Source organism: Novosphingobium flavum, from assembly GCF_014230315.1.
In the GTDB taxonomy this organism is placed as follows: Bacteria; Pseudomonadota; Alphaproteobacteria; order Sphingomonadales; family Sphingomonadaceae; genus Novosphingobium; species Novosphingobium flavum.
Genome location: NZ_JACLAW010000012.1, coordinates 56270 through 146808, shown reverse-complemented (window position 1 = coordinate 146808; position 90539 = coordinate 56270). Strand labels below are relative to the sequence as shown.

Genomic DNA, 90539 nt, shown 5'->3' with positions numbered 1-90539 from the left:
CGGCGGCGGACGGGGCGGCCCGGGACGCGGCTTCGGCCGTGACCCGGCCGACGATCTTGCCGGCGGACGCGGACGGCACGGCCGGCGCGGTGGCCCCGGCGGCGGCGCGGGCGGCGGCGGCATGCGCCGCGGACGGCTGTTCGGCCGTGAGGAACTGCGCCTGATGGTGCTCTCCCTCCTCGCCGAAGGGCCGCAGCACGGCTACCAGCTGATGCGCGCCTTCGAGGAGCGGAGCGGCGGCGGCTATGTGCCCAGCCCCGGTGTGCTTTACCCGCTCCTCGCCATGCTGGAGGAAATGGGCCTGATCGAGACCGCCCCGGCGGACGACGGCAAGCGCCGGCAGTCCAGCCTGAGCGAGGCCGGGCAGGCCGAGCTGGTCACCGGCAAGGCCCTTGCCGATGCCGCCTTCGCCCGGCTGAGCGCCCTCGCCTCGGCCGCCGCGCGGACCGACGCGGCCCCGGTGCGCCGGGCCATGACCAACCTCAAGACCGCACTGGGCGACCGGCTCGGCCGCGACGGGACCGACAGCGAGACCATCTTCGCCATCGCCGCCCTGATCGACGAGGCCGCCCAGAAGATCGAGCGGCTCTAGAGCGAAAGGCTGTGACGATGACCACCCTGACCACCACGGCCCACGTGCCGACCGCCCATGCCAGCCGCTATCTCCAGCAGCTGTGCAAGCACTGGGCCCACAACCTCGCGGTGGAGTTCACCCCCGAGCATGGCACGGTGGTCTTCCCGCGCGACGGGCGCGGCGCCAACCATCCCGGTGATGCCCTCGCCACGCTCGACGCCGGCGCCGAAGCGCTGACCGTGCGGATCGACGCCACGTCCGATGCCCAGCTCGAAGGGCTCAAGGGCGCGCTCGCCCGCCACCTCGATCGCTTCGCCTTCCGCGAAGCCCCGCTGGCGTTCGACTGGCAATAGTCCTCGCCCGAAGGCAGGAACCCCGAAGGGCCCGGAGCCAGCGCTCCGGGCCCTTCGCCCTGTTCGGGGCAGGCCAGATAGGTCCATATCGGCTTGAACTGCCCGGCCGCCGCCCTGCACCCATGTTAGCTTCGCCGCGTGTTTGATCCGGCACGCGCCGCATGGCCCGCGCCCGCTGCCTCAGGGTGCGTCGAAAATGAAACCTTCCCCGCAGGGCGTCGCCCGCTCCGGCGAACTGGCCGCGGCCCTGCCCGGCGGCCCCCAGGTCATCGGCCTCGTCGTGGGGATGAGCGCGGTGCTCAACGCGCTCCTGCTTTCCGGCTCGATCTTCATGCTGATGGTCTATGACGAGGTTCTGCCGAGCCACTCGGTCCCCAGCCTGATCGGCCTCGTTGCCCTGCTCCTCGCAGCCTACGCATTCCAGGCGGGGCTGGAGCATCTGCGCCAGCGCCTCTGCGCCACGGCGGGCGATGTGGCTGATCGCCGCCTGTCGGCGCGGGCCCTGTCCCTGACGCTCGATGCGCAGCTGGCCGGCGCGGGGGATGCCAGCCAGCCGCTGCGCGATCTCGATGCCCTGCGCCAGTTCCTCGCCGGGCCCGGGCCGATGGCCCTGCTTGATCTGCCGTGGATGGTGCTGTTCCTCGGCGTGCTTTTCGCGTTCCACTGGGTGCTCGGGCTGGTCTGCCTCGTCGGGGCCGCGATCCTCGTCGCCCTCACCCTGGCGGGTGACCGGTTGACCGCCCGGCAGGTCGGGGCCGCAGGCCGCCATGCGGCCGCGCGGATCGCCTTCGTCGAAGCCGGCCGCCGCAATGCCGAAGTGATCCGCGCCCTCGGCATGACCGGCAGCACGCTCCGCCGCTGGGAGGGTCTCGCCGCGATGGAGGGGGTGAGCGAGCGCGCCGCCGCCGAGCGGCTGGCCGCCCTACGGACCTTCTCGCGCACCTTCCGCCTGCTGCTGCAATCGCTGATCCTCGCCGCCGGCGCGGCGCTGGTGATCGGCGGCGAGGCGACCGGCGGGGTCATCGTCGCCAGCTCGATCCTGTCGTCGCGCGCGCTGGCCCCGATCGACCATGCCATCGCCAACTGGCGCGGCCTCATCGCCGCGCGGCAGGCGTGGAGCCGGCTGGCCCAGCGCCTCGCCGAAAGCCCGCCCCCCGCAGCGCGCACACCCCTGCCCCGGCCAGAGCGGGAACTGGCGGTGGAAAGGCTGGCGGCCACCGCGCCGGGCGGACAGCCCGTGCTGCTGCGCGAGGTGAGCTTTCGCCTCGCCGCCGGGGAGGCTCTGGGCGTGGTCGGCACCAGCGGGTCGGGCAAAAGCTCGCTCGCCCGCGCGCTGGTCGGGCTCGTCCCGCCGGCCGGCGGCGCGGTGCGCCTCGACGGGGCTGCGCTCGACCAGTGGGAGGTGGACGCGGCCGGCGCCTTCATCGGCTACCTGCCGCAGGACATCGAGCTGCTGGAGGGCACGATCGCCCAGAACATTGCCCGCTTCGCCGAGGATGCTCAGGGCCACGAGGTGATTGCCGCCGCGCGCGCCGCCGGGGTCCACGATCTCGTCGTGCGCATGCCCGCCGGCTACGACACCGTGATCGGTCCGGCCGGGCGCAACCTTTCCGCCGGGCAGCGCCAGCGCATTGCGCTCGCCCGCGCGCTGTTTCGCGATCCCTTCCTGCTCGTGCTGGACGAGCCCAATTCCAACCTCGACGCGCAGGGCGACCTTGCCCTGAACCGCGCCGTGGCCGGGGCGCGGGCGCGTGGCGCGATCGTGATCATCGTCGCCCATCGCCCGGGCGCGCTGGCCGGGATCGACAAGCTCCTGTGGCTTGATGCCGGCACGGTCCGCGCGCTCGGCCCGAAGGACGAGATCATGCCCCGCGCCGCGCAAAGCCCTCCGGTCACCGCCGTACCGCCCATGCCCCGCGTCGCCGGGCTGAAGGGAGCCTGACATGACCGGCATCGCCCTTGGCGCCGCCTCCAGCCCGGCAACCGCCGCGCCCGCCGATCCGGCCGCCGCCTTTGCCCGCAGCCTGCGCCGCGCCCGCTGGATGCTCGGCCTCACCTTCGCCGGCCTGATCGCCCCGCTCGCCGTGATCCCGGTGTCCGGCGCGGTCATCGCCCCGGGCGAGGTGGCGGTCGCGGGTCAGGTCAAGAAGATCGCGCACCCGCGCGGCGGGGTGATCGCGGCGATCCCGGTGAGCAACGGCACACGGGTCAGCGCCGGGCAAGTGCTGATGCGGCTCGACAGCAATGTCTCGGCGGCCGGCGCGGCGATGACCGCGGAATCGATCGACCAGCTGCTCGCCCGGCAAGCCCGCCTGCGCGCGGAGCGGGACGGCCTCGGCACGATCACCTTTCCGGCCGAACTCGCCGCCCGCGCCGCCCAGCCGCAGGTGGCCGCAATCATGGCGGGCGAGCGCCGCCTCTTCACGCTCGGCCGCGCCGCCCTTGCCGGTCAGCGGGCCGCGCTCGCCGCCCAGATCGAGCAAGCCGGCAAGGCGGCCGGCTCCTATCGGGTCCAGGGCGGGGTCTATCGCCAGCAGGCCGCCCTGATCGCCGAGGAACGCGCCGCCAACGACAAGCTCTGGGAAAAGCGCTTCACCACGCTCCAGCGCCGCAACGAGCTGGCCCGCGCCGCAGTAGGCCTGAACGGCAACGCCGCCGCGGCCGAGGCCCAGGCCGCGAGCCAGGTCTCGCGCGCGGCCGAACTGCGCGAGCAGATGTTCGTGCTGGATCAGGATGCCCGCCGCCAGGCCGGCACCGATCTCGCGCTGGTCGAACAGAAATTGCTCGACCAGCGGCAGGCCAACATCACGGCGCAGGATGCCAATGAGCGCAACCTGATCCGCGCGCCCTATGGCGGCGTGGTGGACAAGCTGGCCTTCACCACGCTCGGCGGCGTCGTCCCGGCGGGCGAGACAATCTTGGAAATCGTGCCGGACCGCGACCCCCTCGTCATCGCCGCCCGGATCAGCCCCGCCGATATCGACGAGGTTACGGCCGGGCAGGACGTCACGGTCCGCTTTTCCGCCTTCCGCGCCGGCACCACGCCCGAGATCAAGGGCCGCCTCACCCGGATTGCGGCCGACCGGACGGTCGATCCCCAGCGCGGCGCGGTGTACTACACCGCCGAAATCAGCCTCGCCCCGCAAGACCTCGCCCCCCTCGGCCCGCTTAGGCTCCGCGCCGGGATGCCCGCCGAAAGCTTCATCCGCACCGGCTCGCGCAGCCTGCTGTCCTATCTGTTCAAGCCGCTGGCCGACCAGTTCGCGCGAGCCTTCCGCTAGTCGGCTCGATTGCCTTCCGGCGCGAAGGACTGTCTGCCGTCAGGGGGCGGACCATGGGGGCGCATGGCGGGAGTGTCGGCTTGCTGCCATTCTCGTCATCCCGGACTTGATCCGGGATCCCGCTTTTTTCTCACCACCGTCGCTGAAGGCAGCGGGGCCCCGGATCAAGTCCGGGGCGACGGCTATCGAGGACGCAACGGCAGCGCGCAAATGTCAGGAAAGTCGGGCTAGCTGTCACCCCGATGGCGATCAAAGAATCGATTGACCGCCAATCGCGTTGCAAAACCAACTGCGCCAGCGATGGCGATGGACGGCAGCATCAACGACCAAATGATACCGTGTTTGCATGGAATGTCCGGCGCACAGTCGCCTAGGGAACTCACGAGAATGGCAAAGCTCATAAGGGGCACGCCAATGAAAGCTGCAATCAAGCAGCCACATAGCCCGCCGCGCGTGGTGCTAGGCTTGTACCCCTCACCGTTCATTCCGCCACAGTATGGCGAGGCTGCAATGTCCGCAATGTTGGCGTGTCCGGAATGACCGCTATCAGCAGGAATAGCGAGGACAACCGCCCTCGACCCCGATCGCAGCATTTGTGCCACACCGAGAATGGCGCTGCTTTCCTACATCGACCGCGCCTGTCATTCTCCCGCCGCGCGCCTTCATCCGCGCTCTTTGAACTGTTGGAAAATCGCGCCCGGTTGGAGAAGTGTCACCCATGCACCGATCCGGCAAACACCTGATGCCCCGCGATAATCCGCCGGACAAGCGGCCGAACAGGGTTACACTCGTGTCACCCTCTCGGGCGAAAACGGCGGCGCGGCGAAAGCAGCGCCCGAATGCGTTCTCGGGCCTTGTCCGCGCCTACGCCGGGCCCCGCTGCCAAACCTGAACGGCGCGGCAACCCTTTTTCCGTGACTCACCGCAGCCGCGCCCTCACCCAATCGTGACCGGCGTCCCTCTAGCCCTCCTCCCCAGCAAGATTTCCGAGCAGGGGAGCGTTCATGTTTCGGGGCACTATTTCCACGCGGTTGTTCCTGGCCTTTGGCCTGTTGCTGGTAGCCATGGCCGGACTGGGCGGCTTTGCCCTGGTCAAGATCGGCCAGGTCAACGGCCTGTCAGCCGAACTGCGCACGCGCTGGCTTCCGGCGTCGCAGTCGCTGGGAGACATACACACCTACCTTTCCCAGTACCGCATGAAGGAAGAAGATTACCTGCGGGCCGCGACCCCCGCGGTGCAGGAGCGCTCGGCCAAGCTGGTGCGCAATGCCCACAAGGTGATCGAGGATTCGATCACCGACTATGCCAAGACGCTGTCCGATCCGGCCCAGAAGAAGGCGTTCGATGCCTTCCGCCAGAGCTGGGAGGCCTATGCCGGCCATTCGCAGACCATCCTCGCCGAGCCGGACCGGGGCGCGGCCATGGCCACGTTCGAGGGCGAATCGCTCGACGCGTTCTATGCGGTCGAGGACAATGTCCTGACCCTGATCGATCTCAACGAAAAGGGCGCCGGCGCGGTCGCCGCGCAGGGTGATCGCATCTTCGCCTCGGCCCGGACGGTGACCATCGCCGCGGTCTGCGCCGCCCTGATCCTGGCCGTGGCCCTGCTGTTCCTGCTGATCAAGACCGTCGCCCGTCCGATGCGCCAGATGAGCGATGCGGTCAGCCGGCTGGTGGGCGGCGACCTCGAGGTGGCGATCCCGGGCATGGAGCGCACCGACGAAGTGGGCAACCTCGCCCGCGCGATCGACGGGTTCAAGGCCCTGTTCGCGTCCGACCACCGCCGCGCCCTGGCCGAGCAGGAACGGGCGCGCGACGTCCAGGTCACGATCGACGCGATCGGCGGTGGCCTTTCGGCCCTGGCCGAGGGCAACCTGCTGCACCGCGTACCCGACGGCAGCGGCGCGCTGGGCAAGCTCCATGCCGATTTCAACCTCGCCGTGGCCAGCCTTGCCGACGTACTCGGCACGATCGTGGGCGGCTGCGAATCGATCCGCGTCGGCACCGACGAGATCGCCGCCGCCTCGACCGACCTGTCGCGCCGGACCGAGCACCAGGCCGCCTCGCTGGCCGAGACCAGCCGCACGCTCGGCGAATTCAGCGGCGTGGTGAAGATCACCGCCGACAATGCCCGCCAGACCTCGGGCCGCCTCACCGTGGCGCGGGAGACGGCCAACCGGATCGAGGAAGTCTCGCGCCAGGCGGCCGTCGCCATGCGCAATATCGAGGGCTCCTCTCGCCAGATGGCCGAGATCGTTAACCTGATCGACGGGATCGCCTTCCAGACCAACCTGCTGGCGCTCAACGCCGGGGTCGAGGCGGCGCGCGCCGGCGAGGCGGGCAAGGGCTTCGCCGTCGTCGCCAACGAGGTCCGCGCGCTGGCCCAGCGTTCGGCCGATGCGGCGCGCGACATCCGCGAACTGATCGGCACCTCCACCTCGCAGGTGGCAAGCGGGGTCAGCCTGGTCGAATCGAGCGGCGAGGCCCTGCGCCAGATCGCCAACGAGGTCGCCGCCGTGGCCGGACTGGTCGACGAGATCGCCGAGGCCGCGGGCAAGCAGGCCAGCGGGATTGGCGAAATCAGCGGCATGGTCTCGGCGATGGACGAGTTCACCCAGCAGAACGCGGCCATGGTCGAGGAGAGCACGGCCGGAACCCGCAACCTGTCGGAACAGACCATCCAGCTGGTCGAGCGGCTCGGCCGGTTCCGGCTCGAGGCCAAGGCGGCGATGAAGATCCCCGCGCGCAGTCCCGTCAGCGCGGCAACAAGGTTGCCGGCAGCTCCGGCGCGCGCCGCCGCCGCGCCCGCGTTCCACGGCAATGCCGCGGTTCAATACGAAGATACGGACTGGAGCGAGTTCTGATCCGTATAAACGCGGATCATGCGATCACCGTTCACGAACCGTGATCCTGAACCACAATTTAGTCAGCCGAAAATATCAGTAATCACACCATATAGAAAAGAGGGGCAATTCGGATGTTCAAGACCAAGACCAGTATCGTTCTCCTTTCCATCGCGGCTTCCTTGCTGGGAACTTCGCCGGCTCTGGCCCAGGCCGCCGGCTGGACCCAGCAGGTCGCAAGGATCGTGGCCAGCAAGCAGACCTATCCGCGCACGGCCCAGATGCGCGGCGAGGAGGGCACGGCCAAGGTCAAGATCTACGTCAATGCCGGCGGTGCGATCGAGCGGGCCGAACTGGTCGCCGCCTCGGGCTCGGCCACGCTCGACAAGGAAGCCCTGTCGCTGCCGACCAAGGTTGGCGCCCTGCCTGCCCCTCCGGGCGGCGCGACCAGCGTGACCCTGCCGATCACCTGGCGCCTCAACTGAACTCGGGTCCTCGGGCCCGGTAATGCCGGGTCTCCTGACCTGCAGTCCCCGTGAAAGGGTCGGCCCTCGCGCCGGCCCTTTCTTGATTCAGGTGATCACGTTTCAGGTGATCACGGTGGGCGCGTCCATCCCGGTGAAATGCGCGATCCGGGCGAGTTGCTCGGCTGCGGCCACCAGCGGCGCCAACGCCTCTGCGGCCGGCTGGGTCAGGTTTCCGCCGGCGGGCTCACAGGCCTCGATATAGACCCGGAGCGTCGCCCCCTCGGTGCCGGTGCCGGACAGGCGGAACACCACGCGCGAGCCGCCCGCGAACAGCACCCGGATGCCCTGCCGCGCGCTGACCGAGCCATCGGTCGGGTCGGTATAGGCAAAGTCGTCCGCCGCCTCGACCGTGCCGGCCGCCGTTTGGGTGCCGGGCAAGGCGGACAGGCTTTCGCGCAGGTGGGCCATCAGGGCATCGCCAGCGGGGGTGGCGATGCCCTCGTAGTCGTGGCGGGCGTAGTAGTTGCGGCCGTATTGTGCCCAATGATCGGCCATGACCGCGGCCACGGACAGGCGGCGCGCGGCCAGCACGTTGAGCCAGAGCAGGACCGCCCAGATGCCGTCCTTCTCGCGCACGTGGTCGGAGCCGGTGCCAGCGCTTTCCTCGCCGCAGATCGTGGCCATTCCGGCATCGAGCAGGTTACCGAAGAATTTCCAGCCGGTCGGCGTCTCGTACAGCGGGATGCCGAGCGCGGCGGCCACCCGGTCGGCCGCGCCGCTGGTGGGCATCGAGCGAGCGATGCCCTTCAGGCCGCCGGCATAGGCCGGGGCGAGGTGGGCGTTGGCGGCAAGGACCGCGAGCGAATCCGACGGGGTGACATATTGGCCCCGACCGATGATCAGGTTGCGGTCTCCGTCTCCGTCCGAGGCGGCGCCGAAATCGGGGGCACCGGGCCCCATCATACGCTCGTAGAGGTCCCTGGCGTGGACGAGGTTGGGGTCCGGGTGGTGGTGGCCGAAATCGGGGAGCGGGGTGCCATTGACCACCGTGCCGACGGGCGCGCCGAGGCGGGTCTCGAAAATCTCGTGGGCGTAAGGCCCGGTCACGGCGCTCATCGCATCGAAGCTCAGGGTGAAGCCCGAGGCGAGCAGGGCGCGGATCGCGGGGAAATCGAACAGGCTCTCCATCAGCTCGGCGTAGTCGGCCACGGGGTCGATCACCTCGACCGCCATGGCCCCGACCTGCGTGCTGCCGAGCCGGTCGAGGTCGATGTCCGGCGCATCGATGGTGCGGTACTGGGCGATCTCCAGCGTTCGGGCGTGAATCGCCTCGGTCACGGGTTCGGGCGCGGGGCCGCCGTTCGAGACGTTGTACTTGATCCCGAAATCCTCGTTCGGCCCGCCCGGGTTGTGGCTGGCCGAAAGGACCAGCCCGCCGATCGCGCCGTATTTGCGGATCGCGTGGCTGGCCGCCGGGGTGGAGAGGATCCCGCCCTGCCCGACCAGCACCTTGGCGAAGCCGTTGGCCGCGGCCATGCGGATGGCGACCTGGATCACCTCGCGGTTGAGGTAGCGCCCGTCTCCGCCGATCACCAGGGTAGCGCCTTCATGCCCGGGCACCGCGTCGAAGACCGACTGGATGAAGCTTTCCGCATAGCCGGCCTGCTGGAACACCCGCACCTTCTTGCGCAGGCCCGAAGTGCCGGGCTTCTGGTCGGTGAAGGGCGTGGTCGGCACGGTCAGAATCGGCGCGGTCGTGATCACCTTGGCGAGGCTCCCCTGCTTGGTTTGCAAGGCAAGGCTGCGCGTTCCGTGCATTTTGTGCAACGCGAAAACGAATGCGCGGAGACGGGACGACGAATGTCCACATCCGGGCCGATTGCGGGCACAAGACGGCTGCAACAGCGTTTTATTCGCGGCTGCAATAGCGTAGTTTGCATGGCCATGACCGACCCCCGCTACCTTGCCGGACGAATCCTGCTGGCTCTGCCGGGGATGTTCGATCCGCGCTTCGCCCGTGCCGCGATCGCCATGTGCATCCATGACGAGGACGGCGCGCTGGGCATTGCCGTGGGGCGCCTGCACGACGGGATCAGCTTCCGCGCCGTGCTGGAAGATGCCGGGATCGACCCTGGCGACATCGACGATGCCCCGGTCCACGTCGGCGGCCCGGTCGAGCCGCAACGCGGCTTCGTGCTCCACACCCCGGACTGGGGCGGGATCGGCACGATCGAGGTAAACCCGCTGTGCTCGCTCTCCTTCGCGCAGGACGTCCTGCGCGCGATCGCCGAGGGCCGCGGCCCCTCGCGCTGGCTCTTTGCCCTCGGCTATGCCGGATGGGGCCAGGGCCAACTGGAGGAGGAAATGCACCACCACGGCTGGCACGCCGCCACGGCGCACCCGGAAATCCTGTTCAACACCCCGGTGGAGAAGCGCTGGGCCCGGACCTGGCAGGCCGAAGGGATCGACCCGGCCCTGCTGGCGAGCCAGACGGGACACGCTTAGGTTTGGTGCGCCCCCTGCATCCGCAGGGGGCTTGCTGCACCGGCCCGCTCCCCCGGCGAGGCCACCCAGATCATGCCCGAGGCGGTTGGCCCGGGGGAGCGGCCCGGCGCCGAAACGCGGTGCGAGAATGCCCGCCGGGTGACACGAGTGTAACCCTGCTTCGGCGCGGGCTGCTTCTATTTCAATGCCTTGCGCCAGAGTGCATGGGTGACACTTGTCCTACACGGCGCGGCGGCTTCACTTGTCAAAGAACGTGGCGAGTGTCGCAGGATCGGCGCATGTAGGAAAGCGAAAGGGGCGGCGGGCCGGTGCCGCAAGCCCTTGGCGGATGCCGAGGGCGCACCTAACATGGCCCCCATGAGTGAACAGACGGCCCGGATCGACCGCGACTTTGCCCGCAATGTCGACTGGAACCTGCTCAAGGTCTTCCTCGAGATCGTCCGTTCGGGCGGGATCGGTGCAGCCGCCCGCACGCTCAACAAGCAGCAGCCTTCGGTCAGCGCCGCGCTCAAGCGACTGGAGGACCAGCTCGGCGCGCGGCTGTTCGACCGTTCGACCAGCGGGGTGCGGATCACCCCGGCGGGCCGCGCATTGCACGCGCTGTGCGAGGAGATGTTCGAGCACGTGCGCATGGCCCAGCACCAGGTGGCGCAGGCGACCAAGCGGGTTGGCGGCATGGTGCGCATCCAGCTGATCAGCTCGATCGTCTGCCCCGAGTTCGATGCCGCCATCGCCTCGTTTCACGCCCGCCACCCCGGCATCGCGATGGAGCTGCGCGTTTCGGCATGGCGCGGGGTGCTGGAGGCGCTGGGCGGCGGCGAGGTGGAAGTGGGGATCGGCTACGAAGGCTCGGCCGGGCCGGAGCTGGTCTATGAGCCGCTGTTCGTCGAGACCCAGCAATTGTTCTGCGCGCGCGGTCACCCACTCTATGGCCGCAAGATCGCGCGGCTGGAGGACCTGCGCCGCGAAGGCTTCGTCCTGACCGGGGCCGACGAGCCCGAGGCCGTGACCCGGCTGCGCGGACGCCATGGGCTGGGCGCCGAGCAGGCCGGGCAGGCCGAGGACGTGCACGAGGCGCTGCGGCTGGTCAGCCTGGGCGTGGGCATCGGGTTCCTGCCGGTGGGCGCGGCCGAAGGAACCGTGCGCGCGGGCAAGCTCTGGCCGCTGCTGCCGGCGCACCTCCAGCCGGCCTACGAGATCTACCTGATCTCCCGCGCCGACCCTTCGCGCGATACGGCGACCCAACTGTTTCTTGACGAGATGCGGCGGCGGCTCAGGGCGAAGCGGGTTTAGAGCAACACCCATCGTCATTGCGAGCGACCGCAGGTCGCGTGGCAATCCAGAGCCGTTGCGCGAGGCCGCCCTGGATTGCCGCGGGGCTGCGCCCCTCGCAATGACGAGGGTTTCAGATCGGGGTTGTGAGGCGCTGGGACGGCAGGAATTTCGGGATCAGTCGCTTCACTCATAGATCATGGATATGAGCTTCATCAGCATTTCGCCTCTAGTACTATGAGCAGACTCGGCTAGCTTCCTTTTGCAATGCAGCATTGGCCTGCACAAAAACGGGATCGAGCCGGCGATGACCCCAGATGCGGTGACTGTTCAGGGATTGTGGCGCAGGCTGCAGTTTTCGGTTCCCGGGCAGCCCGTCGACACGCTGACCCGGGTGGACTGGTTGCAGGGGCCGGTGCTGTTCGTCGACCTGCGCCAGCCGCCCGCCCTGACCCGGCGCATCCGCGCACGGTGCCTTGCCGAGCTGAGCCGCGAAGATGCCGCGCTGCTGGCCATGCAGGAAGGGTTTGCCGGACAGCTGCGCCGGTTTGGCGACGAGGCCGAGTGGCGCCGGGACATCGACTTCCAGCCGACCGGGCGGCGCGATCGCGGCAGGCTGGAGGCGCGCGGCGACCTGCTGGTCGAGCGCGGGATCGAGGCCGACTATATCGAACACTGGCAGCGCGAGCCGGCGGCGACGGGGGCGATCACAGGTTCGGCCCTGTTCACCCTGGCCGACGGGCGCGAGGCGGTGCTGGTGCGCCACGGCAACCGCTTCGGTTATGCGCGGGGCCGCGCGCTGCGGGTTTCGGGCGCGCTGCGCGAGCGGGTGGCGGCGGCGGCGGCCGACGAGGCGCGGGCGCTGGTCGACTGCGAGATTTCCCTGGGCACGGTGACTGCCGAGGGTTGGCGGATCGAACGCTCGACCCTGCCGTGGCGTGAAGGCGCCATGCTGCTGGAGGCCGGCGCGGCGCTGGCGGGGGCGCGGTTGCAGGTGTGCGACCTCGACCCGAAGGGCGAGCCGTTCCTGCGCGAGCTGAAGCTGGTCGAGCTGCACGGCAGCCTGCTGCCCGCCGAGGAGCCGGCGCTGCACAGCGCGGCGCGGCCGGTGGCGGCCGTGGCGGGGGCCCGGAACGGACCGTTCACGGCGGTTCCGGTGGTGGACATTTCCGCGCTGGGCAGCGGCGATGCCGGGGCCGAGGCGATGACCGTGGCGGCGCTGCGCCGGGCGGCGAGCGAGGTCGGCTTTCTCCACATCACCGGCCATGGCATCGCCCCGGCGGTGATCGCCGGGCTGCGTCATGGCGCCCAGCGGTTCTTCGCGCAGGGCACGGCGGCCAAGATGCAAAGCTATATCGGCCGCTCCGCCAACCACCGGGGCTATGTGCCCGAGGGCGAGGAAAGCTTCGGCCCGGCCGGACCCGAGGGGCGCAAGCGCGACCGCAAGGAGGCCTTCGACCTTGCGCTCGACCTTGCCGCCGAGGCTGTTCCCGCAGGCTCCCCGATGCTGGGGCCGAACCAATGGCCCGACCTGCCCGGCTTCCGCGAGGAGGTGATGGCCTACTACGGCGCGGTCTTCGCCGTGGGGCAGCGGCTGCTGCGCGGTTTTGCCCTGGCGCTGGGCCAGCGGGCCGATGCCTTCGACCACCTCGTCACTCGCCCGCCGAGCCAGCTGCGCCTGCTGCACTATCCGCACGACAGCGCCGCCGCCGACGCGCCGGGGATCGGCGCCCATACCGATTACGAGTGCTTCACCCTGCTGCTGGCCAGCGGGCCGGGGCTGGAGGTGATGAACCAGGCCGGCGCGTGGATCGATGCCCCGCCGGTGCCCGGTGCGCTGGTGGTCAACATCGGCGACATGCTGGAATACTGGTCGGGCGGGCGCTTCGTCGCCACTTCGCACCGGGTGCGCAAGGTGGCGGAGGAGCGTTACTCGTTCCCGCTGTTCTTCGCGCTAGACTATGACGTGGAACTGCGGCCGCTGGGCGCGCCCGAGGCCGAGCCGATCCGCACCGGCGAGCACCTCTTCGCCCAGACCGCGCAGACCTTCCACTATCTCAAGCAGCGCGTGGCGGCCGGCGAGATCGCCTTGCCGCAAGGAGCCCGGCCGCTGTTCTCGTTCGGGCCGGCCGCGCGCCGCGACACCCATCCGCACACCGCCACTCACCCGGCCTGATCAGGCTACCCTAGGGGGAACCGCATGACGTCTCTGGCAATCAGGAAAACCATCCAGGCAGCAGCCCTGGCGAGCATGTTGCTCGTCGCCGCCTGCGGCAAGAAGGAGGAGGCCGCCCCGGCCCCCGCCGCCGAAAAGCCCAAGACCGAGTTCAACATCGGCTGGTCGATCTATGCCGGGTGGATGCCCTGGCCCTATGCCGAGAAAAGCGGCATCCTCAAGAAATGGGCCGACAAGTACGGGATCAAGGTCAACCTGATCCAGGTGAACGACTATGTCGAGAGCGTGAACCAGTACACCGCCGGCAAGCTGGACGGCGTGGCCGTGACCAACATGGACGCGCTGACCATTCCCGCCGCCGGCGGCAAGGACACCACGGCGCTCATCATGGGCGACTATTCCAACGGCAACGACGGGATCGTGATGAAGGCCGGCAAGGCCGTGGGCGATCTCAAGGGGCAGACGATCAACCTCGTCGAGCTGTCGGTCTCGCACTATCTGCTGGCGCGGGCGCTGGAGCTGAACGGGATGAAGCTGGCCGACGTGAAGACGGTCAACACGTCTGACGCCGACATCGTCAGCGCCTTTGCGACGGCGGGCGTGAAGACCGTGGTGACCTGGAATCCTCAGTTGGCGGAAGTGAAGAAGAGCGGGACCGAGGTGTTCGACAGCTCGAAGATCCCGAACGAGATCCAGGACCTGATGTCGGTCTCGACCGAGACGCTGAAAGCCAACCCGGCGCTGGGCAAGGCGCTGGTCGGCGCCTGGTTCGAGACGCTGGCCCTGATGCAGAAGGGCGGGCCGGAGAGCGAGGCGGCGATCGCCGAGATGGCCAAGCTTTCGGGCACGGACGTTGCAACTTACAAGGCGCAGCTGAAGACCACCTTCCTCTACTACAAGCCCGCCGACGCCGTGGCCTATGTGACCGGCGCCGACATTGCCAAGCACGAGGACCTGGTGCGGCAGTTCTCGTTCTCCAAGGGCCTGTTCGGGCCGAACGCGACTTCGGTCGATGCAATCGGGATCGAACTGCCGGGCGGCAAGGTGCTGGGCGACAAGACCAACGTGAAGCTGCGGTTCGATCCGACCTATATGAAGATGGCGGCTGACGGGACGCTTTGAGCGTCAGGACTGCAAAAAGCCAAGGCCCCGGGGTAATCCCCGGGGCCTTTTTTGAGCCCGCGTTCGGCGGAGGACAGTATTCTTTATCGAGACTGTTGCATTGAAAACCGCCATTCGGGATGCGCTGACGTTGCGCTCATCGACAGATCGTCATGTTCGACTTGATCAGCATGACAAGGATCGGGGTGACCTTGGCGCGTGGCCTTCGACAGGCTCAGGCTGAGCGGGGTTTGGTGGTCGGGGCGAGAAGGCCCGCCGCTCCCGCACATACCGGCCACATGCTCGCATTCATGGGGCCATCGATAGCCGTCGCCGCGGACTTGATCCGGGGCCCCGCTGCCTTCGACGACGGTGGTGAGAGAATGCGGGATCCCGGGTCAAGCCCGGGATGACGGGAACGGGGTTATGCCTGCCCCGACCAGCTCCGGCGGCGGGCCCGCTTCCTTTGTCTTGCGGTCGAGCTTCACGTCGTAGACCGCCGTGGCGCCGTAGCGGTTGGGGGCGTGGGGGTCGTGGCGGCGTTTGTCGAAGGCGAGGACGCGGGTGCCGAGCTTGAAGGCCTCGTGGATGTCGTGGGTGACCATGACGATGGTCAGGCCGTGGTTCTTCCACAGGGCGGTGACCAGTTCGTGCATGTCGAGCCGGATGCCGGGATCGAGCGCGCCGAAGGGTTCGTCGAGGAGGAGGACGCGCGGGCGCTTGACGAGGGCCTGGGCGATGGCGAGGCGCTGCTGCATGCCGCCCGACATCTGCGCGGGATAGACGTCCATCGCGTGGCCGAGGCCGACCGCCTCGAGCATGGCGGCGGCCTCATCGCGCGCGGACTTGCGCGCGGCGCCGAACAGTTTGGCGAACAGCGGCGAGCCGGCGCATTCCATGCCGAACATCACGTTCTTGATGGCCGTGAGGTGGGGGAATACCGAATAGCGCTGGAACACCACGCCGCGATCGGGCGAGCATTCGGGCGTGAGCGGGGTGCCGTCGAGCAGGACCTCGCCCCGGCTCGGTCCTTCCTGGCCGAGGACGAGGCGCAGGAAGGTGGACTTGCCCGCGCCCGAGGGGCCGATCACCGAGACGAATTCACCCTCGGCAATATCGAGGCTGACCCGTTCGAGCACGACCTTGTCGCCATATTCGACCCAGACTTCCTTGAACGAGAGGATCGGGGTCATCTCAATGGCCCTTTCCGTGCGCCCAGGGGAAGGCCTTGCGGCTGATCGTGAGCAGGGCCCAGTCCGTCAGGATCGCTAGGCACGAGATCCATGCGACATAGGGCAGGATGATGTCCATCGAGAGATAGCGGCGGACGAGGAAGATGCGGTAGCCGAGGCCGACGTCCGACGCGATCGCCTCGGCCGAAATCAGGAAGACCCAGGCCGGGCCCATCGAGAAGCGCAGGCTGTCGATCAGGCGCGGCAGGGCTTGCGGCAGAGCGACGCGCAGGGTGAGCTGCCACGTGCTGGCGCCGAGCGTCTGCGCCTTGACGAACTGTTCGGCCGGGAGACCCGCGACATGGCTGGCCAGATCGCGGATCATGTAGGGCGCGATGCCGACCGCGATCAGCGCGATCTTCGAGGCTTCGCCAAGGCCCAGCGCAATGAACAGGATCGGCAGGACCGCGATCGGCGGGATCACCGCGATCACCGTGACCAGCGGGCCGAGCGCGGCGCGGACCAGCGGGACGACGCCGAGGGCTATGCCGATCAGGAGGGTGGAGAGCGTGGCGATGCCGACGCCCATGGCGAGGCGCCAGAGGCTGGCGGACGTATCGGCCAGCGCGGTGATGTCACCCGTGCGCGGATCGACTTCGGTGAACAGGCGCAGCGCGGCCTGACCCATGGCGAGGAAGGTCGGCAGGACCTTGTCGTGGGCATTGGCCTCGGCGCGGGCGGCGGAAAGCACCGCGTAAAGCACGAGGAGAATGATGATCGGCACGGCGCCGATCAGGAAGCGCGGCCCCCGGGCCGGCTTGATGTTGACGAGCCGCATGAGGAAGGGGCGGCCTTTCGCTGGGGTTGTTGCTCTTATCCTTGGGTTCGGAGGCAGGCCCCGCCAGCGCTGCTGCGCGGCGGGGCCTGCCGGAACCGATCAGACCGAAGCGATCAGAACGCGGCGGTCAGCGAGGCGACCACGCGGCCGCGGGTCAGCTTGTGACCGGGCTCGTAGCCGAACGCCGGACCGAGGTTCGAATAATACGCGTCGGCGAAGGTCTTGTTCATGTCGGTGCCGACATAGGACACGTTCAGCGTCAGCTTGCTGAAGGTGATGTCCGCGCCGATACCGTAGTCGATCACGTCCTGGCCAAGGGTGTAGATCGAATCGCCGCTCGAGTAGCCGACGTGGCCCTTGAGGGTGAGCGGGGTGTTCGGGATCGGCAGGCCAAGGTCGGTGTAGACCCAGATGTTGTTGCCCTTCGACGGACCGAAGCCGGTCAGGTTCTTCTGCGGCGGGGCCCAGTAGGTGCCGAGCTTTGCATTGACCGGGCCGACCTTGCCCGAGACCGAGCCGTAGACCTCGACATAGTCATGGTGCGTGGTGCCGGGATAGACGTAGTAGACCACGCCGCCGTCGAGCGTGGCAGCGCCGACGGCCTTGGTGTAGCCGGCGATCAGGTCGAGCTCCATGTTGGAGCCGCCCCAGGTACCGTTGCCGGCCAGGCTCGAGGCCCAGGTGCCGACATAGAAGCCGGGAGCCGTCGACAGGGTCAGGCCGGCCTGGACCGCCGGGTCGAGGTTGGACTGCGAGATGCCGCGCAGGCTGTATTCGGTCACGACGGCAGCCGAACCGGTGACGGTGACCGCCGGGGTTTCGTCCGCGAAGGCCGGAGCGGCCGCGAAGGCGGCGGCGAATGCAGTGGAAGCCAGAGCGGTCTTGATGATCTTACGCATGAATTCCCCCTCAGGAATTGCTTTTTGCCCTCATTGGCCCAGCCAGAGGAGCAAGCATCGTGCCAATCAGGGGTTTCGCAGAAATCTGCGGTAACAAATGCGCAATATGGCGTAGCAATGCCTAAATTTTGGGCAGTTCTGGACGATCTGCCCAATTTTGATGCGGCGCATCGAAAGAGATGTTGCACTGCCGCATATTTATTACACTTTACCATTATCGTAATATCTTGTACCAGAATCGCATCATGGCAACGACCGCTCCCCCCACCCTTGCCCGGCTCTCGATCAGCCTTCCGGCAGAGCTGTTCGAGCAGCTCGACACGATGGTTTCGGAACGCGACGTGGCCAACCGATCGCAGATGATCGCGGAGCTTATCCGCGGCGAGCTGGCCGAGCATTCGGCCCGGGAAAGCCCGGAAACCGTCCTCGCCGGCACGATCACCCTGATCTACCGGGCCGAGTCCGGGCGGGTCCGCCAAGCCCTTGCCCAGGTCCAGCTCGGCTTCATCGCCGAGATCATCTCGAGCCAGCACGTCTTCCTCGAGGATGACCAGTCGCTAGAGGTCCTGCTGGTCCAGGGCTCCGCGCAGCGATTGCATTCTCTTTGTGATGCACTGCGGAAAGTTCGCGGCACGCAGCAGTGCCGATTGATCACCACCACGGCCCTGCTGCCGCCCCTCTCGTCCAAGGAGCCGCGCTGATGAGCGAGACTGCAGACCCCTATGGCGCGCAGGCCCATGCCCGCGCCATGGCCTGGACGCGGGTCGAGGCCATGCCCACCCTGCCCGCCACCGCGAGCGACGCGCCCGGCCCGGTGGTGTGGGAAGAAACCATCGCGCCGGGCGGCTACGCCGCGCGCCGGATCGCGCGCGGCACGCGGTTGCGGCTGGTCGACCTCCACGGCGATGCCTGCGCCTCGCTGCTGCTGTTCAATGCCGAAATGCCGACCGAGCGGCTCAACGTGGCCGATACGGTCAAGGTGCAGTGGAACGGCTATCTCGGCGCGGGGAAGATCCTGCTTTCGGACATGGGGCGGGCGATGATGTCGATCCTGAGCGACACGGCCGGGACGCATGACACCTTCTGCGGGGCTTCGAACGAGGCCGCCAATGCGCGGAAGTATGGCGAGGGCAAGAACTACGGCCCCCATCCCAATGCGCGCGACCGCTTCATGCTCGGCGCGGCCAAGTTCGGACTGGGCCGCAAGGACGTCCATCCCTGCATCAACCTGTTCAAGGGGGTGAAGATCGCGGCGGACGGGGCGACCCTGCCCGAGATCGGCCCCTTCGCGCCCGGACGCGAGGTGGTGCTGCGCGCGGAAATGGAATTGATCGCGGTGCTGGCCAATTGCCCCCACGTGCTCGACCCGCGCCCGGAATGGGCGGTGACGGCGCTGCGCGCGACGGCGTGGAAGGATGCGGTGACGGCGCCGGACGACGCGTTGCGGCTTTCGACGCCCGAGACGACGCGGGCCTTTCTCAACACCGAAGATTACTACGCGAGGTAAGGGCGATGGCTGATCCGCATCTTTCCGGGCTGCCGGGCGCGATCGTTCATGACGAAGTGGTGCCGGCGCTCGCGCCGTGGCTGCACCGGGTTAACCGGGGCGAGACGCTGCGCATCGTCGACCTGGAGGGCAACCAGGCGGTGGACTTCCTGATCTATGCCGCAGGCGACGATGCCGAGCGCTATTCGGCGCAGGATACCATCGCCGCGCAGGGCAATATCTTCCTGAAGGCCGGGGCGAGGCTGCTCTCCAACGAAGGGCGGGCGATGATGACCATCACGGCGACCAACGTGGACTATCACGACACGATCGGCGGGGCCTGTTCGTGCGAGAGCAACACGCTGCGCTATGGCCACCACACCAAGAGCCAGCATTCCTGCGTCGACAATTTCCTCGATGCCAATGTCCGCGTCGGGCGGGGCAAGCGCGACATGGTCTCCAACATCAACTTCTTCATGAACGTGCCGGTCGAGGCCGACGGGGCGCTGGGGATCGTCGACGGGATTTCGGCGCCAGGGCTGATGGTGGACCTCGTGGCCGAGATGGACGTCGAGGTGGTCGTGTCCAACTGCCCGCAAGTGAACAACCCGTGCAACGGCTTCAACCCGACGCCGGTGCGGATGATCGTGAGCGCCGCTTCCTGATGTTCCAGAAGGTCCTCATCGCCAATCGCGGAGCGATCGCCTGCCGCATCGTCCGCACGCTGAAGGCGATGGGGGTCTCTTCGGTCGCGGTCTTTTCCGATACCGATGCGGGTTCGCTGCACGTGGCGGCGGCCGACGAGGCGGTGCGGATCGGGCCGGCGCCGGCAGCTGAGAGCTACCTGAATATTCCGGCGATCATCGCGGCGGCCAAGGCGACCGGGGCGGAGGCGATCCATCCCGGTTACGGCTTCCTTTCCGAGAGCACCGAGTTCGCGGCGGCCTGCGCGGCGGCGGGGATCGTGTTCATCGGGCCGACGCCGGAAAACATCACCGGGTTCGGTCTCAAGCACACCGCGCGCGACCTGGCCGAGGCGCACGGGGTGGCGCTGGCGCCGGGGACGGGGCTGCTGACCGACAAGCAAGAGGCGGTGCAGGCGGCGGAGGGCATCGGCTATCCGGTGATCCTCAAGGCCACAGCGGGCGGCGGCGGGATCGGGATGAAGATCTGCCATTCGGCCAGTGAACTGGCCGATGCCTTCGCCTCGGTGGTGCGGCTGGGCGCGGGCAATTTCGGCAATGGCGGCGTCTTCCTCGAACGCTATGTCGAGACCGCGCGGCATATCGAGGTGCAGGTCTTCGGCGACGGGCAGGGCCGGGTCGTGGCGCTGGGCGAGCGGGACTGTTCGCTGCAGCGGCGCAACCAGAAGGTGGTCGAGGAGACCCCGGCTCCGCTGCTCCCGCCGGGGACGCGCGCGGCGATGATCGATGCTGCCGTGCGGCTGACCGCGGGAGCGCATTACCTTTCCGCCGGGACGGTCGAGTTTCTCTACGATCCGGCGCGGGACGACTTCTACTTCCTCGAGGTCAACACCCGGCTGCAGGTCGAGCACGGGGTGACCGAGCAGGTTACCGGGGTCGACCTGGTCGAGTGGATGGTGCGCGGGGCGGCAGGGGACTTTGCCTTTCTGGATGGGTTCGAAGCCAGGCCGCAGGGCGCCTCGATCCAGGTGCGGCTCTATGCCGAGGACCCGGGGCAGGACTTCCGCCCCTCTTCCGGCCGGCTCATCGAGGTGGACTTTCCCGATGGCCCGCGCGTCGATGGCTGGGTGGCGGCGGGGTCGGTGGTCTCGGCGTTCTACGATCCGATGCTGGCCAAGCTGATCGTCACTGCGCCGAGCCGGGCCGAGGCGATCGAGGCCTTGCACGACGCGCTCGACGAGACGCGGCTTTCGGGGATCGAAACCAACCTCGACTGGCTGCGCAGCGTGATCGCCTCGGAGGTGTTCACCAGCGGCAAGGTCTCGACCCGGGCGCTGTCCGGGATCGAATGGTATCCGCAGACGATCCGCGTGCTCTCGGGCGGGCCCGCCACCACGGTGCAGGACTGGCCGGGGCGGATCGGCTTCTGGGACGTGGGCGTGCCGCCTTCGGGGCCGATGGACGCGCTGTCGTTTCGGCTCGGCAATCGCCTGCTCGGCAATCACGAGGGCGCGGCGGGGCTGGAGTTCACCGCCGCCGGGCCCACGCTGAAGTTCGATACGGCGGTGCGGGTCTGCCTGACCGGCGCCGACTTTGCCGCGACGCTCGACGGGGTCGCGGTGCCTTGCTGGGAGCCGTTCGCGGTCTCAGCCGGGCAGGTGCTCCAGATCGGGCGGGTTTCGGGCGCGGGGATGCGCGGTTACCTGCTGGTCGAGGGGGCGATTGCCGCGCCGACTTTCCTCGGCAGCCGAGCGGCCTTCACACTGGGCGAGTTCGGCGGCCATGCCGCGCGCGGGGTTCTGACCGGCGATACCCTGCACCTTGCCCGCGAAAAGCCGCTGCCCGCACTGGGCGGCGCGGCGCGGCCCGCCATCGCGCGGGAATGGACGCTGCGGGTGCTCTATGGCCCCCACGGCGCGCCCGATTTCTTCACTCACGACGACATCGAGACGCTCTGCACCGCGCCCTACAAGGTGCACTACAATTCGAGCCGCACCGGGGTGCGCCTGACCGGGCCCAAGCCGCACTGGGCGCGGGCCGACGGGGGCGAGGCGGGGCTGCACCCGTCGAACATTCATGACAATGCCTATGCCGTGGGCGCGGTCGACTTTACCGGCGACATGCCGATCCTGCTCGGGCCGGACGGGCCTTCGCTCGGCGGGTTTGTCTGCCCCTTCGTGACGATCGCCGCCGACCTGTGGAAGCTGGGGCAACTGGCGCCGGGCGACAGCGTCCGGTTCCTCCCGGTGAGCGAGGCGGGGGCGGCGGCGGCGCTGGCCGAGCAGGATGCGGTGATTGCGGGAAGAGCATCGGCGCCGATCGACCTCCTCGCCGAGCTGGGCAGCCCGATCGTTCACGCGATCGCCGCCGAAGGGCATCGCCCCGAGGTCACCTATCGCCGGCAGGGCGACCAGCACTTGCTGGTCGAATACGGCCCGATCGTGCTCGACCTCGAGCTGCGCCTGCGCGTCCATGCCCTGATGCTGGAGTTGGACCAGCTGCAACTGCCCGGGATCATCGACGTGACGCCGGGCATCCGCTCGGTCCAGATCCACCATGACAGCCGCCTGCTCCCGCAACGCGATCTGGTGGCCGCGCTGGCCGGGGCGGAGGAGCGGCTGGGCGGGCTTGACGATTTCGCCATCCCCAGCCGCACCGTGTGGCTGCCGCTTTCGTGGGATGATCCGGCGATCCATGAGACGGTGGCCAAGTACATGGCCTCGGTGCGCGACGATGCGCCGTGGTGCCCGGACAATATCGAGTTTATCCGTCGCGCCAACGGCCTTGCCGATGCCGAGGCGGTCAGGCGCATCGTGTTCGATGCCGAATACCTCGTGATGGGCCTGGGCGACGTCTATCTCGGCGCGCCGGTGGCCACCCCGGTCGACCCGCGCCACCGGCTGGTCACGACGAAATACAATCCGGCCCGGACCTGGACCCCGCCCAACGTGGTCGGGATCGGCGGGGCCTATATGTGCATCTACGGGATGGAGGGGCCCGGCGGCTACCAGCTGTTCGGCCGCACCATCCAGGTGTGGAATTCGTGGATGCAGACCGGTTCCTTTACCGAGGGCAAGCCGTGGCTGCTGCGGTTTTTCGACCGGATCCGCTTCTTCCCGGTAAGCCACGAGGAGCTGACCGAATGGCGGCGCGACTTTCCGCTCGGCCGGCGTGAGATCACGATCGAGGAGGGGGAGTTCCGCCTGGCTGACTACCGCGCGCTGCTGGCCAACAATGCCGGAGACATCGCCGCGTTCCAGCGCCGCCGCGAGATCGCCTTTGCCGCCGAGCGGGCCGACTGGGAAGCGCGCGGCGAGTTCAGCCGGGTCGCCGCGCTCACCGAAGACGCAGAAGCCTCGGCCGACCCGGTGGCGATCGACCTGCCGGAGGGCTGCGAACTGGTCGAGGCCCCGTTCGGCGGGGTGCTGTGGTCATGGTCCGTGGCCGAGGGTGACACGGTCGTCGCCGGGGACACCATCGCCGTGATCGAGGCGATGAAGATGGAAAGCCCGGTGATCGCCCCGGTCAGCGGCACGGTGCGCAGGCTCTATCTGTCCGAACGCCAGCCGGTCAGCCCCGGCGCGCCCCTGATAGCCGTGGAGATGCCATGAAGACCGCGCGCGCGATTGCCCATGATGTCCGTTCCGGCGCGGCGACCGCACTGGAGGTGGCCGAGGAGGCGCTGGCGCGGGCGGCGGCTTACGATGCGGTCCAGCCGCAGGCCTGGATCAGCCGTTTTGGCGCCGAGGCGGTGCTGGCCGCCGCCCGCGCGGTCGACGCGCGGATCGCGGCGGGCGAAGTGCTGCCGCTGGCCGGCGTGCCCTTCGCGGTGAAGGACAATATCGACGTGGTGGGGCTGCCGACCACGGCAGCCTGCCCGGCCTTCGCCTATGATCCGGTAGCCAATGCCTTTACCGTGCAGCGGATGATCGATGCGGGTGCGATTTGCCTCGGCAAGACCAATCTCGACCAGTTCGCCACCGGGCTCAACGGCACGCGCAGCCCCTATGGCGCTCCGCGCTGCGTGGCCAATCTCGACTATGTCAGCGGCGGGTCCAGCTCGGGTTCGGCCGTGGTGGTCGGCGCGGGGGTGGTGCCGCTGGCGCTGGGCACCGACACGGCGGGATCGGGCCGGGTGCCCGCCGCCTTCAACGGCCTTGTCGGTCTGAAGCCGACCAAGGGGCGCTGGTCCACCTCCGGTCTGACCCCGGCCTGCCGCTCGCTCGATTGCATCACCGTCTTCGCCCTCGACGCCGAGGATGCCGCCCTCGCCGACAGCGTGATCGCCGGGTTCGACCTGGCCGACGCCTATTCGCGCGAGCTGGCCGACCTCCCGGTGGGCAAGGTGCTCGGCGTGCCGCTACCCGCGCAGCGCCCGTGGTTCGGCGACCTTGAGGCGGAATACCTCTATGCCCGCGCGCTCGAGCGGCTGGAGGCGCAGGGCTATGCGCTGGTCGAGGTCGACATCGCCCCGCTGCTCGAGGCCGCCAAGCTGCTCTATTCCGGGCCGTGGGTGGCCGAGCGGACCGCCGCCGTCGAAGACCTGCTGCGCGGCGACCCCGGCGCTTTCGACCCGACCGTGCGCGAGATCGTCGAGGGCGGGACCGGGGTCAGCGCGATCGAGGCCTTTCGCGGGCAGTACCAGTTGATGGACTACGCCCGCGCCGCGCAGCTCCTGTGGCGCGAGGTCGATGCCCTGGCCGTGCCGACCTCTCCCGTAATCTACCGGGTGCGCGAGATGCTGGCCAATCCGGTGGCGCTCAACAGCCACTTCGGCACCTATACCAATTTCGTCAACCTGCTCGACATGGCTGCGATCGCCGTGCCGGCGGGCTATCGCCGCAATGGCACCGGGTTCGGGATCAGCCTGTTCGCCCCGGCCGGATCCGACCGCGCGCTTATCGATTTCGCTCTGGACTGGGCCCATCCCGGCGAGCGCCCCACCCTTGATACCGGAGGCAAAGTGGAAACCACCCGTCTCGCCGTCGTCGGCGCTCACCTCGAAGGCATGCCGCTGCACTGGCAGTTGACCAGCCGGGGGGCCAAATTCGTCTGCGCCACCGAGACCGCGCCCAGCTACCGCCTCTTCGCCATGGCGGATTCGGTGCCGCCCAAGCCCGCGCTGGTCTTCGACGAGAGCGGCGGCGCGATAAAGGTAGAAGTCTACGAGATTGAAATCGCGGCCTTCGGCTCCTTCGTGGTCGAGGTGCCGCCGCCACTGGCAATCGGTACGGTCACGCTGGCCGACGGCAGCCAGGTCAAGGGTTTCGTGGCCGAACCGCGGGCCCTTGCCGGAGCCGAGGACATCACGGCATTGGGCGGCTGGCGGGCCTTTATATCACGCAATTGAGACAATCAGCGACAAGACGGCAAGTTGACCGGCAGGCGCTGATCGGCGAGAAGCGCAGGCTGGATCGTCAACAATCCGCACCTCCCGGGGAGAACAAACACAATGAAGACCGTCAAGCTCGCCGCCATCGCGGCGCTCATTCTGCCTGCCACCGCCATGGTTGCCATCGCCGCCGCTCCGGCCGACGTGATCAAGGCCCGCCAGGACAACTTCAAGATCATGGGCAAGGCGATGAAGGGCACGATGGACGAGTTCAAGCTCCCCTCGCCCAACCCGGCCGTGGTCAAGGCCAATGCCAATGCGCTGGCCGCCGCTGCCGTCAAGGTCAAGGGTGGCTTCCCCAAGGGCACCGGCGCCGAAACCGGCGTGAAGACCGATGCCCTGCCGGTGATCTGGCAGAAGCCGGCCGACTTCAAGGCTGCCGACGCCAAGATGGCCGCCGCCGCCAAGGCCTTCCAGGCTGCCGCCAACACGGGCGATCTCGCCAAGATGCAGGCTGCTGCCGGTGCGGTCGGCCAGACCTGCAAGGGCTGCCACGACACCTTCCGCAAGCCGCGCAGCTAAGGAAGCCAGCATGAGCGATGCGCCGGATGTCGCCGGGGACGCGACCCGCTCGATCGCTCTGTGGGACCTGCCGGTTCGGCTGGTCCACTGGAGCTTCGTCGTGCTCATGCCGGCCCTGTGGTGGACGGCGGAGAAGGGGAACATCAAGCTGCACGTCACCATCGGGCTGATCATGCTCGGCCTGGTGCTGTTCCGCCTGGTGTGGGGCCTGGTCGGGTCTTCGACCGCACGGTTTGCCGGCTTCGTCCGGGGGCCGGCGTCGATCCGCGCCTATATCGCCAGCGCACGGGCCGGCACGGCCGAGCATGTCGTCGGGCACAACCCGCTGGGCGCGCTCAGCGTGCTCGGCCTGCTCGGCCTGCTCACGCTGCAGGTTGGGCTCGGCACGATCGCCCAGGATACCGACGCGGTCGCCTCGGGCCCGCTCAACCACCTCGTGTCCTATGATACGGCGGTGGCGGCGAGCAAGGCCCACGAACTGGTGTTCAACCTGATCCTTGCGCTGATCGTGCTGCATATCGCGGCGATCCTGTTCTACCGCTTCGTCAAGCAGGAGAAGCTTGTCGCGGCGATGATCACCGGCCGCAAGTGGGTGCCCGCCGGCATCACGGCCCCCCGGATGGCGCCGCTGTGGCGGGGCCTGGTGGTCGCGGTGATCGCCGCCGTGGTGGCGGTATGGATCTCGTGGGGCGTACCGCCGTGGGGCGCGCGCTGGCCGTGGGACAAGCCGCCGCCGGTTGAAGGGCTGAGCGAGGATTCGTACATGTGATCGGCGCGGAAGGCGGCCAGCGGCCCCTTCCCGGTCATGAAAAATGCGGGCCGCAGCGGGAATTGCCTGCTGCGGCCCGATTTTTTTGCACAGTTGCTGGTGCAGTGCGGCGTGAGCGGGAGGCGGGCCGCGGCGGCCAAAGGCCGGCAGGCCGCGGTGAAGGTTCCAAATGGCGGTTATGTAATTATCCGCCAATAACAAGAACTGCACAGTATCGTGCAAGACAAGATTCTAAATGCGGCGCGCAGATATAGGCCGTTGCACGAAACGCACTTCGCAGCGGCAGCACGCAAAACCGCGCAATTCCGCGCTGCAGCGTGATTTTTCGCCTTGTCGTGAGGGAATCGCGGCACTATTTGGCCAGTCAAGCGCACAAAGAACGCTGACAGGCAGGAGAGGGCCCGGCCCGCTTAATAAGCCTGACGTGGCACTCCCACCTTCATTATTACAAAAAATCGCACGAATAATAAGTTTCGCAGGAGACTATCCATGAAGACCATCTGCACCGCGCTGGCCGCGGTTGCCCTGCTTGCCGGTTCGTCGGCGGCTTTCGCCGGCCCGCGTGAGAACGTTGCGCTGAACGTCAACTCGGCCGGCGTCGATTTCGCCAATCCCGAGGCCGTGGCCAAGTTCCAGGCCGACGCCGCCAGGAAGATCGCCGCCACCTGCAACCCGGGCGACCGGATCGGCGCCGACCTTTCGCCCGACTTCAAGTGCCGCCGCGAAATGGCCGCCAGCATGGCACCCAAGGTGCGCCAGCTGGTGATGGCCGCCACCAACGGCGGTGCGCGCATGGCGACCCAGGGCCTGCCGAACTGATCCTGGCCGACTGATTTTACGGCTGATCGGGGTCTACCCGACGCATTCCCGCGCATAATCGTTTGGGGAGGCCGCAAAGGCGAGGGCGCCGGAGGACAACTCCGGCGCCCTTTAGCTTTTTCGGCCTGTTCGCGCCAAAGGCGCGGGCGCGCCCTTACTTCAGGGTCTTGAGATAGGCGATCACGTTGGCGCGATCGGCCGGGTTCTTGAGACCGGCGTAAGGCATCTTGTTGCCCGGAATGTTGGTCATCGGCGCCGTGAGATAGGCGTCGAGCGCAGCATCGTTCCAGGTCTTCTTGGCGTTCTTCATGGCCGGCGAATAGGCAAAGCCCGGCAGGGTGCCCGAAACGCGCCCGGCCACCTTGAAGAGGTTCGGACCGATCGTGCTCTTGCCGGTATTGTCGACCTTGTGGCAGGCCGCGCACTGGGCGAAAGTCGCCTTGCCCTTGACCGGGTCGCCCGCTGCCTGCGCGGTCGCGGAGATCGAAAAGGCCAGGCCCGCAACGGCGAGAGAAATTGCCAGTTTGTTCATCGGTTCAGGTTTCCATTGCCCAGTGAGAGTTGTTCCGCAGCACCGTACCTATGAGGACATTGCCCTTGCATGAAGGCGCTTGATCGCATCGAGCGACGAGAGCAGCGCGCCTTCCATCCAGCATCCGTAGTATGAGGCATGTTCGCCAGCAAGCACGATCCGGCCGTCGAGCGACACCAGATCCTGGTAGTGCCGGGCGCGGCTGTCCTCGCTCCAGGTGGCGCAGCAGCCCATGATCCACGGGATCCGGCTCCAGGCAACCGAGGCGCCATTGAGGAACTGGGCGCGGTATTCGGCCGGGTGGAACACCTCGCCCTGCGCCAGCGCGGTCTGGATGCGCTGCTCGGGGGTCATGCCCGCCAGCTGGTAGCCGCCCGCCCCGCCCGCGAAGGCGCCGAGCAGGACCGCCGGGCGATCCTTGAAGAAATCGAAATTGGGATAGGACAGCAGCCCGATCGCCTGATCGGTGAAGGAATGGCCGCCGTAAATCGAGTAGTTTTCTTCCCAGAACCGGCTCTTCATCTCGAGCCCGATCTTGACCGAGTTGGAATAGGGCAGCGCTTTCAGCGCGGCCTTTTTCGCGTCGGAAACCTGCAGGTCCATCTGGCTGAGGATCGTGGCGGGAATGGTGCAGACCATCCAGTCCGCCTTCGACTGACCGGCCTGTCCGGTCTTCGTGTCGGTCCAGTCGACCGTCACCCCGCGTTCGTCTTGCGCGATCTTCGCAACCTTGGTGTTCAGGCGCACGAGCTTGGCGACCTGCCGGTAGAAACCCTTGCCGATCATGTCCATGCCGCCCTTGGGCTCGAACATGGTGGTCTGCATCACGTAGCTGAAGAAGAAGCCCATCTGGGTCCAGACATTGCTGTCCAGCACCGACGAGAGCCCGTTGATCTTCGAGGGCGTGGGCGCGCCGCCAACGCCGCCGCCGGGCGCCTTGTCATATCCGCGCTGCGCGGCGACGTGGAGATCTCCGGTATAGGCGAGGTTGCCGTCGAGCACGCCCCAGTCGCGCATCGCCTCGACCAGGCGCTCCTTGTCCTCCTTGGAGACCGCGCTGTCGAGCGCGCCGGCATTGAGCGACTTGGCCAGCAGTTCGGAGACGTGGCCCTTGAAGTCGGTCGCCAGTTCCTTGTAGCGCTGCGGCTTCCCACCGAAGGCGCCCTTGCGGTGGACGAAGGCGTTGTGGTTCATCTGGATGAACGGTTCCAGCTCGACACCGAAGGCCTTGGCATAGTGCAGCAGGGTGCGGTGATGGTGCGGGATGCGCCACGGCCCCGGATTGAGGTAGTTGCCGGGGGCATAGCCGACGGTCTGGGTCGCGCCGCCGACTTCCACGATCTTGTCGCCGCCACGCACCGAATAGTTCCGCCCGCCGGGGCGGTCCTGATATTCCAGCACCTGCACCTTGTAGCCGGCCTTGGTCAGCTCGTAGGCGGCGAGCATGCCGGCAAGGCCCGCGCCGAGCACCAGCACACTCGCGCCCGGCTTGGCGCCCGAGAGTTGCGGCGGGCCGGTGAACTGGGTCTCGGCGGCATGGCCGAGCGCGGTCATCGCCTGATACATGGCGAGGCCGCCCCCGGCCTTGCCGATCATGGTGAGCAGGTCGCGGCGGCTCGGTGCGGACAGGTCGCTGTGCATCAATGGTCCCCCTGAAAATGCCCCGCCGCATGGGCAGGCGCGCGGCTCATTTGCCGCAGGTGTCGCAGTCCCTCACCGGGGCCGGGCCGGTGGCGACGCGCTTGACGTCGGCCGCAGTCACGACGCCGGGATAGGAATTGAAGTGGCCGCGCACGTAGTTGACCACGGCGGCCATCTGCTCGGGCGTGAGGATGTCGGTCATCCACGGCATTCCGCCCCGGCCCTTGAGCAGCAGGGTGATCGGATAGTCCTTGTCGGCCAGCTTTGGATTGCCGGCCAGTGCCGGGATCACCGCCCCGGCCCCGCCGCCGCCCTTGGCATCGGCCATGTGGCAGGCCTGGCAGATCTGCTCGTAAACTTCCTGCCCCTCGGGCGAGACCTGGACCGCGCTCTTGTTGCCCGCGGTGTCCTGCGCCTTGAGCGTGCCGCCTGCCGCCATGGCAAGGGCAGCAGCGAGAAGGACGGCGCGGGCGGCTTTGCTGGTGGTCATTCCGGGTCCTTGGCGGCGCCGCTGCGGGGACGAGGCTGGTGCGACCCGAAGGCCCGCCCCCGCAGCCGCGCGATTGATCAGGGCGCCTTGGCGGCGATCGCCTCGATCTCGACGAGCGTGGTCGGACGGCCGAGCGCGGCCACCTGGACCGTGGAGCGGGTCGGCTTGCCCGGCTGCTCGGGCGTGCCGAAGAAGGTCTTGAACACGCCGTTCATGCCCGCCGCGTCCATCTTGCCGCCGGTTTCGGGCGTGCCGACGAGGAAGACGTTCATCTTGACGATGTCGCCCATCGACCAGCCCATGGCTTCAAGCGAAGCCTTCATCTTGGTCAGGATCGACTTGGTCTGGGTGGCCGTATCGCCGAACTCGTCAGGCTTGGCCGGATCGACCGGCGAGGCCGTGGAGCCCGAGAGATAGAGGATCTTGGCCCCGACCGGGACCAGCGCGGTGCTGGCGATGACGCCGGTGGGCGCGCCGGTGCGCTCGACCATGGGCTTGGGGGCCGGGGCGGTCTTGGCGGAGACGGTGCCGGCAGCGAGCGCGGCGGCGAGGGCCAGCGTGGTGGCGAGGACGTGCTTCATGGGAGGGAACCTCTCCGGATATGTGGTCTGGGGAAGTGAAAAGGGGCGGCCCGTAAGGCCGCCCCTTCGCGCTGGATCAGAACTTGAAGGTCGCGCGGGCGTAGTAGTAACCGCCGTTCGAACCATAGGGGCCGAAGGTATAGGGCGCGTTCAGTGTGCCTTGGCCGTTGATGTAAGGCGAGGCGCCGTTGACGTACTTGGTGGTAGCGTTGGTGCCAGTTGTGTAGTCGGACACCAATCCAGGCACTTCGGGCTTCTTGTTGAACAGGTTATTGGCACCGATCGCCAGGTTCATGAACGAGGTCACGTCATAGCCCAGTTCGATATCGAAGATCGCTGCCGGCTTGACCTCTGCGATATCCCAGGTGTTCTCGATGTCCTTGGGCCCGGTGTAGGCGCCGTTGGGCTGAACGTAGCTGATGGTCTTGCTGTAGTAGTTGGCGCGCAGGTTGGCGGTGAACTTGCCGCTCTTGAACAGGGCGCCGACATTGACCTTCGTCTTCGGGCTGGCCGATTCGATGGTCTGACGTGCCGAAGCGTTGAACAGCGAGCCAAGCCGGTTGGCGATAACCTTGGTCGTGTTGTAGTTCGCGCCAAGCGAGAGATCGAGCGAGCCGAAGGACAGATCAACCGGATAGCGGGCGGCGAGTTCGAGGCCGGTGGTCTCGGTGTCGATGCCGTTGGTGTAGGTCTGGATCGAAAGCGAACCGTACTGGACCACGGTCGGATCGATCGACTTGCCGCTCGCCGCAATCACCGCCTGAACCAGATCATAGGCGCTCTGGCCGTTGATGATCGCGGTGTTCTGCTTCGGCGCAGCGGTCAGCGAGACATAGGTCTGGCCGGTGATCGTGCCCGACGAGACGATCCGGTCGCGGATCTTGATGTAGTAGCCGTCGAGGGTGACTGTCAGGCGCGGGATCGGGCGCAGCACAACGCCGGCCGAGAGGTTGAGCGACTTTTCCGGCTTGAGCGAGGAGAACCCGGCCTTGAGTGCGCCCGCAGAACCCGGCGCGAGCTGCAGGGTGGCGCTGGTCGGGCCGACGTTGGTGGCCGAATAGCTGCCTTCCTGCAGCGATGGGGCGCGAAAGCCGGTCGAAACGGTGGCGCGCAGCGCGAAGGCCGGGCTGAAGTCATAACGCGTGGTCAGCTTGCCGATCGCGGTATCGCCGAAATCGCTGTAGTGCTCGTAGCGTCCGGCCAGATCGACCGACCACCCTTCCACGGGCTTGGCGGCGAAATCGACATAGATCGCCTTGGCCGTGCGGCGGGTGGTTCCCGCGTCGCTCTGGGCATAGCCTGGGAAGGACTGGCCGCCTTCCTTGTAGAGGCTCATCGCGTCACCAGCGCCGATCGTGTAGGTTTCGCGGCGGATTTCACCGCCTGCAGCGAAGGTCAGCGGTTCAGCCATGCCAAGTTCGAACTGCTTGCGCAGGTCGAGCGTGCCGACGAACTGGGTGAACTTGAACATGCCGTCGTAGAAGTAGCTGGGCGTCTGGCCGGTCGCCTGGAACAGCGAAACGTTGGCCGAATGGGTGGTGTAGATCTTTGCCACGTCTTCCGAGTAGGAACCAGCCAGATCCCAGTCCCAGCCGCCGGCGGTGCCCTTGAAGCCGTTGGTCAGCGAGAACTCGTTCTGGTTGACCTCGATGTGCGGGACCATGCCGTAGATGTAGGTGTCGGCGTAGCATGAGGTCGGAACAATCGGGTTCGTGCTGCTGCTGGTTGCGCAGACGCGATTGGGCGTCCGGTATCCCTGCAGAGCATCGCCGTGGCGGTACGAAACGTCACCGAAGGAGTAGAACTGGACATCGCCGAAATCATAACCGGCGTTGTAGAAGCCGAGAGTCAGCTGCGAAGCGGGCTGGCCGCCATTGATGTTGGCTGTGCCGCCGTTATTGGCAAGCGCCGTGTAGTAGGGCTGGAGCGCGGCATTGGCGCCGGTGACCGTAACTGGGGTGCCGTTATAGTTGACGACCGAAAGCTGGCCATCGCCGATCGTGGTGACTTCGTTGCGCCGATGGAACAGCGAGAAATCGAGATAGCCGCTTTCACCCACCTTCATGCCGAAATTGCCGCTGACGCTGTAGGTGCGGCCTTCGCCGTCGTAGTATTGGCCGGCGTTGAGCTTGATCGCGCCGCCTTCGGTGTCGGACTTGAGAATGATGTTGATGACGCCAGCGATGGCGTCCGAACCGTATTGCGCCGCGGCACCGTCCTGCAGCACTTCAATGCGCTTGACGATGTCCGGCGGGATCAGGTCGATGCTCGGTGCGGCCGAACCGCCGAAGGCTCCGTTGATGACCTGGAGGATCGAGTTGGCGTGGCGGCGCTTGCCGTTGACCATGACGAGGGTGTGGTTGGGCGAAAGGCCGCGCAGACGGGCCGAGAGCGAGAAGCTCGCCATGTCGGTGCCTTGGGTCTGGGCCTGGAACGAGGGGACCAGCTGGGTCAGGGCCTGGTTGAGGTTCGGCTGGGCGACGTGAGTCAGCGCATCCTGCGACAGCACCTGAACGGGTGCGGCGGAATTGGCTGCCTGCTGGCCCGAGGCGCGGGTGCCGGTGACGATGATTTCCGAGCCGGCAGCTTCGGCCGGGGCGTCAGCCGCCGCTTCGACCGCCTGGGCGTGAGCGACGGACGCGAAGCCGGTCAGCGCGATTGCGCTCGTAGCGGCCAGTGCTGCGGCGTGAATCCTGGAGAAACGCGACATATAGGTGTAACCCCCCTATGTTTTCGCGCCTTTCAGCTTGCCTACCCTGATCTTCGGGCTTTGCCGCGTCGCCCCGGCTCATTCCGACGACGTCCGCTGCTGCCCGGTGTTTTCGTTGCCTCAACTTCTCGGACCGGGCCGGAAAATCTTCTCTTTTTCCGGACTCGCTCCTGACCCTTGCAATCGACCTTATCGGGCCTTTTCGAGCCATACGCCGATCTGCGTATCAGTCTGGCGGGCGCTTGCCCTAGGCTTTGGAGGCTAACCGTGGGGGCGCGGGAATGCCGGATTTTCCGGAGAAATCCGTCGCCCTCCCAGACCGAGGGAATAGACCGATGGTGCCCGTGAAAAAGTTTGCCCTGACCCTTGGCGCCGGGCTCGCCGCGCTGGCCCTGCCCGCTCTCGCGCAGGCGCAGGTGACCAAGATCAAGTCCAACCCCGCCGCCTTCATCCTCGATGCCGCCGATGTGAAGGCCGGCACCGACATGATCTTCGTTTCGGGCCAGCTCCCCTCGCCGATCGATCCGGCCAAGCCGATGAGCGAGATCAAGTCGATCGACGACTATGGCGATTCCAAGGTCCAGACGATCAGCGTGCTCGGCAAGATCAAGAAGATCCTCGAGGGGCGCGGCTATGCCATGGGCGACGTGGTCAAGATGACCCTGTTCATCGCCGCCGATCCCAAGCTGGGCAAGATCGACTTCGCCGGGGTGAACGAGGGCTTCAAGCAGTTCTTCGGCACGGCCGAGAACCCCTCGACCACTGCGCGCTCCGCCTTTCAGGTGGCCAACCTGGTCGGCCCGAACTTCCTGATCGAGATCGAGGCGATCGCCGCCAAGAAGGAGTGAGCCGAAGCCGAAGCCGGAGCCGGGGCGAGGCCCGCCGGCTCCGGCTTCCCGCTGCTTACTGCCCGATGGCGCGGATCGCGATGGCGGCGGCGGCGGAGCGGGTCTCGACGCCCAGCTTCTCGTAGATCCGCTCAAGGTGTTTCTGCACAGTGCGCGGGGATATCTCGAGCACCAGCGAAATGTCGCTGCTGGCCTTGCCATAGCTCACCCAGAGCAGGACCTCGGACTCGCGCTGGGTCAGGCCGAGCCGTTCGCCGAGGCGCAGGACGTCCCGCTCGGGGTTAAGCTCGTTGAGGCGGATCAGCACCTCGTTCTCGCGGTATTGCGCCACGACCACCAGTTCGAGCGAGCCCGCGCCGCGCAGGTCGATGCGGGTCGTGGCGCCGGACAGGTCCGGCCGGGCGAGGAGATTGCCGACAGGATCGCGCAAGGCTGCCGGCAGAGCGCCGGCCGCACGGTTCCAGCCGCCCGCGACCCGATCGATCACCTGTTCGGCGCCCGGGGTACACCACAGAAGGTTGCCGTTGCGGTCGGTGGCGACCATCTGGCGGCCGGTGGCATCGAGCGAGGCGACGCTGGCATGCATCGCCCGGCCCTGCGCCATGTGAACGCGCAGGCGGGCGAGCAGTTCGGAATGGTTGACCGGCTTGCGCACATAGTCGGTCCCGCCGACCTCGAAAGCCTCGACCACGTGCTCGCTCTCGGTCAGCCCGGTCATGAAGATCACCGGCACCCCGGCCCAGGCCGGGTTGGCCTTGATCCGCACCGTGGTCTCGAACCCGTCGAGCCCGGGCATGACCGCGTCGATCAGGATCAGGTCGGGGATGATGTGACCAAGCAGATCAAGCGCGCCCTGACCTGACGTGGCGACCAGAACCGAGATTTCCGCGGCTTCCAGCACCGCGGTCAGCATCCGCAGGGTATCGGGCTCATCATCAATCACAAGCACGGTATCGGTGCGACCCGGACCCTGCATCAGGCGACCTCCTCTTCAAGCAAGCGGCGCATCCCGGCCAGGTCGAAACGATCAAGGCAGCCGAACAGCCGGGCGGCCAGCTCCTGTGCGGCACCCCCGGTTTCGCCGAGCTGACGAATTTCGGCCTCGATGCCCCGAACATAGCCGATGCGCAACAGTTCACGCAGCCGGTCGAGGTGATCGCAGGCTTCCTGGCCCAGCGCGCTGGTGGCGGCGGGCGAGGCGATGTGGGGCAGGTCCTCGCGCGGCTGCTCAACCTTCCAGCTCAGTTCGAGCAGGCCGCCGATGGTCTCGGTCAGGACCGCGAAATCGACCGGCTTGGTCAGGAAGAAGTCGTGCACCGGGTGATGGAATTCGGGGCGGTGGAATTCCGAGGCATTGGCGGACAGCATCAGGATGCGCAGGTCCGGCCCGCCCATTTCACGCAGGCCCAGCGCGGCCTCCCAGCCGGACATGCCCGGCATCGAGATGTCGAGTATGGCAAGGTCGAAGCGGCGGGCTCCCGCGAGGGTCAGCGCGGTCTCGCCATTGGGGACGGCGTTGACCGCGAAGCCGAGCCCGACCAGCAGGCGTTCGAGCAGGTCGCGCTGCTCGGCTTCGTCGTCGACCACCAGGATCGAGCGGCGTGCGCCCTCGTAGCCGGAATGGCGGACGGGACTGCTGGCCTTCTCAAGGCTGCCGGCCACTTCGCCGAGCATCATCCGCACCCGGAAGCAGGTGCCCTGGCCGGGCTCGCTCTCCACCTCGAGCGTGCCGCCGAGGATGTCGACGATCGCGCGCGAGATCGACAGGCCGAGCCCCGCGCCGGGCATCTTCTGCTTGCCGGCATCATCGCCCCGGTCGAACGGATGGAACACGCGCTCCAGCTCTTCGGGGGCGATGCCCGGGCCGGTATCGACGATCTCGAAGCTGGCGATCTGGCCGGAATAGCGCACGGCGAAGCGGACCTCGCCGCGATCGGTGTACTTGATCGCGTTGGATATGAGGTTGATCAGGACCTGGCGCAGGCGGCTCGGGTCCATCCGCACCACTTCGGGCAGCCGGGCCGGCGGGGCATAGACGAAGTCCAGCCCCTTGGCCGCGGCAGACGGGCGCATCATCGACACGATCTGTTCGAGGAACTGGCCGAAGCGCACGTCCTCGCTGCGCACGCGCAGGACCCCGTGCTCGACCTGCGAAACATCGAGCAGGCCTTCGACCAGGCTGGTCATGTGTTCGGCGCAGCGGCGGATCACTTTCGCCGCCTCTTTCGCACTCACGCCCTCGTCGCGCTCGACCAGCTGGGCATAGCCGTAGATGGCGTTGAGCGGGGAGCGGATCTCGTGGCTGACGTTGGCGAGGTAGCGGCTCTTGGCCAGGTTGGCGATCTGGGCGGCGCGGAAGCGCTCGGCCTCGGCGATGGCGCGCGAGGCGGCGAGCTGGCTTTCCTGCTGGATGCGGAAGGCGCGGTGAGTCATCGTCGCGGCCACGCCGATGACGATCAGGGCCAGCACGTCGAGCACGTGGAAGGCGGTATCGTCGCCTTCGTAGCCCACTTCGGCCATGGTCAGGATCACGAGGACGAGGCAGGCCATCACCGTGCCGAAAAAGCCCAGCCGCTCGACCCTGCCGGGTGAGAGCGGCAGGCGCCGCATCGGCCCGTTCTGTTCGATTGGCAGTTCGATCGCTGTCATGAATTTGCGCCCCCGGCGCTGGTGCCCGCGCCGTTCTTGGTTCCGTATCATGCTGCAACGCAAAATTCACATTGGCAAGGGCCGATCGCACCCGGAGGTGGACGAAACTGCGACACACCTGCAAACGATACTGGCAACACCCCACTACAAGCCCGGCGTAACACCCTGTTTTCAGACCGCGATTTTCGCGAGTCCCGGCACCTTGCGGCCAATTCCGCAGCCTGACTGAACTTTGGTCCGGCTTGACCGCGCGGTCACGAGTTGCGGCGATGGGCGATTCGTCCCGTCCGTCTGTGCAGGCGCAGCAGGCGCGCCGGTCAGGCCCGAGGGGGCCCTACGGCGCGCCGGGCGCGGGCAGATCGATCCGCCCAAGGGCAGCACTGTCGGCCGGCAGCGGGGCGCCGCCCGGGCGATAGCCGTTGGCCTTGAGGATATAGGCAATGACCTTGGCGTCCTCTTCCGGCGGGAGGCTGCCCGGGGCAAACTGCGGCATGGCCCGGCCGAGATAGTCGTAGAGATCGCCGACCGGACGGCCCGCCCAGTTGGCGACGAACTTGCCGGTGAGCGCGGGGGTTTCCAGCGTCCCTTCGAGCTGCCGGCCGTGGCACATGGCGCAGCGCATGCCGTAGACCCGGGCGCCTTCGGCGGCCTGGCTTTCGGAATAGAGCAGGCGCGGCGCAGGCTGCGCGGCGGCGGCAAGGGCAGCCCCCGCCCCGGCGGCGGCGAGCGCGAGGAAGCCAAGGCCGAGAGCAAGGCCGAGAGAAGTCCGCTTCATGGCTCAGGCTCCCTTCAGGACAAGCGCGGGGGCCATGATGCGCAGCCCCTCCTCGATCCCGGACCGGTCCGGCAGTTCCATCGAATCCCCGACGCCGAGCATCTCGCCGATATCCGGGTTGTTGTTCTGGACCACGACGCCATCGCCCTTGGAGAGCATCGAGACGTTCTTGTAGCGCACCCCGTAATTGGCGTCGGGCTGGGGGACGAGCCAGCCGGTCTGCCCACGCACGGGGATGATGGTCCTGTCGCGCCACAGGTCGCGCGCGGCATAGCCGGTGCAGTTGATCACCACCTTTTCCGCCAGCTGACCATATTCGGCCGGGGAGTGGAAATCGCGGTTCACGAACCGGCCGCCGCCCGCGAAGAACTCGCTGAGCAGGGTGTGGGCATAGCTCGCGAAGTTGAAATGCATCTGCGAGGAGCGCTGAGCATAGGGCAGCGCGAAGGGATTTTCCTCGGCGGGCACGTCGACCGCCTGGGGCACGATGTCCTTGATCCGGTCGGACAGGTGCATGAATTCGGAATTCTGCACCGGCACGCCCTTGGTGGCGTAGCTATCGGTAATCGCCGGATCGGGCGGATAGTGGCGCTTTTCGATCGGCGTGTCGGACAGGCCGTAGGAATCGTGGAATTCGACCGGATTGCCCGGCAGGCCGAGATACGTGCGGAAGGTCTTCCAGCTGAGCCGTGCCATGGTCTCCCACAGATCGCCGAAGGCCGGGCCGGCCGGCTCGGTCAGGGCAACGCGCGAATCCGGGGTGAATGAGCCGCTGGCGCGGAACGAACGACTGCGCTGGATCATGTCGCGGGCATAGATCGTGACCCTGAGCCCGGCGCGCTGGGCGACGACCGCCGTGGTCAGGCCGATGATCCCGCAGCCGACCACCGCGATCTCCCTCGGCAGGACCGACAGCGCCTTGCCCACGGCCACTTCGGCCGAGCCCCAGGACAGCGACCAGCCGCTGCCGCCGTGGCCGTAATTGTGCACGACCAGCGCATTGCCGATAATCTCGGCGGCGAGATTGGGCCCGGCCGCGCGCAAGGGTCGGATGCAGCACTTGACGTCGATCAGCTGGTCGAGCGTGCCGCGCATCGGATGGAGCAGCGGCCGCTTGCCCGGCTCGCGCGGAGTGGGCGGCGGGGCCGAGACCAGCGCGGCCGGCGCCGGGGCGCAGGCCTGCAGCCCCGCGAGCAGGGCGGCGCCGGAGCCGCCCTTGAGCATGGTCCGCCGGCCAAGCAGCGCCATGCCGTCACGGCCGGGAGAACTGGGGCGGCCGGAAGAATAGGCGTCGGACATGCACGGCCCCTCGGTTGCGTCGGGGCAAGGTTCCCCTGCGGGCGCGCGCTGCCAATGGCGCAGATTGCGTATTGGGCCCGCCGGGTGGGGGGGTGATGGTGACGCCCTTGCCAAGCGCGAAGAATCATGTTGCACTGCAAAAAACAAAGGACGGGTGTGACGCGATTCCCCATCTTGGCCGGTGCAATCCTGGGCGCTGCCCTGATCGCCGCCGCGCCTGCGCAAAGCCAGCAATTCCGGGCTGATCAGGCCGAATTCCTCGATCTCTACAAGGAACTGGTCGAGACCAATACGACCGCTTCGGTTGGCAACTGCACCCTTGCTGCAACGCAGTTGCAAGCGCGCCTGAGCAAGGCCGGGTTCACCCCGGCCGAGATCACGGCCTTCGCGCCTGCAGAAAACCCGAGGCATGGCGGCCTCTCCGTCGTCTGGACCGGAAGCGATGCGCGGCTGGCCCCGCTGCTCCTGCTCGCTCACCTCGACGTGGTGGAGGCGAAGCGCGAGGACTGGGAGCGCGATCCGTTCAAGCTGGTCGACGAGGGCGGCTGGTACTTCGCGCGCGGATCGACCGACGACAAGTCGCAGGCGGCGATCTTTGCGGACACGATGATCCGGCTGCGCGCGGGCGGATTCAGGCCGCGCCGCACGCTCAAGCTGGCGCTGACCTGCGGCGAGGAAGGCGGGGCCGGATCGATCAACGGCGCGGGTTGGCTGGCCGAGCACCGGCCGGACCTGCTGCAGGCCGGCTTCGCGCTCAATGAGGGCGGACCGGGGCGGATGGCGGCCGATGGCGGCCCACTCAGCCTTGGGGTGCAAGTGGGAGAGAAGGCGACGCGGACCTTCACCCTCGAGACCTTCAACAAGGGCGGGCACAGCTCGGTGCCGGTGCGCGACAATGCGATCTACCAGCTGTCCGACGCCATGCTGAAGGTGCGCGAGCTGAAATTTCCGCTGCGCCTGACGGCGGTGACGACGCGCTATCTGGCGATGATGGGCAAGATCCTGCCCGCGCCGATGGGCCCGGCCATGCTGAGGCTTGCGGCCGATCCGGGCGACGGAGCGGCGGAGGCGGTGGTATCGTCCGACCGCTCGTTCAATTCCATGCTCCACACGACCTGTGTGGTGACCATGGTCGAGGGCGGCCATGCCACCAATGCCCTGCCCCAGCACGCGAAGGCGACGGTCAATTGCCGGGTCCTGCCGGGCGACAGCGTGGAGGAGACGGCGGCGGCGCTGCAACGGGCAATCGGTGATCCGGGGGTGAAATTCACCGCCGCATCGCGTGAGCGGACCCTGGCCGTGCCGCCCGCGCTCGATCCGGCCGTGATCGGCCCGATGGAGAAGCTGGCGAAGAAGCACTTCCCCGGCGTGCCGCTGGTGCCGATGATCTCTCCGGGAGCGACCGACAATACCTTCCTCGGGCCGCTCGGCATTCCGGCCTACGGGATTCCCGGGCTCTGGGTCGATCCGGAGACGGTGGGCACACACGGGCTCAACGAGCGGGTCTCGAAACAGGCGCTCTATCGCGGGCGCGACTACATGTTCGACCTGATCAAGACCTACGCGGAGGGCGCGAAGTGAGCGAAGCCCCGGCATCCTTCAAGGCCGGGGCGACGACGCGCCGGACGTTTCTCGCCGGAGCCGCCGCCGTGGCGGGCGGCGCGGGGGCCCCGGGCATGGCCTGGGCCCTGCCGGGGGCGGAAGAACAGCTGGGTCGGCTGTGCGACAAGCTGTGGCAGGAGCAGCTCAGGCGCTCACCGGAACTGGCGACGACCTACGGCGCCGACAGCGGCGAGAACGTGGGCCTGCGCGGCAAGCTTGACGACTGGTCGCGCGGCGGACGCGGGGAATGGGTCGACTGGGCCAAGGACAACGTCAAGCGCCTGACCCTGATCGACCCGACCGCCCTGCCCCAGACCGCTCACGTCAACCGCGCGGTCCTGCTCGACCATTATGGCAAGATCGCAAGGCTCGGCGCCAAGTACCGTTTCGGCGACGGGGCCGCCTCGGGCCCGGTTTCGCCCTATGCGATCAGCCAGCTGACCGGGCCCTATCGCGCGGTGCCCGACATGCTGGAACAGCGCCACGCCGTGGCGAACAGCGCCGATGCCGAGGCCTGGCTGGCGCGGGTTTCCGCCTTTGCCGGGGCGCTCGATGCCTCGACCGAGGCGTTCCGGATGGACATGGGCGCGGGGATCGTGCCGCCGTCTTTCGCGCTCGATGCCACGCTGATCCAGCTGGGCAAATTGCGCGGGCCCGAGCCGGCGGCCAACAGCCTTGCCGCCGCGCTGGCGAGGAAGGCCACCGCGGCCGGGCTGGCGGGGGACTGGGGGGCCAGGGCCGCCGCGATTGTAGAGCGCGTGGTCTATCCCGCCGTCGATCGCCAGATCGCGGCGGTGACCGCGGCGCGGGTACGGGCGACGGGCGATGCGGGTGTGTGGAAGCTGCCGCAGGGGCAGGAATTCTATGCCGATGCGCTGGCATGGCAGACGGCCTCGAGCCTCAAGCCCGCCGAGGTTCACGCCATGGGGCGCGAGCAGGTGGCCGCGATCAGTGCCGAGATGGACGCCCTGCTGGGAGGGCTGGGCCTGACGCAGGGCACTCTGGCCGAGCGCATGGCCGCACTGGGCAGCCGCGAGGGCCAGTCCTTCCCCGAGAGCGATGCGGGCCGGGCCGCGGTGCTGGAGGTCTTTGCCGATTCCATCGCGCGCATCCGCCCGCGCCTGCCGGAACTGTTCAGCGCGCTGCCGCCCGCCGCGCTGGAGGTGAAACGGGTGCCGGCAGCGCTGGAGCAGGGCTCGGCGCTGGCCTATGCGCAGGGCGGCTCGCTCGACGGGACAAGGCCCGGCGCCTTCTTCGTCAACCTGCAGAACGTGAGCGAGTGGCCGCGCTTCTACATCCCGACCGTGGCCTTTCACGAGGGCATTCCCGGCCACTTGTGGGAAGGGGCGACCGCCTCGGCCAATCCCGGCATTCCGGCGGTGCGCAAGCGGGGGACGCGCTATCCCGCCTATGCCGAGGGCTGGGCGCTCTATGTCGAGCAGGTGGTCGACGAGATCGGGTTCTACGAGGGCGATCCGGCGGGCCGGCTGGGCTATCTCCAGTCGCAACTGTTCCGCTCGGCCCGGCTGGTGGTCGATACCGGCATCCATCACCTGCGCTGGACCCGCGACCAGGCGGCGGCCTACATGACCCAGACCACCGGACAGGCGGCGAGCGGGATGCGCCGCGAGGTCGAGCGCTATTGCGTGACGCCGGGTCAGGCCTGTTCCTACAAGGTCGGCCAGATGGAATGGCTGCGGCTGCGGGCCCTGGCCCGGCGGCTGGCGGGCTCCGCCTTCGACCTCAAGCATTTTCACCAGCTGATCGAACTGGGCCGGGCGCCGTCCGCGGTGATGGAGGAGGTGGTGACGGCGCGCTTCAACAAGCGGCTTTCGGTGCTGGCGATGCGAACTGCGTGATGCGCTGAGCGCTCTGGCTAGCTGTCCCGCGCGGCCTGTTCGAGCAGCGACTGGAGGGCGAGCGGCGCGATCGGCTTGGCCAGGACCACGATCCCCTCGCCCGCCGCGCGCACGGCAAGGCCCTCGTCAGGCGAGGCGGTGACGAGCAGGCGCAGGCCGGCCCGCGCCCCCAGCCGCCGCAGCAGGGACAGGCCGTCTTCTCCGCCGAGGTGGTGATCGGCGAGGGCCACGCTCCACCGGCCGTCGCCGGGCACGGCCTCTGCCCGGTCGAGCGCGGTGACCGCCCCGCCCCAGCGCTCGATCAGGGCACGGGTTCCGAGCAGCACGTCGGGCTCGTCATCGATGCACAGCACCGTCAGCCCGCCGAGGTCGAGCGGACCGATCCGCGCTGCCGGGCGCCGCACCAGCACGGGCGCGGTCTCGGGCACGGACAGGGCGAAGACGCTGCCCTGCCCCGGCACGGAGCGGACGGAGAGCGGGTGACCCAGCACCTGGGCAATGCGCGAGACGATCGAGAGGCCGAGCCCGGCCCCGTCGGCCAGGGCGCGCCCCTCGGGCAGGCGGCTGAATTCGCCAAAGGCATCGGCCAGCTTGTCCGGCGAAATGCCGATCCCGCTGTCGCGCACCTCGAACCGGACGAGACCGCCCGCACCGCGCCGGACGGCCAGAACGACCCGCCCGCTCGCGGTATAGCGCAGGGCATTGACCAGCAGATTCTGCAAGACCGACCGCAGCAGGTCGCGGTCGGTCGCCACCCAGCGGGTGGTGGGCAGGGCGACCAGCGCAAGGCCCCGCGCGGCGGCCTGGGCGGCGAACTCCTCCGCCAGCGAGGCGATCAGGGCCCCGGCCTCGACCGGCTCCACCCGCGGACGCAGCACGCCGGTTTCCAGCTGCGAGAGATCGAGCAGGGCGCGGAGCATGCGGTGCGCCCCGTCGACCGCCATGTCGGCCTTTTCCAGCAGGCCCTGCAGGGCCGCGTCGCTGCGCGATGCGACCAGCGCATTGCCGATGAACAGGCGCGCGGCATGGAGCGGCTGGACGAGATCGTGGCTGGCGGCGGCCACGAAGCGGCGCTGGGCGCCGGTCGCCTGTTCGGCCACCTGCTTGGCCTCGCCCAGCGCGGCATTGGCCTCGCTCAGTTCGCGGGTCCGCGCAGTCACCCGCGCCTCGAGCAGTTCGTTGCTCTGGGCAAGGATCTGTTCGGCCTGCTTGAGATCGGTGATGTCGGCAATGGTGACGAGATAGTCTTCCTCACCGAGCGGACGGCCGGACAGGCCGAGCGTGCGCCCGTCGGCAAGGGCCACTTCCCGGTCGACCGGGCGGCGCAGGGCGAAGCGGCCGGCCTCGGCGATGATCCGCTGCCGCAGCGGATCGACCGCGCGGTCGGCCGGCAGGGCGGCGAGCAGGTCGTCGAGCGGGCGGCCGACGTGGACCTGTTCGAGCGGCACTCCGAGCAGGGCGAGGCAGCGCGCGTTCCAGGCGATCAGGCGCAGGGCCGGGTCGATCACGCTGACGCCCTGCGGCAGGGTGTCGAGCGTGGTCTGGAGCAGTTCGCGGCTGAAATGGACCGCGTGGCCGGCCTCGTCGAGGATCTGGCTGATCTCGGCGGCGTCCTGGCTTTCCTCGGCAAGGGCGATGGCGATCATGTTGCGCGCCGAGCTGGCGCCGATCACCCCGGCCAACGCCCGCTCGGCCGCGCGGATCGCCTCGGGTCCGGCCGGGCGCTCGTCCGCCCAGAGCTCGGGCCGGGGGCCGGTCGTGCGCTCGAGCAGGGCGCGGCGGGCGGCGCCATCGCCCAGGAACTGCGCGAGCAGGCGGTGCAGGTCGCCCATGGTCGCGGCGATGCGGCGGGCCCCGTCGCCCTCGGCCCCGCGCGGGCTGAGCACGAAGCTGTTGGCCTGGATCGTGTCGACCAGCCGCGGGCGGACCCGCAGCGAGACCGCGACGTACAGGCCGATGTTGAGCAGCAGGCTGAAGATCACCGCGACATCGCCAAGCGGGGTCTCGCCGCGCGGCCAGAGCAGCAGGGCGGCCGAGAGGCGGGTGCCGCTGCCGAGGAGGGCCGGCGCCGCGAGGGCGAGGAGCCAGACCGCCATGCCCGCGCAGATCCCCGCGATCGCCCCGTGTGCGTGGCCGCGCCGCCAGTAGATCCCGCCAATCAGGGCCGGCATCAGCTGGGCGAAGGCGGCCAGTGCCATGGCGCCGAGCTGGGTCGGCGTGGCCAATTCGCGGGTGGCGAGGAAATAAGCCCAGGCGAGCGCGCCGATCAGCAGGATCGTGCCGCGCCGGACCCGCAGGATCATCTGCCCCGCGTTCCAGCGCGGCCACCGCCCCGCGCCGTAGTGGGAGCTGTAATGGGACAGGAGCGGCAGGACGATCTCGTTGGACACCATCGCCGAGATCGCCGTGGTCTCGACGATGACCATCGCCGCGCCCGAAGAGAACCCCCCGAGCAGAGCCAGCAGCGCGATCCAGCGCGGCCCGTGCGCGAGCGGGATGCCCATGACCTGGAGGTGCGCCGCCATTCCCGCATGGCCAAGTCCGCTGCGGATCGCGGCGGCGATGACCAGCGTGGCCGCCGCCCAGGTCAGGAAATAGGCGGGCACGATCCAGATCGCGGCGCGCGCGTCGGCGGGCCGTTCGAGCGTGACGAAGCCGAGGTGGAACTGGCGCGGCAGGGTGAAGGCGGTGAGCGTGCAGAGCAGGGTCAGGGTGACGAAGGACCCGTTGAGCGCGGGCAGCGGCGGCGGGATGGCGGCGATGAGGGCGCCAGCTCCCCCGCTTTCAAGGACGAGGGTCAGGCTCAGCCCGGCCACGCCGAGCAGGCCGACCAGCTTGACCACCGATTCCGCCGCGATGATCGTGACGAAACCCCGGTTGTGCTGGGTGAGGCTGGGGCGGCGCGCGCCGAACAGGATGGCGAAGAGGCACAGCACGGCGACCAGCCCCAGCGCCGCCGCCTCGTCCGGCCCGGTCTTGCCGCCGAGCGCCTTCCAGACCTGGACCAGGATCGAGACCTGCAGTGCGACATAGGGCAGCGCCCCCAGCGCGGCGACGACCGTGACCAGAGTGCCGAGCAGGCGGCTCTTGCCGTAGCGCGCGGCCAGGAAGTCGGCCAGCGAACCGACGTTTTCCTGCTTGGAGAGAACCGCGATGCGCCGCCAGACCGGATAGCCGAGCGTGACCGCGATCACCGGGCCCAGCGCGTTGGCGAGGAACAGCCACGAACCGGTGCTGGTCTCGCCCACCGCGCCGAAATAGGTCCAGGCCGAACACAGCGTGGCGAGCGACAGGCCGTAGAAGGCGCTGCGCAGGCGCGGCCGGGCGGACAGGAGCGGGCGGCGTTCGGCCAGCCAGCCGATCAGGGCGAGGAAGGCGAGATAGCCCGCCAGCAGCAGGGCAATGACTGAACCCGCGGGCATGGCCCGGCTTCTATCACGCGGCCCCGGCCCCGGCAAAACCCCGCGGTCGGGGCTGGTGCCGGGGCGCAGGCCGGTCAGGCAAAGCGGATGGTCCGGACCGAGGCCGCGGCGATCAGTAGCGGAATGCAGAAGATCCCGAACACGGCCACCAGCGGCAGGTGTGCGGCGAGCGCCCAGCCGCCGATCAGCGGACCGGTGAAGGCGCCGATCCGGCCGATCCCCATGGCCCAGCCGATCCCGGTGGCGCGGATCTCATCGGGATAGACCCGCGCGGCGATCGGGTAGAGCGCGTTGAACCCGCCCTGCAGGGCGACGCCCATCAGGTAGGCCGTGACCAGCACGCCCGCGAGCGGCATGGTGATGCCGCCGAAGATCAGGAAGATCACTGCGGTCAGCGCGAGGAGTATCCAGCTGATCTTGCGGATATCGTAGCGGGTGCCGGCGAGGCTCATGGCAAAGGTGCCGGAAAAGGCACCGAAGTTGTAGATCGCGCTGGCGATGATCGCCTGGGTTTCGGGCAGGCCCGCCTCGATCGCCAGCTTGGCGATCCAGCTGGTGATGAAATAGAGCGCCATGAAGCCGCAGATGGTCGAGATCCACAGCAGGATCGAGGAGCGCTTGCGCTCGCCCGCGACGATCTCGCCGAGGCTGATCTTTTGCGCCGCCGCGAGCGTGCCGGGCAGCCGCGCGGGGAGAATCGTCAGGACCAGCGGAACGCACAGCGCGCTGACCGTGGCCGTGCCGATCATCACATGCTGCCAGCCAAAGCGCGGGAGCGCCCAGGCGGTGACGAAGCCCGAGATCATTGCCCCGATCGGATAGCCAGCCTGAAGCACGCCGACCGCGAAATTGCGGTGCTTGTCGGGCGCGACCCGCGCGGCGATGGCGGCGATGCAGGCCAGCACCGTGCCGATCCCGATCCCGACGAAGAAGCGGAACCCCGACAATTCGGCGACCGAGGCCGCCATCGAGCTGGCGATGATGGCCACGGTCATCAGCAGCAGCGAGAAGACGACCATGCGCCGCCGCCCGAAACGGTCGGCCATCGGCGCGATCACCAGCCCGCCCACGGCCATGCCGGCAAGGCCCGCGCTGAAGGCGATCGAGAACTCGGCCGGGCTCGCGGCCCAGGTGCGCTGCAGCGCGGGGGCGACGTAGGAGAGGACCAGAACGTCCATCCCGTCGACCATGTTGAGCACGAAGCAGAAGGCGACGATCAGCGCGGCCTGACGGGTCCAGTCTTGCGGCGCCGAACCGGCTTCGGCGGGGGCGGAGGCTACGTGCATGGGCGGGACCTTCACAGGATAGGGCGAAAAATCGTGAAAAAGTGCGGGAGAGCGAAGGCCGCTCTCCCGCAGGCAGGTTGGAACGCGAACGGCGGCACGTCAGGCGTTCAGGCGGGCAGGGCCAGCCTGTGCTTTACGTAGAGCGCCAGGGGCACGGCATAGAAGAAGTGCGACATGAAGCCGCCGATCACTACCACCGGATCGAGATAGTCGGGGTGATCGTCGCCGGCGACGGCAATGGCGACGTGCATCACGATCCACAGGAACACGGCATAGAACAGCGCGGCCATGGTCGCCTCCCAGCCGCGCCTGCGCAGGGCCGGCCAGACCAGGGCGAAGACTGCGCCCCAGAACAGGGCGAAGGCAAAATGGATGCCGGTGCCAAGCACGTAGGCGATCGGCCCGAGGGCTTCCTGCACCGGCTTGCCGAAGACGAGGCCGACCGCGTTGCGGGGAATTCCGGCGAGCGGCATCATGTGCTGCAGGCCGACCCAGACCACGGCTTCATAGATCCAGATGATCACCCCGCCGAGGAGCCCTCCCGTCAAGCCGGCGCGGATCGTCTGCGCGCGATTGTCTTGCGTCATGGTCAGTGCTCCCCGGCGGCGCTGGATCAGAAGTTCACGCTGAGCGTGCCGCCGACATAGCGGTCGAAGTCACGCGGCAGGGCCTGGGCAATGGCACCGGCACCGCCGACCGAGCCGGAAATGCGGCGAAGGCTGGCGACGTAGTGTTCGTTGAACAGGTTCTTCACGTAGAAGCTGAGCTTGTACTTGCTGTCGGGCGCGGTGAGGTTGAGCGCCAGGTTGGCCACGCCGAAGGCGGGGCGGATCCACGGCGAATTGGGGTTGGCTGCGTCGTTCAGGTTGGTGAACAGGGTCCGCCCGGTCCAGGTGTAGTTGCCGGACAGGTTCACGTTCCAGTCTCCCACCGGCAGGTCGTAGGAGCCGGTCAGGCCCCACTTGGTTTCCGGCGCGTTGAGCGGATCGCCGCCCTTGATGTTGAGGGTCGAGGTCAGGAACAGGTCACCGAACTTGTTGTCGGCGAAGAGGAAGTTGCCCGAGAGGCGCAGGCGGCCGGTCGGCCGCACGACGATCTCGCCCTCGACGCCCTTGGTGAAGAGCTTGCCGGCCGATTGCAGCACCGGCGCGCCCGAACCGTCGGTGCCCTGCGAGGTGGTCTGGTAGCCGGAGAAGGTGGTCTTGTAGCCGGTCACGTTGACCGTCACGCGCCGGTCGAGGAACTGCGACTTGAAGCCCACTTCCCACGAGTTCGACGTTTCGGGCGCCACCGGGCTGGCCGCGAAGCCGGCGGCCGAGACGTAGATGTCGGCATCCACCGCCGGGCCCTTGTAGCCGTGAGCCCACGAGACATAGGCCATCAGGTCGCGGCTGAATTCATACTTGGCCGAGACCCGGCCGAGCCAGGCGTTGTTGCTGAACTCGCGGTAAGAGTTGAACTGCGGTGTGCCGGCATTGGCGCCCGGGGCCACCTGCCCTGCCGGGTTGACGTCGATCGGCGAGCCGATGTGGTCACCGTTCGGCCCGGTCACCTTCTTGTGATCGAAGTGGAGCGCATCGTGGACATAGCGCACCCCACCGGTGAAGGTCAGCTGGCTGGTCGGGTGCAGGTTGAGGTTGGCGAAGAGGGCCGAGTTGATCGAGCGGACCTTGGTGATGGTGTCGGCCAGCACATAGGCGGTGTCGCGGTTGATCGTCAGCGTGGTCGGCGTGGGGTAGCTGACATTGCCGGCGATGTTCGAGCGCACCCCGGCGATGGTCAGGTCACGCTCGGTCTTGGCGTCATAGTAGAAGGCGCCGAGGATGTAGTCGGCAAAGCCGCCGGTGGGCGAGGCGAGGCGGATTTCCTGGCTGAAGGTCTCGCTCTTCTCGAGGCTCTGGCTCTCGCCGCAGACCGGTTCGGTGCTGCTGCGGCTGGTCATCCGGCAGGAGAAGCTCAGGGGATTGAGCAGGAGGTTGTCCATCAGCGTCAGGGCCTGGGCGGCGGTGATGCCGGGATTGGTGGCGCGGAACAGCTCGGTCGGCGTGACGCCGGCGAACGGCGCGTTGGTGCCGTCGCGGTCGCGGATCGCGAAGTCGCGGTACTGGCGGTAGGCGGTGATCGAGGTCAGGGTGAAATCGCCCAGCTCGATATCGCCGGTGAGCGAGACGCCGCGGTTCTTCTGATAGCCTTCCTGCACCGTGTCGAAGTTGACATAGCGGTTGAGCGGGCCGACCGGCGTGCCGGTGAAGGCGGCGGTGACGTTGCCGGAGGCGGCGGGAATCCGGATCGGTTCACCGCAGCAATCGGCCTTGCGGTAGGACCAGTCACCGGCGAGCGTGAAGGTCACCCCGTCCGACGGCTCGAACAGCAGCTTGCCGCGAAAACCGTAGCTCTCGACATTGTTGACCGGCTTGCCGTTGGCGACGTTGATGACGATGCCGTCCTCGTGCCGGTAATAGCCGTTGAGGCGGAAGGCGACCTTGTCGCTGATCGGGCCGGTGACCATCAGGTTGCCGGTATATTCGCCGTTTTCGGCGAGGCCCACTTCGGCATGACCCTGGAAGCGGTCGCGCGCCGGCCCCTTGGTGACGATCACCACCGCGCCGGCCGAGGCGTTCTTGCCCTGCAGCGTGCCCTGCGGGCCGTTGAGCACTTCGACCCGCTCGATGTCCGACAGGCCATCGAACAGCGAGCCGACGCGGGTGTAGACCACGCCGTCGACAATGCTGGAGACCGAGGGCTCGACGCCGACCGAGAACGATTCCGTGCCGATGCCGCGGATCGAGAAGTTGAACAGGCGCGCTTCGTCAGCCGCCTGGAAGTTCAGGGTCGGCGAGATCTGGCCGAAGTCCTTCGGCGTGGCGATGGCGAGATTGGCGAGGGTCTTGGCTTCGACCGCCTGGACCGAAACCGGGACCGACTGCAGGCGCTCGGCGCGCTTCTGCGCGGTCACGATGATTTCGCCGGGGGCCTGCTCTTCCTCGGCCGCGACATTGGCGGGCGCTTCCTGCGCCATGGCCGGAACGGCCTGTGCGGCAAGGACGCAACTGACCGCCGCGAGTGAGACAAACGGATTGCGCGCGTTGATTTTCATTTCAGCCATCCTCCCTGTATCGACCCCGCCGCCGGCCTTCCTGGCCGGTCGAACAAGGTCCCCTTTGCTGCAGCAGCCCTAGCCGATTGTCGGACGAAAGGCGCCTAGACCATGGTCGAGGCGACAATGCTGCAACGACGCTGCATCAATATACGGACCAGTTGGTATGTCAACAACATACGTACCAGTTGGAATGTTGTTGACTGCAACAACAGGCCATCTAGATTGCACCACCTCGACAATCCGCGCATTTCCGGACACAAAATGGCCTCCACCAAACCCGCTTCCCCGCCCAGGCCTGCAGCGGCGCGCCGCGGCAAGCAGCGCGATCCGGAACTGACCCGGGGCGAGGTTCTGGCCGCGGCGACCGAGGAATTCGCGGAAAAAGGGCTGCACGGCGCACGCGTCGACGAGATCGCGGCCCGCACCGCGGTCAGCAAGCACATGATCTACTACTATTTCGGCAGCAAGGACGGGCTCTACTCGGCCGTACTCGAGCGGGCCTACGCCGACTTCCGCGCGGTCGAGCAAGTAGACTACGAGGCACTCGACCCGGTGGGCGCGCTCGCCACCCTTGTCGGCAATACCTTCGACGTCCACCTGCAGCACCCCAATGTAATCCGCATCATCATGTCGGAAAACCTCGACCGGGGGCGCCACGCCCGCGGGCTCGACCATGCAGCCCAGCGGGAGCTGGTGATCTCGACCGTCGGGCGGATCCTCGCTCGCGGGGCCGCGGCAGGCCTGTTTCGCGGCGACATCGACCCGTTGCAGATTCATATGAGCATCTCGGCGCTCAGCTTCTACTTCGTGGCCAATGCCTACACCTTTGGCGAGGTGTTCGGCGTGAACATCGCGGACGAGGATGTGGTCAGCCGCCGCCGCGCCGAGGTGATCGAGGTCATGCTTTCGCGGTGCCTTGTCCGATGATTGTGGGTGCGGGCGGGGCCCGGCCGATCTCGCTTGCCGCGCTGACCGTGCTGGAAGTCACTCCGGCCGAAATGGTGCGGATCGCCGCGCGGTGCGGCTACAGCCACGTTGGCCTCCGCCCGGTCGCCGCCACGCCGGGCGAACCGCATGTCCCGATCCTGACCGACCCGGCGCTGCGCCGCGAATTGCTGCAGGCCCTGCGCGGCGAGGGGATCGGCGTGCTCGATGTCGAGATCGTCCGCCTGCGCCCGGCGATGGACTGGGACGAGATCACGCGGGTGCTCGACTTCGCCGCCGAATTCGCCGCGCCGCGCCTGCTGGTGGCCGACAACGATCCCGATCCCGCGCGGTCCCGCGAACATCTTGCCCGCATGGCGGCCGAGGCGAGCGATTTCGGGGTTACGCCGCATCTGGAATTCATGCCGTGGACCGAGGCGCCGGGCCTTGCCGCCGCGCGGGAGCGGATCGCCGGGATCGCCAATGCGAAGTTGCTGGTTGATTCGTTCCATCTCGCCCGCTCGGGCGGCACCCCGGACGAGATTGCGCCCGGCGACCCGGCGATCGGTTATCTCCAGCTGGCCGACATTGCCGGGCCGATCCCGGCGATGGACGAGATCCTCGCCGAGGCGCGCGGCAACCGCCTGTTTCCTGGCGAGGGCGAGATCAATCTGGCCGCCCTGCTCACCCGCCTCCCCGGCCTGCCGGTCAGCCTCGAAATTCCGGCCGACCGGCTGCGCGATGCCGGGGTGAGCGCGGAGGAGCGCGCGCGCCGGGCCATCGCGGCGACGCGCGACCTGCTGGAGCGGACGGGATGACCGCCCGCGACTGCGACCTGCTGGTGATCGGATCGGGTGCGGCCGGGCTGAGTGCGGCGGCAACCGCCGCCAGCCTTGGCCTTGATGTGATCGTGGCCGAGCGAGCCGGACAACTGGGCGGGACCACGGCCTGGTCAGGCGGCTGGATGTGGCTGCCGCGCAACCGCCACGCCCGAGATGCCGGGATCACCGAGGACATTGCCGAGCCGCGCCGCTACCTCGCCGCCGTGCTCGGGAGCCGCTTCGACGCCGCGCGGGTCGATGCCTTTCTCGCCGCCGCGCCCGAGGCGGTCGACTTTCTCGAAGCAGAGGGGATGCACTTCGAGCCGGGCAACCGGATCTGCGACGTCTATGCCGACCAGCCCGGCGCCGGCACCGGCGGGCGCCAGCTGATCGCCGCTCCGCTCGACGCCCGCCGCCTCGGCCCGCGCCTCGCCCTGCTGCGGGAGACCAAGCGCGAGACCGCCTTCGCCGGGATGCCGATCCAGGCCGGGGCTGACCTTGCCGCCTTCCTCACCGCCACGCGCAAGCCGGCCTCTGCGCTCCATGCCGCGCGGCGCGTGCTGCGCCATGGCTGGGACATGCTGCGCCATGGCCGCGCCCTGCAACTGGTCAACGGCGTGGCCCTCGTCGCCCGCCTGTTCGAGATCGCCGACCGGCATGGCACGCGCTGGCTGACCGGGACCGAGGCGACCGCCCTCACCGGCTCTCGCCAGCACGTGACCGGGGCCGTGCTGCGCGGACCGGACGGCGAGTTCACGGTTACCGCGCGCCACGGCGTTCTTCTGGCAACCGGCGGTTTTTCCCGCGCCCCCGAGTTCACCTCCGGGCTGTTTCCCCATGCCGCCGAACATCTCTCATTGGCCGTGCCGGAGGCCGATGGCGCCGCGCTGCGCCTCGCGCTCCCGTTCGGCGCGCGGTTCGATACGGCGGTCGCGGCGGCCGGGGCCTGGTGCCCGGTCTCGGCCCTGCGCTGGCCCGACGGGCAGGCCGGCGTGTTCCCCCATATCATCGACCGGGCCAAGCCCGGCGTCATCGCCGTGCGCGCCGACGGGCGCCGCTTCGTCAACGAGGCCAATGGCTATCACGACTATGTCTCGGCCCTGCTCGCCGCCACGCCGGAGGGTGAGCCGCCCCGGTCGTGGCTGGTGTGCGATCACCGCTTCATCCGCCGCTGGGGGCTGGGCGCGGTCAAGCCGTTCCCGGTGCCGATGGGCTGGTGGCTGCGCTCGGGCTATCTCAAGCGCGCGGACAGCCTTGCCGCCCTCGCCCGCCTGTGCGGGATCACGCCAGAGCTGGAGCGGACGGTGGCCGCGTTCAACGCGGCGGCGCGTGAGGGGCGCGATCCCGAGTTCGATCGCGGCTGGTCGCCCTACAATCGCCATGGCGGCGATCCGGCCCTGCCCAATCCCAACCTTGCCCCGATCGAGCGCGGGCCGTTCTACGCGGTCGAGGTCGTGCCGGGCAGCTTCGGCAGTTTCGCGGGGCTGGCCACCGACGGCGCCGCGCGCGTGCTGGGCGAGGACGGCGCGGTGATCGGCGGGCTCTTTGCCGCCGGGGCCGATGCCGCGAGCGTCATGGGCGGGTTCTATCCCTCGGGCGGAATCAACCTCGGCCCGGCGCTCACATTCGGCTTTATCGCCGCGCGCGAGGCCGCGCACGAACAGCAATCCGATCTTTCCGCACCGCTTGCCGATAACCCCGATTCCGGGGAATCGGTGCAGGCAGGCGGCGGGGATGTTTGCAGGAAGGACAAGAACTGATGCTGCGGCGTGTTTTTCCGGCCCTGGCGGCCATTCTTCTGGCCAGTCTCGGCATGGCCCCCACGGCGGGGGCCGCCGGCCTTCCCGATCTTCCCGCGGTCAGCCCGGTAACCTCCTGCGCCTCGCTCGCCGGGCTTGACCTTGCCGGAGCAACCGGGGCCAAGACCACGCTGGCCGCCAGCGAAGTGGCCGGAAGCTCGCCCTATTGCAAGGTGACCGGGACGATCGCCCCGGCGATCCGCTTCGAGGTGCGCCTGCCGCTGGCCGGCTGGACCCAGCGCTACCTGCAGACAGGCTGCGGCGGCCTGTGCGGCAATCTGCGCATCGATGCGGGCAAGGCCGAGGGCTGCACGCCCGTGACCGACGGGCGCATCGTGCTGGCCAGCACCGACATGGGCCACCAGGGCAATGCCACCGAATGGGGCGAGGACAAGCAGAAGCGCGAGGACTTCGCCTTTCGCGGGGTTCACGCCACCGCTCTCGCGGCCAAGGCGCTGATCCGGGCCTTCTACGGCCAGCCGCAGCGTTATGCCTATTTCTCCGGATGTTCGGACGGCGGGCGCGAGGCGCTGATGGAGGCCCAGCGCTTCCCCGAGGATTTCGACGGCATCGCCGCCGGGGCCCCGGCGCTCAACTTCACCGTGCAGAACAGTTTCCACCATGGCTGGCTCGCGCGGGTCAACACCGATGCCAACGGCAAGGCCATCCTCCTCGCCGACGATGCCCGCGCGCTGTACAAGCTGGCGCTCGCCACCTGCGACAAGCTTGATGGTCTGGCCGATGGGCAGATCGACGATCCGCGTCGCTGCCGGGTCAATCCCGCCCTGCTGCTGTGCAAGGGCGCCTATGAGGCGGGCAAATGCCTGACGGCAGACAAGGTCGAGGCCGCGCGCCTGGTCTATCAGGGCGCGCGTTCGGCCAAGGGCACGGCGCTCGAGGTCGGCCCGCTTCAGCCGGGGAGCGAGGAGCAGTGGATCGGCGTCTTCGTGCCGACCACGCCGGACGGGCGGATCGGCAGCGCGATGTTCGCGGGCGACACGATCAATCACCTGCTGTTCACGCCCAATCCGGCCACGCCCTATACGCCCAAGACCTTCCCCTTTACCGAGGCGATGTATCGCAGCGAGGAACCGGCCCGCGCGCTCTATAGCGCCGACAATGCCGACCTTTCCGGCTTTGCCCGGCGCGGCGGGAAGCTGATCCTGTGGCACGGCTGGTCCGATCCGCACATCAGCCCGCTCAACACGATCGACTATTTCGAGCGGGCCGGCCTGAAGATGGGCAAGGCGCGGCGCGACGCGATGACGCGGATGTTCCTGTTCCCCGGCATGGGCCACTGTTCGGGCGGCGACGGACCGAGCGAATTTCCGCTGCTGGCCAACCTGATGGCCTGGGTCGAGGGCGGCACGGCGCCCAGCGTCATGCAGGCGCACCGCGCCGGGCAGACCGCCGAGGGGCTGCCGGTCGGGATCAGCGGCGGGGCGCAAAGCGGCCAGCAAGCCGGCCCGCCCGCCGGGATGGGGCCGCCGCGCAAGGTCCTGCCGCCGCGCAGCCGCCCGGTCTATGCCTATCCCGCCGTGGCCCGCTACAGCGGCACCGGTTCGACCGACACGGCGGCCAGCTTCAAGGCCGTGACGCCCGCGCCGGTCAACGGCGTGGCGAAGTGGATCGGCGCTGGCCGCTGAGGCTGGCGGTTAGCGCCCTTCGGGGCGAAACAGGCGCGCGCCGAAATCGACGAGGAAGCGCCGCCAGACGAACCAGGTGTGGCCGCCCGGAACCTGCAGGAAGGTAGCCGGGAGGCCGCGCCCTTTCGCCCGCTTGTAAAGCGCGGCGGCGCGCAGTCGGGCGATGTCGGCATCACCCGCCCCCACCCAGTAGAGCCGGGGCCGCGCGGCGACGAGTTGGCCGAGTTGGCGCTCGAACGCGGGATCGCCGACCATGCCCCCAGCGCTGAACACGCCGATCCAGCCGAACAGGCCGGGGTTGCTGGCAGAGGCAACGACCGTCTGCGCCCCGCCCATCGAGAGCCCGGCCACGGCCCGGTTCGCCGCCCCCGGCGCCGTGCGGTACGTGCGCTCGACGAAGGGCACGATGTCGCGCACCAGGCTTTCCGGGAAATGTCCGGCATAGGGTTCGGGCAATTGCGGCTGCTCCACCGCGAAGCGGGCGTCGCTGCCGGGGGCCTGCTCGGCCTGGATGCGTGAAGGCGTCGGCCCCAGCGCCGAGCCGCGCGCCCGGCTCTGGCCATCCTCGCCATTGGGCATGACCACGATCATCGGCGCCATCCGGCCCGCCGCGATCAGGTTGTCGAGGATCTGCGCCGCGCGGCCCTGGGTGAGCCACGATTCCTCGTCCCCGCCGCCGCCGTGCAGGAGGTAGAGCACGGGATAGCGCCGCGCCGGACGGGCGTGATAGTCGGGCGGCAGATAGACCGCCATGCGCCGCGCCGGCTGATGCAGCACCGGGGCCGGCGCCCAGACCTGCTCCACGCTGCCATGGGGGACATCGGCCATGTCCCAGTCTCTCGCCGCCGGGCCGGAAACCATCAGCAGGCTGGAAAGCTGGTTGCCGCCGCGCTGGCTTTCGACATTGCCGGGATCAAGCACGCGCAGCCCGTCGACCCGGAAGGCATAGTTGTAGAGATCGGGCGCGAGCGGAGGCGTCGCGGCACTCCACACCCCGTTCTCGCCCCGCGTCAGGGCAAGCGACTTCTTCCCTTCCCAGTTCCCCTCGACACTGACGGCGCGGGCCTCGGGGGCGTGAAGGCGGAAGGTGACGCGGCCGTCTGCCGCGATCTCGGGCGAGGCCAACCGCTGCGGCCCGGACACCGGATAGCGCCCGGCCTGAGCGGCAAGAGGCGCGGGCGTGAGCCCCGCCAGCAGGAGCGCCAGCACGGCAGCGCGGGATCGGATCATTTCAGGTTCCTCAAGGTCCAGTCACGATAGACGGCGCAGGGGCCCTGTTGCAGGCCCTGCGCCGCCACCGGGCCCTTCTGGGTGAAGGCGAGATAGGCCCCCCTCCCGGCGCGGGGCCATTCGGGCAGGCCCGCGCCGTTGGGATTGCCGGTTCGGGCAAAGTTCACCCAGTAGGCCTGGATCTGGCGAGCGGCGTCCCGGTCTTCCGCGCCGAAAGCGGACCCCACCACCCTGTCGAGATTGCCGAAGACGAAGGGCACTTCCGCCCCGTGATAGGCGCCCTGCGCCTCGCGGCCGGGGATCGTCCGCTCGAACTGGTAATGGAAGGTCGGCCGCCCGGCGGCGGCATGCCACGAAGCCTCGACCGTGGCCGGGCAGCGCTGGACGATGTCGGTCCACCACTGCGCGCCGGGGCTGCCAAGCAGCGGGTCGGTCCGCCCCGGACGGTCGCCGTCGAGCCCATAGGCGGCCAGCGCAGCCGGGGCGAAATCGCCATAGCGCGCCGCGATCCCGGCGCGCAGCACCGGCAGCGGATCATCGCGGGTGATCTCGCGGGCATTGCTGCCGATGATCAGCGGGATGGCCAGCTGCCGTCCGGCGGCGAAAATACGCGCCGGCGGCTCGGTCAGGACATGGCCGTCGATGGAGGTCAGCAGGCCGGTGTCGCTGCCCGGCACGGTGGACATCCGGGACCGCGCGGCGGCGAGGACGGCCTCGGGCGGCAAGGCGCGCAGAAAGGGCAGGACGACAGCGCCCGCCGGGGCCTTGAGGTCGGCCGCGATCTGCCTTCCGATCGCCTCGGCCCGCGCCCGGGGCATCGGCCCATCATAGGCGAGGAACTGCCCGCTCTGCGCAATCGCCTTGTGAAACAGCCCGCGAGCCAGCGGCGAGGTCATCAGCAGCAGGAGGTCGTAGGAGCCGGAGGACTGGCCGAACAGCGTGACATTGCCCGGATCACCGCCGAAGCGGGTAATGTTCCCCCTGATCCAGCGCAGCGCGGCAAGTTGATCCAGCAGCATGTAGTTGCCCGAGGCATGGGCCGGGCTTTCCGCCGAAAGGGCCGGGTGCGCCATGAAGCCGAAAACGCCCACCCGGAAATTGGCCGTGACAACGACCACCCCCTGCCGCGCAAGGGCCGCGCCGTCGAAAACGGGGTTGTTGGCCGAGCCATTGGTATTGGCCCCGCCGAACAGCCAGAGCATGACCGGGGCCTTGCCCTGCGCCGGCCAGCGCGGGGTCCACACGTTGAGGTAGAGGCAGTCCTCGCTGCCGCTGACACCGTTTGCGCCGACCTGAATGCAGGCCGGGCCGGGCGCGGCGGCATCTTTCACGCCGGGCCATTTCTGCGCCGGCCGGGGGGCCTGCCAACGCAGCGGACCGGTCGGCGGCGCGGCATAGGGGATGCCCATGAAGACCGCGCCCGGCGCATCGCCCGGCCGGGTACCCTGAAGCGCGCCCGACGGCAGGGTGATGCGTGGCGGCTCGGGAGGCGCGGCCGCCGCAGGGATCGACAGGGTTGCAGCGATGATGGCGGCTGGCAGGGCTGCGCGCATATCCTCTCCCACGTGTTTGGCGAATGCGATGCGGGCGGCCCTGCCCGAGCCGCCCGCCCCCTGTTTATCCGCTCAGAACTTGAAGCGCACGCCCGCCGTGAAATAGCGGCCGATCACGTCGTCGCCCACGTTGTAGCCGTTGGGAACAAGGCCGGGCTGGTTCTGCTGGTTGGTCTGCCCGCCCGGAGGCGGGTCCTTGTCGAACAGGTTCTGGACGTTGAAGAAGATGTCCTGATTGCCACCGCCAAGGTGAGTCTTCAGGGTCAGGGTCAGGTTGGTATAGGCGACCGAAGGGATGTGCCCGCTGACCAACTGCGGTTCGGGAGCCAGCCGCAGGGCGCTGCGCCACCGCTCGGCCAGGTCGATCGAGAAGTTCTCGGCCGGCTCGAAGTGGACGAAGACCGATGCCTTCCACTTCGGCGTCGGATAGAGGCCGTAAGTGGCATTGTAGGTCACGCCCGCCTGGTTCTGGGTCGGCAGTCCGACCTGCGAATAGACCAGCGTCGGCTGGTACGTGACGAGGGCGCGGATCGAGAAGGGCTTGCCGCCGATCCCGGTGCGCCAGTTGGCCTCGAAGTCCCACCCGCGGGCATGCTGCTCGGCGATGTTGATGTTGCGGTTGTAAACAAGGGTCAGCGCCGAATTCTTGTCGAGCGGATTGCCGCTGGCGCGGACCAGCAGGGCGCAGAGCGGCGAGGCCCCGCCGCTGGCGATGCAGGTGTTCTGGATCAGGTTGGTCGAACCCGAGATCGTGGCCAGCGCATCCTTGATCCGGATGTCGTAGAAATCCAGCGCGAAGCTCAACCCCGGAGCCGGGCGCAGGACGGCGCCGATGGTCAGGGTATTGGCCACTTCCGGCTTGAGGTCGGGGTTGCCGCCGCTCTGGATCGGGACGTTGACATTGACCCCGCCGAGCAGCTGGTCCTGCGTGAAGGAATTGCGGTTGAGCGAAACCGGCGAATAGAGATCGTAGAGGTTGGGCGCCCGGATATCGCGCGAGCGGCCCGCGCGCAGGGTGAGGATATCGGCCACGTCCCAGGTCAGGCCCAGTTTCCAGGTCGTCGCGTTGAACTTCGTGGCGGTAAAGCCGGAGGCGCCGGGATCGTTGGCATAATGGGTATAGCGCACCGCGCCGTTGAAGTTCAGCTCCCGCAGCAAGCCCGCGTCCTTGAGCAGCGGCACGTTCACTTCCAGCGCGCCCTCGGTAACCTTCTGCGCCACCTGCGAGCGTTCACCGAACTGGTTGATGTTCACGCCGGTCACCCCGGCCGTGCAGTTGCCGAAGCGCAGGCCGGTGCAGGTCTGGGTCAGGGTCGCGGGCGAATTGGTGACCAGCGAATAGGTCTGGCGGCGATATTCGCCCGACAGCGCGAATTCGACCGGCCCCGCCCACAGGGCGAACGGCGAACCCGTGACCGAGGCGTTGACGTCGTCGAGGGTGTTGGTGGTCTCGTGCCAGACCTGGGTGAAGATGTACTGCAGCGCCTCCGCGCTTTCCGCGCTCGGCCCGAACACGTTTAGCGGAACGCAACCGGGGTAGAGCCCGGGGTTGGTCAGGGTCACCCGGCAGACGACCTTGCCACTGGACGGATCGACCACCGCATCGAGCGCGGCATAGGTGCGCGACAGGTCCATGTTGCGGTTGACGTTGAGGCGGTACTTGGAAAGCGAGTGGGTATAGCCCAGGTCCCACTTCCACTTTTCGCCGAGTTCGCCTTCCAGCCCGGTCATCACGAAGTAGGAGCGCGACTTGCTCTCCATGATCGCGCCGGGCGCGGCCGGGTTCATCTCGTAGTTGAAGATCTTGTTGAAGGTGAAGGTCGGCTGGGTGGTGGAATTGATGTCGTTGTTGGCGCTCGTGCAGCCGAAGCCGGCCTGGTAGGACGCCGCGAGGAAGGCGTTGCAGGCGCCGATGTTTACGCCGCGCCCGAAGAAGCGCAGGTTGGTCGGGTTGCCGGTGACATGGTCGTAGGTGCCCGAGCCCTGCACGTAGAAATGGATCGCGTCGGTCAGCTCGTAGTCGAACCGGCCGTAGATCTGGTCGAGCCCGACCTTGCCGGCGAGCGAGGGCCACGTGTGATAGGCGCCGCCGCCGCCGATCTCGGCGTCGCTGACCGTGACCCCGGCGGTCGAACCGGCCTGATAGGCCGATAGCACCCCGTTGGAATTGAAGGTCTGGCCGACCAGCGGCGCGGTCGGGCAGTTGGCAGGACGGAAGCCCGCGGTCACGCTGCCGGGGCAGACGATCAACCCGCCGAAAGTGGCGAAGGCGATCCGCATGTTGTCCTGCAGGTGATAGGGCACGGTGGTGCCGTTGCCCTGCAAGGTCCAGTCCGGCGCGGTCCACGAGCGCTGATTCAGGTGCCCGATCCCGGCGTTGTAGACCCGCTGGTAGCTCAGCGCGACATGGCCGCGCCCGCCGCCGAGGTTCGCCCCCCAGGCCAGGCCCACGTCATAGCTCTCGGCATCGGAATGGCCCGAGACGCCGCCCTGGATCTGGCCCTTGAAGCCGGTGAACTTGCGGTCGGTGATGAAGTTGACCACGCCCGAGACCGCATCCGAACCATAGACCGCCGAAGCGCCGCCGGTGACGATATCGACCCGCTGCAGCAGCATCTGCGGCACGGCGTTGACGTTGACATAGCCATCGGCGGTAGTCGGCGGGATGCGTTTGCCGTCGAACAGGGCGAGCGCGCGCAGGCCGCCGAGGTTGCGCAGGTTGAGCGCGGAAACCGCGGTGCTCGAATTGGGCTGGGCATTGCTCGGCACGCCCGTAACCCCGCGCGAACCGGAAAAGACCGGAAGGTCCTGCAGGCTCTCGAAGACCCGGCCCGGCCGGGTCACGGCGAGCGCCTCCGGGCTGACCACAGTAATCGGGGTTGGCGCGTTGTCGCCACTGGTGATGATGCGCGAACCGGTGACGATGATGTCCTCGGCGGCGGCGTCGGTCACTTCCGGCTGGGTCTGTGCCACGGCCGGCGACGCGCCCAGCGCCGTGAAGGCCAGCAAAATGAACTTGGAACGAATTCCTCGCATTGCAGCTCCCCCTTGAGCTTTTATCGTCTGTTCTTGCCGGGCTCGTTCGCGCTTCGGCTTGTGGGGTGAAGCTCGTTCGGATCGGCTTCAGGCGCCAATAAAAAGGGGCTGTGGCCGCATAATATCGCTGCTCCCGCCGCGCGGACGCGGGTGCGGGTTGGCCATGACTTTCACTTTATTGCAATGCTTTAGCTGACAAACCCCGCGCGCGGGGCACTCAGGCGGCCCCGGTCTTCGCGCCGCTGAGTTCGCTCCCCGCCTGCGGGTCGAAGCGCAGGTTGGCGAAGAGCGAAAGAAACGAGATCGCCGTCACCGCCCAGAAGGCGGTGGAGAAATCGGCGAGCGCGGGTCGTGCCCGTCCGCCTGCCGACATGCTCAGGTGAGTCACGGTCGCCGCCGTGCAGACGCCGAGCGAAAGGGTCAGTTGCTGCAAAGTGGAATAGAAGCTGGCCGCGGAACTCATCCGTGCCGGAGGTATCTCGTCGTAGGCGATCGTGTTGTAGGCGGTGAACTGGAACGACAGCAGGAAGCCCGCCCCGCACAGCACGGCAAACATCGCCGGCGCCGGCCAGCCGGGCCGGAAGAAGCCGCAGACCGCGTAGAGGATCGTCCCGCCCATGCCGAACAGGATGAAAGCGCGGCGAAAACCCAGCCGCCGCAGGATCGGCGGCACCAGGCTCTTCATCGGCATGGAGCCCACGGCCGGGGCCAGGGTGATCAGCCCGCTCGCTGCCGCGCTGTAGCCGAAGCCGATCTGCAGCATCAGCGCCATGAGGAACGATTGCGCCCCGTGCGTGATGCGGATCAGCGAGCCCCCGATCACCGACAGGCGGAAGGTCGGCACCCGCAGCAGCGAAAGATCGAGGATCGCCCGTTCCCGCCGCCGGTAATGCGCCACGTAGCCGAGCGCGCACAGCACCCCGCCGCCAACCAGCCCCCAACCCAGCCGCGGATTGGAACCCGTGCCGACCAGCTCGAAACCGAACAGCAGGGCGCCGAGCGCAAGGCCCGACAGGACGAACCCGGCAAAATCGAACCCGTGGTCCGAAGGCTCGCGGAAGTCGCCGATGAAGCGCCGCACCAGCACGATGCCGACCAGCCCGATCGGCACGTTGATCCAGAAGATCCAGTGCCACTTGAGATAGGTGACGACGAAACCGCCCACCGGCGGGCCAAGGATCGTGCCGAGCAGGCCCGGGACCAGCAGCCACGACTGGGCGGGAACAAGTTCGTGGCGCTCCACCGAGCGCAGGATGATCAGCCGCCCGACCGGCACCATCATCGCCCCGCCGATCCCCTGCAGCACCCGGGCGGCGGCAAGCGTGAGCAGGCTGGGCGAAAGCGCGCAGGCCACCGAGCCGGCGACGAACAGCAGGATCGCAGCGCTGAACACCCGCCGCGTGCCGTGCCGGTCGCACAGGTAGCCCGAGGCCGGGATGAACACCGCGAGCGAGAGCAGGTAGGAGGTGACCGCCACGCTCATTTCCGGCGCGCGCACGCCGAAATCGCGCGCCATGGTGGGCAGCGCGGTGGTCAGCACCGTGGCGTCGATGTTCTCCATGAACAGGGCGCAGGCAACGATCGCCGCCGTGAGCCGGTAGTTACTCGTCTGCGCCAAGGGTCCTCGAATGCCGCTCTCAGGGTGTCGATTGCTTCACGAAGCGTTCGCTCGGCTTTTCGCCGCCTTCGTGCTGCAGGCCCTCCGCTATCTGAATGTCGTTGGCGGCGCTATCCGAATTGAAGCGCTCGTTGCTGCTCCAGTGCTCATGCATCTGGTCGTAGGGGCTCATCCAGTAATCGAAGATCTGGCTGCCGAGGGCATGGCGCGAGATGCCGCGGATATGCTCATAGTCCCGCCCGGCCATCTTCAGGTGGTTGTGCCCGAAGAACACGTCGTTGACGTCCTGCACCTCGAACGAGACGTGGTGCATCCCCGCCCGCTCGTTGCGGTTGCAGAAGATCACATGGTGATCGACCGGATCTTCCCCGGCATCGACCCGGTAGAAACCGCCGACGAACTTGTCGCCCACCCACAGCTCGTCGGTCTTGATGAAGCCGAGCGTCTCGTGGAACCAGTCGAGCGTGGCGCGCGGATCGGGCGTGGCGAAAACCCCGTGAGCCAGCCGCACGACGCGGGCCGCACCCTTGCGCATGGATGGATCGAACGAGCGCCGCATCAGCGGTTCTGGCGCGATCGGCGCGACCTGACCCATGCCGTGAACCACCTCGATCTGGTAGCCGTTGGGCTCGCGCAGCACCACCCGCCGCCCGCCGCCCGGCACTTCGAGGTCCTCGATCCCGGATGCTCCCGGCAATTGCGCTACCTTCTCAAGGTCCGCCGCGCTTTCCGCCTCATAGGCAAAGCCGATGAACCCGGCCGGGCCCTGCTCGGTCACGTGAATGAACGGACGCGGGCCGGTGCCGCGCATGTAGAGCGCGGTTTCGGTGCGCTCGGCGCGGACCAGGCCGAAATCGGTGAGGAACTGCTCCATCACGTCGAGGTCGGGCGCTCTCAGGCGGCACCAGGCGATGTTGCGGGCCTTGATCACGGGCATCACTGTCTCCTTGCCCCACCCGCTCAGTCTGCGCCGAGCTGGCGGGTGAAATCATCGAAAAGGTCGTCGATCGCGAAGGGCCGGTCAATCAGTCCCTGCTGGACCGCATAGAGATTGGCCAGTTCCACCGCCGTGCGGACCCGCTCCAGCCCATAGGGCTCCTTGGCCAGCATGGCCGGGGTCGGCGGCGGGTCCATTGCCTCGCGCGCAGCCTTGAACAGGCGGAACACCTCGGCCACCGCGTCGGGCCGCTCGGCCAGCAGTTCGGTGCGGACCGAGAGCATGTGATTGATCGGCACGGCCCCGCCGTGAGCCGCGCTCCATTCCTTCGCCGCCGCTGCCGGATCTGGCAGCAGCCTGCGCACGCGCGGATCCTCCGGTGCGCCGGAAATGAAGGCCGCGTCGATCTGCCCCTCGGCCAGCATGTCGAACAATGGCAGGGCCGGATCGCCGCGCTCCACCCCCGGCGGATCGGGGAATTCGGGCACGTGCGGCTCTTCGAAGGTGATCCAGTGAATGGTCGAGAGGTCCACCCCGTAGTCGTTCTGGAGGAACCCGCGCACCCAGCTCGGCGTGGTCTGCGAATACATCCGCATCCCGATCCGCTTGCCCTCGAGGTCCTTGGGGCTCTCGATCCCGGCGCTCGCGTTCACCAACAGGCTGTCATGGTGGAACTTGCCGTTCACCACATAGGGCAGCAAGGCATAGGGCTTGCCCGCCGCCTTGGCCTGGAGGAACGTGATGATCGAGACTTCCGCCACGTCGAAGGCGAGTTGGCGCACCATCGGCTTGAAGCCCTTCGGCGCCTGGGTGATCTCCGCGATGTCGAGTTCGACCAGATCGGAGGGCACGGCTCCCTCGCGCAAGGCACGGGTCTTGGGATAGTCGCCGACAAGGGCCTTCAGGATAAGCTTGCCTGGTCCGTACACGGTCATGCCTCTTCGGTCTGGTATGCGGGTGCCTCGATCGGCAGGAACAGCTCTTCCAGCGGCGGCAGGCCGCTGACGAAACCCTGGTTTTCCGACATCCGCACCAGCGCTTCCAGCGAGGCGCGATTTGCGGAAAAACCATAGGGCAGCGGATCACCGACCACGGCGGCCAGCTTGCGGTAACGCTTGTCCTCGGCGCCATCGAGCGCGCCGGAAAAGACCCCGTCGAGGTAAACCCGCTTGGCCGCGACGAAGGCATCCATCAGCGCCGGGGCGAGGCCGGGATTGGCCGCCAGCACCTCGTCACGCACGGTGATCAGGCCGTGGATCGGATAGATCCCGGTCTTGCGAAACCACGCGGCCTCGAGCGGGGCGGGGTTCTCGAACAGGTCGATGAAACTCTCCCCCTCGCCCGGCTCGCCGATCCCGGCAAGCCCTGCAAAACCCGCGTCGAGATCGCCGGCGGCGAACAGGTCGGCCAGCCGGCGGCCTTCCACCCGCGTCACGTTAGGCGGCAGGGCCACGTCGGGCACGTTTTCCTCCTCCTCGGTGAACCACTGCACCTTGCCGGTGTCGAGGCCATATTCCTCGGCCAGCACGCCGCGCGTCCAGGTCCCGGCCGTCACCGTATAGGCGCGGATGCCCACGCGCCTGCCTTCAAGATCCTTTGGCTCCCGGATCGGCGAATCCGCCCGGCGCACCACCCCGGCATGGCGGAAGCGCCGCGTCATCGGGATCGGCAGGGCGGTGATCGGCGTACCCGCCGCGCGGGCCACGAGGTATGTCGTCGGCGCCAGTTCGCAGACGTCGAACTTCGCGGTCCGCGCCTGGATACGATAGGCGTCGGGCATCCGCTTGAAGGCCTCGAAGGCCAGCTCCGCCCCGGCCACACCCACCACGCCCGATTTCAGCGCGGCGGTCTGCCCGTGGTCGCCCAGCACCGTGCTCAAAGTGAGTGTCATCCGTCCATCCCGGTTTGCCGTCGATGGCCGGATTCAAAGCACCGGAGGGCCCCGGCCGGATCATTCCAACACTGGCTGGCCCCATAAAATTTCGGCCCGTCCGCGCCGCGGCGGCGGAGTTTCGCCTTTGCTTATCCCCCCTCGCACCGTTGGAATTTGGGCCGCGCGGCGCAGCCTCCTAGCGTGGCGGCCTGCGCAAGGAAGCATGACCGGGCCGGCACCGGCCGCCCGGCGGGAGAGCACAGTGATCATCGACTGCCACGGCCACTATACCACCGTGCCCAAGACCCTGCACGAGTGGCGCCGCGCCCAGCTGGCCGGGGAAAACCCAGATCCAGCCGGTCCCGCGATCAGCGATGATGAGGTCCGCGCCTCGATCGAAAGCGGCCAGCTGCGCCAACAGCGCGAACGCGGCGCCGACCTCACGCTGTTCTCGCCCATCGCCGGGCAGATGGGCCACCACCTCGGCACGGCGGCGGATTCGGTGCTGTGGTCGCGCGTGTGCAACGACCTGATCGCCCGGGTCGAGGCCCTGTTTCCCGACAATTTCGTGGCCGTCTGCCAGCTCCCGCAATCGCCCGGCGCGCCGATCGACGCCTGCGTGGAGGAGCTGGAACGCTGCGTCACCGAGCTGGGCTTCGTGGGCTGCAACCTCAACCCCGATGCCTCGGGTGCCTTCTGGCAGACCCCGGCGATGACCGACCGCAGCTTCTACCCGCTTTACGAGAAGATGTGCGAGCTGGACGTGCCAGCGATGATCCACGTCTCCGGCTCGTGCAACGATGCCGTGCACCACACCGGCGCGCACTACATCAACGGCGATACGACCGTGTTCATGCAGCTGATCCAGGGCGACCTGTTCAAGGATTTCCCCGACCTGCGCCTGATCATTCCGCACGGCGGCGGGGCCGTGCCCTATCACTGGGGCCGCTACCGCGGCCTCGCGCTCGACATGGGCCGCGAGGAGCTGGAGGACGGCCTGCTGCGCAACGTCTGGTTTGACACCTGCGTCTATCACCAGCCCGGGATCGACCTGCTCACTTCGGTGATCCCGGTGAAGAACGTGCTGTTCGGCTCGGAGATGATCGGCGCGGTCAAGGGCGTGGACCCGCGCACCGGGCACAATTTCGACGACACCAAGCGGTATGTCGATGGCGCGGCCTTCCTCACGGACGAAGACCGCGCCGCGATCTTCGCGGGCAATGCGCGGCGGGTCTATCCCCGCCTCGATGCCAAGCTGCGCGCGCGCGGCCGCTGAACACCAAGGAAGCAGGAAAACAAGCGATGGATCTGGGTATCAAGGGCCGCAAGGCGATCGTCTGCGCCTCGTCCAAGGGGCTGGGGCTGGCCTGTGCCACCGCGCTGGCGCGCGAAGGGGCCGAAGTCTGGATCAACGGGCGCGACCAGGGCCGGCTGGATGAAGCGGCGGCCCGGATCAAGGCCGAGACCGGGGCAGAGGTCCACACCATCCCGGCCGACATCGACACCGAGGAAGGGCGCGGCACCCTGCTGGCCGCCTGTCCGGAGCCGGACATCCTCGTCAACAACAACGCCGGCCCGCCTCCCGGCAAAATGGCCGACTGGTCCTATGACGACTGGATGAAGGGCATCCACGCCAACATGCTGGCCCCGATCTTCCTGATTAAGGCGGTGGTGCCGGGGATGCGCGCGCGCAAGTTCGGGCGGATCATCAACATCACCTCGGCCATGGTGAAATCACCCAGCGCGACCATGGGCCTGTCCACCTCGGTCCGCACCGCCCTCACCGCCTTTTCCAAATCGGTCCACCAGGACACGGTGATCGACAACGTCACGATCAACAACCTCCTGCCCGAGCGGTTCAACACCGATCGGCAGAAGTTCATGGCCGAGCGGATGAGCCGCAACGAGGGCATTACGGTGGACGAAGCTTACCAGAAGATCGCCAACACCATTGCCGCCAAGCGGCTGGGCGATCCGGCCGAGTTCGGCGATGCCTGCGCCTATCTCTGCTCGGCCCAGGCCGGCTTCATCTCCGGCCAGAACCTCCAGCTCGACGGCGGCTCCTACCGCGGTCTCGTCTGATCCCGCCCGAACCATCAACCTAGAACCAGCGCAGGGGAACACGGCATGAAATTCGCAAGCTATGTCCAGGCCGGAAAGGCCAGCTACGGCCTCGTGACCGAGGGCGGGATCGTCGATCTCGGCAAGCGGATCGGGGTCGAATTCCCCACGCTCAAGGCCCTGATCGCCGCCGATGCGCTGGGCAAGGCCGCCGCTTTCGCCCATGAACCGGCGGACTTCGCGGCCGATACGGTCGAATACCTCCCGGTGATCCCCGATCCCGTCCACCTGTGGTGCCTCGCGCTCAACTACGTCGAGCATCATGCCGAGGTCGAGGCGGCGGGCCGGGTGCAGGAACTGCCCAAGAAACCCGCCCTGTTCGCCCGCGCCGCCGATTCGCTCACCGGCCACGAACGTCCGCTGATCGCGCCTTCCGTGTCCGAGCAGTTCGACTTCGAGGGCGAGCTGGCGGTGATCATCGGCAAGGGCGGGCGCAACGTGTCCGAGGCCGATGCCATGTCGCACATCGCCGGCTATGCCGTCTGCAACGAAGGCTCGGTGCGTGACTGGCAGTTCCACACCAAGCAGATCACCCCGGGCAAGAACTTCTGGCATTCCGGCGCGCTCGGCCCGGTCATGGTCACGGCCGACGAGATCGGCGATCCCCATGCCCTGTCGATCAAGACCTGGCTTAACGAACAGCTGGTGCAGGACGGCACCAGCGCCGACATGGTCCACAAGATCCCGGCCTTCATCGCCTATGTCTCGACCATCGCCCCGCTCGTGCCCGGCGACGTGCTCTCGACCGGGACGCCGAGCGGCGTGGGCTTCTCGCGCAAGCCGCCGCTGTGGATGAAGCCGGGCGATCGCTGCACGATCGAGATCGAGGGTGTGGGCCGGCTCAGCAACCCGGTCGCGGCCGACAGCTGAGGGGCGCCGCCATGGCCCAGCCCACCGCGGCCGACGCCGGCACCAGCCCGTTCGCGGGCCAGTCCCGGCTGACCGGCAACCAGCGCCTGCTGCTCGCCCTCGTGGCGCTCAGCTCGATGCTGGAATTCTGGGATGCCTACCTGATCGGCTTCATCATGTCCTACCTGGTGAAGCCCTGGGAGCTGACCTACGGCCTGCTCGGGATCATCCTGCTCGCCTCGGGCCTCGGCGCGATCGCGGGCGGCGCCTTCTGGGGGGCCATGGCCGACCGGATGGGACGCAAGCCGGTCTTCGTCGCCTCGGTGGCGCTGACCGGGCTTGCCAGCGTGATGCTCGCTTTCACCCCCGAACGCTCGTGGCAATACATGGCCCTGATGCGGGTGATCATCGGCTTCGGCACCGGCGGGTTCTTCGTCCAGATCTCGATGATCCACGAATTCCTGCCGCCCCGGCGCCGCGCCGCGTTGACCGGGCTCGTCTCGGCGATCACCACCATCGGCCTGTTGCTCGGCGCGGCCAGCGGGGCCTTCGTTGTGCCTCTGCTCGGCTGGCGCGGCACTTTCGCGCTGGGCGGGCTGCCGGTCCTGCTGGCGCTGGCCGCGCTGGTCCTGCTCCCCGAGAGCCCGCGCTGGCTGCTGCTCGGCGGGCGCGAGGCCGAGGCCCGCGCCGCCGTGGCCTGGGCACGCGGCGGCCGGGCCGAGGATGTGACCGGCCTCGTCCCCCCGGCGCGGTTGGACCGGCCCGGCTGGTTCGAGATCTTTGGCTGCGCGCGCAGCGCGGCCACCGCCGTGCTGATCAACCTTGGCCTGATCGCGGGCTACTACGGCATCGTCCTGTGGAGCCCGACCCTGCTCGCCCAGATCCAGCGGATCGGCCCGGCGGAAGCCTCGCGGATCATGATCGGCTTCAGCCTGCTCGGCTTCTTCGCCCGCCTCTCCGCCGCCTTCCTTGCCGACCGGATCGGGCGGCGGCTGGTCGGCGGCTGGTTCGCACTCGGCGGCGCCGGCGCGATCCTCCTCGCCGGGCTGGTCGGTTCGGGCGGGCTCGGCTCGCAGGACTGGTTCTGGCTGCCCCTCCTCGCCGCCTTCGTCCTTGCCGACGGAAGCTTCTCGGTCTGCGCGGTCTATTCGACCGAGATCTGGCCCTCGCGCCTGCGCGGATCGGGCTCGGGGCTGGGCGGCATGGCCGGCAGCCTCGGCAAGATCATCGGCCCGATGGGCCTCGGGGTGATCGCCGGTTCCTCCAGCGTCGTCGCCCCGGCGGCCACGGCCGGCGCGGTCGGCCCGGCCTTCGCTTTCCTCGCCGCCTGCCTGCTGCTCTGCGCGCTGACCTACCTGCTGCTCGGGGTCGAGAACCGGGGCCGTTCACTCGAGGAAATCGACGCCGAATACGAAGCCGCCCGCGCAGCTCGCGCCGCCGCGCCGTCGGCAGCCGTCCAGGGCCCGTAGTCAACCCCAGCGCCCTCGATGGAGGCGGAAGGCACACTCCGCCGGATATGCGCAGATCGGCGTATCCAACCGCCGCGCAATAAGGCGCACCACCCATGTTGCGGCATCAGGGAGCCGCGGCAGCGAGGGTGGACCCTACCAAGATGAGCGAACCAGTCGGCACCGGGATGACCAAGCGCGACCTGCTCGGCCTGATCGGCAAGAGCGCGGGCGCGACCGCGATGTACATGGCGATGACCGAACTGGGGCAGGCCCAGGCCTCGCCCTTCAAGGGGCCGATCAAGCTCGACGGCGATCCCAAGGGCACCTCGGTGCTGATCCTCGGCGCGGGCGTGGCGGGGATGACCGCGGCGCTGGAGCTGAGCCGGGCGGGCTACAAGGTGCAGGTGCTCGAATTCAACAACCGCATCGGCGGGCGTTCGATGACGATCAAGGGCGGCGATACTTTCACCGAACTGGGCGGGGCGACGCAGACCTGCCAGTTTGCCCCCGGCAACTACATCAATCCCGGCCCGTGGCGCATTCCATGGCACCACCACGGCCTGATGCACTACTGCCGCGAACTGGGCGTGCAGCTGGAAACCTTCCAGCAGATGAACTACAACGCCTATATCCACAACACCAAGGCCTTCGGCGGCAAGCCGCAGCGCTATGGCGCTGTCCAGTCGGACTATTATGGCCACGTGGCCGAACTGCTCGCCAAGGCGACCAGGCAGGACGCACTGGGCGACGCGATCACCAGGGAAGATGGCGAGATCCTGCTGGAATCGCTGCGTTCGTGGGGCGCGCTCGACAAGAACATGCGCTATGTAAAGGGCAATGAGTCCAGCGACCGGCGTGGCTGGGTCAAGGGGCCGGGCGGCGGGCTGACCGCCGAGCCGATCCCGTCCGACCCGATGGACATGCACACCGTGCTGCAATCCGGCATGTGGCGCGCGATCGGCGGCAACATCTCGCTCGACCACCAGCAGGCGATCTTCCAACCGGTGGGCGGCATGGAGAACGTGGCCAAGGGCTTTGCCCGCGCCGCCGGCCATCTCGTGCGGCTGAACAGCAAGGTCACGGCGATCAAGCAGGACGCCAGCGGCGTGACTGCCGACTACATCGACACCAAGACCGGGCAGAAGCTCACCGCCAAGGCCGACTGGTGCGTCTGCGCGATCCCGCTGACCATCCTCAGCCAGATTCCGATGAACGTCTCGCCCGAGCTGGACGCGGCGATCCGGGCCGTGCCCTATTCGCCCAGCGTCAAGGTCGGGCTCGAGTTCAAACGGCGGTTCTGGGAGGAGGACGAGCAGATCTTCGGCGGAATCACCAGCACCGACCTGCCCAATGCCCAGATTTCCTATCCCAGTTACGGCTATCACTCGAAGGGACCGGGCGTGCTGCTCGGCGCCTATACCGGCGGGGCCTATTCCTACGAGCTGACCACCCTGCCCCCGGCCGAGCGGATCCAGAAGGTGCTGGAGTGGGGATCGCAGATCCACCCGCAGTACAAGGATGAATTCATGAACGGGGTCGTGGTCTCGTGGCACCGGATGCCGTTCATCCAGGGCTGCTTCGGCATGTGGAACGCCCAGAACCGGGCCGATCACTACAAGAACCTGTGCCAGATCGACGGGCGCATCGTTCTGGCGGGCGAGCACGCCTCTTATGTGGGCGGCTGGCAGGAAGGCGGCATCACTTCGGCGCTCGACGCGATCGGGCGGCTCCATCAACGCGTTGTGGCAGGTTGAGACGATGAAGAAGAGCACCCTCACCCTCTCCCTTTCGGCCGTGCTGGCCGCCGGGGTCATCGCCGCCAGCGCCTCGGCCCAGAGCGCGGGCGAAGCATCGAGCGCGCTGGCCATGGCGCCGCAGACGGTCAAGAAAGGCGATGCCGACAACGCCTTCGTCGTGGCCGGCAAGTTCAGCGAGCCCAATGGCGAGACGATGTATCGCCGGGTCTGCGCTGCTTGCCACATGCCCGATGCCAAGGGCGTCTCGACCGGGGCCGGGTTCTTCCCGGCGCTGGCGGGCAACAAGAAGCTCGCAGCGAGCGGATACCCGCTCTACGTGCTCACGCACGGGATGAACGGGATGCCGCCGCTGGGCCAGCAGATGAGCGACCAGCAGGTGGCCGACGTGGTCAACTATGTCCGCACCAGCTTTGGCAACAAGTACAAGGACAAGGTCAAGCCCGAGGACGTCAAGGCGGTGCGCTGAGCACCGCCCCCGTTTCAGGGCTCAGAGCGCGGCGACGTCGATCGCGGCCGGCTTCTGGCGGGCGTCGCTGCCGCGGACCATCTCGCTATAGGCCTTTTCAATGTCGGCAACCCAGCGCGGCATGTCGAACAGCGGCGTGGTGTCGCGATTGGCGCGCAGGCGGGCAGTCAGATCGGCAAGACGCGCTGGATCACGGGCCAGGGTCAGCGCCATCGCCTCGTATTCCTCCACCGAAGCGGTCACCAGTTCGGGCAGGCCGATCGCGTGAAGCAGGCTGGCGGCAACGCGCGAGTGGTAGCACTGGCCGGCGCGGGTGAGGACCGGGAGCCCTGCCCAGAGCGCGTCGTTGGCCGTGGTGTGGGCGCCGTAGGGGAAAGTATCGAGGAACAGGTCGGCGAGGCGGTGGCGGGCATTGTGGTCGGCAAGATCGGCAAAGCCGGCGAAGACCAGCCGGCCGGGATCGACCCCTTGCGCGGCGGCGGCGGCCTTGAGGTTGTCCATCGCCTCGGCCTGACCCTTGCGCAGCCATAGCACCGAGCCTTCGACCTGCTGGAGCAACCGCATCCATGCCGCGAAGACATCGGGCATGATCTTGAAATTGTTGTTGAAGCTGCAGAAAACGAAGCCCGTTTCGGGCAGGCCCCATTCGGCGCGGGTCATCGCCCGGTCCGAAAGGGTGCGGGTCGTGTCGCTCGGCTGGTAGGACTGCGGCAGGCGCACCACCTTTTCGCTGTAGTGCCGATCGGCGCCGGGCGGCGCCAGCACCGGGTCGACCACGATATAGTCGATGAAGTCGGCGCCCATCGTCGCGGCGAAGCCGAGGAAGTTGACCTGCACCGGGGCGGGGCGACGGGCGAAGATGCCGCTGCGCTCGCCCGCGGTATAGCCGTTGAGGCAGACCGCCACGTCGATCCCAAGATCGCGGATCATCCGCGCGGCCTGATCGTCATTGAGCGCGACGATCTCGTGAAAGTGGTCGCAGGCCTGGCGGATCCGTTCGGCCTGGGCACCGGGGCGGTGCATCAGCGAAATGCCGTGGACCTCGAAGCGGCTGCGGTCATGCAGTTCGAGCGCGTGGTTGATCAGGTGAGCGACCGGATGCTCGCCGAAGTCGGACGAAACGTAGCCGATGCGGATGCGGCCGTCCGCGCGGCGGCGTGGGCGGGGCGGCTGGGTCTTGGCCCCGCGCGCCAGCCCGGCGTGTTCGACGAGGCGGCGAGCGGTGTCGCGCGTGATCATCAGGACGTCGGCCGGATCGTCGGACAGGGCCAGCACGTCCCAGGCATTGCCGCCCTGCAGCTTGCCACCGGCGGCGCGCTCGGCGCGGATCATCGCCATGGCCTGGGGCACGTCTGTCCAGTCACAGATTGCCACGCGGCTGGTGGCGAGCAGGCTGCGGGGATAGACGAAGCCGGGATCGGCGGCGAAAGCTCGGGTGAGATCGGCCACGGCGGCGCCATGGCGGTTCATCATCCGGAGCGCGGCGGCGCGATTGATCAATGGTTCGGTGAAATCGGGCTTCAGTTCGAGCGCGCGATTGGTCGCGGCGATGGCCTCGGCGAACAGCTCGACCCCGCAGAGGGCTACGCTGCGGAAATTGTGCGCCTCGGCATAGGTCGGGGCGAGTTCGATCACCCGGTCGAAATCGGCCAGGGCCTCGGCGTGGCGCTCGACGTCGACCAAGGCGGAACCGCGGTTGAAGCGGGCCGGGATCGAGGCCGGGTTGAGCGCGAGGGCACGGTCGTAGGCCTTGATCGCCTCGAGCGGCCGGCTCGCCCCGGCGAGGGCCTGGCCGAGGTTGCTCCAGGCATCGGCATAGGTGGGGTTCAGCTTCAGCGCGCGGCGGATCAGCTGCTCGGCGCGGGCATTGTCACCGCCCGCCTGGGCGATCACGCCGCTGAGGTGCAGCGCATCGAAATGATCGGGCACCAGCCGCAGGATCGCGGCGTAGCGCGCCTCGGCCTCGGCAAGATTGCCCTGCTGGTGCGCGGTGAACCCCTGCGCGAGGATCTGGCCGACATCGAGCGGCACGGCGGGAAACGGCGCGGTCATCACCCCTCCCCTCAGGCCGGGACGACGACGCGGCCGGGCGCCACGGCGAAGTCTTCGGGTGGCAGGCCGCGGCGCTGGCGCCCCAGCGCGGCGGAGAAGCCGCTTTCGAGCGCGCGGGCATAGCCCACCGTGTCGAACAGCGGCGCGGACGGCAGGTTCGCGGTGAGCCGCGCGCGCAGGGCGGCGAGCCGGGCGGGATCGCGCGCCAGCGCCAGGGCCAGGGCCTCGTAGTCCGCGTCGCTGGTCGTGACCAGCTCTTCCATACCGGTATTCGTCAGCAGGCTGGCGCCGACCCGCGCGGCGAACTGGCGCCCAAGCCGGGTCACCGCCGGCAGGCCCGACCACAGGGCGTCGCTCATCGTGGTGTGGGCATTGTAGGCGAAAGTATCGAGGAACAGGTCCGCGAGGCGATGACGCGCCAGATGCTCGCCGTGGTGCCGGGCTTCGGCGAAGACCAGCCGGGCCGGGTCGATCCCGCGCGCCTCGGCCTCGCGCCGCAGGTTGGCGCGGGCAGTCTGGTTGCCGACCAGCAGCCACAGCACGCTGCCCTCGGCCGCGCCGAGCAGGCGCATCCAGATGTCGAATTCGCGCGGGGTGATCTTGAAGCCCTGGTTGAAGCAGCAGAACACGAAGGCATTGTCAGGCAGGCCGAATTCGGCGCGGGTGACCGGGCTGTCGGCGATCACGCGGCTGTTGTCGTTGGGCTGGTAAGCGCCGGGCATGACCATCAGCCGCTCGGACACGTGCTCGCGCTCCTCGGCCGGGACCAGCACCTTGTCGACCACGATGTAGTCCATGAACGGCGCAGCCATGGTGCCGGGATAGCCAAGGTAGTTGACCTGGACCGGGGCCACGCGGCGCGCAAACAGGCCGGTGCGGTTGCCGCGGGTGAAGCCGCTGACGTCGACCGCGATGTCGAGGCCATGGCCGCGGGCCAGCTCGAAGACGTCCTGTTCGGCCATCTCCAGCGTATCGTGGAAATGCTCGACGTCGGCGATCAGGCGGTCGCGCAGCACGCCGTGGCGGACCTGCCCGGAGGAGTAGCAGAACACCTCGAAGTGGCTCTTGTCGTGTTCCCGGAACAAGCCCGAGGCGAGGTACATGATCGCGTGATCGTGAAAGTCGCCCGAGAAATAGCCGATGCGAATGCGGCGGTCGGTGTCGTCCTCACTTGCGGGGAGCGGCTCGGCCGGGACCTTGGCCCACTTGGCGGCAAGGCCCGCCGAACGGCGATACTGGAAGCCCGGATCGTCCTTCATGCCCAGCGCCGGGAACGAGGCGCATTCCTCCTTGCCCGCGTCGATCAGGGCCAGTTCGGCATCGAGTTCGCGGTAGATCGACCAATCGCACAATTGGGCGCGTTGGTAGAGCCGCTGCATCCGCGCCTCGGACATGGCCGGATCGATCTCTAGCGCCTTGGTATAGGCCTCGATCGCGCTCTCGGTCTGCCCCAGGTCCTGCCGCGCGACGGCGAGGTTGGACCAGAGGGCCGCGACCTTCGGATTGCCGGTCAGGGCGGCGCTGAGCGCTTCTTCCGCCTCCTTGGCCCAGCCCATGTCGCGCAGGGCGTTGCCCCGGTTGACCTGGGCCTCGACGAAATCGGGATCGATCGCCAGCGCCCGGTCGAACAGCATCAGGGCATGGCCGAAGTGGCCCTGGTCCTGCAGGATCGCGCCGAGGTTGTTGAGCGCGTTCGTGTCCTGCGGGTTCTTTTCCAGCGTGGCGAGGTAATCCAGCGAGGCCTCGTCGGCCTTGCCCTGATCAAGCATCATGTTGGCACGGTTCGAGCGCACCGCGGCCATGGCCGGGGCCAGCGCCATGGCCCGTTCATAGGCCTGGAGCGAGCCTTCGGCATCGCCCGAGCGGCGCAGGGCCACGCCGAGGTTGTTCCAGCCATCGGCATAGTCCGGATCGAGCGCGACGGCCTGTCGAAAGGCCGCCGCCGCCTCGGCCGTGCGTTCCTGGCGCAGCAGGCATTCCCCGAGGTTGCTGAAGAGCGGTGGCCGGGCGGGATCGAGTTCCAGCGCGCGGCGGAAGCCCGCCTCGGCCTCGGCCAGCCGATCCATCTCCTGCAGGGCGGTAGCGCGATTGTTGAGCGCGTCGGCATAGTCGCCCTTGAGCGCAAGGGCGGTATCGTAGGCGGCGAGCGCCTCGCCGTAGTTCTCCAGCGCCTGCAGCGCCGTGCCCAGGTTGTTCCAAGCCTCGTGATAGTCCTGCCTGCGATGGATCGCGGCACGGTAGGCCACGCAGGCCTCGTCGAAGCAGAACTGGTCCTTCAGCGCATTGCCGAGGTTGTTGTAGCCGTCCGCAATCGCCGGCTCGAGCGCGATCGCGCGGCGGAAAGCCGCCTCGCCCTCGATCGGCCGCCTTGCCGCGAGCAGGGCCGCGCCCATCAGGTTGTGCAGGGCCGGCTGGCCCGGATGGGCGGCGACGAGGGGCTCGATCCCTTCGAGCACTTCGGCGATCCTGCCCTGATTGTAGGCGGAAAGCAGATCAAGAAAGGTCTGCTGGACAGCGGGGCCAGACTGGTCCGCTATGCGCTGCTTCATCGCGATCACGGCCTGCTGCGCCCGGACGTTAGCGGGATAGCGCGCGATGATCGCGTAGTAAATTTCCGCCGCCGCCGGGAAATCACCCCGCGCTTCGGCGGCACGCGCCCGTGCAAACTGGCTGTCCAGCCCCTTGGCCATTGTTGCTCCCTGATGCGCCCCGCCCGCTCCTTGCGGCGCGGGCGGTTCGTTGCCCCTATTGGTGACGGCTATCATTACTGCGCCCGCGTTCCAATGGCTTCGCCGCAATCCGTCCGCAAATTGCCCGATCTTGCGATGAAATGATCAAGCGCCTGTAAAATAAAGATATTTCGTTAACACGCCATACTACCAACAGATATACCCGGCGCCCGATGCCGCTTTCGCGGCTGCGGTAATTATTTGTGATTGCCAAATTATTTTTAGTTGTAATTCAAAACTGAAAAATAAATGACAGTTATTTCAATGGATTTCAGAGTCATTTCGCAGGCTTGACCTGTATCGAGCGGCCCGATAATCATTCGGCGGCATTGAGAAATCCGGGTTTATTGCAATCGCACATGCATTACCCGGCAGTTTCAGTGACTTAGGGGTTGTTGGGGGACGAAGCCAAGATTGGATGCAATCAAAACAAACGGTTGCCGGAATTCCACAAGGATTCCGAACGATAAAACGCATCCAAAATTGGCGCCGGTAACTCGACTCATTCGGCCATTCGGCCATGAATCGGAGTGTTGTTCTATGGAAATGAGGGAAAAAATCCTGCTGGGCGCAGTAATGGCTGCCTCGGCTGCCGTTCCGGCTCACGCGCAGTCGATCACCCCGGCCTCGGGCCCGGTCTTCGCCGCCACGACCTTCACCGTCGCCACGACGACCACGACCTCGGTCACCCTCGGCTCGTCGTCGACCTCGACGACCGGTGACAGCACCACTGCGCCCTTCGTCAACACGGTGACCACCGTGCAGTCGCAGTCGCTCAACACCAGCGGCAGCGGCACGACCACCGGCACGGTTACCTTCTCGGGCACCTCGCAGAACTACTCGGTCAGCGGCTCGGGCACCGGCAGCCAGAACCAGACGGTCACCACCACGCTGACCACCTCCTACGCACCGGGCACCCCGCCGACCTCGATCGGCCAGACCACCAGCGGTGGCGGCGCGGTCAACGTCGGCTCGCCGACCGTGACGGCCCTGTCGGTCAGCGGCGTTTCGGGTAATGCCTCCGCCGGCGGCGCCATGACCTATGGCGGTACGCTGTCGTCGGGCTCGCTGAACGCCAACGGCACGGTCAACGTCACCGAGAACACCGTGGGCGTAACCACCTCGGGCGCGACCTTCTCGACCTACACCGGCACCGCCTCGTTCGCTCCGGCTACCGGCGCGATCACGGTCGGCCCGCTGGCTCTGGCCTCGGCTGCCTCGATCAGCTCCTCGGGCTTCGCCGTGACCAACGGCACCGCCACCACCACCGTTGGCGCCACCGGCATCACCACCGGCGCGGTCTCGGCCACCTCGGTCAACGTGAACGGCGGCAAGATCACCAACGTCGGCACCGGCACCGCCACGACCGACGCAGTGAACCTGGGCCAGATGAACACCGCAATCTCGACCGCGGTTGCCGGCGTGAACTCGTCGATCAACACGCTGGCCTCGCTGGTCGAAGCCAACCGCAAGCGTTCGGACGCCGGCATCGCCACGGCCGTCGCCCTGTCGGGCGGCATGTTCCTGCCCGGCAAGAAGGTCAACGTGACCGCCAACATCGGCGCCTTCCGCGACGAAGTGGCGATCGCCGGCCAGCTGGGCATCATGGTCAGCGACAGCGTTGCGATCAACGCGGGCGTCGCCACCAGCTTCCACAGCTACGGCGGCACCTCGCTGCGCGGCGGCTTCACCTTCGGCTTCTGAGCCAGAGGCGACACAAACAGGAAGGGCTCGCCGGGCGACCGGCGAGCCCTTTCCTTTTGGAGCCGTGCGCCCGACCTCAAACACTCTTCATTACGAGGGGCACAGCCCCGCCGTCGGTCGCAATGACGGAGCTATTGCCTAATTGCGCAACCGGTCTGCCGCCCTGCGCCCCCTACTGCGGAGGGAGCCCGAAGCGGGCGCGATCCTCGTTGATGATGACGCGGCAGATGTCGGACAGGCGGGTGATATAGACCAGCATCGGCGGCTGGCTCCGCAGCTGAGCGTTCTTCTCGTAAGCCATGGTGATCACGTCGGACAGCAGGTTGGGCGCCATCTTGGTCTGGATCAGGCAGCGGGTGCGCGCAGCCTTGACGATCCCGGTCTGCAGGTCGTCGTTCGTGTAGACGAAATTGGCCGTGTCGTTGAGACCCTGGACATAGGCCGCCTTTTCCGCCGGGGCCAGCTTGCCCCACTGTTCGGCGTTGTTGACGTAGCCGGCCGCGCCGAAGGCGGCGCTGGCAGAAACCAGGCACAGGCCCGGCAGCAGGAACTTCCATCCCATCGATTGTCCACCCGTCATGGCCCCGCGGGGCACGATCCTTATGCCCTGCCATACACAGGAGTAGCGGCGGATTGTCCAGCGAATGGCGGGGTCAGCCCCCCGGTTTTGCCCCGATCGCGCGGATCGTGTCGATCAGGGCGCGCAGGCCGGCGATCCCAGCGGGAGCGGCGATGAAACGCGGCTCCCATGCGGGCGCATATTTCTCCTTGAAGCGCCGGAGGCCGGAAAAGCCATAGGCCCCGGCGTCGACCGCGAAAGCGAGATTGGAAAGGCGCGCCCAGCGCGGGGCCAGCTTGCCCCCGGTCACTCCCGAGAGCGGCGCGAGGCCGAGGTTGAAATGGGCGCAGCGCTCGGCGCGGGCGCGGGCGATCAGTTCGATGAAGAGGAAGTCCATCGTTCCCGGCGGCATGTCGACCACGTGGCGCATCAGGTCGACCGACAGCTCGGCCCCGTCGCCCGAGCGCCACAGGTTGGCGAAGGCCAGCGGGCGGTCCGGCGCCTCCTTGCGGACGACGACGGCCATGTCAAAATGGCGCAGGTAGGACGGGGTGAAGTGGCCCAGGCTGAAGCTCTTCTCACGCTGGCCGCGCTGGGAGAGCCAGTCCTCCGAGACCGGCGCGAGGGCGGGGAGCCAGCCGCCAACCTCGGCCGCCGGGATCACGCGCAGTTGCAGTCCTTCGCGCAGGGCCCGGGCGTGGCCGTTGCGCAGGCTCTTCATCCGCGCGCCGTCGAGGCTGAAGCCGGCCGGGTCGATGCGGGCCTCCTCGCCGTACTTGATGATGCGCAGGCCAAGCTCGATCGCAACGGGGAGCATGGCCGTGCTTATCTGGTAGAAGCACAGGCGGGCATAGGCCGCGTCGCTCTGCCGGCGCAGGATCCAGCACAATTCCGACCAGCGCTCGCGCGGGCCGACCGGGTCGCCCATCACCAGCCAGGTCCGGCCCTGCTGGCGGAACATCAGCCAGGCATCACCGGCCGGGTGGACGATGAAGTGCTTGTCGCCGGTAAAGGCCAGCGCGGCGTCGCTGCGGGGAGAGAGGGGCGCGGCGCGCACCGCGACCTCCTCGGGCAAGCGGGGCAGGCCGCCGAAAGCCTCGGCGCGGTGGAGCATCCGGTTGAGCGCCACGGCGGCGACGACGATCCCGGCGGCAAAGCTGGCGCGCAGGAAGCGGGGCGCATCGCCGCGCAGCGCGAATTCCCACCACAGGAGGTTGGAATAGGGCAGGTGGCGATAGGCGAGCAGGCCGCAGGCGGTGGAGACGGTGACCGCGGCGGCGGCGGCGAGGAGCCACCCCGCCCCACCCACCGAGAAGGCCCCGGCAGTGCGGCGATAGAAGGCGGGCGCGGCCAGCTGGAGCAGGCCGACGAGCCCGAGCATGAGGATCGCCTCCTCGAAATCCAGCCCCTTGGTCAGCGAGAAGGCGGCGCCGAGCATGAACAGCAGGCGCGCCGCGCGCATCCCGCTCTCCAGCCGTTCGAGCAGGGCCGGGGCAACCAGCAGCAGGGCCGTGCCGATCAGGCTGGCGGCAAGGTGCGAGCCATCGACAAAGGGCAGCGGCACGACCGAGAGCAGGGCGTGCATCCGGCCGTGGATCGACGGCATGGCGCCCGAGAGCAGCAGGACCACGCCGCCCGCGAAGGTCAGCGCGCCCATCAGCGCCGGGCTGACCTCGAACAGGACGATGTCGGCGGCGCGGCGCAGCGGCCTCAGCCGCTGGCCGAGCGGGGCCGCCTCGCAGGCGAGGTTGAGCAGCAGGGCGAAGACGAAAGGCACGAGATAGTAGATCGCCCGGTAGGCCAGCAGGGCGGCGGCGAGCGCGGCGCCCGCCCACCCGGCCGCCGGACGCGCGCCGGCCAGCATCACCGCCTCGAACACCCCGACCCCGCCGGGGGCATGGCTGGCCAGCCCGGCGAGAATAGCGAGGGCATAGACCGGGAAGAAGCCGGCGAAGGCCCCGCCCGGCGGCAGCAGCAAGAACAGCGCTAGGGCCGAGAGCGCAAGGTCGATCACCCCGAGCGGGACCAGCAGGACCAGCAGCAGCGGGCGCCGCAAGGCAAGCAGCGCGCCGAAGCGGCTGCGCAGGGCCGGAACCATGGCGAAGAGCAATGCCCCCGCGCCGAGCGCGGCGAAGGCGAGCTCGCCCGCCGCATGGGCCGAGCCCGGCAGCATGACAAGGCGGCCGAAGCCGACCGGCGCCCGCGCGAGCAGCAGGCATGTCGCGGCGGCGAGAACCACCCCGCTCCAGAAGGCGGCGCTGGTCATGGCGACAATCCGGGCGACCGCGGCGGCGGGCACCCCGGCCGCGCCATAGAGGCGCAGGCGGACCGAGCCCCCGGTCAGCGGCGAGAAGCCGAGGGTGTGACCAAGCGCCTGCGAGGTGAAGGCAGTCCGCGCGACGCGGCGCAGCGGCACGCCTTGCCCGAGGCTGCCGAGCGCGACGAGATCGTAGGCGACCAGCACGAGATAGCTCGCGGCGGTGCAGGCCAGCGATGCGGCGAGCCGGAGCGGCGGGATGCTCCGCAGGGCGAGAACGAGTTCGCGCAGGTTGAAGCCCAGCCCCATCCGCGCGGCGAAAATCACCGCGACCAGCCCCAGCGCCAGCACCGCAAGGGCGGCGGCGGCCTGAACGCCCCGATGCCGGACGGCGGGCGGCGGGGCTAGAGCCGTTGCCATATCTGGCTCTTGCACAGGAACTGGCGCCACAGGCAGCCCGAGATCCTGGCGTGGTTGGCGTCGATCAGCTCGATGTGCGAGGCGAAGCTGCGGCCGAGATCGGGGACCAGCACGGTGCCCACCCAGTGGCCCGGTTTGTCGGCCCGGTAGTCCTGCAACAGTTCGAGCCCGATCAGGCGCGGATAGCCCGAATCGCGCGCATCGGCCAGCGCGTCGGGCGTGGCCGAGGCGACCACGCCACAGATCTTGTCACCGCATTCGTCGATCCGCACGTCGACCGTGCCGTAGGGATTGCGCCAGAGCCCGCTCAGCGGGGCATTGACGCGCCTGATGCCGGCCTGAGACGGCGCCGCGCCGAAGCACGCGGCGAGCGCGGCGGCGAGGAGGGCAGCGGGGCGGAGCGAAAACTTGATCATGGCACGACTCGATTCAGGCCATCGGGCCCGGCGGTTGGAACACCGCATCGACCAAGGCCCGCCCCAGTTGCTCGCGGCTGAACAGCATCATGTGCCAATCGTCGATCGCCACGCGCCGGGCGCTGGCGGCGACCGGGGCGCGGCACAGGCTGTCGTCTTCCCCGGTGGCATAGATGCAGGTGACCGGCAGGCCGCGCAGGCTGGGCACCGTGGCAAGGGGCGAGGCCGCGCCCTCGCCAAGGTAGGCGAAGCCGAGCGGGTTGGCCTGGAAATAGGCCGAGGTTCCCGGCACGACCAGCACCACGCTGGCGATGCGCGCGCGCAGGTCGGCCGGCAGGGCGGCGATGCCGATGCCGACCATGTCGGCCCCGAACGAGTTGCCGATCACCGAGACCTGCCGGGCCCCGGTGCGGACCAGCGCCTCGCGGATCGAGCGGGCGACCTCGGCCTCGACGAAGGCGCGGCTGCGCTGGCTGGCAAATAGCACCGGCGAGCTGACCGTGAGCACCGGCACCCCGCGCGCCGCGATCCGGTCGACCAGCCCTTCGCCGATCCCGACCCGCATCCCCATGTCGCCCGACCAGTAGACCACCGCGAGCGGCGGCGCGGCGCGCTGCTGCGGGGCGGCAACGAGGGCATAGGGCTCACGGTCGAAATAGCCGCCGAGCGCGAAAGTGACGAGCAGCCCGGCGGCCACGATCAGCACGGCCCACACGCCAACACGCGCGGCGCGCGAAGGCGTGCCCTCCGGTCTCCCCAATCTGCGCCTGCTGATGGCCATGATTGCCTGTTAGGCCCGCCCGCTTGTCCGGGAGATGGGAGCGAGATTAACTCGAATTCATTTGGGCTCAGTAGACGTCGCGGCGGTAGAGGCCGGCATCCATCAGGGTTTCCACCTGCTCGTCGCTGAGCGCGGCGCGCAGGGCGCGGTCCACCGCCGGGGCCATTCCGGCAAGGCTGCCACAGACCATGATCGCGGCCCCGCCCTCCACCCATTCGCGCAGACCCGCGGCCTGTTCGGCAACAAGGTCCTGGACGTAGCGGCCGTCTGCGGGATCGCGCGAAAAGGCCAGGTCGATCCGCGACACCACGCCCGAGGCGACATGGGCATCGAGTTCCTCGCCGCAGAGGCGGTCGTGGGCCCGGCTGCGCTCGCCGAACAGGAGCCAGACCGGCGCCGCATTGCCCGCCGCGCGGTGGCGGACATGGGCCAGCAGCCCGGCAAGCCCGGTGCCGTTGCCGATCAGGATCAGGCGGCGATCGTCTTCCGGCGTGTGGAACGAGGCGTTCGGCTTGATCCGCAGCGAAACCTCGGCGCCGGGCGCCGCGCGCTCGGTCAGCCAGCCCGAGCCGTGGCCAAGCCGGCCGTCCTCGTGCCGCACTTGCCGGACGATGAACTCGAGCCGCCCCATCGCCGGGACCGAGGCGATCGAATAGTCGCGGTGCGCGGCCTGCGGCCGGGTGGCTGTCTCGGCAGAAGCGGGCGCATGGGCCACGCCCAGTGCGCCGACCAGTTCCCCGGCAGCGCGCTCGAGATCGGCCCCGCCACCGGCCGGGTCGGGCAGGACGGTGGCAATATCGCCCGCCGCCCAATGGGCCGTGCCCGCCACCGGTTCAAGCGCGACATGGTAGACCGGACCGCCGGGACTGCCGGGGTTGAGCAAACGGCGCTCGGCCAGCCGCCATGGCTCGAAGCGGGCCTCCTCGGCGGCAATCGCCCCGCTCTCGGCGCCCATGGCGGCCAACCGGGCACGCCATTGGCCGAGCGCCGCGGGATCGCTGCCATCGACCTCGACGGCGGCGAACAGTTGCCGCGCGCCATTGGCGGCAAGCCACTGGTCGATCGCCTGGCCGAAACGGCAGAACAGCGGATATTCGCGGTCTCCGAGCGCGAGCACGGCGTAGGACAGGCCGGTCAGGTCGGCGTCCTTTTCAAGGCATTCGCGGACGAAACGACGAGCCGTGTCGGGCGGTTCGCCATCGCCGTATGTGCTGGCGATGAAGAGCAGCGTCCGCGCCCGCGCCAGCATGGCCGGATCGAGGCGGTTGGCCGCGACGAGATCGACCGCGACCCCGCTGGCGGCGAAGGCCGCCGCCGTCTGCCGCGCGAGTCCTTCAGCCGTGCGGGTCTGGCTGGCGTGAGCGACGATAAAACTGCCATCGCCGCCAAGGGCCAGCGCCGGGACCTCGGCCCCGGCCGCGCGCAGGGCCTTTTTCTTGCGCCGGCGATCGAAGTAGAGGAGCAGGCCGGTAATGCCGAACAGCGGCATCAGCAGGCTCGAGACCATCAGCCAGATCCGCCCCGGCCAGCCGAAGAATCCGCCGCGATGGATCGCCAGCATATTGGCGACGATCTTCTCGCCGAGCGGCATCGGCGCACCCTTGCGGAAACCGTAGGGCTCGATTTCGACCACCTTGCCGCTGGCTGGATCGACCTTGACCGAATCCCACGCGCGGTCGTGCAGCGCGCCGGTGGGCAGGACGCGGAAGCGGACCGGGGCGCCGGCCACGCGGATCTCGATCGTGACACGGTCGTAGCCGCCGGGCCGCACGGCGGTAAAACCGGCCCAGGCCCGTGTCAGGTCGGCCGGTAGGGTCACCCCGCCATCGCCGTCGCCCTGCGAATATTCGTGCCCGGTCAGTACGCTCGACACGGCATCGCGGTACCAGCTCTTGAGATCGCCGAACGACCACCACAGCCCGGTCAGGACCAGCAGGAGGTAAGCGGGAAAGACCCAGGTGCCGATCACCGCGTGCAGGGTGCGGTTGAAGTTCCGCCCGGTCATCGCCCATTCGACCCTGAGCCAGGCTCGCCAGTCCAGCGGGCGGCGGGGCCAGCGCAAGTAGATCCCGGAGAGCAGGAAGAACAACAGCGAAAGCGCCGTGGTCATCGTCGCGATGCGGCCCGGCCCGAGGTCGAGGCGCCCGGCACCGCGATCGGGCAGGAGCAGCCAGCGGTGGATCTCCCGTACCTTGCCGAAGAACTCGCGGCCGACCTTCTCGCCCTTCAGTTGCCCGGTATAGGGATCGATGTAGTTGAAATGCAGCGCGCGCTCGTCATAGCCGCCGATGGTGTACTTGACCTCGGCCATGCGGGCAGGATCGGCCTCGACGGTCAGCGCGGCGAGGGTGGCGCCGGGATGGTCCGCATAGAACCGCGACACGAGCTGCGGCACGGTAAGGCGCGGGCCGGGCCTTTCGGCGACGGCCGATGCCTTGCGGCTGAGCCCGGCCATGATCTCTTCCTCGTAGCTCATCAGGGCGCCGGTCAGACCGATGACCATCAGCACCAGCCCGGCCGTGATGCCGAGCGCCCAATGCACCTGGAATAGAGCCCGCTTGAGCATGGTCCCGTCTCTCCCCCGCCGTTCCCTACGGGACCGACTGCGCGCCCTTGTTCCGCTCGGCGCTGCTTCGGCCGCATCCTGACCGATGTTAGCAATCTTGTCCACAAACTCGCGACCCCGGAAAGACGGATGACAGCGAAGCCGGGCTGCTGTAGGCGCGCGGGCAGAATGACCCTGCTGCGCGCCTTTCTTCGCGATCACCGCAAGCTGGCCAGCCTCGTGCTGGCCATGGCGCTGCTCATGAAGGCGCTGGTCCCGGCGGGCTATATGGTCGAGAGCGGGAGCCGGGTGTTGGCCGTGGCGATCTGCGCCGATGCCTCGGGCGGCCACTTCACCCTGCAGATCGTGATCCCGGGCAAGACCGATGGCGAAGCCCGGCACGACAAGGCAGAGGGCACCTGCGCCTTCTCGGCCCTGGCCATGGGCGCGCTGGGCGGGGCCGATCCGGCCCTGCTGCTGATCGCGTTGGCCTTCATCCTGCTGCTCGGCCTCGCGCCCGCCCCGGCCCGGCGCAAAGGTCCGGCGCGCCTGCGCCCGCCGCTGCGCGGGCCGCCCGTCCCCGCCTGAAACCTGCCGATGCGCCGCGTCACCTTGATGCAGCGCGCAGTTTCAGGCCCCGCCTTGCCGCGCCGCGCGCGCAGGCGGACCGGATGGACAAGACCCTTGAAAACTTCCCACATCGCACTGGCGTTCGCCCTGTGCCTATCCGCCTCCCCCGCCCTGGCCGACGAGGCCACTAACCTTTCCGGATCCATCCTGGTCGTGGGCCAGAAGCAGCGCCCGATCGAGATTGAGCCGCGCGGCCTTGCCGTGAGCCTCGCCGATGAGCAGTTCGCCGCGATCAATGCCTTCAACACCGAAGACCTGATGAAATATGCGCCCGACTTCTTCGTGCGCAAACGCTACGCGGGCGACAGCAACGGTGTGCCGGGCTTTCGCGGCACCCATTCGGCCCAGAGCGCCCGCACCCTCGTGATGGTCGACGGGTTCGTGGTGTCCAACTTCCTCGGCAACAGCTTTTCCTACTCGCCCAAATGGGGCGTGGTCGGCCCGGGCGAGGTCGAACAGTTCGACATCGTCTACGGCCCCTATTCCTCGCGCTATGTCGGCAATTCGATGGGCGGGATCGTCAACATCACCACGCGCGAGCCGCAGGAGACCGAAGCCTTCGTCAATGTCCAGAGTTTCGCTCAGCCCTACCGGCAGTTCGGCACCGACGATACCTATTGGGGCGGATCGGTCGAAGGCGGTGTCGGGCTGAAGCAGAAGGACGGGCCGTGGTCGCTGCGCCTGACCGGGCGCCATTTCCGCAACGAGGGCCAGCCGATGATGTTCTACGGGCTGGTGCAGGGCGGCGCGGCCGGACCAGCGGTGACCGGCGCGGTGATAGACCCCGCGCAGCAACAGGCGGCCAGTGCCGGCACCGGCATCGCCGGCGCGCCGGGCACCACGGCCAGTCCGATCTTCGCCGCGCAGTCGCCCGCGCTGATCACCCAGAAGCAGGGTAAGGCGCGCCTTGGCTATGATGACGGCGCGATCACCGGCGAACTGCTGCTGGCCTACTGGAACAACATCGACGACCAGCACGCTCCTGATTGCTACCTGCGCGATGCGTCCGGAAATCCGGTCTGCGGAGACGGTCAGGTCACCTTGGGCGGCATCAACTACAAGGCGGCGGGGGCCAACTGGTCACGGACCGAGCGCGACGAATACCTGCTGGGTGGCAGGATCGCGGCCGACCTCGGCGGCGGCTGGAGCGCGCGGGCCGCACTCTCGACCTACCAGATCGCCCGGCAGAAGGCCTACACCTCGAACGGCTACGACAGTGGCCGGACGGGCGGCGCCGGCAAGCTGGCCGAATCCGGCCCGACCGGATGGGTAACCGGCGACCTGACCGCCGAGCGCAAGGGCGGGATCGGCGATATCGCCCTGGGCGCTACGGCCAGCTTCTACCGGGTCGACACGCTCAATACGACGCTGGCCAACTGGACCAGCGACGCGGGCAAGGCCTTTTCCTCGGAAACCTATGGCAAGACCCGGATCCTGTCGCTGTGGACGGAGGGCGCGCTGCACCTCGCCCCTTCCGCCCGCATCACGGCGGGGCTGCGCTTCGACGACTGGCGCGCCTATGACGGCGGGCTGGGACGGCTCGGCACCACGGCCCCCAACATCGGCCTGCCGGTGTTCAATAGCTATGCCGGCCGCCACGAAACCGCGCTCAACCCCACCCTGTCGGGGCAGGTCGATCTTGGCGGCACGCTGATCCAGCTGAGCCTGGCCATGGCGACGCGCTTCCCGACCGTGGGCGAGCTGTTCCAGGGCAGCCTCAACGGCGATGGCACTTTCAACGCCGACAGCTTCGATCCGGCGCTGAGGGCCGAGCGCAGCAAGGACGCCAACCTCCTGATCGGCCGCGAGTTCGGCAGGATCAAGCTGACCGGCTCGCTGTTCTACCAGCGGGTGGAAAACACCATCTTCCAGTTCTTCGGGTTCAACCAGAACGGCGTTTCGATCAGCAATTACAAGAATATCGACCTCACGCGCCAATGGGGCCTCGAAGGCATCGCGGAGGCGCGCGACTGGCCGGTTCAAGGCATGGCGATCGAAGGCAACATCGCGTGGATCGACAGCAAGACCCTGCGCAATCCGTCCGACCCGGCCTCGCAGGGCGTGCAGTTCCCGCGCATCCCCTATTGGCGGGTCAATGCCAACCTGCGCTACGATTTCACCACGCGGCTGCAGGGATCGCTCGGCCTGCGCTATGCCAGCCGCCCCAACACCGATCTCGACGGCACCCAGCGCGGCGACACTTACGGCTTCGCCTCGGAACTCTTCGCGCTCGACGCCCGGATGAGCTGGATGGCAACGCGCCAGCTGCGCCTCTCGGCCGGGGTAGACAACATCACCAACGACCGCGCCTGGGTCTATCATCCCTATCCCCAGCGCACCTTCCTGGTCGAAGCGGGGTGGAGGCTGTGAGCATGGAGCGGACCGCCCTCTATCGCATCATCTGGCGCTGGCATTTCTATGCCGGGCTGTTTGTGGTGCCGATGGTTCTCGTGCTCGCCCTGACCGGGGCGGTCTACCTGTTCAAGCCGCAGCTCGACCACTTCGAAGAACGGCATTTCCGCGACTTGCCGACCGCCGGGGCCGTTTCGCCCGAGGCGCAGGTGGCCGCGGCGCTGGCCGCCCACCCGGGCGCGCAGCTGCGTACTTACCGCCTGCCCGAGGCAGCGGGCGATGCGGCCATGATCCACGTCTCGCTGCCGGGCCCTTCAGGATCGGCGGGGGCGATGCGCGACGTTTTCGTTGCCCCGCAGGGCCAGGTCCTCGGCACGCTCGATCCCGATTGGCGGATTGCCCAGGTGGCGCACGACGTCCACGGCCAGCTGCTGCTCGGGCCAAGGGGCTCGTGGCTGGTCGAACTGGCGGCGAGCTGGGCCATCGTGATGATCCTGAGCGGGCTCTACCTGTGGTGGCCGGACGGGCGCGGGCTCGCGGGCGTGGTCTGGCCCCGGCTTGGCGCGGGGCGCCGGGTCATGTGGCGCGATCTCCACGCCGTCACGGGCTTCTGGGTTTCCGGCCTCGCCATGGTCCTGCTGCTGACCGGGCTGCCCTGGGCCGACGTCTGGGGCAGCGCGTTCAAGGCTGTGCGCACCGAAATGGGCTGGATGAAGGGCCCGCAGGACTGGACCATCGGCGGCAAGGCGGCGGACAGCGCCGGGGATGCCGGCGAACATGCCGGGCATGATCATGCCGCGATGATGGCCGGCCCCGCGCCCATGCCGCTGGGCCGCCACGTCATGCCCGACGGCACGATGATGACCATGACCGGCGCTTCGCTGAACCAGATCGTCGCCCGCGCCAAGGGCGAGCACCTGCCCTTCCCGGTGATCGTCACCCCGCCCGGAATGGCGCAGGGCTTCGGCAGTCAGGCAAGGCCGGGCTGGTCGGTCCGCTCAGACACCCAGAACCGGCCCGAGCGCGTCACGCTGACCTATGATGCGATGACCGGCAAGGAAACCGGCCGCGAGACCTTTGCCGACAAGCACGTGATCGACCGGGTGGTGGGCTACGGCGTCGCCTGGCACGAGGGGCAGTTGCTCGGCCTCGGCAACCAGCTGGTCGGCCTGGCCACGGCGCTGATGCTGGTAACGCTCGCGGTCAGCGGATTCGTAATGTGGAGGCGGCGTCGGCCCGAAGGCCGCCTGGGTGCCCCGCCCCGTCCCGCCGCCCCGACGCGGCTGCGCGGGGTTGCCGTGATGGTGCTGGCGCTCGCCCTGTTCCTGCCCCTGCTCGCACTGTCGCTGATCGCGCTGTGGCTGGTCGAGCAACTGGTCCTGCCGCGCCTGCCAGGCACGGCGCGCTGGCTCGGCCTTCGCGGCTGAATACGAACATCGGCGAAAGGGAAGTTGGAGCGGGTGAAGGGAATCGAACCCTCGTCGTAAGCTTGGGAAGCTTCTGCTCTACCATTGAGCTACACCCGCAAACCCGCAGGAAACCGAGGTTTCGCTGGAAGGCTGCGCTTGCCTTTACGGTCTGCCGGGCAGACTTGCTCTGCAAGCGCGCCGCGATTGCCATACTGGGCGCCACTTGGTCAACACACGTTGTGCGAATTTGCGCCCTGCTCCCGCAATCGCCGCGGCTGGAACCGCATGGCGGCGAGGCCACGGCAGCAGCGCGGCGCCGGCCTTCGCCGCCCGGCCGCCCCGGTTGCAGCCCGGCGGATTAACCAGAATCTGGCGCCGCGCGGGCACGGCCGGACCATTTTCGCCCGGCAATCGGCGGCTTCAGACCCTTGCCTAACAAAAGGCAGCAGGAATGTAACCAATTGTTAGGCCCCTCGCCCTTATCTTCCGACATAGCAAATACCCATAGGCCAAAGACCAAGAGGCTCGATGCACGACTAGACTGCAACAAAGGGAGACAACGATGAAAGCTTCAAGCCCGTACAAGTTTGCCGCAGCGCTCCTTGTTTTCGCTTACGCTCCGGCAGCATATGCTTCGGATGGCACGATCACCTTCTCGGGTGCGGTGACCGCATCGACCTGCACGGTGAAGCTCAAC

At 68.2% G+C, this 90539-nt stretch carries 67 protein-coding genes and 1 tRNA gene (1 of these 68 cut by a window edge); 36 read left to right on the top strand and 32 right to left on the bottom strand.

What is annotated here, in order from left to right:
- The 6 genes from H7F51_RS15270 to H7F51_RS15245 form a co-directional block, all read left to right on the top strand.
- Window positions 1-592, top strand: a 592-nt coding sequence (locus H7F51_RS15270; protein WP_185665169.1) for a PadR family transcriptional regulator, incomplete at its 5' end; no start/stop codon positions are given.
- 17 nt (window positions 593-609) lie between these two features.
- Window positions 610-927: a DUF2218 domain-containing protein gene (locus tag H7F51_RS15265; protein ID WP_185665168.1), complete on the top strand. Its 318-nt coding sequence runs from the start codon at window positions 610-612 to the stop codon at window positions 925-927.
- A gap of 196 nt (window positions 928-1123) precedes the next feature.
- Entirely contained in the window at window positions 1124-2869 is a 1746-nt protein-coding gene (locus H7F51_RS15260) for a type I secretion system permease/ATPase (RefSeq protein ID WP_185665167.1), read from the top strand.
- Between the two features lies 1 nt (window position 2870).
- Entirely contained in the window at window positions 2871-4208 is a 1338-nt protein-coding gene (locus H7F51_RS15255) for an HlyD family type I secretion periplasmic adaptor subunit (protein WP_185665166.1), read from the top strand.
- 1004 nt (window positions 4209-5212) lie between these two features.
- Window positions 5213-7072 carry a methyl-accepting chemotaxis protein gene (locus tag H7F51_RS15250; RefSeq protein WP_185665165.1) on the top strand — a complete coding sequence of 620 codons (1860 nt, stop codon included), beginning with the start codon at window positions 5213-5215 and terminating at the stop codon, window positions 7070-7072.
- Window positions 7073-7185: 113 nt separating this feature from the next.
- Window positions 7186-7536 (top strand): energy transducer TonB family protein, encoded by a 351-nt coding sequence (locus tag H7F51_RS15245; RefSeq protein ID WP_185665164.1) that lies wholly within the window; start codon window positions 7186-7188, stop codon window positions 7534-7536.
- Window positions 7537-7638: 102 nt separating this feature from the next.
- Here the strand turns inward: H7F51_RS15245 and H7F51_RS15240 are convergent, their stop codons facing one another.
- Complete coding sequence (locus H7F51_RS15240; RefSeq protein ID WP_246448590.1) at window positions 7639-9312, bottom strand: alpha-D-glucose phosphate-specific phosphoglucomutase; 1674 nt, start codon at window positions 9310-9312, stop codon at window positions 7639-7641.
- A 150-nt stretch (window positions 9313-9462) separates the two neighbouring features.
- On the opposite strand from H7F51_RS15240, the gene H7F51_RS15235 reads away from it, so the two are divergent.
- From H7F51_RS15235 to H7F51_RS15220, 4 genes are all read left to right on the top strand, one after another.
- The gene (locus H7F51_RS15235) at window positions 9463-10023 is read left to right on the top strand and encodes a YqgE/AlgH family protein (protein ID WP_185665182.1); all 561 of its coding nucleotides are present in this window, start codon (window positions 9463-9465) and stop codon (window positions 10021-10023) included.
- Between the two features lie 357 nt (window positions 10024-10380).
- The gene (locus H7F51_RS15230; RefSeq protein WP_185665162.1) at window positions 10381-11316 is read left to right on the top strand and encodes a LysR family transcriptional regulator; all 936 of its coding nucleotides are present in this window, start codon (window positions 10381-10383) and stop codon (window positions 11314-11316) included.
- 286 nt (window positions 11317-11602) lie between these two features.
- A complete protein-coding gene (locus H7F51_RS15225) occupies window positions 11603-13471 on the top strand; it encodes an isopenicillin N synthase family dioxygenase (RefSeq protein ID WP_246448583.1) in 1869 nt (622 codons plus the stop codon).
- Between the two features lie 24 nt (window positions 13472-13495).
- Window positions 13496-14593, top strand: a complete 1098-nt coding sequence (locus H7F51_RS15220) for a putative urea ABC transporter substrate-binding protein (RefSeq protein ID WP_185665161.1) — start codon at window positions 13496-13498, stop codon at window positions 14591-14593.
- A gap of 377 nt (window positions 14594-14970) precedes the next feature.
- Here the strand turns inward: H7F51_RS15220 and H7F51_RS15215 are convergent, their stop codons facing one another.
- From H7F51_RS15215 to H7F51_RS15205, 3 genes are all read right to left on the bottom strand, one after another.
- On the bottom strand, window positions 14971-15765 hold the full coding sequence (locus tag H7F51_RS15215; RefSeq protein WP_185665160.1) for an ABC transporter ATP-binding protein: 795 nt from the start codon (window positions 15763-15765) through the stop codon (window positions 14971-14973).
- A gap of 1 nt (window position 15766) precedes the next feature.
- Complete coding sequence (locus H7F51_RS15210; RefSeq protein ID WP_185665159.1) at window positions 15767-16582, bottom strand: ABC transporter permease; 816 nt, start codon at window positions 16580-16582, stop codon at window positions 15767-15769.
- Window positions 16583-16695: 113 nt separating this feature from the next.
- The gene (locus H7F51_RS15205; protein ID WP_185665158.1) at window positions 16696-17481 is read right to left on the bottom strand and encodes a TorF family putative porin; all 786 of its coding nucleotides are present in this window, start codon (window positions 17479-17481) and stop codon (window positions 16696-16698) included.
- Between the two features lie 245 nt (window positions 17482-17726).
- Here H7F51_RS15205 and H7F51_RS15200 point away from each other — a divergent pair, with 245 nt between their 5' ends.
- The 8 genes from H7F51_RS15200 to H7F51_RS15165 all read left to right on the top strand — a co-directional run bounded on the left by H7F51_RS15200 (window position 17727) and on the right by H7F51_RS15165 (window position 27113).
- The gene (locus H7F51_RS15200; protein ID WP_185665157.1) at window positions 17727-18182 is read left to right on the top strand and encodes a CopG family ribbon-helix-helix protein; all 456 of its coding nucleotides are present in this window, start codon (window positions 17727-17729) and stop codon (window positions 18180-18182) included.
- Window positions 18182-18988 (top strand): urea amidolyase associated protein UAAP1, encoded by an 807-nt coding sequence (locus tag H7F51_RS15195; protein WP_185665156.1) that lies wholly within the window; start codon window positions 18182-18184, stop codon window positions 18986-18988. Before H7F51_RS15200 ends, H7F51_RS15195 begins: the two co-directional genes overlap by 1 nt.
- A gap of 5 nt (window positions 18989-18993) precedes the next feature.
- On the top strand, window positions 18994-19632 hold the full coding sequence (locus H7F51_RS15190; protein WP_185665155.1) for an urea amidolyase associated protein UAAP2: 639 nt from the start codon (window positions 18994-18996) through the stop codon (window positions 19630-19632).
- The gene (uca, locus tag H7F51_RS15185) at window positions 19632-23222 is read left to right on the top strand and encodes an urea carboxylase (RefSeq protein WP_185665180.1); all 3591 of its coding nucleotides are present in this window, start codon (window positions 19632-19634) and stop codon (window positions 23220-23222) included. The genes H7F51_RS15190 and uca overlap by 1 nt, the downstream gene beginning before the upstream one ends.
- Entirely contained in the window at window positions 23219-24961 is a 1743-nt protein-coding gene (gene atzF / locus H7F51_RS15180) for an allophanate hydrolase (protein ID WP_185665154.1), read from the top strand. Before uca ends, atzF begins: the two co-directional genes overlap by 4 nt.
- Before the next feature lie 102 nt (window positions 24962-25063).
- Complete coding sequence (locus H7F51_RS15175) at window positions 25064-25525, top strand: c-type cytochrome (protein ID WP_185665153.1); 462 nt, start codon at window positions 25064-25066, stop codon at window positions 25523-25525.
- 10 nt (window positions 25526-25535) lie between these two features.
- Entirely contained in the window at window positions 25536-26294 is a 759-nt protein-coding gene (locus H7F51_RS15170; protein WP_185665152.1) for a cytochrome b/b6 domain-containing protein, read from the top strand.
- Window positions 26295-26783: 489 nt separating this feature from the next.
- On the top strand, window positions 26784-27113 hold the full coding sequence (locus tag H7F51_RS15165; protein ID WP_185665151.1) for a UrcA family protein: 330 nt from the start codon (window positions 26784-26786) through the stop codon (window positions 27111-27113).
- A gap of 154 nt (window positions 27114-27267) precedes the next feature.
- On the opposite strand, the gene H7F51_RS15160 is transcribed toward H7F51_RS15165, so the two are convergent.
- From H7F51_RS15160 to H7F51_RS15140, 5 genes are all read right to left on the bottom strand, one after another.
- Entirely contained in the window at window positions 27268-27645 is a 378-nt protein-coding gene (locus H7F51_RS15160; RefSeq protein WP_185665150.1) for a c-type cytochrome, read from the bottom strand.
- A 48-nt stretch (window positions 27646-27693) separates the two neighbouring features.
- Window positions 27694-29286, bottom strand: a complete 1593-nt coding sequence (locus tag H7F51_RS15155; RefSeq protein ID WP_185665149.1) for a flavin monoamine oxidase family protein — start codon at window positions 29284-29286, stop codon at window positions 27694-27696.
- 46 nt (window positions 29287-29332) lie between these two features.
- Window positions 29333-29776, bottom strand: a complete 444-nt coding sequence (locus H7F51_RS15150; RefSeq protein WP_185665148.1) for a c-type cytochrome — start codon at window positions 29774-29776, stop codon at window positions 29333-29335.
- A 77-nt stretch (window positions 29777-29853) separates the two neighbouring features.
- Window positions 29854-30357 carry a Rid family hydrolase gene (locus H7F51_RS15145; protein WP_185665147.1) on the bottom strand — a complete coding sequence of 168 codons (504 nt, stop codon included), beginning with the start codon at window positions 30355-30357 and terminating at the stop codon, window positions 29854-29856.
- Window positions 30358-30433: 76 nt separating this feature from the next.
- Window positions 30434-33067, bottom strand: coding sequence for a TonB-dependent receptor plug domain-containing protein (locus H7F51_RS15140; protein ID WP_185665146.1), 2634 nt, complete (start codon window positions 33065-33067; stop codon window positions 30434-30436).
- Between the two features lie 335 nt (window positions 33068-33402).
- Between H7F51_RS15140 and H7F51_RS15135 the strand changes: the two genes are divergently transcribed.
- Window positions 33403-33915: a RidA family protein gene (locus tag H7F51_RS15135; RefSeq protein ID WP_185665145.1), complete on the top strand. Its 513-nt coding sequence runs from the start codon at window positions 33403-33405 to the stop codon at window positions 33913-33915.
- 55 nt (window positions 33916-33970) lie between these two features.
- On the opposite strand, the gene H7F51_RS15130 is transcribed toward H7F51_RS15135, so the two are convergent.
- The 4 genes from H7F51_RS15130 to H7F51_RS15115 all read right to left on the bottom strand — a co-directional run bounded on the left by H7F51_RS15130 (window position 33971) and on the right by H7F51_RS15115 (window position 38638).
- Window positions 33971-34891, bottom strand: coding sequence for a response regulator (locus H7F51_RS15130; RefSeq protein ID WP_185665144.1), 921 nt, complete (start codon window positions 34889-34891; stop codon window positions 33971-33973).
- The gene (locus H7F51_RS15125; RefSeq protein WP_185665143.1) at window positions 34891-36564 is read right to left on the bottom strand and encodes an ATP-binding response regulator; all 1674 of its coding nucleotides are present in this window, start codon (window positions 36562-36564) and stop codon (window positions 34891-34893) included. Before H7F51_RS15125 ends, H7F51_RS15130 begins: the two co-directional genes overlap by 1 nt.
- A 334-nt stretch (window positions 36565-36898) precedes the next feature.
- Window positions 36899-37339, bottom strand: coding sequence for a c-type cytochrome (locus tag H7F51_RS15120; protein ID WP_185665142.1), 441 nt, complete (start codon window positions 37337-37339; stop codon window positions 36899-36901).
- A gap of 3 nt (window positions 37340-37342) precedes the next feature.
- Window positions 37343-38638, bottom strand: coding sequence for an FAD-dependent oxidoreductase (locus H7F51_RS15115; RefSeq protein ID WP_221774171.1), 1296 nt, complete (start codon window positions 38636-38638; stop codon window positions 37343-37345).
- Window positions 38639-38812: 174 nt separating this feature from the next.
- Here H7F51_RS15115 and H7F51_RS15110 point away from each other — a divergent pair, with 174 nt between their 5' ends.
- A complete protein-coding gene (locus H7F51_RS15110; RefSeq protein WP_246448580.1) occupies window positions 38813-40219 on the top strand; it encodes a M20/M25/M40 family metallo-hydrolase in 1407 nt (468 codons plus the stop codon).
- Window positions 40216-42099, top strand: coding sequence for a DUF885 family protein (locus H7F51_RS15105; RefSeq protein ID WP_185665140.1), 1884 nt, complete (start codon window positions 40216-40218; stop codon window positions 42097-42099). Before H7F51_RS15110 ends, H7F51_RS15105 begins: the two co-directional genes overlap by 4 nt.
- Before the next feature lie 17 nt (window positions 42100-42116).
- Here the strand turns inward: H7F51_RS15105 and H7F51_RS15100 are convergent, their stop codons facing one another.
- From H7F51_RS15100 to H7F51_RS15085, 4 genes are all read right to left on the bottom strand, one after another.
- Complete coding sequence (locus H7F51_RS15100; RefSeq protein ID WP_185665139.1) at window positions 42117-45521, bottom strand: ATP-binding protein; 3405 nt, start codon at window positions 45519-45521, stop codon at window positions 42117-42119.
- A 74-nt stretch (window positions 45522-45595) separates the two neighbouring features.
- Window positions 45596-46807 (bottom strand): MFS transporter, encoded by a 1212-nt coding sequence (locus H7F51_RS15095; RefSeq protein WP_185665138.1) that lies wholly within the window; start codon window positions 46805-46807, stop codon window positions 45596-45598.
- A 107-nt stretch (window positions 46808-46914) separates the two neighbouring features.
- The gene (locus H7F51_RS15090) at window positions 46915-47394 is read right to left on the bottom strand and encodes a hypothetical protein (RefSeq protein ID WP_185665137.1); all 480 of its coding nucleotides are present in this window, start codon (window positions 47392-47394) and stop codon (window positions 46915-46917) included.
- Window positions 47395-47420: 26 nt separating this feature from the next.
- Window positions 47421-49904, bottom strand: a complete 2484-nt coding sequence (locus tag H7F51_RS15085) for a TonB-dependent receptor (RefSeq protein ID WP_185665136.1) — start codon at window positions 49902-49904, stop codon at window positions 47421-47423.
- Window positions 49905-50168: 264 nt separating this feature from the next.
- Between H7F51_RS15085 and H7F51_RS15080 the strand changes: the two genes are divergently transcribed.
- Genes H7F51_RS15080 through H7F51_RS15065 form a run of 4 tightly spaced genes read left to right on the top strand, consistent with a single transcriptional unit; the run spans window position 50169 to window position 55097 of the window.
- The gene (locus tag H7F51_RS15080) at window positions 50169-50834 is read left to right on the top strand and encodes a TetR family transcriptional regulator (protein ID WP_185665135.1); all 666 of its coding nucleotides are present in this window, start codon (window positions 50169-50171) and stop codon (window positions 50832-50834) included.
- Window positions 50831-51649 (top strand): sugar phosphate isomerase/epimerase family protein, encoded by an 819-nt coding sequence (locus H7F51_RS15075; RefSeq protein WP_185665134.1) that lies wholly within the window; start codon window positions 50831-50833, stop codon window positions 51647-51649. The genes H7F51_RS15080 and H7F51_RS15075 overlap by 4 nt, the downstream gene beginning before the upstream one ends.
- A complete protein-coding gene (locus H7F51_RS15070; protein ID WP_185665133.1) occupies window positions 51646-53412 on the top strand; it encodes an FAD-dependent oxidoreductase in 1767 nt (588 codons plus the stop codon). The genes H7F51_RS15075 and H7F51_RS15070 overlap by 4 nt, the downstream gene beginning before the upstream one ends.
- Entirely contained in the window at window positions 53412-55097 is a 1686-nt protein-coding gene (locus tag H7F51_RS15065; RefSeq protein ID WP_185665132.1) for a tannase/feruloyl esterase family alpha/beta hydrolase, read from the top strand. The genes H7F51_RS15070 and H7F51_RS15065 overlap by 1 nt, the downstream gene beginning before the upstream one ends.
- 9 nt (window positions 55098-55106) lie before the next feature.
- Here H7F51_RS15065 and H7F51_RS15060 read toward each other — a convergent pair whose 3' ends face one another.
- From H7F51_RS15060 to H7F51_RS15030, 7 genes are all read right to left on the bottom strand, one after another.
- Window positions 55107-56327: an alpha/beta hydrolase-fold protein gene (locus H7F51_RS15060; protein WP_185665131.1), complete on the bottom strand. Its 1221-nt coding sequence runs from the start codon at window positions 56325-56327 to the stop codon at window positions 55107-55109.
- Window positions 56324-57880 (bottom strand): carboxylesterase/lipase family protein, encoded by a 1557-nt coding sequence (locus H7F51_RS15055; RefSeq protein ID WP_185665130.1) that lies wholly within the window; start codon window positions 57878-57880, stop codon window positions 56324-56326. The genes H7F51_RS15060 and H7F51_RS15055 overlap by 4 nt, the downstream gene beginning before the upstream one ends.
- Window positions 57881-57952: 72 nt before the next feature.
- Window positions 57953-60916 (bottom strand): TonB-dependent receptor plug domain-containing protein, encoded by a 2964-nt coding sequence (locus H7F51_RS15050; RefSeq protein WP_185665129.1) that lies wholly within the window; start codon window positions 60914-60916, stop codon window positions 57953-57955.
- Between the two features lie 217 nt (window positions 60917-61133).
- Window positions 61134-62534, bottom strand: a complete 1401-nt coding sequence (locus tag H7F51_RS15045; protein WP_246448572.1) for an MFS transporter — start codon at window positions 62532-62534, stop codon at window positions 61134-61136.
- A 19-nt stretch (window positions 62535-62553) separates the two neighbouring features.
- Window positions 62554-63471, bottom strand: coding sequence for a VOC family protein (locus H7F51_RS15040; RefSeq protein WP_185665128.1), 918 nt, complete (start codon window positions 63469-63471; stop codon window positions 62554-62556).
- Window positions 63472-63494: 23 nt separating this feature from the next.
- A complete protein-coding gene (locus H7F51_RS15035; protein WP_185665127.1) occupies window positions 63495-64406 on the bottom strand; it encodes an ABC transporter substrate-binding protein in 912 nt (303 codons plus the stop codon).
- Window positions 64403-65362, bottom strand: a complete 960-nt coding sequence (locus H7F51_RS15030) for an ABC transporter substrate-binding protein (RefSeq protein WP_185665126.1) — start codon at window positions 65360-65362, stop codon at window positions 64403-64405. The genes H7F51_RS15035 and H7F51_RS15030 overlap by 4 nt, the downstream gene beginning before the upstream one ends.
- Before the next feature lie 205 nt (window positions 65363-65567).
- Between H7F51_RS15030 and H7F51_RS15025 the strand changes: the two genes are divergently transcribed.
- From H7F51_RS15025 to H7F51_RS15000, 6 genes are all read left to right on the top strand, one after another.
- Window positions 65568-66620 (top strand): amidohydrolase family protein, encoded by a 1053-nt coding sequence (locus H7F51_RS15025; protein ID WP_221774170.1) that lies wholly within the window; start codon window positions 65568-65570, stop codon window positions 66618-66620.
- A 26-nt stretch (window positions 66621-66646) separates the two neighbouring features.
- A complete protein-coding gene (locus H7F51_RS15020; RefSeq protein WP_185665125.1) occupies window positions 66647-67426 on the top strand; it encodes an SDR family oxidoreductase in 780 nt (259 codons plus the stop codon).
- Between the two features lie 45 nt (window positions 67427-67471).
- Window positions 67472-68335, top strand: coding sequence for a fumarylacetoacetate hydrolase family protein (locus H7F51_RS15015; protein WP_185665124.1), 864 nt, complete (start codon window positions 67472-67474; stop codon window positions 68333-68335).
- An 11-nt stretch (window positions 68336-68346) separates the two neighbouring features.
- A complete protein-coding gene (locus H7F51_RS15010) occupies window positions 68347-69783 on the top strand; it encodes an MFS transporter (protein WP_185665123.1) in 1437 nt (478 codons plus the stop codon).
- Window positions 69784-69926: 143 nt separating this feature from the next.
- Window positions 69927-71519 (top strand): NAD(P)/FAD-dependent oxidoreductase, encoded by a 1593-nt coding sequence (locus H7F51_RS15005; RefSeq protein WP_221774169.1) that lies wholly within the window; start codon window positions 69927-69929, stop codon window positions 71517-71519.
- A 4-nt stretch (window positions 71520-71523) separates the two neighbouring features.
- Entirely contained in the window at window positions 71524-71988 is a 465-nt protein-coding gene (locus H7F51_RS15000) for a c-type cytochrome (protein WP_185665122.1), read from the top strand.
- A 21-nt stretch (window positions 71989-72009) separates the two neighbouring features.
- Here the strand turns inward: H7F51_RS15000 and H7F51_RS14995 are convergent, their stop codons facing one another.
- Window positions 72010-74040: an O-linked N-acetylglucosamine transferase, SPINDLY family protein gene (locus H7F51_RS14995; RefSeq protein WP_185665121.1), complete on the bottom strand. Its 2031-nt coding sequence runs from the start codon at window positions 74038-74040 to the stop codon at window positions 72010-72012.
- A gap of 11 nt (window positions 74041-74051) precedes the next feature.
- Window positions 74052-76730, bottom strand: coding sequence for a tetratricopeptide repeat protein (locus tag H7F51_RS14990; RefSeq protein WP_185665120.1), 2679 nt, complete (start codon window positions 76728-76730; stop codon window positions 74052-74054).
- A gap of 615 nt (window positions 76731-77345) precedes the next feature.
- On the opposite strand from H7F51_RS14990, the gene H7F51_RS14985 reads away from it, so the two are divergent.
- A complete protein-coding gene (locus H7F51_RS14985; protein WP_185665119.1) occupies window positions 77346-78473 on the top strand; it encodes a YadA-like family protein in 1128 nt (375 codons plus the stop codon).
- A gap of 172 nt (window positions 78474-78645) precedes the next feature.
- On the opposite strand, the gene H7F51_RS14980 is transcribed toward H7F51_RS14985, so the two are convergent.
- The 5 genes from H7F51_RS14980 to H7F51_RS14960 form a co-directional block, all read right to left on the bottom strand.
- A complete protein-coding gene (locus H7F51_RS14980; RefSeq protein WP_185665118.1) occupies window positions 78646-79035 on the bottom strand; it encodes a hypothetical protein in 390 nt (129 codons plus the stop codon).
- Window positions 79036-79126: 91 nt separating this feature from the next.
- Entirely contained in the window at window positions 79127-81709 is a 2583-nt protein-coding gene (mprF, locus tag H7F51_RS14975; RefSeq protein ID WP_185665117.1) for a bifunctional lysylphosphatidylglycerol flippase/synthetase MprF, read from the bottom strand.
- The gene (locus H7F51_RS14970) at window positions 81694-82125 is read right to left on the bottom strand and encodes a DUF2147 domain-containing protein (protein WP_185665116.1); all 432 of its coding nucleotides are present in this window, start codon (window positions 82123-82125) and stop codon (window positions 81694-81696) included. The genes mprF and H7F51_RS14970 overlap by 16 nt, the downstream gene beginning before the upstream one ends.
- 13 nt (window positions 82126-82138) lie before the next feature.
- The gene (locus tag H7F51_RS14965) at window positions 82139-82885 is read right to left on the bottom strand and encodes an AcvB/VirJ family lysyl-phosphatidylglycerol hydrolase (RefSeq protein ID WP_185665115.1); all 747 of its coding nucleotides are present in this window, start codon (window positions 82883-82885) and stop codon (window positions 82139-82141) included.
- Between the two features lie 88 nt (window positions 82886-82973).
- Window positions 82974-85472 (bottom strand): PepSY domain-containing protein, encoded by a 2499-nt coding sequence (locus tag H7F51_RS14960; protein ID WP_185665114.1) that lies wholly within the window; start codon window positions 85470-85472, stop codon window positions 82974-82976.
- A 168-nt stretch (window positions 85473-85640) separates the two neighbouring features.
- On the opposite strand from H7F51_RS14960, the gene H7F51_RS14955 reads away from it, so the two are divergent.
- From H7F51_RS14955 to H7F51_RS14945, 3 genes are all read left to right on the top strand, one after another.
- Window positions 85641-86039 (top strand): hypothetical protein, encoded by a 399-nt coding sequence (locus H7F51_RS14955; RefSeq protein WP_185665113.1) that lies wholly within the window; start codon window positions 85641-85643, stop codon window positions 86037-86039.
- Between the two features lie 96 nt (window positions 86040-86135).
- Window positions 86136-88451: a TonB-dependent receptor gene (locus H7F51_RS14950; protein WP_246448571.1), complete on the top strand. Its 2316-nt coding sequence runs from the start codon at window positions 86136-86138 to the stop codon at window positions 88449-88451.
- A 2-nt stretch (window positions 88452-88453) separates the two neighbouring features.
- A complete protein-coding gene (locus H7F51_RS14945; protein ID WP_185665112.1) occupies window positions 88454-89860 on the top strand; it encodes a PepSY-associated TM helix domain-containing protein in 1407 nt (468 codons plus the stop codon).
- A 25-nt stretch (window positions 89861-89885) separates the two neighbouring features.
- On the opposite strand, the gene H7F51_RS14940 is transcribed toward H7F51_RS14945, so the two are convergent.
- Window positions 89886-89959, bottom strand: a tRNA-Gly gene (locus H7F51_RS14940).
- A 445-nt stretch (window positions 89960-90404) separates the two neighbouring features.
- Between H7F51_RS14940 and H7F51_RS14935 the strand changes: the two genes are divergently transcribed.
- Window positions 90405-90539, top strand: partial view of a fimbrial protein gene (locus tag H7F51_RS14935; RefSeq protein WP_185665111.1) — the 5' end (the start) only. 399 nt of this gene lie beyond the right edge of the window; 135 of the gene's 534 nt are visible here — the first part of the coding sequence; it begins with the start codon at window positions 90405-90407; its stop codon lies off the right edge, out of view.

Coding starts and splice junctions, on each gene's coding strand:
- H7F51_RS15135 (WP_185665145.1), top strand. CDS start 33,403: ATGGTGCCCGTGAAAAAGTTTGCCCTGACCCTTGGCGCCGGGCTCGCC.
- H7F51_RS14960 (WP_185665114.1), bottom strand. CDS start 85,472: ATGCTCAAGCGGGCTCTATTCCAGGTGCATTGGGCGCTCGGCATCACG.
- H7F51_RS15230 (WP_185665162.1), top strand. CDS start 10,381: ATGAGTGAACAGACGGCCCGGATCGACCGCGACTTTGCCCGCAATGTC.
- H7F51_RS15225 (WP_246448583.1), top strand. CDS start 11,603: ATGACCCCAGATGCGGTGACTGTTCAGGGATTGTGGCGCAGGCTGCAG.
- H7F51_RS15145 (WP_185665147.1), bottom strand. CDS start 30,357: ATGAAGCACGTCCTCGCCACCACGCTGGCCCTCGCCGCCGCGCTCGCT.
- H7F51_RS15140 (WP_185665146.1), bottom strand. CDS start 33,067: ATGTCGCGTTTCTCCAGGATTCACGCCGCAGCACTGGCCGCTACGAGC.
- H7F51_RS15160 (WP_185665150.1), bottom strand. CDS start 27,645: ATGAACAAACTGGCAATTTCTCTCGCCGTTGCGGGCCTGGCCTTTTCG.
- H7F51_RS15220 (WP_185665161.1), top strand. CDS start 13,496: ATGACGTCTCTGGCAATCAGGAAAACCATCCAGGCAGCAGCCCTGGCG.
- H7F51_RS15040 (WP_185665128.1), bottom strand. CDS start 63,471: ATGCCCGTGATCAAGGCCCGCAACATCGCCTGGTGCCGCCTGAGAGCG.
- H7F51_RS15065 (WP_185665132.1), top strand. CDS start 53,412: ATGCTGCGGCGTGTTTTTCCGGCCCTGGCGGCCATTCTTCTGGCCAGT.
- H7F51_RS15265 (WP_185665168.1), top strand. CDS start 610: ATGACCACCCTGACCACCACGGCCCACGTGCCGACCGCCCATGCCAGC.
- H7F51_RS15035 (WP_185665127.1), bottom strand. CDS start 64,406: ATGACCGTGTACGGACCAGGCAAGCTTATCCTGAAGGCCCTTGTCGGC.
- H7F51_RS15115 (WP_221774171.1), bottom strand. CDS start 38,638: ATGTCCGACGCCTATTCTTCCGGCCGCCCCAGTTCTCCCGGCCGTGAC.
- atzF (WP_185665154.1), top strand. CDS start 23,219: ATGAAGACCGCGCGCGCGATTGCCCATGATGTCCGTTCCGGCGCGGCG.
- H7F51_RS15100 (WP_185665139.1), bottom strand. CDS start 45,521: ATGCCCGCGGGTTCAGTCATTGCCCTGCTGCTGGCGGGCTATCTCGCC.
- H7F51_RS15210 (WP_185665159.1), bottom strand. CDS start 16,582: ATGCGGCTCGTCAACATCAAGCCGGCCCGGGGGCCGCGCTTCCTGATC.
- H7F51_RS15025 (WP_221774170.1), top strand. CDS start 65,568: ATGACCGGGCCGGCACCGGCCGCCCGGCGGGAGAGCACAGTGATCATC.
- H7F51_RS15070 (WP_185665133.1), top strand. CDS start 51,646: ATGACCGCCCGCGACTGCGACCTGCTGGTGATCGGATCGGGTGCGGCC.
- H7F51_RS15020 (WP_185665125.1), top strand. CDS start 66,647: ATGGATCTGGGTATCAAGGGCCGCAAGGCGATCGTCTGCGCCTCGTCC.
- H7F51_RS15050 (WP_185665129.1), bottom strand. CDS start 60,916: ATGCGAGGAATTCGTTCCAAGTTCATTTTGCTGGCCTTCACGGCGCTG.
- H7F51_RS15260 (WP_185665167.1), top strand. CDS start 1,124: ATGAAACCTTCCCCGCAGGGCGTCGCCCGCTCCGGCGAACTGGCCGCG.
- H7F51_RS15155 (WP_185665149.1), bottom strand. CDS start 29,286: ATGCACAGCGACCTGTCCGCACCGAGCCGCCGCGACCTGCTCACCATG.
- H7F51_RS14955 (WP_185665113.1), top strand. CDS start 85,641: ATGACCCTGCTGCGCGCCTTTCTTCGCGATCACCGCAAGCTGGCCAGC.
- H7F51_RS15030 (WP_185665126.1), bottom strand. CDS start 65,362: ATGACACTCACTTTGAGCACGGTGCTGGGCGACCACGGGCAGACCGCC.
- H7F51_RS15120 (WP_185665142.1), bottom strand. CDS start 37,339: ATGAAGCGGACTTCTCTCGGCCTTGCTCTCGGCCTTGGCTTCCTCGCG.
- H7F51_RS14985 (WP_185665119.1), top strand. CDS start 77,346: ATGGCTGCCTCGGCTGCCGTTCCGGCTCACGCGCAGTCGATCACCCCG.
- H7F51_RS14995 (WP_185665121.1), bottom strand. CDS start 74,040: ATGACCGCGCCGTTTCCCGCCGTGCCGCTCGATGTCGGCCAGATCCTC.
- H7F51_RS15125 (WP_185665143.1), bottom strand. CDS start 36,564: ATGACAGCGATCGAACTGCCAATCGAACAGAACGGGCCGATGCGGCGC.
- H7F51_RS15255 (WP_185665166.1), top strand. CDS start 2,871: ATGACCGGCATCGCCCTTGGCGCCGCCTCCAGCCCGGCAACCGCCGCG.
- H7F51_RS15095 (WP_185665138.1), bottom strand. CDS start 46,807: ATGCACGTAGCCTCCGCCCCCGCCGAAGCCGGTTCGGCGCCGCAAGAC.
- H7F51_RS15165 (WP_185665151.1), top strand. CDS start 26,784: ATGAAGACCATCTGCACCGCGCTGGCCGCGGTTGCCCTGCTTGCCGGT.
- H7F51_RS15075 (WP_185665134.1), top strand. CDS start 50,831: ATGATTGTGGGTGCGGGCGGGGCCCGGCCGATCTCGCTTGCCGCGCTG.
- H7F51_RS15150 (WP_185665148.1), bottom strand. CDS start 29,776: ATGACCACCAGCAAAGCCGCCCGCGCCGTCCTTCTCGCTGCTGCCCTT.
- H7F51_RS15195 (WP_185665156.1), top strand. CDS start 18,182: ATGAGCGAGACTGCAGACCCCTATGGCGCGCAGGCCCATGCCCGCGCC.
- mprF (WP_185665117.1), bottom strand. CDS start 81,709: ATGGCAACGGCTCTAGCCCCGCCGCCCGCCGTCCGGCATCGGGGCGTT.
- H7F51_RS15090 (WP_185665137.1), bottom strand. CDS start 47,394: ATGACGCAAGACAATCGCGCGCAGACGATCCGCGCCGGCTTGACGGGA.
- H7F51_RS15015 (WP_185665124.1), top strand. CDS start 67,472: ATGAAATTCGCAAGCTATGTCCAGGCCGGAAAGGCCAGCTACGGCCTC.
- H7F51_RS15190 (WP_185665155.1), top strand. CDS start 18,994: ATGGCTGATCCGCATCTTTCCGGGCTGCCGGGCGCGATCGTTCATGAC.
- H7F51_RS15205 (WP_185665158.1), bottom strand. CDS start 17,481: ATGCGTAAGATCATCAAGACCGCTCTGGCTTCCACTGCATTCGCCGCC.
- H7F51_RS15130 (WP_185665144.1), bottom strand. CDS start 34,891: ATGCAGGGTCCGGGTCGCACCGATACCGTGCTTGTGATTGATGATGAG.
- H7F51_RS14990 (WP_185665120.1), bottom strand. CDS start 76,730: ATGGCCAAGGGGCTGGACAGCCAGTTTGCACGGGCGCGTGCCGCCGAA.
- H7F51_RS15200 (WP_185665157.1), top strand. CDS start 17,727: ATGGCAACGACCGCTCCCCCCACCCTTGCCCGGCTCTCGATCAGCCTT.
- H7F51_RS15060 (WP_185665131.1), bottom strand. CDS start 56,327: ATGATCCGATCCCGCGCTGCCGTGCTGGCGCTCCTGCTGGCGGGGCTC.
- H7F51_RS15085 (WP_185665136.1), bottom strand. CDS start 49,904: ATGAAAATCAACGCGCGCAATCCGTTTGTCTCACTCGCGGCGGTCAGT.
- H7F51_RS15010 (WP_185665123.1), top strand. CDS start 68,347: ATGGCCCAGCCCACCGCGGCCGACGCCGGCACCAGCCCGTTCGCGGGC.
- H7F51_RS15175 (WP_185665153.1), top strand. CDS start 25,064: ATGAAGACCGTCAAGCTCGCCGCCATCGCGGCGCTCATTCTGCCTGCC.
- H7F51_RS14945 (WP_185665112.1), top strand. CDS start 88,454: ATGGAGCGGACCGCCCTCTATCGCATCATCTGGCGCTGGCATTTCTAT.
- H7F51_RS15235 (WP_185665182.1), top strand. CDS start 9,463: ATGACCGACCCCCGCTACCTTGCCGGACGAATCCTGCTGGCTCTGCCG.
- H7F51_RS15250 (WP_185665165.1), top strand. CDS start 5,213: ATGTTTCGGGGCACTATTTCCACGCGGTTGTTCCTGGCCTTTGGCCTG.
- uca (WP_185665180.1), top strand. CDS start 19,632: ATGTTCCAGAAGGTCCTCATCGCCAATCGCGGAGCGATCGCCTGCCGC.
- H7F51_RS14980 (WP_185665118.1), bottom strand. CDS start 79,035: ATGGGATGGAAGTTCCTGCTGCCGGGCCTGTGCCTGGTTTCTGCCAGC.
- H7F51_RS15005 (WP_221774169.1), top strand. CDS start 69,927: ATGAGCGAACCAGTCGGCACCGGGATGACCAAGCGCGACCTGCTCGGC.
- H7F51_RS15080 (WP_185665135.1), top strand. CDS start 50,169: ATGGCCTCCACCAAACCCGCTTCCCCGCCCAGGCCTGCAGCGGCGCGC.
- H7F51_RS14970 (WP_185665116.1), bottom strand. CDS start 82,125: ATGATCAAGTTTTCGCTCCGCCCCGCTGCCCTCCTCGCCGCCGCGCTC.
- H7F51_RS15000 (WP_185665122.1), top strand. CDS start 71,524: ATGAAGAAGAGCACCCTCACCCTCTCCCTTTCGGCCGTGCTGGCCGCC.
- H7F51_RS15215 (WP_185665160.1), bottom strand. CDS start 15,765: ATGACCCCGATCCTCTCGTTCAAGGAAGTCTGGGTCGAATATGGCGAC.
- H7F51_RS15170 (WP_185665152.1), top strand. CDS start 25,536: ATGAGCGATGCGCCGGATGTCGCCGGGGACGCGACCCGCTCGATCGCT.
- H7F51_RS15055 (WP_185665130.1), bottom strand. CDS start 57,880: ATGCGCGCAGCCCTGCCAGCCGCCATCATCGCTGCAACCCTGTCGATC.
- H7F51_RS15245 (WP_185665164.1), top strand. CDS start 7,186: ATGTTCAAGACCAAGACCAGTATCGTTCTCCTTTCCATCGCGGCTTCC.